General features: G+C 28.5%; 107 protein-coding genes, 1 tRNA gene, 1 other RNA gene and 1 pseudogene (2 of these 110 only partly in view). 49 read left to right on the top strand and 61 right to left on the bottom strand.

Translation table 11 applies throughout. The features are described 5' to 3' along the window. The 27 genes from lodA to BLV71_RS17720 form a co-directional block, all read right to left on the bottom strand. On the bottom strand, window positions 1-545 hold the beginning of the coding sequence (gene lodA, locus BLV71_RS17595; RefSeq protein ID WP_093871806.1) for a CTQ-dependent lysine 6-oxidase LodA. 1,588 nt of this gene lie to the left of the window's left edge; only the first 545 of its 2,133 coding nucleotides appear in the window; the start codon lies at window positions 543-545; its stop codon lies off the left edge, out of view. A gap of 202 nt (window positions 546-747) precedes the next feature. Further along, complete coding sequence (locus BLV71_RS17600; RefSeq protein WP_093871807.1) at window positions 748-3,006, bottom strand: IPT/TIG domain-containing protein; 2,259 nt, start codon at window positions 3,004-3,006, stop codon at window positions 748-750. A 63-nt stretch (window positions 3,007-3,069) separates the two neighbouring features. Then, window positions 3,070-4,086, bottom strand: a complete 1,017-nt coding sequence (locus BLV71_RS17605) for a glycosyl hydrolase family 17 protein (RefSeq protein WP_093871808.1) — start codon at window positions 4,084-4,086, stop codon at window positions 3,070-3,072. 465 nt (window positions 4,087-4,551) lie between these two features. After that, entirely contained in the window at window positions 4,552-4,740 is a 189-nt protein-coding gene (locus BLV71_RS17610; RefSeq protein ID WP_093871809.1) for a cupin domain-containing protein, read from the bottom strand. Window positions 4,741-4,801: 61 nt separating this feature from the next. Continuing rightward, window positions 4,802-6,223, bottom strand: coding sequence for an eCIS core domain-containing protein (locus tag BLV71_RS17615; protein WP_093871810.1), 1,422 nt, complete (start codon window positions 6,221-6,223; stop codon window positions 4,802-4,804). Between the two features lie 67 nt (window positions 6,224-6,290). Next, on the bottom strand, window positions 6,291-6,791 hold the full coding sequence (locus BLV71_RS17620; RefSeq protein ID WP_093871811.1) for an SET domain-containing protein-lysine N-methyltransferase: 501 nt from the start codon (window positions 6,789-6,791) through the stop codon (window positions 6,291-6,293). A gap of 16 nt (window positions 6,792-6,807) precedes the next feature. Next, window positions 6,808-7,224 (bottom strand): hypothetical protein, encoded by a 417-nt coding sequence (locus BLV71_RS17625; RefSeq protein WP_093871812.1) that lies wholly within the window; start codon window positions 7,222-7,224, stop codon window positions 6,808-6,810. Between the two features lie 50 nt (window positions 7,225-7,274). Continuing rightward, a complete protein-coding gene (locus BLV71_RS17630; protein ID WP_093871813.1) occupies window positions 7,275-7,784 on the bottom strand; it encodes a hypothetical protein in 510 nt (169 codons plus the stop codon). A gap of 178 nt (window positions 7,785-7,962) precedes the next feature. After that, window positions 7,963-9,315 carry an ATP-binding protein gene (locus BLV71_RS17635; RefSeq protein WP_093871814.1) on the bottom strand — a complete coding sequence of 451 codons (1,353 nt, stop codon included), beginning with the start codon at window positions 9,313-9,315 and terminating at the stop codon, window positions 7,963-7,965. Beyond that, complete coding sequence (locus tag BLV71_RS17640) at window positions 9,305-10,228, bottom strand: hypothetical protein (RefSeq protein ID WP_093871815.1); 924 nt, start codon at window positions 10,226-10,228, stop codon at window positions 9,305-9,307. The genes BLV71_RS17635 and BLV71_RS17640 overlap by 11 nt, the downstream gene beginning before the upstream one ends. 3 nt (window positions 10,229-10,231) lie before the next feature. Continuing rightward, on the bottom strand, window positions 10,232-11,008 hold the full coding sequence (locus BLV71_RS17645; RefSeq protein ID WP_143032813.1) for a hypothetical protein: 777 nt from the start codon (window positions 11,006-11,008) through the stop codon (window positions 10,232-10,234). An 88-nt stretch (window positions 11,009-11,096) separates the two neighbouring features. After that, window positions 11,097-11,981, bottom strand: a complete 885-nt coding sequence (locus BLV71_RS17650) for a hypothetical protein (protein WP_093871817.1) — start codon at window positions 11,979-11,981, stop codon at window positions 11,097-11,099. Between the two features lie 6 nt (window positions 11,982-11,987). Further along, on the bottom strand, window positions 11,988-13,946 hold the full coding sequence (locus BLV71_RS17655; RefSeq protein WP_093871818.1) for a hypothetical protein: 1,959 nt from the start codon (window positions 13,944-13,946) through the stop codon (window positions 11,988-11,990). Between the two features lie 52 nt (window positions 13,947-13,998). Further along, entirely contained in the window at window positions 13,999-18,159 is a 4,161-nt protein-coding gene (locus tag BLV71_RS17660) for a contractile injection system tape measure protein (RefSeq protein ID WP_093871819.1), read from the bottom strand. Then, window positions 18,153-21,011, bottom strand: coding sequence for a hypothetical protein (locus BLV71_RS17665; RefSeq protein WP_093871820.1), 2,859 nt, complete (start codon window positions 21,009-21,011; stop codon window positions 18,153-18,155). Before BLV71_RS17665 ends, BLV71_RS17660 begins: the two co-directional genes overlap by 7 nt. Further along, window positions 21,011-25,522 carry a hypothetical protein gene (locus tag BLV71_RS17670; RefSeq protein WP_093871821.1) on the bottom strand — a complete coding sequence of 1,504 codons (4,512 nt, stop codon included), beginning with the start codon at window positions 25,520-25,522 and terminating at the stop codon, window positions 21,011-21,013. The genes BLV71_RS17665 and BLV71_RS17670 overlap by 1 nt, the downstream gene beginning before the upstream one ends. Window positions 25,523-25,525: 3 nt before the next feature. Then, window positions 25,526-25,957 (bottom strand): GPW/gp25 family protein, encoded by a 432-nt coding sequence (locus BLV71_RS17675; RefSeq protein ID WP_093871822.1) that lies wholly within the window; start codon window positions 25,955-25,957, stop codon window positions 25,526-25,528. After that, complete coding sequence (locus BLV71_RS17680; RefSeq protein WP_093871823.1) at window positions 25,950-26,252, bottom strand: PAAR domain-containing protein; 303 nt, start codon at window positions 26,250-26,252, stop codon at window positions 25,950-25,952. The genes BLV71_RS17675 and BLV71_RS17680 overlap by 8 nt, the downstream gene beginning before the upstream one ends. A 27-nt stretch (window positions 26,253-26,279) precedes the next feature. Continuing rightward, window positions 26,280-28,076 carry a type VI secretion system tip protein VgrG gene (gene vgrG / locus BLV71_RS17685; protein WP_093871824.1) on the bottom strand — a complete coding sequence of 599 codons (1,797 nt, stop codon included), beginning with the start codon at window positions 28,074-28,076 and terminating at the stop codon, window positions 26,280-26,282. Next, window positions 28,073-28,750, bottom strand: coding sequence for a CIS tube protein (locus BLV71_RS17690; protein ID WP_093871825.1), 678 nt, complete (start codon window positions 28,748-28,750; stop codon window positions 28,073-28,075). Before BLV71_RS17690 ends, vgrG begins: the two co-directional genes overlap by 4 nt. A gap of 1 nt (window position 28,751) precedes the next feature. Next, window positions 28,752-28,919 (bottom strand): DUF5908 family protein, encoded by a 168-nt coding sequence (locus BLV71_RS18695; RefSeq protein ID WP_176974436.1) that lies wholly within the window; start codon window positions 28,917-28,919, stop codon window positions 28,752-28,754. A 13-nt stretch (window positions 28,920-28,932) separates the two neighbouring features. After that, on the bottom strand, window positions 28,933-29,406 hold the full coding sequence (locus BLV71_RS17695) for a phage tail protein (RefSeq protein WP_093871826.1): 474 nt from the start codon (window positions 29,404-29,406) through the stop codon (window positions 28,933-28,935). Further along, the gene (locus tag BLV71_RS17700; RefSeq protein ID WP_093871827.1) at window positions 29,399-29,863 is read right to left on the bottom strand and encodes a phage tail protein; all 465 of its coding nucleotides are present in this window, start codon (window positions 29,861-29,863) and stop codon (window positions 29,399-29,401) included. Before BLV71_RS17700 ends, BLV71_RS17695 begins: the two co-directional genes overlap by 8 nt. Window positions 29,864-29,919: 56 nt before the next feature. After that, window positions 29,920-31,503: a phage tail sheath family protein gene (locus BLV71_RS17705; RefSeq protein ID WP_093871828.1), complete on the bottom strand. Its 1,584-nt coding sequence runs from the start codon at window positions 31,501-31,503 to the stop codon at window positions 29,920-29,922. Window positions 31,504-31,543: 40 nt separating this feature from the next. Beyond that, window positions 31,544-32,371: a hypothetical protein gene (locus BLV71_RS17710; RefSeq protein WP_093871829.1), complete on the bottom strand. Its 828-nt coding sequence runs from the start codon at window positions 32,369-32,371 to the stop codon at window positions 31,544-31,546. After that, window positions 32,364-32,939 (bottom strand): Pvc16 family protein, encoded by a 576-nt coding sequence (locus BLV71_RS17715; protein WP_093871830.1) that lies wholly within the window; start codon window positions 32,937-32,939, stop codon window positions 32,364-32,366. Before BLV71_RS17715 ends, BLV71_RS17710 begins: the two co-directional genes overlap by 8 nt. 209 nt (window positions 32,940-33,148) lie before the next feature. Beyond that, on the bottom strand, window positions 33,149-33,988 hold the full coding sequence (locus tag BLV71_RS17720; RefSeq protein ID WP_093871831.1) for a helix-turn-helix transcriptional regulator: 840 nt from the start codon (window positions 33,986-33,988) through the stop codon (window positions 33,149-33,151). Between the two features lie 263 nt (window positions 33,989-34,251). Here BLV71_RS17720 and BLV71_RS17725 point away from each other — a divergent pair, with 263 nt between their 5' ends. The 3 genes from BLV71_RS17725 to BLV71_RS17735 are packed head-to-tail and all read left to right on the top strand — an operon-like array spanning window position 34,252 to window position 37,345. Beyond that, a complete protein-coding gene (locus tag BLV71_RS17725) occupies window positions 34,252-35,112 on the top strand; it encodes an RluA family pseudouridine synthase (RefSeq protein WP_093871832.1) in 861 nt (286 codons plus the stop codon). 29 nt (window positions 35,113-35,141) lie between these two features. After that, a complete protein-coding gene (gene trmD / locus BLV71_RS17730; protein ID WP_093871833.1) occupies window positions 35,142-35,819 on the top strand; it encodes a tRNA (guanosine(37)-N1)-methyltransferase TrmD in 678 nt (225 codons plus the stop codon). A gap of 47 nt (window positions 35,820-35,866) precedes the next feature. After that, a complete protein-coding gene (locus BLV71_RS17735) occupies window positions 35,867-37,345 on the top strand; it encodes a glycosyltransferase family 39 protein (RefSeq protein WP_233487174.1) in 1,479 nt (492 codons plus the stop codon). On the opposite strand, the gene BLV71_RS17740 is transcribed toward BLV71_RS17735, so the two are convergent. Together BLV71_RS17740 and BLV71_RS17745 are read right to left on the bottom strand one after the other, a co-directional pair. Then, window positions 37,335-38,840 (bottom strand): ArnT family glycosyltransferase, encoded by a 1,506-nt coding sequence (locus tag BLV71_RS17740; RefSeq protein WP_093871834.1) that lies wholly within the window; start codon window positions 38,838-38,840, stop codon window positions 37,335-37,337. The two genes, BLV71_RS17735 and BLV71_RS17740, sit on opposite strands and share 11 nt — an antisense overlap. Further along, complete coding sequence (locus tag BLV71_RS17745; RefSeq protein ID WP_093871835.1) at window positions 38,841-39,530, bottom strand: phosphatase PAP2 family protein; 690 nt, start codon at window positions 39,528-39,530, stop codon at window positions 38,841-38,843. A gap of 267 nt (window positions 39,531-39,797) precedes the next feature. On the opposite strand from BLV71_RS17745, the gene rplS reads away from it, so the two are divergent. Together rplS and BLV71_RS17755 are read left to right on the top strand one after the other, a co-directional pair. After that, a complete protein-coding gene (gene rplS, locus BLV71_RS17750; protein WP_093871836.1) occupies window positions 39,798-40,148 on the top strand; it encodes a 50S ribosomal protein L19 in 351 nt (116 codons plus the stop codon). Between the two features lie 401 nt (window positions 40,149-40,549). After that, window positions 40,550-42,775: an NADP-dependent isocitrate dehydrogenase gene (locus tag BLV71_RS17755; RefSeq protein WP_093871837.1), complete on the top strand. Its 2,226-nt coding sequence runs from the start codon at window positions 40,550-40,552 to the stop codon at window positions 42,773-42,775. Window positions 42,776-42,848: 73 nt separating this feature from the next. On the opposite strand, the gene BLV71_RS17760 is transcribed toward BLV71_RS17755, so the two are convergent. Further along, window positions 42,849-43,679 carry a mechanosensitive ion channel family protein gene (locus tag BLV71_RS17760; RefSeq protein WP_093871838.1) on the bottom strand — a complete coding sequence of 277 codons (831 nt, stop codon included), beginning with the start codon at window positions 43,677-43,679 and terminating at the stop codon, window positions 42,849-42,851. A 108-nt stretch (window positions 43,680-43,787) separates the two neighbouring features. Here BLV71_RS17760 and murQ point away from each other — a divergent pair, with 108 nt between their 5' ends. From murQ to BLV71_RS17815, 11 genes are all read left to right on the top strand, one after another. Then, a complete protein-coding gene (gene murQ / locus BLV71_RS17765) occupies window positions 43,788-44,603 on the top strand; it encodes an N-acetylmuramic acid 6-phosphate etherase (protein ID WP_093871839.1) in 816 nt (271 codons plus the stop codon). Next, window positions 44,596-44,835, top strand: a complete 240-nt coding sequence (locus BLV71_RS17770; protein WP_093871840.1) for a DUF6095 family protein — start codon at window positions 44,596-44,598, stop codon at window positions 44,833-44,835. The genes murQ and BLV71_RS17770 overlap by 8 nt, the downstream gene beginning before the upstream one ends. Before the next feature lie 3 nt (window positions 44,836-44,838). Beyond that, window positions 44,839-45,888 carry an ATP-grasp domain-containing protein gene (locus BLV71_RS17775; RefSeq protein WP_143032814.1) on the top strand — a complete coding sequence of 350 codons (1,050 nt, stop codon included), beginning with the start codon at window positions 44,839-44,841 and terminating at the stop codon, window positions 45,886-45,888. A gap of 103 nt (window positions 45,889-45,991) precedes the next feature. Next, on the top strand, window positions 45,992-47,002 hold the full coding sequence (locus tag BLV71_RS18960) for a hypothetical protein (RefSeq protein WP_304442077.1): 1,011 nt from the start codon (window positions 45,992-45,994) through the stop codon (window positions 47,000-47,002). Between the two features lie 201 nt (window positions 47,003-47,203). Beyond that, window positions 47,204-47,536, top strand: a complete 333-nt coding sequence (locus BLV71_RS17785) for a hypothetical protein (protein WP_093871842.1) — start codon at window positions 47,204-47,206, stop codon at window positions 47,534-47,536. Between the two features lie 93 nt (window positions 47,537-47,629). Beyond that, window positions 47,630-48,340 carry a hypothetical protein gene (locus tag BLV71_RS17790; RefSeq protein WP_143032815.1) on the top strand — a complete coding sequence of 237 codons (711 nt, stop codon included), beginning with the start codon at window positions 47,630-47,632 and terminating at the stop codon, window positions 48,338-48,340. Beyond that, the gene (locus tag BLV71_RS17795; RefSeq protein ID WP_093871844.1) at window positions 48,337-49,053 is read left to right on the top strand and encodes a hypothetical protein; all 717 of its coding nucleotides are present in this window, start codon (window positions 48,337-48,339) and stop codon (window positions 49,051-49,053) included. Before BLV71_RS17790 ends, BLV71_RS17795 begins: the two co-directional genes overlap by 4 nt. Before the next feature lie 2 nt (window positions 49,054-49,055). Further along, a complete protein-coding gene (locus BLV71_RS17800) occupies window positions 49,056-49,925 on the top strand; it encodes a hypothetical protein (RefSeq protein ID WP_143032816.1) in 870 nt (289 codons plus the stop codon). Continuing rightward, window positions 49,922-50,830 carry a hypothetical protein gene (locus tag BLV71_RS17805; protein ID WP_093871846.1) on the top strand — a complete coding sequence of 303 codons (909 nt, stop codon included), beginning with the start codon at window positions 49,922-49,924 and terminating at the stop codon, window positions 50,828-50,830. Before BLV71_RS17800 ends, BLV71_RS17805 begins: the two co-directional genes overlap by 4 nt. A gap of 234 nt (window positions 50,831-51,064) precedes the next feature. Next, window positions 51,065-52,222 (top strand): gliding motility-associated C-terminal domain-containing protein, encoded by a 1,158-nt coding sequence (locus tag BLV71_RS17810; RefSeq protein ID WP_093871847.1) that lies wholly within the window; start codon window positions 51,065-51,067, stop codon window positions 52,220-52,222. A 235-nt stretch (window positions 52,223-52,457) separates the two neighbouring features. Further along, complete coding sequence (locus BLV71_RS17815; protein ID WP_143032817.1) at window positions 52,458-53,186, top strand: hypothetical protein; 729 nt, start codon at window positions 52,458-52,460, stop codon at window positions 53,184-53,186. A gap of 57 nt (window positions 53,187-53,243) precedes the next feature. On the opposite strand, the gene rny is transcribed toward BLV71_RS17815, so the two are convergent. The 4 genes from rny to BLV71_RS17835 all read right to left on the bottom strand — a co-directional run bounded on the left by rny (window position 53,244) and on the right by BLV71_RS17835 (window position 55,610). After that, entirely contained in the window at window positions 53,244-54,809 is a 1,566-nt protein-coding gene (gene rny, locus BLV71_RS17820; protein WP_093871849.1) for a ribonuclease Y, read from the bottom strand. Window positions 54,810-54,857: 48 nt separating this feature from the next. Further along, window positions 54,858-54,966: non-coding RNA, 6S RNA (gene ssrS / locus BLV71_RS17825), on the bottom strand. A 54-nt stretch (window positions 54,967-55,020) separates the two neighbouring features. Next, a complete protein-coding gene (locus BLV71_RS17830) occupies window positions 55,021-55,308 on the bottom strand; it encodes a cell division protein ZapA (RefSeq protein ID WP_093872084.1) in 288 nt (95 codons plus the stop codon). 11 nt (window positions 55,309-55,319) lie between these two features. Continuing rightward, entirely contained in the window at window positions 55,320-55,610 is a 291-nt protein-coding gene (locus BLV71_RS17835) for a hypothetical protein (protein WP_093871850.1), read from the bottom strand. 148 nt (window positions 55,611-55,758) lie between these two features. Here BLV71_RS17835 and BLV71_RS17840 point away from each other — a divergent pair, with 148 nt between their 5' ends. Both BLV71_RS17840 and BLV71_RS17845 read left to right on the top strand, forming a co-directional pair. Further along, a complete protein-coding gene (locus BLV71_RS17840; protein WP_093871851.1) occupies window positions 55,759-57,450 on the top strand; it encodes a M23 family metallopeptidase in 1,692 nt (563 codons plus the stop codon). A gap of 12 nt (window positions 57,451-57,462) precedes the next feature. Further along, window positions 57,463-59,907, top strand: coding sequence for a TonB-dependent receptor (locus BLV71_RS17845; protein ID WP_093871852.1), 2,445 nt, complete (start codon window positions 57,463-57,465; stop codon window positions 59,905-59,907). Window positions 59,908-59,942: 35 nt separating this feature from the next. Here BLV71_RS17845 and rlmF read toward each other — a convergent pair whose 3' ends face one another. The 3 genes from rlmF to BLV71_RS17860 all read right to left on the bottom strand — a co-directional run bounded on the left by rlmF (window position 59,943) and on the right by BLV71_RS17860 (window position 63,184). Next, window positions 59,943-60,788, bottom strand: a complete 846-nt coding sequence (gene rlmF, locus BLV71_RS17850) for a 23S rRNA (adenine(1618)-N(6))-methyltransferase RlmF (RefSeq protein WP_317047317.1) — start codon at window positions 60,786-60,788, stop codon at window positions 59,943-59,945. 137 nt (window positions 60,789-60,925) lie between these two features. Then, complete coding sequence (gene bshC / locus BLV71_RS17855; protein WP_093871854.1) at window positions 60,926-62,518, bottom strand: bacillithiol biosynthesis cysteine-adding enzyme BshC; 1,593 nt, start codon at window positions 62,516-62,518, stop codon at window positions 60,926-60,928. Continuing rightward, a complete protein-coding gene (locus BLV71_RS17860) occupies window positions 62,519-63,184 on the bottom strand; it encodes a methyltransferase domain-containing protein (RefSeq protein ID WP_255405265.1) in 666 nt (221 codons plus the stop codon). A gap of 122 nt (window positions 63,185-63,306) precedes the next feature. Here BLV71_RS17860 and BLV71_RS17865 point away from each other — a divergent pair, with 122 nt between their 5' ends. The 5 genes from BLV71_RS17865 (at window position 63,307) to BLV71_RS17885 (ending at window position 68,459) form a co-directional block, all read left to right on the top strand. Continuing rightward, the gene (locus BLV71_RS17865; RefSeq protein WP_093871855.1) at window positions 63,307-65,256 is read left to right on the top strand and encodes a BatA domain-containing protein; all 1,950 of its coding nucleotides are present in this window, start codon (window positions 63,307-63,309) and stop codon (window positions 65,254-65,256) included. Further along, the gene (locus BLV71_RS17870; RefSeq protein WP_093871856.1) at window positions 65,253-66,512 is read left to right on the top strand and encodes a dihydroorotase; all 1,260 of its coding nucleotides are present in this window, start codon (window positions 65,253-65,255) and stop codon (window positions 66,510-66,512) included. The genes BLV71_RS17865 and BLV71_RS17870 overlap by 4 nt, the downstream gene beginning before the upstream one ends. A gap of 2 nt (window positions 66,513-66,514) precedes the next feature. After that, window positions 66,515-66,844, top strand: coding sequence for a hypothetical protein (locus BLV71_RS17875; protein WP_093871857.1), 330 nt, complete (start codon window positions 66,515-66,517; stop codon window positions 66,842-66,844). Between the two features lie 3 nt (window positions 66,845-66,847). Further along, window positions 66,848-67,486: an alpha/beta hydrolase gene (locus tag BLV71_RS17880; RefSeq protein ID WP_093871858.1), complete on the top strand. Its 639-nt coding sequence runs from the start codon at window positions 66,848-66,850 to the stop codon at window positions 67,484-67,486. A 76-nt stretch (window positions 67,487-67,562) separates the two neighbouring features. After that, window positions 67,563-68,459, top strand: coding sequence for a sterol desaturase family protein (locus BLV71_RS17885; protein ID WP_093871859.1), 897 nt, complete (start codon window positions 67,563-67,565; stop codon window positions 68,457-68,459). Window positions 68,460-68,462: 3 nt separating this feature from the next. Here the strand turns inward: BLV71_RS17885 and BLV71_RS17890 are convergent, their stop codons facing one another. Together BLV71_RS17890 and BLV71_RS17895 are read right to left on the bottom strand one after the other, a co-directional pair. Continuing rightward, complete coding sequence (locus BLV71_RS17890) at window positions 68,463-68,732, bottom strand: response regulator transcription factor (protein ID WP_093871860.1); 270 nt, start codon at window positions 68,730-68,732, stop codon at window positions 68,463-68,465. Window positions 68,733-68,743: 11 nt separating this feature from the next. Then, entirely contained in the window at window positions 68,744-69,772 is a 1,029-nt protein-coding gene (locus BLV71_RS17895) for a lipid A-modifier LpxR family protein (RefSeq protein ID WP_093871861.1), read from the bottom strand. 165 nt (window positions 69,773-69,937) lie between these two features. On the opposite strand from BLV71_RS17895, the gene BLV71_RS17900 reads away from it, so the two are divergent. Then, entirely contained in the window at window positions 69,938-71,752 is a 1,815-nt protein-coding gene (locus BLV71_RS17900) for a sensor histidine kinase (RefSeq protein ID WP_093871862.1), read from the top strand. Beyond that, a complete protein-coding gene (locus BLV71_RS17905; protein ID WP_093871863.1) occupies window positions 71,739-72,362 on the top strand; it encodes a response regulator transcription factor in 624 nt (207 codons plus the stop codon). The genes BLV71_RS17900 and BLV71_RS17905 overlap by 14 nt, the downstream gene beginning before the upstream one ends. On the opposite strand, the gene bcp is transcribed toward BLV71_RS17905, so the two are convergent. Continuing rightward, the gene (gene bcp / locus BLV71_RS17910; protein WP_093871864.1) at window positions 72,359-72,814 is read right to left on the bottom strand and encodes a thioredoxin-dependent thiol peroxidase; all 456 of its coding nucleotides are present in this window, start codon (window positions 72,812-72,814) and stop codon (window positions 72,359-72,361) included. The two genes, BLV71_RS17905 and bcp, sit on opposite strands and share 4 nt — an antisense overlap. Window positions 72,815-72,937: 123 nt before the next feature. Here bcp and nth point away from each other — a divergent pair, with 123 nt between their 5' ends. Further along, window positions 72,938-73,573, top strand: coding sequence for an endonuclease III domain-containing protein (gene nth, locus BLV71_RS17915; protein ID WP_093871865.1), 636 nt, complete (start codon window positions 72,938-72,940; stop codon window positions 73,571-73,573). Between the two features lie 140 nt (window positions 73,574-73,713). Beyond that, window positions 73,714-74,586 (top strand): M57 family metalloprotease, encoded by an 873-nt coding sequence (locus tag BLV71_RS17920; protein ID WP_093871866.1) that lies wholly within the window; start codon window positions 73,714-73,716, stop codon window positions 74,584-74,586. Window positions 74,587-75,003: 417 nt separating this feature from the next. On the opposite strand, the gene BLV71_RS17925 is transcribed toward BLV71_RS17920, so the two are convergent. Next, window positions 75,004-75,588: an RNA polymerase sigma factor gene (locus BLV71_RS17925; protein WP_093871867.1), complete on the bottom strand. Its 585-nt coding sequence runs from the start codon at window positions 75,586-75,588 to the stop codon at window positions 75,004-75,006. A gap of 298 nt (window positions 75,589-75,886) precedes the next feature. Between BLV71_RS17925 and BLV71_RS17930 the strand changes: the two genes are divergently transcribed. From BLV71_RS17930 to uvrA, 9 genes are all read left to right on the top strand, one after another. Then, entirely contained in the window at window positions 75,887-76,387 is a 501-nt protein-coding gene (locus BLV71_RS17930) for a hypothetical protein (RefSeq protein ID WP_143032818.1), read from the top strand. A 21-nt stretch (window positions 76,388-76,408) separates the two neighbouring features. After that, window positions 76,409-78,133, top strand: coding sequence for a tetratricopeptide repeat-containing sensor histidine kinase (locus BLV71_RS17935; RefSeq protein ID WP_255405266.1), 1,725 nt, complete (start codon window positions 76,409-76,411; stop codon window positions 78,131-78,133). Window positions 78,134-78,135: 2 nt separating this feature from the next. After that, entirely contained in the window at window positions 78,136-78,882 is a 747-nt protein-coding gene (locus BLV71_RS17940) for a LytR/AlgR family response regulator transcription factor (protein ID WP_093871869.1), read from the top strand. Between the two features lie 260 nt (window positions 78,883-79,142). Beyond that, the gene (locus BLV71_RS17945) at window positions 79,143-79,574 is read left to right on the top strand and encodes a hypothetical protein (RefSeq protein ID WP_093871870.1); all 432 of its coding nucleotides are present in this window, start codon (window positions 79,143-79,145) and stop codon (window positions 79,572-79,574) included. Between the two features lie 77 nt (window positions 79,575-79,651). After that, window positions 79,652-80,722, top strand: a complete 1,071-nt coding sequence (locus tag BLV71_RS17950) for a linear amide C-N hydrolase (protein WP_093871871.1) — start codon at window positions 79,652-79,654, stop codon at window positions 80,720-80,722. Between the two features lie 365 nt (window positions 80,723-81,087). After that, window positions 81,088-81,579, top strand: a complete 492-nt coding sequence (locus BLV71_RS18765; protein ID WP_218131779.1) for a glycoside hydrolase family 18 protein — start codon at window positions 81,088-81,090, stop codon at window positions 81,577-81,579. Window positions 81,580-81,591: 12 nt separating this feature from the next. Further along, window positions 81,592-81,951, top strand: a complete 360-nt coding sequence (locus BLV71_RS18770) for a glycoside hydrolase family 18 protein (protein ID WP_218131780.1) — start codon at window positions 81,592-81,594, stop codon at window positions 81,949-81,951. A gap of 377 nt (window positions 81,952-82,328) precedes the next feature. Beyond that, on the top strand, window positions 82,329-83,030 hold the full coding sequence (locus BLV71_RS17960; protein ID WP_093871872.1) for a hypothetical protein: 702 nt from the start codon (window positions 82,329-82,331) through the stop codon (window positions 83,028-83,030). Between the two features lie 146 nt (window positions 83,031-83,176). Beyond that, entirely contained in the window at window positions 83,177-85,966 is a 2,790-nt protein-coding gene (gene uvrA, locus BLV71_RS17965; protein WP_093871873.1) for an excinuclease ABC subunit UvrA, read from the top strand. Between the two features lie 49 nt (window positions 85,967-86,015). Here uvrA and BLV71_RS17970 read toward each other — a convergent pair whose 3' ends face one another. From BLV71_RS17970 to BLV71_RS17980, 3 genes are all read right to left on the bottom strand, one after another. After that, window positions 86,016-86,480, bottom strand: a complete 465-nt coding sequence (locus BLV71_RS17970) for a hypothetical protein (RefSeq protein ID WP_093871874.1) — start codon at window positions 86,478-86,480, stop codon at window positions 86,016-86,018. Window positions 86,481-86,650: 170 nt separating this feature from the next. Beyond that, window positions 86,651-87,265 (bottom strand): HmuY family protein, encoded by a 615-nt coding sequence (locus BLV71_RS17975; RefSeq protein WP_093871875.1) that lies wholly within the window; start codon window positions 87,263-87,265, stop codon window positions 86,651-86,653. A gap of 21 nt (window positions 87,266-87,286) precedes the next feature. Further along, window positions 87,287-89,371, bottom strand: coding sequence for a TonB-dependent receptor plug domain-containing protein (locus BLV71_RS17980; RefSeq protein ID WP_093871876.1), 2,085 nt, complete (start codon window positions 89,369-89,371; stop codon window positions 87,287-87,289). Between the two features lie 97 nt (window positions 89,372-89,468). Between BLV71_RS17980 and BLV71_RS17985 the strand changes: the two are divergent. The 10 genes and pseudogenes from BLV71_RS17985 to BLV71_RS18030 all read left to right on the top strand — a co-directional run bounded on the left by BLV71_RS17985 (window position 89,469) and on the right by BLV71_RS18030 (window position 101,962). Further along, window positions 89,469-90,375: pseudogene (locus tag BLV71_RS17985) on the top strand (DUF6607 family protein). A 36-nt stretch (window positions 90,376-90,411) separates the two neighbouring features. Next, window positions 90,412-92,835 carry a TonB-dependent receptor gene (locus BLV71_RS17990; RefSeq protein WP_093871877.1) on the top strand — a complete coding sequence of 808 codons (2,424 nt, stop codon included), beginning with the start codon at window positions 90,412-90,414 and terminating at the stop codon, window positions 92,833-92,835. A 10-nt stretch (window positions 92,836-92,845) separates the two neighbouring features. After that, the gene (locus BLV71_RS17995; protein ID WP_093871878.1) at window positions 92,846-94,339 is read left to right on the top strand and encodes an ankyrin repeat domain-containing protein; all 1,494 of its coding nucleotides are present in this window, start codon (window positions 92,846-92,848) and stop codon (window positions 94,337-94,339) included. Window positions 94,340-94,341: 2 nt separating this feature from the next. Next, complete coding sequence (locus BLV71_RS18000) at window positions 94,342-94,833, top strand: DUF2271 domain-containing protein (RefSeq protein WP_093871879.1); 492 nt, start codon at window positions 94,342-94,344, stop codon at window positions 94,831-94,833. Window positions 94,834-94,844: 11 nt separating this feature from the next. After that, window positions 94,845-97,040 carry a PepSY domain-containing protein gene (locus BLV71_RS18005; protein WP_176974437.1) on the top strand — a complete coding sequence of 732 codons (2,196 nt, stop codon included), beginning with the start codon at window positions 94,845-94,847 and terminating at the stop codon, window positions 97,038-97,040. Window positions 97,041-97,200: 160 nt separating this feature from the next. Further along, the gene (locus BLV71_RS18010) at window positions 97,201-97,416 is read left to right on the top strand and encodes a hypothetical protein (protein ID WP_093871880.1); all 216 of its coding nucleotides are present in this window, start codon (window positions 97,201-97,203) and stop codon (window positions 97,414-97,416) included. A 3-nt stretch (window positions 97,417-97,419) separates the two neighbouring features. Then, a complete protein-coding gene (locus BLV71_RS18015; protein ID WP_093871881.1) occupies window positions 97,420-98,508 on the top strand; it encodes a hypothetical protein in 1,089 nt (362 codons plus the stop codon). Window positions 98,509-98,583: 75 nt separating this feature from the next. Further along, window positions 98,584-100,581 (top strand): sensor histidine kinase, encoded by a 1,998-nt coding sequence (locus tag BLV71_RS18020; RefSeq protein ID WP_093871882.1) that lies wholly within the window; start codon window positions 98,584-98,586, stop codon window positions 100,579-100,581. Window position 100,582: 1 nt separating this feature from the next. Next, entirely contained in the window at window positions 100,583-101,332 is a 750-nt protein-coding gene (locus BLV71_RS18025) for a LytR/AlgR family response regulator transcription factor (RefSeq protein ID WP_093871883.1), read from the top strand. A 72-nt stretch (window positions 101,333-101,404) separates the two neighbouring features. After that, window positions 101,405-101,962, top strand: coding sequence for a YqgE/AlgH family protein (locus BLV71_RS18030; protein WP_093871884.1), 558 nt, complete (start codon window positions 101,405-101,407; stop codon window positions 101,960-101,962). On the opposite strand, the gene BLV71_RS18035 is transcribed toward BLV71_RS18030, so the two are convergent. Both BLV71_RS18035 and BLV71_RS18040 read right to left on the bottom strand, forming a co-directional pair. Beyond that, window positions 101,959-102,795, bottom strand: coding sequence for an aminotransferase class IV (locus BLV71_RS18035; RefSeq protein WP_093871885.1), 837 nt, complete (start codon window positions 102,793-102,795; stop codon window positions 101,959-101,961). The genes BLV71_RS18030 and BLV71_RS18035 overlap by 4 nt on opposite strands. Before the next feature lie 98 nt (window positions 102,796-102,893). Next, the gene (locus BLV71_RS18040) at window positions 102,894-103,277 is read right to left on the bottom strand and encodes an START-like domain-containing protein (protein WP_093871886.1); all 384 of its coding nucleotides are present in this window, start codon (window positions 103,275-103,277) and stop codon (window positions 102,894-102,896) included. A 106-nt stretch (window positions 103,278-103,383) separates the two neighbouring features. On the opposite strand from BLV71_RS18040, the gene BLV71_RS18045 reads away from it, so the two are divergent. The 3 genes from BLV71_RS18045 to BLV71_RS18055 all read left to right on the top strand — a co-directional run bounded on the left by BLV71_RS18045 (window position 103,384) and on the right by BLV71_RS18055 (window position 105,558). Then, window positions 103,384-103,457 (top strand) — tRNA-Met (locus tag BLV71_RS18045). Window positions 103,458-103,564: 107 nt separating this feature from the next. Next, complete coding sequence (locus BLV71_RS18050) at window positions 103,565-104,794, top strand: tyrosine-type recombinase/integrase (RefSeq protein ID WP_093871887.1); 1,230 nt, start codon at window positions 103,565-103,567, stop codon at window positions 104,792-104,794. A gap of 194 nt (window positions 104,795-104,988) precedes the next feature. After that, complete coding sequence (locus BLV71_RS18055; protein WP_093871888.1) at window positions 104,989-105,558, top strand: hypothetical protein; 570 nt, start codon at window positions 104,989-104,991, stop codon at window positions 105,556-105,558. Window positions 105,559-105,703: 145 nt separating this feature from the next. On the opposite strand, the gene BLV71_RS18060 is transcribed toward BLV71_RS18055, so the two are convergent. From BLV71_RS18060 to BLV71_RS18125, 15 genes are all read right to left on the bottom strand, one after another. Then, on the bottom strand, window positions 105,704-105,997 hold the full coding sequence (locus BLV71_RS18060) for a helix-turn-helix domain-containing protein (RefSeq protein ID WP_093871889.1): 294 nt from the start codon (window positions 105,995-105,997) through the stop codon (window positions 105,704-105,706). A gap of 13 nt (window positions 105,998-106,010) precedes the next feature. Beyond that, window positions 106,011-106,181 carry a hypothetical protein gene (locus BLV71_RS18700; RefSeq protein WP_176974438.1) on the bottom strand — a complete coding sequence of 57 codons (171 nt, stop codon included), beginning with the start codon at window positions 106,179-106,181 and terminating at the stop codon, window positions 106,011-106,013. A 59-nt stretch (window positions 106,182-106,240) separates the two neighbouring features. Continuing rightward, the gene (locus BLV71_RS18065; RefSeq protein WP_143032819.1) at window positions 106,241-106,981 is read right to left on the bottom strand and encodes a hypothetical protein; all 741 of its coding nucleotides are present in this window, start codon (window positions 106,979-106,981) and stop codon (window positions 106,241-106,243) included. A 382-nt stretch (window positions 106,982-107,363) separates the two neighbouring features. Continuing rightward, window positions 107,364-107,819 (bottom strand): NmrA family NAD(P)-binding protein, encoded by a 456-nt coding sequence (locus BLV71_RS19080; protein ID WP_369813930.1) that lies wholly within the window; start codon window positions 107,817-107,819, stop codon window positions 107,364-107,366. Then, complete coding sequence (locus BLV71_RS19085) at window positions 107,782-108,201, bottom strand: SDR family oxidoreductase (RefSeq protein ID WP_369813931.1); 420 nt, start codon at window positions 108,199-108,201, stop codon at window positions 107,782-107,784. The genes BLV71_RS19080 and BLV71_RS19085 overlap by 38 nt, the downstream gene beginning before the upstream one ends. A gap of 11 nt (window positions 108,202-108,212) precedes the next feature. Continuing rightward, complete coding sequence (locus BLV71_RS18080; protein WP_093871892.1) at window positions 108,213-108,698, bottom strand: anthrone oxygenase family protein; 486 nt, start codon at window positions 108,696-108,698, stop codon at window positions 108,213-108,215. After that, window positions 108,695-109,087, bottom strand: a complete 393-nt coding sequence (locus tag BLV71_RS18085; protein ID WP_093871893.1) for a hypothetical protein — start codon at window positions 109,085-109,087, stop codon at window positions 108,695-108,697. Before BLV71_RS18085 ends, BLV71_RS18080 begins: the two co-directional genes overlap by 4 nt. 90 nt (window positions 109,088-109,177) lie before the next feature. Then, entirely contained in the window at window positions 109,178-110,032 is an 855-nt protein-coding gene (locus BLV71_RS18090) for a helix-turn-helix domain-containing protein (protein ID WP_093871894.1), read from the bottom strand. A gap of 46 nt (window positions 110,033-110,078) precedes the next feature. Beyond that, entirely contained in the window at window positions 110,079-110,726 is a 648-nt protein-coding gene (locus tag BLV71_RS18095; RefSeq protein WP_176974439.1) for a hypothetical protein, read from the bottom strand. Between the two features lie 192 nt (window positions 110,727-110,918). Beyond that, window positions 110,919-112,403 carry an alpha/beta hydrolase family protein gene (locus BLV71_RS18100; protein WP_093871896.1) on the bottom strand — a complete coding sequence of 495 codons (1,485 nt, stop codon included), beginning with the start codon at window positions 112,401-112,403 and terminating at the stop codon, window positions 110,919-110,921. 21 nt (window positions 112,404-112,424) lie between these two features. After that, window positions 112,425-113,102: a helix-turn-helix domain-containing protein gene (locus tag BLV71_RS18105; RefSeq protein ID WP_093871897.1), complete on the bottom strand. Its 678-nt coding sequence runs from the start codon at window positions 113,100-113,102 to the stop codon at window positions 112,425-112,427. Window positions 113,103-113,463: 361 nt separating this feature from the next. Continuing rightward, window positions 113,464-113,856 carry a hypothetical protein gene (locus tag BLV71_RS18110; protein WP_093871898.1) on the bottom strand — a complete coding sequence of 131 codons (393 nt, stop codon included), beginning with the start codon at window positions 113,854-113,856 and terminating at the stop codon, window positions 113,464-113,466. Between the two features lie 32 nt (window positions 113,857-113,888). Further along, a complete protein-coding gene (locus BLV71_RS18115) occupies window positions 113,889-114,332 on the bottom strand; it encodes a lipocalin family protein (protein ID WP_158530808.1) in 444 nt (147 codons plus the stop codon). A gap of 18 nt (window positions 114,333-114,350) precedes the next feature. After that, on the bottom strand, window positions 114,351-115,022 hold the full coding sequence (locus BLV71_RS18120; protein WP_093871900.1) for a hypothetical protein: 672 nt from the start codon (window positions 115,020-115,022) through the stop codon (window positions 114,351-114,353). Window positions 115,023-115,192: 170 nt separating this feature from the next. Next, window positions 115,193-115,343: the final stretch of a hypothetical protein gene (locus tag BLV71_RS18125; protein WP_093871901.1), read on the bottom strand. The gene runs 248 nt beyond the window's last position; the window shows 151 of its 399 coding nt (coding positions 249-399); its start codon lies off the right edge, out of view; the stop codon is at window positions 115,193-115,195.

Genomic DNA, 115,343 nt, shown 5'->3' on the forward strand with positions numbered 1-115,343 from the left:
AGATCACCTAATGTTTTAATTGCTGTACCAGAAGTAACTTCTTCAGGTGGATACTGAGACGGATACCCTGGAGGCACATTGCTCTTATCGAAACCAATCTCTTGATTAGGTCCACTCACACTTCTTGGTCCTGGATCAATAATTAATGTTTGCCTTTCTTTTTCTGTTTTTAATGATGGGTTTCTAAATTCTACCCCTCGGTTTTTATAACTATTCTCTTCTCCATAAAGAAGGTTTCCTTCTAATTCGCTGTACTGATACCAAGCAGCTTTTTTATTTGCTAAATGCACAGTCCATTCCATTAAAGAAACATTTGATGAGTTAGCAGTTAATTCTTTACCATCAGCATCAAACACCTTAAAAAGTTGCCCTTGCCTTCTTACTTGACTTTCGTCATCTTTAAAATTTTTAATGGGTCCTAATTTATTACCAGATGCATCTGCTTCATAAGGAAGACCACCAATTTCATCAGGAGAAAGGCAAAACTGCTTCCTACTATTCCCTAATCGAGCAACCCCTACGGAAGGGCTAATTTTTAGTTCCATAATTTTAGTATTTAGTTCGATAATTTATTTTACTCTCTAAGTTAAACACTAATCATTATGCTATTCTTCTTCTTTCTTTAAACGTATGTTAAATGAGTAAGAGTGTTTTATTTTTTGATATAAAAAACACTCTTACCCTTTTAATAAAATTATAATTAAATGCTATACAACCAGTATTTTAAAAAATTATTGATTTTTTTATTTATTTCCAAGAACCTAATATTAATTTTAATTGAGTAGTTCCTTTAGGAAATGACCCTGGGAATTCTGAAGGAACTTGTGCTCCACCTTTACCTCCTATTGGGTTTTCATCGTAAGCGAAACCATATGCTCTTCCCATATAATCCCCTCTTGATGATTTTGTTTTATTTACTATTGGTAAAGTAAATATATTAGTGCCGCCTACTTTAGTTGTGTGTAAAAAGTAAGAGAAGTAATTTTGAGGTTGGTTTTTAGGATACCAACTTGTTTCTTTTCCCCAATTTGTGGTTGTATAACCAGCTGTTTTTGCTGTTTTATAATCTACAATAGCAATTCCTCTATTTAACGCAGTACTTATTTGATTTTCCAACCCGTTAATTACAGTCTGGTTATTGATTGCTTTATTTGATTTACCTGGATATCTAAAAGATCCATCTGCAAATAAACCAATTCCTGCAAATGTCATTTGACCAGAAGAGTAATAATATTGTGTTGGTGCTTTCGCAAATTTATACTGAAAAGAAGCACTATATGAATTACTAGTGTTTAATGTAACCGATACAATTCCTTTTTTAGATTTATTAATTTTAGTAATTCGTGTAATTCCATCTGAAGAACCTCCTCCTGGACTTACATACATACCTACTTTTAATCCTGTATTTAACGGTAAGGGCGTTTTAAAAATTAATTCGTTTCTCTTATTTATACTTCCCATAATTGGAGCTCTTTTATTTCCTTGTTGATAAGAAACTACCGAAAAACCTACAGGATTAAATGCATATAATGTTTCTGCACCACTAGCTGTAAATTTTAAAGCACCGTGTTTATTTGTTGTTCCAGGAAAAGTTATCGCTGATACAGGTGTTACTGTATAGTTTGCAGAAAATTTATTTGTTCCATTTTGCCATATATTCATTTTTAAACTAGTATCTGTAAACAATTTATTTAAAGCTTCATCAAATACTGTTTCTAACATACTTGTTTCTTTTTCTAAGTATAATCCTGGATTTAATAAGGCTGTTAAATCCTTATTAACGGAATAACTAAGAGGGGTATAATAAGCTGCTGTTGGCTCACCTGCCTTTATTAGTTTTTTCATAAATGGTTTGTAAGCTGCTGTAATATTTTTAGCTGTAATATTATGAGGCTGCCCTATTCTATCAAGTTCATTTCCACTTTTATCTTCAGCAATAATAGATAATGGAAAGAAAAATCCATCAACTGTAGAAATATCAATAAACAATCCTTTGTCTTTCTTAAAGGTGGCTTCAATATAATTATACTGTGGGAAAGCATTTTGTGGTGGATTATTTACTTGAAAAACACTTGCCCCAAATTTCTTGTATTTAAACCCTAAATTATTATTACTTGTTTTTGTTGAATTATCTTTATAAGTGACAGTAGTGTCTTTAATAAAAAAATAAATTCTTGCCCCAACTAAAGGATTTTTATTAGATACTTTAATAGTTTTTAGCTCTTTTACTAATTCATAAGATTTTACATAACCACTATCAGAAGGCATTTTTTTAAAAGTTCCTTGTGAAGTTGCCCCATTTAGAGTTAACATTTTTTGTGAACTTGTACTATACCCTAAAACATATATTTTATATTTTTTATCTAAGCCTGTTAAATTATCTAAAGAAATAACATAAGTACTGTCAGGTTTATCACTTTTATAAGTAAATTTAGAAGCTTCAGTTATTCTTGAAAAGTTTGATTGCACCTCAACCTGAACACCTATTTCTTTAGATACATGAGGAGGGTTCGCAACTGTAACTATTGTATCTGTAACTGATAAAGGTACATTTCCTGCAGATCCAAATTTCACATACGTTGTACCAGAAAAGTACTTCCCTTTAATAGTTATTTTTTTCTTTCCTTTTACAGAAGTTGAATTTGGACTTACGGTGCTTATCTCTGGTAGTTTGTATTCATAAACTATAGAGCTATATACTTTTTTTGCGTCCTTTTTAAATTCAATGTATACTTTATCAATAGAAGGTGAACTAATAGCTGTTGTTTTGAATGTGATAAGAGTTTCAGAAACAACATTATATTCTTTTACTGCTCCATGTTTTTTAAAATAAACACCAACAATATTATCTTTAATAAATCCTGTTCCTTTAATTGATACAACTGTATTCCCTCCTAAAGACCCTGAAGTAGGGCTCAATGAAGTTATTGTTTGCGCTTTTAAATTGACCGTTACTAATAATACAACAATTATTAATAGTAGGTATTTGTAGGTTGTTATTTTCATGTTGATTTCCCGAAGGTTTAATTTTTAGTAATTAATAATTATTCACCTATAAAAACACAACTATTACAAATTCAAAGTATATTTTGCTTTGTAATCATTATTCTTTGTATCATACTCATAAACACCCCAATGATGCTCATAAGTACCTGCTCCAATTGGTTTAGTATCTTCATCATACATTTCGAAAATAAAACAAGGAATTTTAATACCTGGTTTACGTGGTGTTCCATTACCACTTTTACAATGATTAATTAAATTTTGATTAAACGTTTGTGCATTAGAATTTGTAGCAGAAGGATATGTGGCTATTGGTCCTGTTGGCCAACCTGCTTCTCCTATTACAATTGGTAAATCACCATAATTGTTATTACCTAAAGCTACATACAAAGCATCATACATTGCATCAAAAATATTTTTGTAGGTATAATTTCCATCTGTAACCCATACACTTGGATCATTATTAGCGGTAAAAAGACAATACTCTAAAGAAATAGTTCTTTGATTGTTTTGAGTGATAAAAGGATATACATTTATCATAAACACTGAATCATCTGCTTTTAAAATAGCACATACATCTAATATGATGCTTTTAAGCCCATTATTAAATGATCCTGCTGAAGGTGGATACGAATTCCCCATAATGGCATAATTAAAAGGAACCGTTACTTTAGTAGAAAGTCCTTTTGCTTTAATTGCCGCTTTAATATTTGTTAATGCATCTACCAAATATGGAGAATATGCATTATTCCACCAACTTCCTAAAGGTTCATTTCCAACACAAATCATTGGAATTGTAGCTGAGTTGTCTGATAACACCTTTATTATAGCATTTATAGTAGTTGTATCATTATTTGCACATAGTTCTAAATCACCGTTAGGTACATCTACTAAAACTTGCAATCCTTGTGCGGCAAAAGCGCTAATGCAAGTTGCTTGATTGTAGGTAAACATTTTAACAGCTCCAACTCCTGTTGCTTTTATTTGTGAAGCTGCCGTAGCTGCACTTACTTGTTTTCCTGAACTTTGAAATGTATTACTAAAGTTGACCCCTACCGTAGTATTAAAAATTGAATTACTCATAAATAATTAGCTTTTTGAATTTTGCCTACTCTACATAGTTTTCAGCTTCCCCCTAGATTCGATAATCACATTTTATAATGACTTGTTATCAAATTTAAATACTAATCATATCACTTTCTTTTTAATTTCTTTAAGCGTATAGAAAATGGGTAGGAGTGTTTTATTTTTTAATGTTATAATAATTCACATTAAAATTTGTATTTAATTAGGAGTTCATGACCTACATTTGATATACTAGTATTTAAAGCGCTATCTGCTGCTTTTGGTAATTGTTGTATAAAACCTGCAACGGTATAATATTAAAATTAAAGTTTTCAAAAACAAGTAGTTACACCACATCTTTCTCTGTACTTGTATTTTTAAAATAATGAGGATAGCCTTGTGGTAAAAAACCACATCATTTGTATTAAATTCTGATTTCACCAACTTTGATCCTATTGGTTCATTTTGTGTAGAAGGACTCGGTTATACAATTCCAACTTCACCAGAACCGCTTAAAAAAATAGTTGTTTCATTAGTATCTGGGTGTAAATGTGGTGTTAGTAATTCATTAGAACCAATAATTACACGTTTCATTCCTGTGGGGAATCCGTCTTGTAATTTAGGTAAATCAGGAAAACTAGTTGTCGATAAATTTTTTTTGTATGTGTACAATATTATTTTTTAAAATTTTTATTTTACACAGATAAAGTTCTAACTAATCCACTATCAATTACTACTTTTTTTTTCTCCAACTATCCTTAGCTTCTTTATTTTTTCTACCTCCTCCAAATTGTCTTCTTTCTCCAAATTGTCTTCTTCTTCCAAGTTGTCTTCTTTGATATTCTTCTTGTCTTCTTTCTTCATCTCTTTCTCTTCTGTTTCTTAACGTTTCTCGTATTTGATCTTGTTCCTCTTCATTAACTTGTAAACTAAGTTCCATTCTTCCATCTTCTCCTAATTGTGAGGGCTGAAACCCAGCATCCAATAAATCTCTAATTTCCTGTCTTGTTCCATCATATTCTCTATTTTCTCTTGGAGCAAAATTATCCTGTACAAATTGATCAAATGTTTCATTTCCTCTCCAATTTCTTGCCATATTATGGTTTAGTGACACCCTATAATCTTCTCTTCCTTCTTCTCCTTCTCCTAGAATACCATCTATAAAACCTCCAATGAACTCTCTATTTCTTTCTGGTGTAAACTCTTCTGCTTGGTTATATAGATCTCCTGTTAAAAAAGTAGGAAGTACTCTCTCTGCATCTCTTTCTCCTCTTAAAATTGGGGTTACCAAATCTTGAAAATTATTATCTGTTCCTATAGCTAAATGCTGTGGATTCATATCTAACTCTGGATGATCATCATCTACTAAATCATTAATATAACGTCCTGTGTGAGTATTTAATAAGTTCTCTAAATTTATACCTCGTTCATTCAAGTCTTCTTCAATTACAGGTAAATCCTCTTCTTGATGTGCAGGAACTTCTTCAATTACAGGTAAACCCTCTTCTTCGTCTCTAAATAAATTATCCCCATAATTCCCTCCAAAAGCCCCTCCTAACATTGCTAATCCTAAACCTAATAGAGGGTTTGCTCCTGCAAGAACAAAACCCGCTAATCCTCCAAAAGCTGCAACTCCTTTATTAAACATTTGAATAGGCGCTTCGTTTACACTTTCTTTTTTGACTAATTGACTGGTTTCGTTTATTCCAGTATTTAAAGCCTTCCTTCCCATTACATCAGCTTCTGTTTCTAACCCTTCATTATCATTTATTTGCGCACCTCCCACAGAAGTAGTTGGCTGAACTCTACCCTGCTTTTGTTGTACTACATGCCATGCTTCATGAGGTAAATGCTTCTCTTGTCCAGAACTTAAATGAATATCGGTTCCTTGTGCATACGCATGTGCATTTAATTGGGCTGGTTTAGCCGAATTATAATGTACATTAACATCATCCATTGAATAACCTGACATATTTTCTATTCCTGATTTTAAATTATCAGGTAAACCTGTATTGTTTTCTTTTTTTTGAATTAAAGAACTTAAACGATTATCTACCAAAAACTGTCCTTTAGAAGTAGCTTCTTTTCTTTGACCAATATGTTCACTAGCTGATACATCAGTCTTGTTTTTTGAAATATGAGTTTGGTGTCCCATTCTATTCTCTTTTTTTTAAAATTTCATTATTTTGAAAGTATTTATCTTCATATAATTTTTAATTAATCTATATTTCTTTATAAGTAGATTTACTTTTTTCGAAATAAGGATCAGCATTGTCGTAATCTGTGGTTATTTCTTCCCCAACATCTATTGATTTATTCATCTTAAGGATAAAGTTATTTCCCTCCTTCTCCAAACTTGCGTTCGCTTTCTTATCGGATTGGTGGTTAATTAAAGAGCCAAAATCTGAAGTTATATCAATCCCATTTTTATTCAAGGAAGCTACCTTACCTAATTCTTCTTCTCTATTTAAACTTTTACCTGCCATAACTCCTTTTCCGTGTATAGGTGACTTATCAATAAACCATGACTTTTTGTTTCTATTTTCATTCTCGTGAAAAGATTTATTTTGAATAACATCTTTATGTGCTAAAAAACCTTTTTCAATACTCTTTTTAGATCTATTATCATTAAAACAAACCCCTTGACTACGACTACTTTTCTTTTGTAAAATCGTAGATAGCTTTGTTTTTACTGTTTCTAATTTATTTTTTTCGATTTGCATAAAAGATTAGTCTATTTTATTCTTTACTTCCAAAACTAAATAGGTTTTTAAATCCATTATAAAAACGATGGGCAGATATTCCTGTATCACCTAATCTACTTTTTGACCCTTCATAAGGAAATTTTGAAGCAAATTCATTTTCCTGATGAAATGTTTTTACTGGACATTGATCTTCTGGTATTTTATCTAGTAACTCTTTATGTCTTTGATCTCTATATTGTCCATCAAATTGAGCTCCCATAAATGGTATAAACCCTTTTCCTGGACCAGAAACCCAGAAAGGCTTAGAAGTTTTTTCAACTAATTGAGTAACATTATTAGACCTATTATCTTTTAGCTGTAATGTAGACTTAGTATCCACAGCTTTTTTTTGAATACTATCTGATACCGGTTTTTTTTGACCTTGACTCCTTTTATTTACATGTTCTTTCATTTTATCTTTTTAAATTTATATTTAGTTAAGTAAAAACTTTACATTACGTATCAGTTTGTTTGAACAATTACAGGCCCAATTGCTCCACTATAATCTATAGCTGAACAATAGTTGTAATTATTTATCTCATCTTTTAATCGAACTAAATGCGGGTTATAGTAAGGGAACATTACTTTTTTACCTGTTATTAACTTTATGATATATTGATTGTATAACGGAAATTTATAAAAAAGCTCATTAAAAATAATTGAATTCATATCTGAAGCTAAAAATTCATTATTCAATTTATTATATTCATGAATCTCTTTTAAAATTTGTTTTGCAAAAACATTTAAAACATAATTTAATTTACTTGGTATACTTTCTATAATTAAATACAACCGTTTTTCTTTTAACCAATAACCTTTTATTATTAATCCTTCTTTTACAACACAATAATTAAGTGCTTCTGCAATAATAATGTGTTGCCAGTTTAAAGGAATCTGGTTTCCCCATGACTTTGTTACCAATACGAAATGATATACACTTTTAGATTTCTTGACTAATTTAGTTTCATTCATTTTTTATTAGTTATTTTTAAAATCATAGTTCTCAATACTTTTTTTAATCTAAAAACCACTTCATTGCATAAACTCTATTTGTTATGACAATGTCATTGATAGCAGAAACAATTCGTTAAACATTTACCTTAGCCTAAAGATTACCTCACTTTATAAACTGTACTTGTAATGACGTACTTTAAAAAGTAGTGATCGTTTTATTTTCTTTCTTAAATTCTTTACGAATACCTTCTAATAACTCTTCTTTAGTCACTACTGTATCTCCTCTTGAAACTACTGCCAATGCACAAAAACGTAAAACATTAATAATTGCACCACCTGCTAACTCGTATTCTTCAGCTACTTTCCAAACATCAATATCTGGATGTAGTTTACATATACCTGAAAAAGCTTTATTCCATAATTGATAACGTTCATTAACTTCTGGCATACTAAAGTGAATCATCGCTTGAAATCTTCTTGTAAAAGCCGCATCCATATTTCCTTTTAAATTAGAGGCAAGAATTACCACTCCTGGAAAATCTTCAATACGCTGTAACAAATACGATGTTTGCTGGTTTGCATGCCTATCATTAGAACTATTGGCTTCTGTTCTTTTTCCGAATAAAGCATCCGCTTCATCAAAAAATAAAATCCAATCCTTATACTGGGCAATGTCAAAAATTCTTGATAAGTTCTTTTCTGTTTCTCCAATATATTTAGAAACAATCATTGATAAATCTACACGATATACTTCTCGGTTAGATACTTTTCCTAATAAAGAAACTGTTAGTGTTTTTCCTGTTCCTGGGGGGCCATAAAACAAAGCTCGATACCCTGGTTTTATTTTTTTATACAATTCCCATTCATTCATTAAAGTATTACTGTATTGTAACCAAGCTTTTAAAGCTAATACTTCATCCATTACAAAATCATTTAACACTACATCTTCCCAATTTAAATTTGTTGATATTTTTTGGGCAGGAAACGTATTGCTTTGCTCTATATTGGGTTCTTCACCTGTTAAAAAGTAATGAAACCATCGCTTACTTAAACTTAAAATCCCATTATATTTTGGTATGAATAACTCTGTATCTTCTAATGATAAAACTTGTTCTTTTACTAAAATATTTTCTTTTTTGAAAATGTTAAATATCTCCTCTCTAATTTCAGGATTTGTTGCTGAGATTAAAAAGATTAAAGTTTGACCTGTTGGTAAAAAACCACTATGACTTTTATCAATAATACCTCCGAACTCTGTAAATCCACGATCATAAATTTTATTTCTTCCAAAGAAAACATCTAATACTTCAGGTTTCAACTGCGATGCCAATGTTAAGGCAATAGCTAAACGTTCATAAATATTTAATTTCCAATCTATCAGACATTTTGCATAAGTTGCCTCACTGTTTTTTATTTCTTGTACAGGAATGTCTATCCAATGAGGTCTTTCACCTTCATGCTCTAAATACGTACTTATCACATTATGAATTACCTTTTGCAACCAATATATCTCATTGTATAAAAACGGTATGTTTACATTAGTATGCATAATTTATAAACATTTTTGCTATATCATCTAAATTCGCATTTGCCCATTTAAAATATTGTAATGCCGTATTAGGTGTTAATTGATTGGCTTGTAACATATCTAAAACACAAGTTTGAGAATTATAAGCTGATTGATTAGGTGTAAATACCTGTTCAGACTTATAATCGTATTTAAAAAAGTTATTTGCCCAATCAATAACTCCAGTTCTTGCTGTTATTAATTCACTTATAAATACTTCTAATTTTTCTGGTTGTACAATTAATTTTTTGGCTTTAAAAAAACATGGGCGCTTTTTTTCTTCCTTTTGATAAAACTCTATATCTCTTGCCTGAATAGTTTTTGAATTTGCTTGTCCGAATAACTCTATTAAGCCAGCACTTTCTGTTTCTGATGCTATTTCTAATTCACCCTGATCTGATCCTGAAATAACCAAACTCCAGTTTTCTGTAGTTACACTTTCTGTTACTACATATACTTCTCTAAAAGAATATAAAACTTGTGTTAACTTAATTATAAGTTCGTCAGCAATCATATTCCAGTTTACAATTCTTACAGCTTCTGGATTATTACTTGTAAAAAAGAAGCTTCCAAATTCTTTAAATGCCAATATTTGTTTGCTATACCCAAAGTTACCTTCAATAATATTTTGCCCTGTATCTCTACCTGCATAAGGTTTGGTTACACCATTACTAAAATTCCAATTATACTCGTTTTGTTTTACTCCATATTCAAAAACCACTTCATCTATATCTACTACATTGTTTTTAAATATATTTCCTAAAACAACCACTTCTCCTTTTTGAATTTGAAAAAAATCACCCGGATATATATTTTGATTTAATGACTTAGATGGAATAAAACCATTGGTTCTATTATAAAAATCTGTATAAAACTTTTTAGTAATGTTTTCCATATTTTATAGATTTAACTTTTTCTTTCTTGATAATTTTCTTCGTATAGCAAGCCTTCTTTTAGCATCAGGACTTGCTTTAAAATCTGCTCTTTTTGCTTTAACCATTTTTTTTGCTTCTTTTCTTATAGTTTTCGTCACAGTATCTCTTGTATATCTCTTTTTACCCTTGTGTTCATTTTTTGATAAAATCTCTAAATTACTTTCATCGTTATATAAAAAGTTTTTGTACTCCTCGGTTTCATCAGACGACATCTCACTTTCATCATATTTATCTACTTCATCATCAATTGCTATATAATCAATCATATGATCTATATCTGGTTGTTTGTCTTTTGCTCCTTTGGTTTTATGTTTTCTAATTTCTCTTCCCATACCATCAAGTTTAATAACCTCTCCTTTACCATCAAATCCTGAATGTAATTTCCCACTGGAATCTGTTTGTCTTTCCATCAAACTTTTTCTAGTATCTCTATGTTTACCTGTATAGAATGAACGAGAACCTCTATAAGATGTACCAGGAGTTCTATATATTTCTTCAGGATCAATATAACCATCATCTGATTCTGGCTCGTAAGTTTCGCCATCAGATTCTTCTATATTCATTTCTTCATCTTCAGAACCGCCTTCATATCCTTCATCATCACTATCTACACGTTGTACTATATTTTTATTACTTTTTCTATTATCTATTAATTGAAAAGGGCTGTTTTTTGTGCTATTTTGATGTATTAAATTAGCTGCTGATTGATGTGCTTTATTTTCATTTTTATGAGTATACATAACTAACTTGGTTAAATACATTAATAAAAAAGAGATTGTTTAAAATGAATGCTTAAGTTAAATTTAAACAATCTCTTTTTTTTTAATTTTAAGAGGCTAATGCTGCTGCATTGGCTGCTGCTAAACCAGCTTCTAAAGAATTTAATTTTATAGTTGCTTTACTTAACCTTGTTTCAGCTTCATTTAATTGTTCTGAAGCTTTTTTATTTGCTCTTAAAGTGCTGTTATATTTTACAACTGCATTATCATATGCTAAATAAATTAATGATGTTAAATTAGCTTCATCTGAAAATGACGTAGCATTGATAATTTCCTTTTTATAATCATAAAGTCTATTAATAAATGAATTTATTTCTTCTTCATTTTGATGCTCAAAAACATACCCTGTAATAAATTCAAATAAACGAATAGCTTGTAAAAATTCTAAAGCCATTACACCTTGAGATTCTATTGTAGTTGTTTGAGATGCTACCACTGAATTTAAAGCTGTAAGTGTTAGTGCTACTGCATTATTTGCACTAGTACCTGCATTGGTTACCATAGTAACTAATTCATCAGATATTAATGGGTTTTGTGCTTTTTTACGAATTACTAAGTTGGATAATTTATTAACTACTTCAGCCGAATAAATCAGCTTGTTAATTACTACCTCAATACTCTGTGCTACTTCTTTTATTTTTACATCAGATTTTAAAATACCCTTAAAAGTTATTTTAGAGTTTATTAGTACATCGAATACATTATCTATAATTTGATTTAACGATTCTTTATTAGCTAATGCTGTATTTTTATTTTGCATATCAACAGCTAATAGAGAATCTAAATTATTTGATTTTTCTGTTAGAGAATTTACAATTGCTTGTAATTGTTCAACTTCATTTTGGGCTATTAATACTTCATTAGATAAAGCATCTAACTCAGCCTTTTTCTTTTCGGTTATTCCGTATTTTTTATTTAAAGTAAGCGTTGTCATAATATTTTATTTTTTATTGATTGTATATTGAAATACTGATGTTTCTTGAATATTTGATAAAGCTCCTATAAACTGAACTTCCTCATCTTTCTTTTTTGGCATTGCCAATACAACTGGTATATACTCACTACCAGCTATTAAACTATTACCAAAGCTATCTGTTGTTGATACATTAATATCAAAAGAATACTTCTTTGAAGGTGCTGAAGGAACTGTTGCAATACCATAACTTTCTACTTCCAATCCTTTTGCAATTGTATAATTGAAGAAAAAACCTGGTTTTTTTAAATCTTTTTCTAGTTTTTTAATTTCTTCTTCAATTTTTTTGAGTTTGTCTATTAACTCTTGTTTTTCTTTTTCTAAAGTTTCTAATATAGCATTCGTTGATTCTTCTTTTTCATTACTTATTGAAATAGATATTTTTGACTTTATCTGTTCCAGTAATAGTTTTAAACCTTGTTTCTCTTTATTTTTTTTATAATATTCATCTAATTCACTTGCTGCTTTTTCTAATTTTTCTAGCTCTTTTGCTGTTAATAATCCTTTTGTTAACTTAGGGTTGAATAATAAAAATATACAACGATATTCTACATTAAAATCACCATTCTGTTTTGCTGTAAAAGTCATTTTATTAGTATCAATAGCTATTTTTTTTGCCGCAGTTAATCTGTTTTTTAAAGTAAAACACGCTGATGGTACTGTTAAATAATCATCAAAAGTGTTAATTATTTTTTTGTAGCCATTATCAAAAACAGCTAAAACATATACTACATAGTTTTCTCCTATTTTAATATCTGCTCCATTAACATCTCTTAAATATTTTTGTTTTGGGGCTTTATTTTCTTTGTCTTTTTTTAAATCTGAAGCATCCTCTTCTACAACCATTAATTCTGGTCGAATACTAATTGTTTCTTCATATAAATAGTTTTTCTTTGATTTTACTGGAGAAACACTTGGTATTTTTATATACAACTCTTTGTCTTTGTCTTCTGTGATTAATCCTTCGGCATCAGATAATGAGAAAAATTCTTTATCTTTATTCTTCACTAAAAATATGTAATAGTTCTTTACAGGATATCCTTCTTCATTACTCCCCGCACTAACACCTTTTTCTTTACTATCTTCAAACGGACTTTTATAGTTATTAAAACTTACTTTATAGTTTGTTGGCCTTCCTTCTTCAACAGGTATCGTTACTTTTAAGTCTAAGTTTAATTGTTTGTTACTTAACTCGTAAGCATCTTGAGTAGATTTATATACAACTCCGGTATCTTCAAGAGTTCCTTCAGCTTTTTTTTCTGCAGAATTTGCTGTAGCCAAAGCTTCTGTATCTGTCATCACAGCAGTTGAAGCTGTATTAAAATCAGTATTAACAACCTCTAATAAACCTTTTATTAAAGTATCAGTTGATGCAGTTTTTTCTGCTAAACTTGAAACGGGTACTTCTGCTACATCTGCAGAAGCTTCCATACTTAATTGCGAGGTTTTTTCTGCTAAATAAGCAGTTCCTTTTTTTGTAGGTGAACTTCCATTCATTAAATCATTAGCATACTTACTTTGATCGTAAATTTCAGTATCAAAATCAGCTGCGTTCACAATGCTAAAAATACTTCCAACATCACTTGCTAACTTTAAAATAGCATTGGCAGCAATTTGAACATTTGCTGCTGCTACTGAAGTGTTTTTCACCGTCTCAGGTATAAATGTATTTGCTAAATTAACCGACGACAAAACATTAGTAGACAAATCACTATCTATTACTGCTTGCTCTAAAATTTCTTGTTGAAATTTATAATTATTATTTGCTATAATTAATTCTTCCGCAGCAGAAATACGAGCTCCTTCAGCATAGTATAACGAAAACATAGACGCATCTAAATTTGCTTTTGATTTTTGTAATTTTAACTCTTGCTCACTTAGCGTTTCTAAAACGCTAGTGTGCAAATTTTCATTGTAAGAATTCATAAAATTTGGTTTAGATTATTATTTATTTTAATACTCTTTTTAGAGTTACTTTTTAAAATGACCATGTTACATGCAAGGGTTTTACCATCCATGGAAGTTTTATAATTGAAAAAGAAAAAGGCGATTTTATCAACAAAACATCATAAGGTCTTTTTTCTATAATCAACTCCCATCTATCATCTTCTTCTCTTAATAAACCATCTCTTACTAGCCAGTTCCCTCTGAATCCGTTTACTGTAGTATTTCCTATAGCTGGCCAATATGATATTGCCGCTGTTATTAGTCCGTTTATTAAATCTTCTTCTTTTACTGTTATTTCTATACGATCAGTTATTGGTTCATTTAGTGGTATTCCGCACAATAATTTATTTAAGCTTAAAAGTGATTCTTCTGTTTGTGCCATACCAGTAACTGTATATTGCAAATAGTGCACTGCTTTTAATTGATCTTCTTTCGTATTAAATTTTTCATTTGTTATTAAATTTAACCGGTCTAAAAGCATTAAATAATAACTATTTAACAATACCAAACCTGCATTGTGTATTGGTATACCTACTCCGTTTATTTTTTCTTTTTCTACTGACATGTTATATGTATTTAATTTCTTGTTTTTATTTATTTCTTCTGTTCGTTCAAAAGCTATTTTTAAAGGAGTTGGAAATTGGTCTTTAATAGCACTAATTGCTTGTATAAATTTTTCTTCTTGTATATTTCTTTTTACACTTAACTCCCATAACAATTCTCTCCATATTGATGCAGTTGCCAGCAACCTCCAATTACTATTCGTCCAAGATTTTATTAATTTCTCTAACAAAACTTCTCTAATTATTATCGGTGAAATTTCTTTTATTACGTTATTATCTAAAACCATAAACAAACGTTGTAATGCAGTAAATTGATTTTGTTGTGTTGGATATAATTGTTTTAATACTGATAAGAATTGTGTTGTATCTATTACATTTAACAAATTTGTTATTTGTGTTTTTGATAGATTATTTCTTCTTAAGATTGATAATACCTCTAATGGATAACCCCGTAACACTTTACCTATTAATATTTTAACCGTTATGCTTTTAGAAAAAGTAAACCAAGAAGGTATTTTTGTTTCTAAGAACAACGATTTGCTTAAAGAAGTTAATTTGTTTTTTTGATAACATTCTTCCAACTCTTTAAAAATAGTCTTCGTTCTTTTTTCACTGATTAATAGCTCAAATGTGCTATTTTTAGTTATCAAAATTTCTTTTAATAATTGAGGTACATAAATATTTTCTTCTTTAAGAATGTTTAAAATATTTATTGCAGCAAGTTCATTTAAAATTACTTCTATTAAACTTTCTAATGTGTTAATAGCATTCGTATTCTTTTTAAGGATAACTAAAGTGCTTTTCCAAAATTCATTTTCTATTTTACTTCCTAACTCCTCTTTTTTAACGTGTAACAGTAAATCATGTAATGATGCTATTGCATATATAACTAAATTAAGTGTACTTTTTTCTTTTGATATTAAAACTGTAAATTGTTTAAATGGTATATTCTTTTTTAATATTCTTATTAATTTTTCAGTCGGAAACTCCCTTATTAAAAGACATATTTCTTCTGGATATTCTTCTAAACAAAACAGCAATAAATTATTTAACGGAATATTATTTTTATATAACCTAATTTCATCTTTACCTTTTTCATCATTTTCAAAAACTTCCCTTAAACAACTAACTAAATGCTCCTTAGGCATTACATATAAATTACTTATCGTTGTTTCTTTAATTTCATTATTAGATGTTAACTCATATCTTATTTCATCATTACTTTTATAAGCATCTTCATCTAAGGTATATGAAATGGCTTTTTTTAATAATTCTTGAAACGTTGCTTTATTACCTCTATAACCTAAATAATCTGCAATACACAACCAAAAATGTTCATTAATTATTTTTTTTAGTACTGTTACTGTATGTTTTTTTTCAAAAATGTTCTTTTTTCTAAGGTATGCTAGTGTAATTTCTTTTTTAATCTTAAAAGCATCTGGCAATAAATAATTAGCTATTATTTGTTCATTTTTTATAAAAGTATTGCTGTTATATTTCTTCTCATATACTATATTCCTTAATAAATTTGCTACTTGTTGATGTTTATACTTAAAGTCTTTAATATATTTTAAAACTAAATCTAGTGTGCTGGTTTGCTTAACTTCATTAACCAATAGTTTTAACTCATCCTTATTAAATAATAATTCTTTCTTTGTTTTTTTATGTAACTCTTTTAAAATATAATTTAAAGTATTTTCAAAATTTTTAACGTCAGATAAATCTTCTTTTACTTTTAAGTTTTTAAAAAGCAAGCTTATAAATGATATTAAGTTTTGACTCTTATTAAAACTTAAAACCCCTATGCTTTCTGTTAATATGCTTTGTTGAATTTTGCTAAGTATTTTATATGATTCTTTGTTTACATTTGCCTTACCAATACTTCTTTTTATTTTTTTAATTAACTGATAATGATCTGGATATATTTTTTTTAACAATATTCTAATAATTCCTTCATCATTAAAAAGTTCTGGAATTATTTTTTGAATAACTGCCTGGTTATTATGTTCTTTTAAAAGATTCCATACTATAATTGGCTGTTTTTTAAACCAAACACGAATGGTTTTATAATAACTTTCAGTAAGGGTATTATCTAATTTAAATAACGAGTTATTGGTAAATTCTTTTAATACTTTAACAACCTTATCCTCAGAAAAAACAGGTAGGCCTTTTATTATTTCTCTCCTATGTATTTTATTTAGGTGCTTAAATAAGTATATTGTTTTTGTGTTTTTTTGATCGCTCTTAAGTGTTGTTTTTGTAAGCTTTTCTATTACTTTAATCTTCGTTAGGTTTTTTAAAGCTGCAATTTCATTTAATAAAAAATCTAAAAATTTTGTTTTGGTATGTGTTACCGAATCATACTCTTTTAAAAACTGAAAACTTTTTACTAAAACCCAAGTTTCTTTTAAATTAAAATGCTTGTGTAAAGCTATTTTGTTAATTGAAATAACCTCATCATAAATTATATCTCCCTTATGAGGTGATAGTGTATTTAAAAGTATTTTTATGGCTACTACATCTAAATCATTAACGATAGACCTCCAATTAAATACTTTATTTTTTACTGTATTTAAAATATTTTTAAACCTAGAAGGTGTTACTTCAGATAATGTATGAATTAACTCTTTAAAATGTTGTTTTTGAAAAGTAGTTACTCGGGTATTTGGTGATTGAAAGTAATTATGTAATGTTTGCCAATATTTCTCTAACTGCTTTTCATTAGAGAACTCTGTATTTAAAGTTTTAGACTCTTTTTGAGATATAATTGAAAGAATGAGTATTAAGTTTGTTTTTACATAAGAGTTTTCATTTACCTTATAAACAGCATCTTCAATTAAAGCAAATAGTTCTTTATACTCAATATTAAAATGATTTGCCATTTGCTCAATATTACTTTTTACAAATGTTATTTTATTAAACATAGTACCACGCTCTTCAAAAAGATAATTCAAAATCCAAAACCATAGATTTTTCTTGAAATCATGAATTCCTGATTTCACAATTGTTTCTCTTTCTTGAATTTTTATAAATTCATCTGAAAAATCTATGATATAACTATGATTGCTTTGTTCTAAACTTTCAATAATTTTTTTAATACTTGCTTCTTTAAATTGCCAAGAAATTCTTCGTCTTACATATTCTTTAGTACCTACAGCCTGAATCATATTAATAACTTCTTGACGATTATTAGATAACTGATCAGTAAATATTTGATGAATGGTTCCTTTTACTTCTTGATAATTCCAAGACATTATACCTTGTAATAAAAAATATTTTATAATATTAACATCGGTATTTTCTTCTCTTAGAATTTGAATACTTTGTCCGTGTTTATCCGGGTACATTAAAATATCTTGTAACTGTAACCTTAACTGTTCTCTTATTTTTAAGGCTAGTTCTTCTGTTAGATTATCGTAGTTAACAACACCTAAATCAAGTTTTAATGTTTTTATTTTAAGCGTTTGTCCATTTGCACAAATACTATTAAAAACAGCGTTTACTTCTTTAGGCATATGATGTTCACTCCAAACACTTAATTTATTTTGTAGTTCAACACCTTTTTCTTTTTCATCGAAAAAAGTATTCCAAGAGCAACGTGCTATGATATGATTGCTAGTACTTAACATCTTTTATTAGTATTAAGTTCAACAATTAATTTTACTAGCTCTTCTGCATTTTTTTTAAGTTTTGGATTATATATTTTTTTTTCATTTTGGTTAAAACGTAAACTATTATACCAATTACTATAAGCAACTATTAGCTTTTTAAGCATCCCATTATTTACAAAGTAGTTTTCTGGTACTACTTGAACAGGTAAATCATTCTCTAAGAAAAAATTAAACCTATTTTTGAAATCTGATATTTTAAAACTTCTGTTTTTTTTATCTTTTTTGCCACATTTATTTTTATCAACAAAAAAATCAGGAAATATAAAAATTAGTGAATTATTAAAAAATGAATTTGATAAATGCATTAATGTATCGTTCCAAAATGCATTTACCGAACATAAAAAAGGTGTGCTTTCTATAACTTTAAAATCTTCTTTTATATAAATACTATTAATAATTTCTACATTATATCTATCTTTTACTTTTGCTAAACCATCTTTCTTTTTTAATAAGTATTCAATTAATAATACATCGTTATATTTTAATGAAGATTGATGATCGGCATTATCTTTAATAACTATTTTATTTGTTATTTTTTTTAATTTCTTTTCATTATCCTTTTCTGTAATAATAATTTCAAAGTCAGCAGATTCTTTTAATAAATTCGTTTCAATACATAAAAAACCTTTTCGTTGGGTTATTAACCAATAGGCACAAAAATCAACATGATCTATTAAATAATCTTGGTAATATGTATTTAAAGCAAAGAGTAAGTTTATCTTTAGCTCTACTGCAGAAAAATTAATAAAATCGTTTTCAGTAATACGTTGCTCTTCATTAACTTTAACGGTATTAAAAATAAAATCCTTTTGATTGCCTTGTAACCACTCCTCTCTTTTTCCTTTTATTAATTTTCTTATTTTTTTAAACTCAAAAATTTTATTCTTCTTTGTTTTTTGAATGTTTAAATTACCTCCTTCGCATATCTTTTTTAAAGGCATTGCGCCTATATAATCATATGCTTTCATACGGTAATATGATAAGAGTCCTAAATTTTGTAAATACAAACTTTTAAGAATTACCTTATCTTTTTGAGAATTACCAGAGTATACAGTACCTTCAATTATTATATCGATAACTGAAGGAGATTCTCCGTGACGGGCTAAAAGATTATCTAAAAGATTATTCCTCCTTTCTAAGTTTACCGTTTCATCTTCCATGAAAGATAATAACCCCCATATGTATGAGTTGTACGGATCTATTTGGTATTTTGCCCAACCATTATCTCCTTCTTCAAAAGGAAACAAACCATAAACAAAATCGTGTTTTTGAAAATTTTTTAATAAAGGTCGTATATGAGGTACTTCTTTATATAATGATTGATAATAATAAGTAGGCGAAAAAGAAATGTATGGTACTGGGTATTTTAAATGATGCTTTTCATAAGCCGTTTTTACACTATAAAACTGCTCTCTATCAGTTGGATTTCCAGTTACAGCATTTTCAAATGAAAATAAACCTCCAATATTAGATAATTGCATAAATTGATTGGTTAAAACCTGATCAAAAAGCGTTAGATATCCTTTTAATTGTCTTGACTGTGCTATTTCAAAATCTGAAGCATTAGCACTTACTCCTTTTACACCTACTTTATATGCATCTGGAAATGTATTTTGAATAGAAAAATAACTGCTAATATCTCGGTATTTTCCTTCTGGTAAATTAGGAGCTAATCTTACTCTTGATACTTTACATATTTGTCCGTAAGATTCTTCTAAAAAAGAAAATTCTTTTAATGAGGAAGTTTTTATTGTTGTGTTTATATATCTTCCTTTTAAATTAACTTTTAAATTTGATTCTAAACCATCTATTTTAGGTAAAAAAACAAACACTAATATTTCATCTTCGTCACATTTTACTTCATATTTTGTTACTTCATCTACTAAAAAAACAACATCAGTTATTGAAACAACACCTTCTACATTTTTAATTATTTCAGTAATTTCATAAACCTGAATTCTATTACGTTTCGCCTGCATGTTATCATCAGAAATCCATCCATTTTTAAGCTTAGGTCCATTAAATATTTCATTCGTAGTTAATTCTTCTTTCTTTATTTCTTCATAACCTTTTTGTAATAATTTAGGATATACATAGTTATTAATTGCCTTTTCTATTGCTATTAAAACTGTATTTAAATCAGCCCCATTCGCTAGTTCTAAATTTCCTTTTATAGAATATTCAACTGGATTTAAAATTGTAGGAAATAAAAATAATTCTCCTAAGTTTCTACACTTGTTTAAAATAAAAAAGGTGTTATCTAAAATAATATCACTCAGTGTTTTTACTCCTTTTTCTTCAATTACCTCTTCAACATCTTTTCCTTCAGTATTTTTTTTCTTTACTTTTTTATAATTGGTAACTTCTATTTTTTTTGTCTTATCAATAGTTCTATCAATTAAAATCGAAGTTTTATAAACCGCTTCAGAAGCATTTATACTCGTTTTTACAGGTGAAATTTGAACATTAGCAATGTTTTTTGTATTATCTATTACAAATTTTCTAAAATCATCAATAGATAAAGGTGAAGTTGTTAAAATGTTTTCTGGTAAATAAAACTGATTTTTTACTTTTAATTTACCTTCTTTGTTTGTTAAAACATCTTTAATTGGAAAATTATTACAATATCCTAATTCGGTAAGCGCATAACACAGCTGATCTAGGATTGTAACTCCTGGGTCACTTTGATTTAAATTTGTCCAAGTACCTTTATTATTTCTTTGAATATAAGTAAGTGCCTTATCTTTAAGTAACGCAAAGTTTAACTCTAAAGGTAATGCTGTATCTTCTATGTAATTAAATTCCTCCATTACTTATAATCAATTTTATGGTTATTTAATGAAGGCACTAATAATGCAAACGCTTGTAAACTTGCTGGAGTTATATTTTTATGTAGTTCTTTTTCATATACAATACGTCCTGTAGTTGCTTCTTTTTTACCTAATTTAATTGCTAAGTTTATAATACTATCAATACAATTATAGGTACTCATTATAAATTCTGATATTTGAGCAATACTTACTCCATTATCTATTACTATTTGAGATTGGTTAGTACTAATCCAAGGAGATAAAAAAATATTTATACCATTATTTACCAACTTAGCAACTCCTGAGGGCTTGTTACCTGTCTTTATTGTTATTTCTCCAATTAATTTTATATAGGTAAAATGAAAATTATTTACTTTAATATTTGCAAAATGAGATGCTATTGGCTTTAAAAAACTAGTTACGTTTTGTTGTAAGCATGAACTAACAATTGGTAAAAAAGCATTAGAATCTTTCCAACTTTTTATTGCTTGTGCTAAATAAACTTCGGTGCTTTTAGTCTTTTTATTAAAAAACACTTTGATATAATATATCTCTGTATAAGCTTCTTTAATTACTCTATAATAATCTTGTGATGTTACTACTCTATCTTTTGTTTTTAAGCGAACACTTACACGCTTATTCATTTTCTCTTCCGTTTCTGCTGCTCTTCCCCCAAAAGAAACAAAAGGTTGCATAATTGTTCCTATTTCAGGAATAGCTTCATATGTACTTTCTATTACATTGGCTTCAATAAATGGTATTTTAGGTGAAGTTTCAAATCCTTTTTTTATTCTTTGTAATTTTATACCATTCGTATTTAAAAAAGTTGTTGGAGCATACCAATCAGGATTATTTTTTACATAAATCTTAATCCAATACTTATAATTTGGCATAGTCCAATGCACATTGGTAATATCACTAGGAAAATTAAATGTAATAATACCTGAACAACTAAACTCGTTTGTTGTATCTGATATTACTGTAAGGTTTTCCCAACCCGTTTTACCCAAATACTCATATACAATACTACTAACTTCTTTTTTTACTGTTTTGTAATCTTGTGCCAACTCAAAGTAAAAACTAATTTCTGCTGGTGCAATTACCTCTTCTAACCCTAAAATTAATTGCCCTTTACCATCATATTTTGGCGTTATAGAAGGAAAATTATTTTTTATTTTTAAATTTTCTTTCGTTGTTAAATTACTATCATAAACTTTATAATTTTTAAAAGCATTGTAATAAAAACATTCAATAGGATAATTAGGATACATTACACTTTTAAAACCATCTGTATCACTATTATATTCGTAGGTACAACTGCTTCTGTAATTTCCTTTAAAAAAACCAACTATTGGAGTGAAAGGCTCATTAGCTGGCTCTTCAAGTGGATAAATATCGATACCTTTTTTAATATTTAAAGCCAATAATTCAGCATTATACATTGCTATAGCACCTACTACTTTAGGATATAATAATGTTCCAAACCCTTCTTTAGGGTTTTTAAGTTGCATTCTTATAAAACCTGATGAAGTTTCTTGAGTTAATTCTAAAGGTACATTTTGAATATTTGGATCTATATCATTTTGTAATCTTAGTATTTCTGAAGAGCCAAAAAAACTATAATTAAACATTTTTTTATAAGTAGTACTTAAAAACTCTTTCCTACTAGTGTTTATTGTTATTATTTCAAAAAAGTATCGTGAATAATCTATATTTAAAATAGCTGTTAACTCTAAATCATTAAGTAAACTTATCGTTCCTGAAAGGGGAATTTTCACAACCTCATCCAATTCATTTTCATATGAAAGAGCACCTTTTAAATCTATATTTATATTTTCATTTTTTTGAGTATATTTCCACTTAAATAAATCTCCTATCTTTATTTCTTTCTTTACCTTTATTAAATCTCCAATAGTTTTTGAAAAAGCCTCTTCTAATAATAAATCTTCATTAAAACTTAATAAATCACATACTTTTAAAGATGTATTCAGTTGAAGTTCATCACTTAATTTTAAATCGGTTTTTAAAGAATTTTCTTTGTAAAATATTTTATGTTCTTTTTTTAAAAAATTTTCTATTTCTAAAAAACTCTTTATTTTTAATTCATTCGCTATTAAAAATAATTCAGAAACTTTTAAATGTTGGTTAACTTCAAAAACATCGACAAACTTTATTGTTGATTCATTTTCATTTATGTATAAAAAATCTACATCTTTTATCTTAATGATATCACTAATTTGAGCTCTAGATTCTATTTTTAGTAAACTATCTATTTGTAAATGATCTTTCATTTCTAAAACATCACCTATTTTTAAATCTATAAAAACATTCAATTGATCTTCAACTTTTAAAAATTTGTTTATTTCAAACACATTTTTAATTAGAATAATGTCTGATACTTGTAGTTGTTCGATAGCTACAATTTCTGGAACTCCTTGAAATAAATTATTTGAAAACGTTTCTTTAAGCTCTTTATATTCAAAAAAAACATATTGCAATCCAAAAAGCATATTCATATCTAAAGGTTTCCATAATTTATCTTGAAGTAATTGAAAATCTACCTTAAAAGCCATATCATTAAAAGGCTCTGTAGGTATTATATTTTTTGGGGAATCTATATTTTTTTCTTCATTTGAAAATAAACCATGTATCTTTTGCCAAATACTTTTTAATATTGAAGTAACTTCTTTTATAGGTGGATTTCTATAACAATTATCTTTATACTTATTATATTGGTAATAGTAACTTATAAAGTTATTTGGAAGATTATTCCAATCCATTTTTATAGAAAACAGTCTTACAGGTTTACTAAAAATTTCAGCATTACCTATAATAAAACCTTGATCTTTTTCTGGAGTTGGCCCTAAAGGTTGAAATGGTTTTTCTGTTTCTAATAAGCCAAAATCATTATATAATTGAAAACTTTGTAATTCTTTTACATCTACAGCTATTTTTAATGATTTAATAACTGGTGGATTTTTTAATAGTTCGGTAAAACTCATTTTAAACATTGGCCAAGAGCTCTCTATCCCATCTATGTTTTCTAAAAAAGAAACAATTGCTGGTGCAGATATATCTAAATTTATAACTAACTTTATTTTATTACTATGTTCAGTAATGTTTAAAATAGTATCATCATTTGGTATTAAAAACCATTCTGTAGCAGTACTTAAGTAATAACTTCCTTTTTTAAAAAAATTTAAATCGGCTGTTTCTGAAAATGTGAATATTATTGTTAACTTTCTAACACCTTCTTTTAATAATAGCATCGGTGATGCAAAAGCAAAACCTAATTTTATTTTTTTTCCTTCTTTACTGTTTTGATTGCCAAATGTTTTCCATTGTTTTACTTTACCTTCTTCATCTTTTTGTAAAGTGTTTACATCTTTTTCTTTCTTTTTATAGTATGTTATTAACCCTTTTTTACCTTCTCTTTGAGACAGTGTATAAGTGTTAGATATTCTAGCAGGATTTAACGATACTTTTTCTTTAGTTTCATATAAAATTGGTGATTTATCTTCATACTCTCCTCCGTTAAACAAGGTGGCTATAGGTAATTCAAATACAGATGTTAACTCAGATAATTCAGTACTTATATAAACTTTATCTACTACTGCAAGTTTCTTTTTTTGCAATAAAATATCTTTATAGTAAAAATTTAAATGTTTTTTTGATAAACCATTTAATTGTTGTTTATATACCTTCATTAACTTTGTAAAGGTTTTTAACAATAATGTATCAGGGTAAATATCTTCCCGATTTTGAAAAGCTTTAAAATCTACTGAAGCATACTCAACAATGCTATTAAAAAAAGAAAACAATAAGTCTCCAGTATACTTTAAAGAATTAAAAAAATCTTCAACCTTATTTTCTTCTATTGGATTTTTTAGCTCTAATAATTTTAAATAAGGTATTTTTCCATCTAACTCTTTCCAAACTCTAGCATCGTAAGACTTGTATATATATTTATTTATAGATTTTATACCTTCTATACCATCTATAGATTTAATATGTAGTTCTTCTCTTAACCATAATATCGCCCATAAAAACCGACTGTGTTTTTCTTTTATTTCTTTAAGTATATAAGTTTTTAAATTATACTCAATACTAGATTGGATCATATATTTTACCCAACCTTGTAAAATATGAAAAATGCCAATTATTTGATCAAACAATTGATTAATAGAATTTGTAATTACGTCCTTTAAATCCTCTACTTTATTTGATGTTAAAACCTCTTTTAATTTTAAACAAGTTTGCACATATAATGCATGCATTTTATTAAAGGGTGTTTTAGCTATAGAAGCCAATAAAAAAACAGGGTCTTTTAATAAAAAAGGGCTCCAATCTCCATTAATAGTATTTGTTTGATCGTAAAAATTAATTAATGAAGCAAAATCAACCAAAAAACTTAAATCATCTTTCTCTGTTCTACCATCTATCAAACAAGAATGATTTTCTAGGCTATTACCTAAAGATAAAAGTGCTTTATTTTGGTCTATTAAATTCATTAATTAATTAGCTAAATTGGTTCCTTCTTTTAAATAAAAAGGGTATACATAATTATGTCTTGTATTTGTTTGATTGTACTCATAATCTATTCCAACCTCTACTAAACCATTCGTCATATCAGTATATTCAACTGTTACGTTTAGTACATTAATTCTTGGTTCATTTAATAATAAACTAGAGGTTATAACATCTTTTATTTCTGATTTTAATGTTTCATTCATTTCTTGGAAGAAAAATTGTTGTAAACCAGATCCGAATTGTGGAGTCATAGGTCTTTCTCCAAAATTGGTTTCCATTATTACATCTATAGAATCTTTTATATTATTCTCATAACGAGTTATTGATAATTGGTGATTTCCAACAAAAAATGTTACTGGAAAAGCCCAACCAGACCCTAAGAAATCTTTTTGCTTATTTGTTAATAAATTATCCACCTATTATTACATTTAAAGCTCCTAAAACAATTTTGCCTCCATGCGCTGTTGCATCTCCAACCCTAGCTGCTGGCATACCTCCTATTTTTACCGTAGCAGAACCTTTAACAATTACATCTGGAGGCCCTACACAAACCAACATATCTCCTACTTTTGCTGCTGGTAATTTTCCTATTAATACATTGGGTTGTCCAGGACCAATTATCGGTCCACCTACATGTGGTATTGGTGCTGGAACTGCTGGTGTTTGCATTGGACATTGATGAAAGTCTGTTAATCTTGCTGCTGGTGGCATATTTAAATTTTATTAGTTTGTTTAAGTTTAGTTTATCATAACCATAGCTCCTTTTATGGTAGTTTGTGCACCTCCTGTAAGTTCAGCTTGTGCACTTCCTTTTGCAGAATACTTTACACTTGCTGTTTCTTTTATATTAGTTCCTTTAATTGTTACATCTCCAGGAGAACTATCTATTGTTACACCTTGTTTTCCTTTAAGGGTTAACTTTTGATTAGCCTCTATGTTTATATTTTTAGCACTCTTAATAGTAATCCCACTAGAAGACATGACGATACTATTACTGTTCTGATCTTTAATCGTTATTTCTTTACTCTTATCATCAAAAATTGCAGTGTTTTTACTAGGTGTTTCAATAGTAAACTTCTTGTTTTCATCATCAAACTCTATAAAAATTCCTTGCTTAGAAACAATTGCTTTTTTTGTGTTTTTTTTGTCTGGAATGAGCCCTTTATAAGGTTTGTTTTTTGTGCTACTATATAAACTTCCTAAAATAATAGGATAACGTGGATCTTCATTTAAAAACCCAACAACAACCTCATCTCCTACTTCTGGTAAAAAAAATGCCCCTGCACCCGAAGTTGAATAAAAATTAGCAAGTCTTGCCCAAATACCTTCACCTTTGCTATCAAATAATGGAATATCAATTAATATTCTAAATTGATTATCAGGATCTTCATACATTTTTTTTACCGTTGCATTAAAAAGTCCTTGTACTCCAGGTAATAAACCTGATGCTGGTGGTGCCATTACATCTGGTTCTTCTGTAAACCAAACTGGAGATAAACCTATAGTTACGGTAGTTACCCAGTTACCATGAGCTACTTCATGTTTTACATTTGACATAAAATGATCGCCATTAAAACGATCTCCTAACCCATCTAAGGTTAGATATTTTCCTGGGTTTACTTTATTACTTCCTTGAAATTTAACTTCTCCTCTAATTTTAGAAAACTCACTTTTTATTAAAGTAGCTTTAGACCAATTGGTTAAATCTGTTGCTTCTAAAGGAGCCGTTGTTTGTACTTGGAAATCTTTTAACCCTACAACTTCTGATAATTTTTTTGTTGATAAATTACCAGCACCAGCATAATTGTTATTTGCAGAAGCTGTGGTTATTTTTTGAGTAGGATACCCCCATGAATTCCCTTTTACAGATGCTAATTGTGTTATTGAATCTAAATCGGCATTAAACTCCAATAAGTTATTTCCATATTCAATCTTTAAAACTGATTTTTTGTCTTTATCTGGTGGAAATACTGAAACCTTTCCACCTAGTGTTGTAATTATCATACCATTAGACTCGGCTCTTGCCATAATAAAATCCCAGTCAGTTGTATAATACTGTACTTGTTCTTGCCATTTCGTTTGTGTTGCTGTTACATTAGCACTTAAACCTTTGTAAGTGCTTATTATAGAATTTATAATATCACTATCTTTTTTCTTAGCATAAGTAGCACTTTTACGTCCAACAATCATACGAATAGCCTCATCTCTACATTCTACTTCTAAGGTAGGACCAGCTGCTCCGTTTACTTTTACACTTTGTTTTGTTATAATACCTTCAAAAACCAACTCGTTTACAGATTCATACCCCAGCTCTATACTTACTTTATTTCCGGGTACAAACGTTGCTGAAGAACTTACTGTAAACCCCTCTTCTGATGGATTACCATCAAGAATTACTATTGTTGCTTTTGATATTCTATTAACCGACTTATCTATAACAACGTTTTCTACTTCTATAATATCTGGTATAAAACTTCCGTTTACTTTTACATCAAATGTGACTAAACCGCCACTATCAATTCCTGAACAACTCATGCTTCAATTGGTTTTATTATTGGAGGAAAAATCAATTCTTTTCCTCCTTCTAGTTTTCTAAACTTATTAAGTCCATTATAATTTGCTACTTGTATGTAATGAAAAGGAGAATTCCACATTTTTGTACATAACTGAGGCAACGATTCTCCTTCAACTACTTCTACCAAATGTGTAATATCTGGAGATTCTTTTTTTTCTTCTTTACATTTTCTTTTTGACGAAACATATTCTCCAAAACTTAAAGAAACTTTTGCTCTAAGAGGACTCCCATCGGGCCTAAAAAGCGTGTAATTTGTATTAAATGTTTTTAAAACACTTTTAAAAGACATGTTATTCCCCCACTGTATTTTAACATAATTTGGTCTGTGAATTTTTCCATTATAGGTATAAACAATATCTTCCAAGGTTTTAATTTCTGTAGCCATATCTATTCGTTTAGAAAATACAACTCCAGTACAATCAATAACTATATCAAAACTTAATTCATCACTTGCGGTGTTTTTATATTTCTGAGAAGGTTTGCTAGAATCTATAGGTTGTTGTTCATTGTAAAGAATTTTACGATTCCATTTTATCTCATTAGGGTTAATCATCACCTTATAGGGATCTCCTGGTATTGGCGTGTTAAAATCGCCATCTAAATAACCTGTTATTTTCATTAACTCTAAGCCCATTCTACCTTCTGTAATTTATTTTCTTTACACCTTCTGTTAACATTCTTTTACAGGTTTCTAAAATTTCTTCTTTAAAAACAAGGAACTCATTTTCTTTAAGTGATATATTTTCATCATTTTTTGTTTTTATTTCTGTTTTAATAATCAATTCTCTTATTTCTACTGGCATTCTTTCTTATTTTTTAAGATGATGTAAAATGGATATAAGCCAACTCTATAGTATCTATTAAAACTTCTCCTGTTTGAGATTTTAAATCTGAAAACGAATACTTTACAGGATATGCTTTATAAAAATTCCATTTCATTGAAACCTGACCTTCACTGTTTAGTAGATTTACAGAAACTGTTTTTGTTTTTATTGGCTTAGCTAAACCACCATCAATACTATCTTTACACCAATTAGTTAATGCATCTCCTTTTAATATTACAGCTCTTTTAAGTATTAAGTTTTTACTTATAGAAACAGATGGAAGACGATATTTAAATCTATTTTCGCCTCCACCTGCTACTTCTTCTATTGTTTGCTCTCTAGTTAAACCCGAAACTTCTTGAAAATCGATGCCTTCACTACTATCAAATGAAACAGAAAAATAAAAATTAACAGGATATATACCTGTTACATTTTCTTCTTTTGCCTTTGATTTTTTTTTAGCCATTTGTTATAATTAGCTCTTCATGTGCAATTTCTATCGTATCTACAGCTACTTCATTTCCATCAGATTTTAAATCGGTACTGGTAATTTTAGTTGGCCAAGCATTATTTAACTGCCATTGCATAGTTACATTACCTCCTTCATCTAAAAGTTTTATTAAAACTGTTCTACGCTTAATTGTATTCATTTTAATTTCTTCATGCCAATCCCAAAAAGTATTGTCATTTACAAAAACTCCACGCTTCATAGTTACGTTTCCGTACTTAACAATTCCTGGCATTTTTTCGGTAGAAAACAGTTTACTATTACTTTTTCGATATTCTATTATTTGGTTTTCTACATCCATTCCAGAAACTTCTTGAAATGCAACTCCAGTTAATTCAGTCCCTAAATCTACTTCAAATCGGAACTTTGGCATGGGCCATGTTGCGCCTTGTACGCTTCCATCATCTGTTGCCATAATATTATTTTTTATATTAGTTTTTTATTCGGTTATCTTTTTTAATACACTTCTAATTAGCTAGATGTAGCCATTTGTTGTTGAAATGTCAATACAATGAATTCTGCAGGTCTTACAATTGCAACTTTTACAGTAACATTCATAAATCCATTTAAAATATCTTCAGAAGTCATAGTAGCTCCTAAGCCACATTCTACAGAAAAAGCATCTGAAGCACTTGCTCCTTGTAAGCCTCCTTGCTTCCAAATATCATTTAAGAAACTAGAAATCATTGCTTTTACAGCTTCCCATGTATTTTTATCATTAGGTGCAAAAACATATGCATTTGCAGCGAGTTTACATGATTGCTCTAAAAAAATCATTGTTCTTCTTACTGATAAGTACCTCCAATCTTGACTATTACCATCCAGTGTTCTTGCTCCCCAAACTAAAATTCCTAATCCATTAAAAAATCGAATTGCATTAATAGATTTACCTGAAACTGCATCAACATTTAAATCTGCTTGTTGTGTTTCTGATAGTTTGATAGGTAAATTAACAACGTCAACCATTGATGTGTTTGCTGGAGCTTGCCATGGACCTACCTGATTATCTGTAGTTGTTATTACTCCTGCCATACCACCACTTGGAGGTAATAAATTTGCATCTTGTAACACATGTGCTATAATAGTACTGTAAGTAGGACTCGCCACTAATAACGAATTATTATATTGACTTACGGTTAATGCTTCTCCATCTGGTGGATTTTGAATATTTGCTATAATGGTATTTACAGTTTCATTAGGATTATCTGCAGGACTCAATATTGCTTGTAATTGAGTAACATCTCCTCCAAATAAATTTGTATAATCTATATCTGAAGCTTGCATTACTGTAGTATCTACAAATGGATAATAAGCTGCTCCATAATCTAATCCGTTTGATCCTGTGGAATTTCTAAAAGTTGTAATATCTTCTGTATAATTAATAGGATCTGGTGTATTACCTCCAATAATATCAAAAATACATACTGTTGTTTGCATTTCTGTAGATTGCAATAACATTGATTGCATTAAAGAAGCATTATCATCTACTGATAATAAAGTAGCTTCAGGACAGATATACATAGTTGGTTCTTGTTCTTGTTTTAACAAGTCTAAACCATTTGTTAAATCGTTTTTTTGTACGTTCGGATTTACTATTTGTGCACCAACTGCTGCAGGTGTATTTGAAGGTTCTCCATAAGGTCCTATAGATACAATATAGGCATCTCCTCCACCATTATCATAAAACAACTTAATACTATTGTATAAATAATAAATTGTATTCGGATCTGGAAGAATGGCATAAAAATCGCTTCCTATCATCATATAGTCTCCTGATGTTGGTTGGCTATCTTGTTTTACTAAATAATACTCAGGATCATATTGTTTAGCAGGATCTGCTGGTGCAGGTGGGTTTGGCAAACAAAAAATAGCTTGAAAATCTGCGAATGATGTAATTTTTTTAGGCACATTCGTGTACGATTTCCCTTCGTACATAGCTTGAGGTGTATATCCAATAAATGCTGGTATCGCAGTAGCAACGGGTACTACTGAATTACCAAAAGCATTTACTTCATTGATATAAACCCCTGGAGATTTAATGGTTGATAAATTCATAAAACATTTTTATTATATTCATTATTAGTTAATTTGACCTTTATACATATACATACATCAATGAAGCTACAAGAGGTGCTAATTGATTTGTATTTACTTCTATTACACTCGGGTTTGGGTTTGGTAAACCCTTAAATATGATTTTGGTTCTATCCAATCCATTTTTTTTGGTTAAACTGATTAAATCAAAACTATATTTAGGTATTTCAGTAAGCTTTAATAGTTCTTTATCTGTAGTAAATCGTTGTGCTTTCTCTCCGTTTTGAAGATTTACCTCAACGGGGCCTTTAAATTTTATATTTGATTTACTTTCAATGGAAAGACTTCCTAAATTTTGACGACTTCTATTCATCACCAAATAATTCCATTGTGTTGCTCTTGCTTTAAATTTTATTTGATAAAGAGGTGTTATATTATTTTCAAATTGTGATATAATATCTTTAAATTCAATAGAAACCTTGAAAACCACATTTGCTTCTTTAGTAGGTATAAAATTTGATTTCAATACGATTGGTGCTGCTTTTGAGCTAGGAATCACCCAATTGCTTTTATAAATTATTACTCCTATTTTATTAATGGGCAAATCTGTTATTTGATAAAACTGTGGATTTAATGTGTTTGCTTCAAAATGAAATGATGTTTCTCCAGTTACTTCCGTTAAATAATTTAAAAAAAACGCTATACTCCTTTTTGTATCGGTATATAACCCAAAACCTGTGTCAGTAATTCTTGGCTTAAAAAAAAACTTGTTAATAATGGTTTGTGTTTCTTTTGTTGGTTTATACACTAAACCTTTACATATATTATTTTCATAATAGGTATGAGTAATCTCTAAATTAAATATCGTTTGAAAACTACTTCTAATCATCTATTGTTCTATTTGAAGTTACATTAACACTAGATTCAAATGCATTAATTTCATCAGATACTATAGTAACTAATCGCATTTTGTAAATTACACTTGGTTGGTATTTAGCTCCTAATGCACTCCATAAATTATGCATTTGTAAATAACCATCTCCCTTTTCAAACTCAAACTCTAAACGAGAAATACCTTTAGGGATTTTTGAAGATGTGTTTGCATCTAATACTCCATTTATTTGAAAAAACTGAATTGTTGCATTTAAAAACTTTAAAGTTTCATTATACTGTTCAAAATTTGGAGCTACTAAAAGGTATAAATTGTATCTTTCATCTAATGGTTTATTTTCATAATTACCATCATTTAGTTGTTTATTTTTTCTGTAAAAAGACTTTACTGTTTCTTGTTCTACATGAATTAAAGTAATAATTACTTTATTTTGATTCTCTATAGGATCAGTTCCGTTTTGATCTATAATTTTATTGGTTACAACAACATCGTCACTTAATCCGAATTTGTTTTTTAAAAACTGATTTAAAGTTCTGTTTGTAAATTGTAATGCTTTTAAAATCATTATAAATAGTAGTTACAGTTTGGTTATTCCAAAATTAACTACTTCACTTAAAGCTTCCTAAAAATGACAGTCTACAAATCGTAGACATATTTTTTTCATTATTTTTAATCGTATACAAAACATAGACATCTTATATTCTGTGTGCTTTTAGTATAAAAAAAGAGTGACCTATACAGACCACTCTTTTTTAAACTTACTTGTGTGTGTTTTTAAAAAGAACTTATATAACTTTTTAAATCTTGTCCTTTTTCTAGAATCATTTTTTTCTTTAAGCGATATTTGTGGGTACGAACACTTTCTTTATTTATACCTAAAATGTATCGAATATCTTCATTAGACATGTTCATTTTTAAATAACAACAGTACTTAATATCTTTTGAGGTTAAACAAGGATATTTTGAACACAAATGAGTAATAAAACCTGGATTTATATTTTCAAAATATACTTTAAAATCATCCCAATGAGTTGTAGAATTATCTAACTTTATGTTATTTATAATTGAATTTAATCTGTTTTTCGTATTCTGGTCAACAGAAACGTATACTTCTTTTATTTTTTCTGTCATTCTTTTTAATAACTCTTTTTTTTGATCTAATTCTAAAACATAACGAGCTAAATTCTTATTTTCAGTAACAAAACTTAATTGCTTTTCTTTTTTTATTTTTGAGACTCTTCCATCTATTTTTATTGATAATATACTTCTTATATTATTTAATAAATATTTATTGTCTAAGCTATTTTCTAAAGACTGTACAATTACTGGAACTTTTTCAAAAATAAAATTAAGTTTTTCATACCTGTTATTTAGACATAAAATTGGAGGTAAAAAATTAGTATTTAATTTAAATAATTGATCAATTTGTTTCTTATTATTCTTAAAACTAAGAATAATAAGTTTGGGGGAAATTGAAATTAATAATTGTTTTAATAACGATACTGAGTTTACAGTTACATTACTAAATCCTTGTAACTCATCAATTTCTTTTACTATTCTTGAGAGAGTAGGATTATGATCAGACCCAACTATTATGTAGTTATCTGTTTTCAAAAGTTAGTTGATATTATTAGGGGGTTAGTTTGGTTATAAAAGCATTTCTTTTAGTATCTTAAAATTAATTACTAATAAATTCTTTTTATCTATAATTTCTTTTAGTGATTAAAAAACATACATGAACGTTCTCTTATTGATAACAAGGTTTTCATTATTACTTTTTTCCTTAAACTCATATTCAGTTGTTTTTAAGAATAGTTTATTTAACTTAACCTTAGATTGTTTAATTTTGACTCAATAACTTTTTAAAATCTTATTTTTTGAAAATTTCTGAAACACATAAAGTTCCTTTATTAGAAAAATCTATTCGTTTACAAGAATATGGTGTTGGAATTTTTAATACAGTTTCAACCAAATCAAGCTTAAAAAAAGCTATTAAAAAAGAATTGATTCTTGTTAACCGAACTGTTGCATCTACTGCTTTATTTATAAAAGGAAATGAAACAATAGAACTATTAGAATCTGAAAAAGAAATAAATGCTAAAAAATTCATTTTCCCTTTAGAAATTCTTTTTGAAGACGATTATTTAGCCATTATATATAAACCATCAGGAATTTTAGTTAGTGGAAATTCATTCGCAACTATTGATAATGCGTTATCTCAAAATTTACAAAAAAGCTTACAAATAGACGGTGTTCGGCCAAGACCAGTGCATCGGCTAGATTACCCTACAAGTGGTTTACTTTTAATTGGCAAAACAAAATCCAGTATTATTGCTTTAAATAAATTATTTGAAAATAAAACTATTCAAAAAACATACCATGCAATTAGTATCGGTAAGATGAAAAAAGCAGGTGAAATAAATATATCTATAGATTCTAAAAATGCCTTTACAAGCTATGAAGTATCTAATACAGTTACTTCAAAACGATTTGGTTATTTGAATTTAGTTTCTCTTAAACCAAAAACTGGAAGAAAACACCAATTAAGAAAACATTTATTAGCTATAGGAAATCCTATTTTAGGAGATAAAGAATACTATATTAATGATCTTGTCCTTAAAGGAAAAGGGCTGTACTTACATGCTTCTTCTTTAGAATTTATACATCCGTTTACTAAAGAATGGATTTTTATAACTAAAGAACTCCCATCCAAATTCAATAAAATATTCCCTCTATAATTTTCTTTAAAAGATATATCTTTGCGCCTATGCGAATAGATATTATTACTGTAGCTCCAGAACTACTAAAAAGCCCGTTTGAACATTCAATGATGAAACGTGCAATTGATAAAGGTTTAGCCGAAGTTCATTTTCATAACTTACGTGAATATGGTTTAGGTAATTATCGCCAATTAGACGATACACAGTTCGGTGGTGGAGCTGGAATGGTTTTAATGATAGAACCTATTGCTAAATGTATTGAAAAACTACAATCAGAAAGAAAATATGATGAAATCATATACATGACTCCTGATGCCAAAACATTAAATCAAGCCACAGCTAATACACTTTCTTTAAAAGAAAATATTATTATTTTAACTGGTCATTATAAAGGCGTAGATCAACGTGTACGTGATAAGTTTATTACTAGAGAAATATCTATTGGTGACTATGTTTTAACTGGTGGTGAATTAGCAGCTGCAATTTTATGTGATGCTGTAATTCGATTAATCCCTGGAGTTTTAGGTGATGAACAATCTGCCTTAACTGATTCTTTTCAAGATAATTTATTATCGCCTCCTGTATATACAAGACCTTCTGAATATGATGGTTTAAAAGTTCCTGATGTTTTATTATCAGGTAATTTTCCTAAAATAGAGGAATGGAGAAGTGAAAAAGCATATGAACGAACTCAACAAATTCGACCAGACTTACTTGATGAATAAATATGACACATCTAGTTTAAATTAATTACTGAGTAAAGACAACAAACTTGGATACACTAAAAGCATTTTTTCAAAAATACCCTGCAATAAGTATTGTTATTGCATTTCAACTTTTTAGATTTGTTTTACTTCCTTTCATGGGACTTATGCCTCAAGATGCATATTACCATTTTTATGGAGAAAATTTATCTTTATCTTACTTTGATCATCCAGGAATGATTGGATATATTTTAAGAGGGTTTACTTTAGTCTTTGGAAAAACTGTTTTTGTAGTTAAATGTGCCGATTTTATTGTTACCTCTCTTACCATATTTAGTTTTTACAAATTAGCTTCTTGCTTTTTATCTAAACAAAAATTACAAAGAGCTATTTTATTAATAACATCTACCCTATTCATCTCTATTTTATCATTTAATTCAACACCAGATGTTCCATTACTACTGTTTTGGACCTTGAGTATTTTATTTTTATATAGAGCTATTTTTGAAGAAAAAAAATGGTTTTGGATTTATGGTGGTATTGCAATGGGTTTAGCCTTTAACAGTAAATACACTGCTTTATTATTACAATTTGGACTTATAGCTTTTATTCTTTTTTCTAATAAATATAGAAAATTAATAATCTCACCATGGCTATGGTTTGGTATCGTTATCTCTGTAGCAATTACGTTTCCTGTTTGGTGGTGGAATTACCAACATGATTTTGCTTCTTTCTTATTTCAATCTTCAAATAGAACTGGTTCTATATCTGGTTTTAATATTAATCCAAAGTATTTCTTTGGAGCTATAGGCCATCAATTATTTTTACTATTACCCGTTTTATTTTGTATTTTTATTGTTTTTACCTTTAAATATATTAAAAGAGCTTTAACCAAATTTAAACTTCCAAGTTCAAAAACATTATTCTTACTTGCTTTTTTTATTCCAACTTTTGTAGGTTTTTTCTCTTTAACACCTGTTTATTGGGTTAAATTAAATTGGTTAATGCCTTCGTATATTACAGGTATTATTTTAGCAGGAATGTTTATTAATAAAAAACTATTAAAAGCTCAATTAATAACATCAATAGTGTTTCATTTTTTAATTAGTTTGCAAGTACTGTTTTATTTAGCACCAATAAAAAGTGATGATACTTGGGTAGGCTGGGAAAATTTAGCTATTGAAACTAAAAAGCTTCAAAATCAATATCCAAATACTTTTGTTTTTTCTGATGATAAATATAAAACATCAGCTGTTCTAAATTTTTACATGGAAAACAAAGTATATGCGCAAAATATTATTGGTAAACATGCACTTCATTTTGATTATTTAGGAGATGATTTAAGCATGCTAAATGGAAAAAATGCTATTTTTATAGATTCTGACACGCGGTTTAAAACAAGGAATAAAAAAGGAAATACTATTCCTGAATTAAACCAGTACTTTTCAAAAGTAACTGAATTAAAACCAATTATTGTATCTAAAAAAGGAAAAGAAATCCGTAAATTCTGGATTTTTTACTGCGAAAATTATACAACTAATCCTTAATTAATAAATACAAGAAAACATATTTAACTATTTTATCATTCCTTTTAATTGGAATCGTTTTCAATAAATTATATTGATTAAAACTTTTTCCATAAACACTGTTAGGGCTTCTATAATTCCTACTGTCTGTTAGGTATAAAACATCTTTGGAGGTAAGTTTCTTTTTTTTCTTATTTATCCAATAATACTTATGTATGTTCGTTAATTCTCCTATTCCATAAACATCCATTTTATTTGGCCTTGCTATATAATAATCTATATGTGCTAAAGGAAACCATTTGTCTGAAATAATTGGTATACTTTTCAAGTTTTTGGTCTCTAATAGTGGTGTTATTTTAGCTGATAATTGTTTCCATCCATACATATCCATCAAAGCATCCTTATTATTAAACTCTTCTTTATTAATATTTTTTCCAATAGGTAAAAACCATCCTTTGTTAATTTCAATAGAAGTAAAAACCATTAACATCATTAAAACTACCCCTCCTCTAATTAAATTTCTTTCTATTTTTTTATTCTTATGAATATATACAGCTAGTAATGGCAATAATGTTACATAAGATATTCCTGACCAATGTGGTAGAGTATCTTTATATAGAGACAAATAAATTGTCGTGAATATTAATGGAAATGAAAAAAATATAAATAACCATAACTGTTTTTTCTCAAATATGAATTTCTTCCTGATTAAAGCTACAGTCATTATATGTATTGAAAAAAAAATATACGGATTATTGTATACCATTTGACCTAATACTTCTCTTAAAAATGAGTCTTTATTAAAAGAAAGACTAAACAATGAAACTCTATTATTATGAAATTTATAACTAATAAAATCATACTGATAATTCCAATATACAATCAACGAAACTGTAATTAATGGAAAAATAAATGATAGATAAAAAGACCAATCTTTTAACCAAGTCCTATTTATAAAAACAATATATAATACAACTCCTACTAATAAAAATACTGCTTGATATTTTGAATAAATAGCGCACGCAATAAAAAAGAAAGCTATAAAAAGTTTTTTTCTTGTATCTTTTGAAGGCTCTAAAGGCAATGCTTCTATCAAAAAATAAAAACTTAGTAACCAGAAAAAAAGTAATGGTGCATCTGGTAAAATAAATGTTCCAGCTATTATTAAAGCGTATATATTTAAATTATATAATATAACTGATAAAAAACCTACCAACTCGTTTTTTATTTTACAGCCAATTAAAAATAATAAATACATATTAATACTTCCAGGTATGATAGCTGCTAATCGAATAGCTAATTCACTATCAAAAAACAAATCAAAAGTAAATAACTGAATAAAAAAACCTACAAATGGCGGATGGTCAAAATGACTAATATCAGGATACTTAGCATACAACCAATAATATACTTCATCATTACCAAACTCTAATTGGCTTGCAAAAAAAACTCTTAATAATGTACTAACAACAATTAATACATAAACTACTCTTTTATAAGATATTTTATACTTCACTTAAATACTTCTTTCATACTTGTAGAATAACCCCATACTTATAAAACCTATTACAATACCAATAAAAGACCCTACAAAAACATCTATTAAAAAGTGTTGCGATAAATACACTCTAGATAAACCAGCTATGATAGCTAAAGAAATCCATAAATATTGAGACTTGCATTTAGCAAAATACAAACATAATATTGTAAAAATAGCAAAAGCTGTTGTTGTATGGCCAGAAGGAAAAGAATTCCATAATGCCATTTTAACTCCGTTAACTAAATACAATGAATCTTCTCCAAAAACTCCAACTGGTCGTGGTATACCTTTAAAAATAATTTTCTTAAAAAAGTGTGTAACTAATAATGTTAGCAAACCACTAATAAGAAAAACCAGTGCTATTCTACGTTTAACAAATACAAAAAGTAATACTAATACCCCAAACATTACTCCATCACCTAAAAAAGTACTGTACTTAAAAAACGCATCTAGAAATGAAGTATGAAATTGATTTATTTTTAAATGAAGAAAAAACTTATTGAATAAAATTACTAATAAAAATGAAACAATAAAAAACACTCCGTAAACAAAATACGTTTGTCTTTTAATTCTTAAGCTTAAAAGAACAAGTACATTCTTAACTCCATCAAGCCAAATATTGGCTTTACTTTTATTTCTAAATCTTACAGCAATACTTTTACTCATAATAAAATATATCTTTTATTTATATTGTAAAACTACCTACTGATTGTTTAAAAAACTTTAATTCCATTTTAATTTAGCATAACTAATCTACCCCTAATTAACTTTAAAAGAACATTTTATTTAAATAACTATGAAAAATAATAACATAAAAATAAATTACTCTTTACCTTTTTATATCAGAAAAAAAACATAAATTTGCACCCACAAAAAATAACCTCTGACGAGAATCGTGTACGTTGTTTTAGTAAACTATAAAAAATATTTAAGATGGAATCTTTAATTAAATTTGTACAAGACGAATTTGTAACAAAAAACGATTTTCCAGAATTTGGAGCTGGAGACACTATTACTGTATACTACGAAATTAGAGAAGGTGAGAAAGTACGTACTCAGTTTTTTAGAGGTGTAGTTATTCAAAAAAGAGGTAGCGGAAGCTCTGAAACATTTACTATTAGAAAAATGTCTGGTACTATAGGTGTTGAGCGTATCTTCCCTATTAATTTACCTGCTATTCAAAAAATAGAAATAAACAAAAAAGGTAAAATCCGTAGAGCTCGTATTTACTATTTCAGAGGTCTTACTGGTAAAAAAGCAAGAATTAAAGAAAAAAGATTTTAATCTTAATTTCTTAAAAATTAAAAAGCACCATATAAGTTATATGGTGCTTTTTTTTTGAATATTATCATTAATAACTCATTCTATCTTTCCATTAATACTTATCTAACAAACTAAGAATAACAAAAAAGACAAGTTTTTAACCACTATTCTATTTAATATATAAAATTTACTTAAATATCCTTGAACAACTACTTTTTAGTAATCTTTTTATTCAAAAAAAAACATCCTTGGATAAAACTAGCTAATACCCTTCTATTTTCAATAATAAAATCTCTAAAAACAGCTATATAATTATTAATTTGATAATCAAAACAGCTAATTAATAAGAATTTTTCACTAAAAATTTCACGATATATTCATAAATTTGCCTGACTTCAAAATAATTAATTTAATTTTTACTTATGAATAAAACGGCTAAAATCATGTATACAAAAACGGATGAAGCTCCTGCGTTAGCTACTCGTTCGTTTTTACCTATAGTAAAAGCATTTACTAAATCTTCAAATATAGAAATTGAAACTAAAGATATTTCTCTTGCTGGTCGTATTCTTGCCAATTTCTCTAGTTATTTAACAGAAGAGCAACGCGTTGAAGACGCTTTAGCTTTTTTAGGAGAATTAGCAAAAAAACCAGAAGCAAACATTATAAAGCTACCTAATATTTCAGCTTCAGTTCCTCAATTAAAAGCAGCAATAACAGAGTTACAAGCTTTAGGATATGCTTTACCTAATTATCCAGAAGAAATAAACTCTGATGAAGACAAAAATGTTTTAGCCCTATATAACAAAGTAAAAGGATCTGCTGTAAACCCTGTTTTACGTGAAGGAAACTCAGACCGTCGAGCCCCTAAAGCAGTTAAAAACTACGCAAAGAAAAACCCACATAGAATGGGCGCTTGGTCTTCTGACTCTAAAACACATGTAGCAACAATGACTGAAGGCGACTTTGCTCATAATGAAAAATCGGTTACGGTTCCTTCTGCTACAAATGTTAAAATAGAACACACAGATACTAAAGGAAATATTACTGTATTAAAAGAAAAAGTATCTTTATTAGCGGATGAAGTTATTGATGCAACAGTAATGAACAAAAAGGCATTATTAAACTTTTTAGAAACTCAAGTACTTGATGCTAAAAATAAAAATGTTTTGTTTTCATTACACATGAAAGCTACAATGATGAAAGTTTCTGACCCTATTATTTTTGGTCATGCTGTAAGAGTTTTCTTTAAAGATTTATATACAAAACATTCAGAAACATTTAATGAAATTGGTGTAAATGTGAACAATGGTTTTGGTAATTTATTAGGTAATCTTAATGAATTATCTGAAGAAAAAAGAAATGAAATTTTAGCGGATATTGAAGCTGTTTACTCAAACAGACCTGATGTAGCTATGGTTGATTCTGATAAAGGCATCACCAATCTACATGTTCCTTCTGATGTTATTATTGATGCTTCTATGCCGGCTATGATTCGTACTTCTGGTCAAATGTGGAACAAAGAAGGCAAACAACAAGATACAAAAGCAGTAATTCCAGATAGTTCATATGCTAGCTTATATCAAGCAACAATTGACTTCTGTAAAGAGAATGGAGCTTTTGACCCAACAACCATGGGAACTGTTCCTAATGTTGGTTTAATGGCACAAAAAGCTGAAGAATACGGATCACATGATAAAACTTTTGAAATAGCCTCAAACGGAGCTATTAAAGTAATTGACGATAATGGAACTGTATTATTAGAACATTCTGTTGAAGAAGGTGATATTTGGAGAATGTGTCAAGTAAAAGACGCTCCAATCCAAGACTGGGTAAAATTAGCAGTAACTCGTGCTAAAGCAACTCAAACCCCTGCAGTTTTCTGGTTAGATGAAAACCGTTCTCATGATGCCGAAATCATAACAAAAGTAAAGAAGTATCTACAAGATCATGATACCAATGGATTAGAAATCCTTATTAAATCAGTTGCTGAAGCTACAGAATACACTTTAAAAAGAGTTAAAGCTGGTTTAGATACTATTTCTGTTACTGGAAATGTTTTACGTGATTATTTAACCGATTTATTTCCAATTTTAGAGCTTGGTACTTCAGCTAAAATGCTTTCTATTGTTCCATTAATGAACGGTGGTGGATTGTTTGAAACTGGAGCTGGAGGTTCAGCACCTAAACATGTTCAACAATTAGTTGAAGAAAATCATTTACGCTGGGATTCTTTAGGAGAATTTTTAGCTTTAGCTGTTTCTCTAGAACATTTAGGTGAAACTAACAACAACTCTAAAGCTAAAATTTTAGCAGAGACTCTTGACGACGCTACTGATAAATTACTAGAAAACAAAAAAGGACCTTCAAGAAAAACAGGAGAATTAGACAATAGAGGGTCTCATTTTTACTTAGCAATGTATTGGGCTGAAGCATTAGCTTCTCAAAATAAAGACAGTGAATTAAAAGTTCAATTTACTTCTTTAGCTGAAAAAATGATTGCTAATGAATCTGTTATAGTAAACGAACTAAACACTGTTCAAGGAAAAGCAGTAAATATTGATGGATACTACGAACCAAATGATAAATTGGCTGACGATATCATGAAACCTAGCCAAACATTAAATACTATTTTAGAAAGCTTTTAATAGTATTTATACATAAAATTCAAAAGCAGGTGAAATATCACCTGCTTTTTTGTTACTCAATAACCAAAACAAATTATGAAACCATAGTAACAATTCTTTGAGGTAAAGGAGCATCAAAGCCAGCTATTCCTAATTCTTCAACTATTTTTTGCCTTGTATCCCAATACACATCCCAATAATTCTCACAACTTACATAAGGCAATGCTAATAGTTCTATACTATTCTCTCCTAAATTATTAACTGCAACTCTTGGTTGCTTATCCTTATCTTTTAACACATTTACATCACTAACTAATACATTCATTACAATCTCTTTCGCTTTCTTTATATCTGACCCATAACGAATCGCAAACGGCATGTCCACACGTAAACTTCCAACTTTCGTTAAGTTTGTAATCTTTCCAGAAGTTATGGCAGAGTTTGGTATAATTTCAGTTTCATTCTGGAAGGTTTCAATAACTGTTACAAAAACAGATATCTCTTTAACAAAACCAAAAGCACCATTAGTTTTAATTAAGTCTCCTACTTTAAAAGGTCTAAAAACAAGCAGCATAATTCCCGAAGCCAAATGCCCTAATGAACCATTAAAAGCAGCTCCAATTGCAATCCCTACTCCTGCTATAAGGGCAGCAAAAGTTGCTGTAGGCACTCCAACTATTCCTGCTATAGAAATAATCAATAAAGCTTTTAAAACAAAACCAATTAGTGTAATTAAAAAAGGTCGTAAAGTTTCATCTATATGTTTAGATTCAAAGACTTTTGAAACTCCTTTAACTAAAATTCTAATAATCCATAGTCCGATTATTAAAGCAGCTAAAGCTCCAATTAATTTTAAACCCCAATCTCCCATTCCAGATGCTATTGAATTATAAAAATTAGTCAATGCATTTTGTATTGTTTCCATGTTTATTTAATTTTTTGTTAATCTATATTTTAAGACACCTCTTTTTTTAAAGCGTCACTTATAATTATTTTTTGTTGAGTTTACTTTCAAAGTTTGTAACTTTGATGTATGAACTTCACTAAAACAACAGAACAAGATTCGAATTATAATAACTTAGAAAAAATGAAACTTTCAAAGTTATTAACCAATATCAACAATGAAGATAAAACAGTACCTCTTGCTATTGAGAAAGAACTAATTTCAATTGAAAACTTAATTGAACAAATAGTTATTAAACTAAAAAAAGGTGGTAGACTGTTTTATATTGGAGCAGGTACTAGTGGAAGGTTAGGTATTGTTGATGCTAGTGAATGCCCACCTACCTTTGGGGTTTCACATGATTTAGTTGTTGGGTTAATTGCAGGTGGAGATATAGCTATAAGAAAAGCCGTTGAATTTGCAGAAGACTCAAAAGAACAAGGATGGATTGATTTACAAAAACACAATATAAATCAAAAAGATGTTGTAATTGGAATTGCTGCTTCAGGAACAACTCCTTATGTTATTGCTGCTTTGGAAAAATGCAACTCTGAAGGAATTACTACTGGTTGTATAACATGTAATAAAAAAAGTCCTTTAGCATTAACCGCATCCTACCCTATTGTAATAGTAGTAGGGCCAGAAGTTGTTACAGGTAGCTCAAGGATGAAAGCTGGTACAGCACAAAAATTAGTACTTAATATGATCTCTACTGCAACAATGATTCAACTAGGAAAAGTTAAAGGGAATAAAATGGTAGACATGCAACTTTCAAATAATAAATTAGTAGAAAGAGGTATAAAAATGTTAGTTTCCGAATTACATATCGACCAACAAACTGCTAGTCACCTAATAAAAAAGTATGGTAATGTTAGAAACGCTATAAAAAATTATAGAAATGAGTAAAGACACGTCTTTTGATAAAAACATAAAAAATTTATTTATTTTACTAGGTCTATTAATACTATCTCCTATAGTACTTAATGTTTCTTTTAAGGCATTAAAAGTTTTTACTGAACAACCTAAGATAATAATAGCATACACTTTATTAGTAATTGGCATTTTATTAATTCTTTACACTGTTTACTTTGGATTTAAAACTTTTAAGAATATATTAGACTCACTTTTTAATCAATAAAATTTGAACATTAAAAACAAGTTCTATAAAATATTTAATTGGGAGTATTGGCCATCTTCAATGCTTTACATACCCAATCTACCTTATGCTTTTTATTTAGCTTATAAGGCAAAGCACCTTGCGTTTTTTACAGCAGCCAATCCAAGCATTAAAAGCTCTGGAAACGGAACTGAAAGTAAATTCGCAACGATGAACCTTATACCTAAACACTTCAGACCGAATTCAATTCTAATACTTCCTAAAACAAAAATTGAACTTGTAATTCAAGAAATTGAAAATGCAAATATCTCATATCCTTTAATAGCCAAACCTGATGTTGGTTTTAGAGGTCTACTTGTAAAAAAAATAAATTCGCCCCAAGAACTTCAGTTATATTTAAAAAAATACCCGATCAATATAATAATTCAAGAATATATTGATTACAAAAACGAGTGCGGTATATTCTATCACCGAAATCCAAATGAAGCTACTGGAAAAATAACATCTATAACTTTAAAAAAGTTTTTATCTGTTACAGGAAATGGATATTCTACCCTAAAAGATTTAGTTATAAAAGATGATAGAGCTCAATTATACATTGATATAATTAATGAGACACATCCTTTAAAATTAAATACCATTCCTAAAAAAAATGAAATAATTAAACTTTCTGTTATTGGAAATCATTGTAAAGGAACCCAATTTATTAACGGGAATCACCTAATAAGTAAAGAGCTACATAAAACGTTCGACGAAATAAACAAATCAATTAATGGGTGGTATTATGGAAGGCTCGATATTAAATATAACACCTTTGATGAACTACAAAAAGGAATAAATTTAAAAATATTAGAAATAAATGGTATATTAGCTGAACCCACTCATATATATGACAGTAAAAACTACAACTATCTAAAAGCTTTAAAAGAGATACGTTTACATTGGAATAATTTATACCAAATTGCAACTACAAATCATACACAATTCAATGTACCGTATAAAAGCTCTAAGCTGTTTATTAATGAGATGTTGAATTTAAAAAATTACGTTACAAATATTAAAAATCTAAATTAATTTTTTTATTTTTGTGACCTAGCAGAGTAAATAAGTGTCTAATTATTAGTACTCTTAAACAAGACTAATGATTAAAGCACGCAACTTAAATCCCCTAAGTATTATGAAGATATTTTTGTCTTTATTTTTTGTTATACTTGTACATCAATCCTTTTACGCTCAAGTAAAAATAGGAAATAATCCAAATGTAATAAATACTAACTCTATTTTAGAGTTAGAAAGTAATAGCAAAGCCCTTGTTATTACAAGAGTTAATGACACTCAAATGAATAGTATCCTTCCTCTAGAAGGTGCTATTGTATACAATACTGATCACAAATGTATTTTTCAATATACAGGATTAACATGGAATAGCTTGTGTACTACTCAAACAAATCAACAGTTAACTTTTAATCCCTTAACTCAAGAGTTAACCTTACAAAATGGTGGTACTGTTGATTTAAGTTCTCTTATCAATGATAATGATAATGATCCTTTAAACGAAACGAACACTTCTTTTAGAATACAAAATGACAATATCGAGATAACTGATCGCAATGGAACGTTATCTATACCTCTATCTGATTTAGCAGATGCAATAGTTACTAACACTCCTGGCCTTACTGGTGCTGATGGAGCAACAGGCGCTACTGGAGCAACAGGTGCTACTGGAGCAACGGGTGCCGCTGGTGCAGTTGGAGCAACAGGTGCTACTGGAGCAACAGGTGCCGCTGGTGCAGTTGGAGCAACAGGTGCTACTGGAGCAACAGGTGCCGCTGGTGCAGTTGGAGCAACGGGTGCTACTGGAGCAACGGGTGCCGCTGGTGCAGTTGGAGCAACAGGTGCTACTGGAGCAACGGGTGCAACAGGTGCAGTTGGAGCAACAGGTGCTACTGGAGCAACGGGTGCAGTTGGAGCAACGAGGTGCTACTGGAGCAACGGGTGCCGCTGGTGCAGTTGGAGCAACAGGTGCTACTGGAGCAACAGGTGCGTAGGTGCAGTTGGAGCAACAGGTGCTACTGGAGCAACAGGTGCCGCTGGTGCAGTTGGAGCAACAGGTGCTACTGGAGCAACAGGTGCCGCTGGTGCAGTTGGAGCAACAGGTGCTACTGGAGCAACGGGTGCGCGGTGCTAGCTTGGAGCAACAGGTGCAAGTGGACCAGTAACTAATCTAACTCAAAACCTTACTACAGGTACTATAACTTATGTAAACGAAGTACCTACCTCTCAAACGGCTAATGTCGTTGGAGCAGAAACTGATAATAATATTAAAGTTGGTGCTAATGGTGGTGCTTATTTAGCTGGACCTACTATCAAGGCAGCTGCTAAAGTTACCATGACATACAATGCTGATGCAACGAGTACTTATTCTTCTCATTCAATTGCTAAAAATTATAACATAGCAACCATTACTAGAATAAATGAAGGTGATTATCAAGTTACTTTTACAACAGCAATGAGTGATGCTAATTATATAATTCAATTAGCTATTAAAGATTGTGGCGGTAATTGTCCTGGAAATAGCAATACTAATTATGATGATCCTGGAATTACATATTATAATCAAACCGCTAGTGGTTTTAGAGTTAACATTGGAGATAGTGATAATGGAGGTAATCAAAAAGATGATATCGATTTAGAATTTATGTTTAGCGTTATTGATTTTTAATAATAACACTTAAATCTTTTATAAATAAATTAAAATATAATCAACTAACAATAATTACTATTTTTTATTCCTAACTGATAAATAAAAATAATCGTGAGACGTATATTTCCCCTTGTCGTTCTTTTATTTACATCAACTTTATTTTCTCAAATTGATGCAAATTCTGTAATGGGTGTTCCTGTAACTGTAAATGATACTGAAATGAATGGTATAACAGGAGCTAACGAGGGGTCAATGGTTTATAATATTTCTCAAAAAAACATATATATATTCGACGGAACGAATTGGGTTCCTGTTAATAAAGATAAAAATACAATTGGTGATATTGTATATAGCTCTTTAACAGCTGATCATTCTGGTTGGTATCTATTAAATGGAAGAGCTATAACTACATTACCAACAAATGCTCAAACTAATGCAACAAACCTAGGTTTCACAACCAACTTACCTAATGCTGAAGATAGAGTTTTAAAACACCCTTCTGCAACTCAAAATATTGGTGACCTAGGAGGTCAATCTAACACTGTTTTAACACAAGCTAATTTACCTAATGTTACTTTTAATGGAACTACTTCAACAAATGGTAACCACAACCATACTGTTAGTAGAGCTATAGGAACTGATCAAGTTAGACACCCAAGTGATGCTAACAGAACGTTTTTCAATCAAAACGGAAGTACAAATACTAATACTACAGGAAACCATAACCATACAGTTACAGTTAATAGTGGAGGTAGTAATCAATCTTTTGATAGGTATCAGCCTTATATAGTCTTTAATACTTTTATTTATTTAGGACTATGATAAAACAAACATTCATCTTCCTAACTTTTATAGTTATAGTTAACTCTATTTACTCTCAAATAGATAGCGATTCTGTTATGGGAATACCAGTAGCAAATAATGATACAGAAATGAATAATATTTCAGGAGCTACAGAAGGTTCAATCCTTTACAATATGACTCAAAAAAATATTTATTTTTTTGACGGTAGTAATTGGAGCCCTGTTAACGAAGTAAATATTTCTTTAGGGCAAATTAAATACAGTGTTTTAACAACTGATCATTCTGGTTGGTATATATTAAATGGTAGAGCTACTAGCTCTTTACCTACTTTGGCTGAAACTAATGCTACAACTTTAGGTTTTACGACTAATATTCCTAATTCTGAAAATAGAACATTAAAACACCCCTCCTCTACTGAAAATATAAATGACACTGGAGGTTTATCAAATACTACTTTATCACAATCTAATTTACCTAATATAAATTTTGCAGGTACAACATCAGATGATGGTAATCATAACCATAATTTTAATAGAGCTTTAGGAGCTGATCAAATTAGAAATGGTGCAGATGCAAATAGAACTTTTTATAATCAGGGAGGTACTACAAACACTAGTACATCTGGAAATCACAGCCATACATTTTCAGTAAATACAGGTGGTTCTAGTCAATCTTTTGAAAGATATCAACCATACTTAGTAGTTAACACATTTATATATTTAGGATTATAGTTATGAAAAAGATACTATTCTTTATAGCCTTTATTTTTACATGTAATTTAGTAGTCTCCCAAATTGATGCGGGTTCAGTGATGGGGTTACCAACTGCTCAAAACAATACAGAAATGAACAATATTACTGGAGCAACTGAAGGTTCTTTCCTATATAATATTGCTGAAAAAAACATTTATTTTTTTAATGGTACTGCTTGGACTGCTCCTACTAATTCATTTACTAACATCTATTCTTCCAATGGTACATTACTTGGCCCTAGAACTTTAAATGGTGGCGGAAATTCACTAGTTTTTAATAACTTAAATGTATTACAATTTTTTAGTAATGGCGCTACTCAATTATTTGCTACTGGAGCTTTACAATTAGGCTCTACAGGTAATTCTACACAAATATCTGGTGCTTTAGGTTTAACATTAACTGCTACTTCTAATGGCATTACTTTAAATGGGAATACATTACTTAATAACAACTTAAGAGTTGTAGGTTCTTTTTCAGATAGTAGTTCTAATGCTGGAACAAATGGACAAGTATTATCATCAACCGGAACAGGGACTCAATGGGTCGATCCAAATTTAGCAGAAGTTATTAATAAAACAGCTAGTTACACATTAACATCTGTAGATAATGGAAAAGTTTTTACTTTCAATAGTGCTACCGATGTTACACTTAACGTTCCTGCTGGCTTACCTGTTGGTTTTAATATTAGTATTTATCAAATAAATACAGGTAAAATAGAAATAGCTGGAGCTGGAGGGGTTACAGTTTTAAATAGACTTTCACGCTTTAAAACAGCAGGTAAAGATGCTGGAGCTGGGCTATTATGTACTAGTACAAATAATTTTCATTTAACAGGAGATTTAAAAAGATGATAGTATATAAGCATAAGAAAATAGCTTTCATTTTTTACTTCATATCCTTATGGGGTTACTCTCAGATTGCTACCTATAATCAATATCCTACATTAAAACCATCACACATTCTAGATGAAAAGCTTACAGATATTAGCTTTGCCTTTTCTATGAGAGTTCTAGAAAGTGATTATGTAGGTCCTTTAATTAGGTTGAGAAGAGCTGGTGATAATGCTGAACAAGATTTTGGATGGGGTGATAATGATATAGTCGATATAGTAGCAATTAACGCTTGGAGAGGTGCTAATAATGTGTTTGTTCATACATGGTATGACCAAAGTGGTTTAAATAGACATGCTATTCAAACAACACTAAACAAACAGCCTCGCTTTTACCCTGAAACATTTCCTTATTTTCAAGGAGATGGTAGTAATGATCATCTAACTATAGACACTCCTAATGGAATACAAGATGTTACTACAAATGGTGATAGAGGAACAGTTATTGGTGTAATGAGAGCTACAAGAAAATCACAACACTCTTTCGGTGTACTAGTAAGCTCTAATCGTTGGTCTGCCCATGTAAACTGGAATAATCAAAACTTATACTTTGACCCTGGTGTATGCTGTAACCCAACTCGTAATTTTAATAATAGTGGAAATAATAATGTATGGGAAATATATTCTTTTATTAAAACAAACACAAATAGTATAGCTCGTTCAGGTGGAGTACAACGCTTTAATGGAGCATATATACGAGGTAGATGTACTAGAACAGAAGATTTTGCTATTGGCTGGGCAACTGGTAATCAATCTGCTCAGCATGCAACTACTAGTTTTAATGAATTTATTATGTATAAAGTAGATATTAATGCTACTGAATATCAAGAAATAGAAGAAAACTCAATCACCTTTTGGGGATTGTAAAAAGAGTTATTAAACATAAGTAAATGTAAAATTATAACCTTTTATCGTTATAAAATTACTTCTTACCGAAATATAAATAACTTTAATAGTAAATAAAATATCTTTGATGTGTAATTAAGAATTAAAAAACACGACATATGAAATGATGTATATAACATAAACAGGAACATACAGTATAAACTTTTTCAAGTTTCAAAATAAATAATTAAAGAATTAAAAAATACGGGGGTATTTATGAAGTTTTTATTATCTATTATGGCATTATTTATGTCATTATTTATCAACGCTCAAACATCAGCGTTTCACAATTACGGAAATATTAAAATGCATGAAAATGCAAGTGTAGGATTTCATACTGACTTTATTAACGATGGAGTTTTGGATGACAACAATAAAGGATTAGCTGGTTTTTACAGTGATAGTGAAATAAGAACAGTATCTGGTAACAACAGAGCTGTTTTTGAAAACCTAGAATTTGATGCAATAAATGATATTGAATTATATAGCTCATTGGGAACAACTGGAGAAATGAGCTTTATCAATGGTAAAGTTTTTACTCCACGAAATGAACCTAATGTATCATTAGATTATATAAATCATCAATTTTATATTGGAGAAGATGATTCAAGACATGTTGATGGTTACTCTTCTGTTTTTGGAACTAATGAATTTGTTTTTCCTATTGGTGATGACAATAGATTAAGACCAATGATTTTACCATCACAAACTAATAATAATGAATATAGTGGGGCTTATTATTTTTATAACCCAAACACTCCTCCTACTCATTTTACAGAGTCTTTTTCTACTTCTCAAAAACAAATTTTTATTAGCAACATCAGTAATTTAGAATTTTGGGATTTAGATGGAGCTTCAGAAACAAAAATCACACTTACTTGGGACCCAAAAAGTGATATAAATGCTATTAGTAATAATATTAATCTTTTAAGAGTTGTTGGGTGGAGCAAAACTGAATCAAAATGGATTGACTTGGGTAGAACATCTTCATCTGGAGATCTTAATTCTGGTAGAATAATGTCAAATTCTTTTATTCCTGATGAATATACTGTAATAACTATAGGTTCTGAATTCGCTGCAGGTGAATTAGCTGATATAAACTTAATATTTACTCCTAATGGTGATTCTGAAAATGAAACATTGACTTTTGAAGGTTTAGAGCAATATAAAAATAATAATTTATCAATTTTTAATAGATGGGGTAATGTAGTTTACGAAACTGAAAACTATAAAAATGATTGGAAAGGAAAATCAAATGGTAGAGTTACTGTTAATAAAGATCAAGATTTACCAGACGGTACCTATTTTTATTTACTGAAATTAGGAAGTGATGAAAGTAAAAGCCAGAAAGGTTGGATTTATATTCATAGATAATTATAAAAAATATTAAATAATAATAATAATAGTTACATAAGTAAAGTAAAAGATTTCACCAAAAAAACCTCTCATGAAAATGAGAGGTTTTTACATTAAAAAGAACTATAACTCCTACCCTTTATGGAACTAAATATTCTTATTCTTTATTTTTTTGGCACGCAATTTGAAAACTATAAATAAATGCGGTAGCTGAAAAGCATATAGAGTAGGCATAACCCTAAAACTAGTAATTATGAGAACAGGGATACTTTTTTTATTAACAATAATGTTTTTAACACCTTTAAGTGCAAACAATATTAATAAATCAACTAGCAAAATTGGGGTTACATATCGTTACGATGACGCAGTAACCTTTGTAGAAAGAAATGTTCAATTTCATGTTTTTTTAAATGGTGAATTTGATTTTAACACACATTATAGAGATACCAAATATGTAGATTATTACGGTAGACGTACTAAAACCAATAGAGGTGTTCGTATTGACAGGGATTTTAAAGGTAGAATTAGACGAATTGGTAATGTATTTGTTAATTACGACTACAGAGGTAACGTAACACGTATTGGTAGTGTATTTATTAGATACAGAAGAGGTCAATTAACTAAAGTAGGAAATTTACGTGTTAGATATGATAGGTGGGGAAATCCATTTTATAAGGGAGATGTAAAAAGTCAAAGATACTATAATGAATATGAAAGTTGTGATGATCGCTTCAGTATAGATATTAATATTGGAGATGTTTTTGACTATGACAATGCATATTTTTATAGAAGAGATTTCAGAAATAACTATCGTCAATTTAAAGAAGATAACAATTTCTTTTATTACAGAGCAAAGCCTAATGCTAGAATAGGTAAACGTAGTAAAGTTTTAAAAAGAAGAAAGAGTAAAAGAAATAGTGATAATTATTACTTTAAAAAACCTACAACAAAACAAAAAATAAAATCAAGGAGAAATAAATAAACTAAAAAACCCGAGTCAAAACTCGGGTTTTTTAATATAAAGTGTATTCTTTTATTCTTATTTCGCCACATTAACCGCTCTCGTTTCACGAATTACTGTTACTTTAACCTGACCTGGATACGTCATATCATTTTGTATTTTTTGTGAAATATTAAATGATAATTCAGCTGCTTTAGTATCATTAACTTTTGCACTTTCAACCATTACACGTAATTCACGTCCAGCTTGTATTGCATAAGCTTTTTGTACACCTGTAAAACCGAAAGCTATATCTTCTAAATCTTTTAATCGTTGAATATAGCTATCTAAAACTTGACGACGAGCTCCTGGACGTGCTCCAGAAATAGCATCACAAACTTGTACAATAGGTGATAATAAACTCTTCATCTCTATTTCATCATGGTGAGCTCCAATCGCATTACAAACATCTGGTTTTTCTCCATATTTTTCCGCCCATTGCATACCTAATAAAGCATGTGGAAGTTCACTTTCAGTTTCAGGAACTTTACCTATATCATGCAATAAACCAGCTCGTTTAGCAGCTTTAGCATTTAAGCCCATTTCTGCAGCCATAATACCACAAAGGTTAGCAACTTCACGCGAATGCTGAAGTAAATTTTGTCCATAAGAAGAACGATATTTCATTCTACCTACGGTTTTAATTAATTCAGGATGCAAACCATGAACTCCTAAATCAATAACTGTACGCTTACCTACTTCAATTATTTCTTGGTTTATTTGTTTTTCAGTCTTTTTAACAATCTCTTCAATTCTTGCAGGGTGTATTCTACCGTCAGTAACCAATTTATGCATTGATAATCTCGCAATTTCTCTTCGTACAGGATCGAAACATGATAAAATAATTGCTTCTGGAGTATCATCAACTATAATTTCAACACCAGTAGCTGCTTCTAAAGCTCTAATATTACGACCTTCTCTACCAATAATTCTACCTTTAACATCATCAGATTCTAAATTAAAAACTGAAACACAATTTTCAACAGCTTGTTCTACTCCTACTCTTTGTATTGTGTTTAATACAACTTTACGAGCCTCTTGCTGCGCAGTCATTTTAGATTCTTCAACTGTATCTTGGATAAAAGCCATAGCATCAGCTTTTGCTTCTTCTTTTAATGAAGCTACTAATTCTGTTTTTGCTTCATCTGCAGATAATCCTGAAATTTGTTCAAGCATGTCTACATGACGCTTGTGTATTTTTTCAACTTCAGCTTCTTTTTTATCTAAAAACTCTAATTTATAGTCATAATCAGCCTCTTTTTTCTCTAGACCTCTATTTAACTTTTTATTTTTATCTAATTCTGAAGAAACTTGACTTTCTTTATCTCTTATTCTTTTTTCTACATCTGAAACCTTCTTTTCTCTTGATAATATAACCTTTTCATGTTCAGATTTAAGCTCAATAAATTTTTCTTTAGCCTGTAATATTTTTTCTTTTTTAATTGAATCAGCTTCTACTTTTGCCTCTTTTACAATATTTCTTGCTTCTTTTTTTGTTTCTTGTATTAATTTATTAGCTTTTGTTTTTTCTAACATTTTAGCAATAATAAAACCTATTACTAAACCTATAATTCCTGCTAACGCAGGAAATAATACTCCCTCCATAATTTTAATTTGATTGTATAAAAAAAGCCTACATTAATAAGGTCTTATAAACTCCGGGTGAACAGGTTTAGGACTAACTGATTGATCAAGAATCCGAAACAAAGTCGGCGTGCTTTACTAATCAAGACTTATCCTTTTTAATTTAATAGTGTTGAGTTTATTAAACTAGGTATTAATGTAGGCAGTATGTTAATAATGTATTTTAAAGAACTTATAATTGCGCGTCTAATAAATTAGTTAACGCCTTTATTTTATGTAATACTTCTTTATCTTCCTCTTCTTTACTAATTGATGCTATTTCTAATTTAGATGCAAATTGTAATGCACACATTGCTAAAACATCTTGTTTATCAGACACTGCATAATTTTGCTCATATTTAGCAATTAAATCATTAATGTTTTTAGCTGCTTTACGCATCCCTTCTTCCTCACTTGTATTATTAACACTTAAAGGATAAGTTCTACCTGCTATTACAACATTAACTTTTAACTTTGTCATGTAAAGAACTTTTAAATATTTAAGAGTTTGATGCATTTATCAATCTCTCTTACTAAAGTATTTATTTTATGTTTTGTTTCTCTTGTATTTTCGTTACTGCCCTCAATAGTTTTTGCAATTTTCAACAATTTAAATTCTTTTTGGTTTATTGCTAATTCTTGCTCTTTCTCCTTTAATAAATTATGTAACTTAGCATTGTTTTGAAATAAAATCTTATTTTCTTCCTTTAAAAATTCATAATTGGATAACAGTGTTTTTAATCTATCTTCCAGTAAATGAATTGCTTTTTGAGTGTTACTCATTTATTTTTTGAGAATAAAACTATTTCTACAAAGTTACCATTATAGATTAATTTAACAAAATTTTTACAGCTTTTTAGTAAATAACTCTATTTTAACCATTTACTTTTTATTATAATTTTGCTAATTTTGTTGCAAAACTATTGCAATTTTGAAATTTTACTCTTTTCTTTTTTTAGTATTTCTTAGTCAATTTGGATTTACTCAGCATCAATATCCTAAAAACTATTTTTCTTCTCCTTTAAAAATTCCAATAGTTTTATCGGGTACATTTGGTGAATTGCGTAGTAATCATTTTCACTCTGGAATAGATATAAAAACACAAGGAAAGGAAGGTATACCTATCTATGCACCAGCTGATGGACATGTTTCTAGAATAAAAATTGGGCAATATGGTTTTGGAAAAGCCATATATATTGAGCATCCTAACGGATATACTACAGTGTATGCTCATTTACAAAAATTTAAAAATCCTATACAACAATATGTTAAATTCATACAGTATAAAAAAGAAAAATATGCAATTGGGAATATTTTCCCTAAGCCTGAAAAGTTTCCAATAAAAAAAGGAGATATAATTGGTTATACTGGTGATACTGGAGGGTCTGGTGGTCCACATTTACATTATGAAATAAGAAACACTAAAACAGAAAAAATAATTAACCCTTTGCTTTTTGGTATAAACCCAAAAGATAATAAGAGACCAACAATTCAAAAATTAATTGCTTACCCATTAAGCGATGATGCTCGTATTGATAATTCAACAAATAAAGCTGTTTTACAATTTAAACAAGTTGAAGAAGGGAAATATATTACTGACAGAATTAATGCATATGGAATAATTGGCTTTGGTGTTAGTACTTTTGATAGACTAAATGGTGCTACAAATAAAAATGGAATTTATAGTTTAGAAATGAAAGTAAACGGGACAACTGTATATTATCATGATGTAGAAACATTTTCTTTTTCAGAAAGTAAATTCATTAATTTATTAATCGATTATAAACACTACAAAAAATATAAGAAAAGAGTTCAAAAAACACATAAAGTACTTGAAAACAGATTGAGTTTGTATAAAAACTTAGTGAATAACGGAAAAATTGTTATTGAAAACGGATTAAATTACACTGTTGAAATACTAATTAAAGATTTAAAAAATAATACAACTAGTGTTAAAATACCAGTTAAGGGTGTAAAAAGTAATTTAATTTTTCAGCAAAAAGATACAACTAACTTTAAAATTACTGCTAAAAACTTTAATAAGTTTCAACAAAAAAATAGCATAATTGCTTTTCCTAAAAACACCTTTTATAAAGATTGTTTTATAGATTTTAAAGTTGAAAATGGTATAACTAAAGTTCATACTCCTACAATACCTTTAGATAAACGCTATACATTGACGTTTAACACAACTCATTTAACAGACTTACAAAAACAACAAGTATATATTGCTAATGTAGATTACCCAAAATATCCAAGATATGTTTCTACTAAGAAAAAATTTAACAAAGTATATACTTCTACTAAATCATTAGGTAGTTACAAATTACTATTTGACACAAAAAAACCATACATTAAATTATTAAACTTTTACAATAAACAATGGGTTACAAAGCATAAAAAACTCAAAGTTAAAATTATCGATAAAGAATCTGGCATACGAAATTATCATGCTACCATTGATAATCAATGGGTTTTAATGGAATTTAATCATAAAAAAGGAATATTAACTTATGATTTTAGTGATAAAAAGTTGGTTGGTAGCAAACATCTTTTTAAACTTGTACTTTCTGATAACGTTGGTAATACCAAAACATTAAAAGCTACGTTTTTTAGAAAGTAAACACACATTATTTTGAAGAAACTAATCATATTACTTTTATTCCCAACACTTATTTTTGCTCAAAAAACAGCATTAGTTAAAGGAAGAATTACCAACAAGTATAACTCGCCAATTGAAGGTGTTGCTATATCTTACTTACAAAAAGGAACTACAACTGATCAAAACGGTAACTATCAATTTACTATTCCTATAAGAAAAACAGTAAAAGTTACTTTTAGCCATGTTTCCTTCAAAATAATAACTAAAAAGTTTACAGCAAGAGGTAAAAGAACTTTTAATTTTTCTCCAACTTTAGAATATATAAATGAAAAGTTAGAAGAAGTTGTTGTTAAAAACAATAAGAAAGAAGCACAAGGAATTACAAAAATAAATATTAACAAAGTAAAAAACATTGTTGGCGCAAATGCTGGTGTAGAAAATATATTAATGACCTTGCCAGGTGTTAGTAATAATAATGAATTAAGTACACAGTATAATGTACGAGGTGGTAATTTTGATGAGAACTTAGTGTACGTAAATGGGATTGAAATATACCGTCCTTTCTTAATCCGTTCTGGGCAGCAAGAAGGTCTTAGTTTTATTAATCCACATATGATACAGAACATTAATTTTTCTGCTGGTGGATTTCAAGCTAAATATGGAGATAAACTTTCTTCTGTTTTAGATATCACCTATAGGAAACCTAAAGAGTTTGGAGTTCAATTAGACCTTAGTTTGTTAGGAGGGAGTTTTACAGTAGAAGATCTTTTTTTAAAAGATAAACTTAGTGCTATGGTTGGGGTACGATACCGTGACAATAGTTTATTTGTAAATAGTAAACAAACAGAAGTTAATTTCAGACCAGAATTTACTGATATCCAATCAGCTTTCTCTTATACAGCTTCTAACGAATTAACACTTAATTTTCTTGGTAATTTTTCTTTAAACAATTATAATTATAAGCCTTTAACCCGTAAAACTAGGTTTGGTACAATTGCCAATCCTCTTGAATTAATTGTTTTTTATAGAGGTCAAGAAAAAGATCGTTTTAAAACTCTTTTTGGTGCTTTTTCAGCAGACTATCAAGTAAATGAAAATCTTAAACTAACAGGTACAATTTCTTCATTTAACACCCAAGAAGAAGAGTATTTTGATATAGCTGCTTCTTATAACTTGGGAGAAGTTGATAGTAATGTTGGTTCAGAAAATTTTGGTGAAGTTAAATTTTCTCAAGGGATTGGTTCTCAAATAAATCATGCTCGTAATGATTTAGATGCATTAATAAACTCTGCCCAAATAAGAGCTACATTAAAAGATGGAAAAAATGAATGGAAAGCTGGTATCAAATATCAAACTGAAAACATTAAAGACAGAATTAATGAATGGGAAGTAATTGATTCTCTAGGTTTCTCTGTGCGACCACCGCATCACTCTACAAACAATCAACCTTATTTACCATATACTGGACCAATTGAACCTTTTAAAAGAGTAAAAGCTAAAAATAATGTTGATATTAATAGAGCTTCTGGGTTTATTCAATTTAGTAGAAAAACAGAATGGAACAATCATAAAGTTTGGATAAATTTAGGAGTAAGATCACATGCTTGGACAGTAAACACAAACAACCAACCTTCTAAAAGCCAAATTACATTTAGTCCTAGAGTTCAATTTGCTATTAAACCAGACTGGGAAAAAGACATGCTATTCAGAATTTCTGGAGGATGGTACTCACAACCTCCTTTTTATAAAGAATTACGTGATTATGATGGAATAGCACACCCAGAAGTAAAAGCACAGAAATCAATTCATTTAGTAGCTGGTAACGATTATAGCTTTACACTTTGGGAACGTCCTTTTAAATTAACTACTGAATTGTATTATAAAAATTTAACTGATGTAAACTCTTATTCTGTTGACAATGTTCGTATTCGATACAGAGCAGATAATATTACTGAAGCGTATGCTTATGGATTAGACCTTAGAATAAATGGTGAATTTGTTCCTGGTAATGATAGTTGGATTAGTTTTGGGTATTTAAAAACAGAAGAAAACATTAATAATCAAGGATATATTGCTAGGCCAACTGATCAGCGTTTAAAGTTTGGAATGCTTTTTCAAGATTATGTACCTAATTTACCTGATTTAAAAGCTTACTTAAATATCGTATATAATACTGGAGTTCCTGGTGGTGCTCCAGCTTATGCTGATGTTTATCAATACCAAAATAGACTAAACGACTACAAGCGTGCTGATTTAGGTGTTTCTTATGTTGTAGCAGATATTAACAAACAACACTCTAATGGATTTTTACGTCATTTTAAAGAATTAACTATTGGGTTAGAGTTATTTAATGTTTTTGATATTCGTAATGCAATTACCAATACTTGGGTACGTGATGCTTATAGTAAACGTCAATACGCTATACCTAACTTTATGACTGGAAGAGTTATGAATTTTAATGTTAAAATGAAATTTTAATACTACTTAATAAGCTTTGTAAACACATTATATTGTTAAAACCTCCAACAAGCTATTCGGGTAACTTTATTTCCTTGATTCATCGAAATAACTTTAAATTCTGTTACCCCCAATTTTTTAGAGGAATTTTCTAAACTTTTAATATTTTCTTTTTTAGATACTAAACTTGTAAACCATTTACTAGCTTTAGGGTATAATGAACTTTCATATAGGTAAGTATGTAAAAAAGCTTTTTCTCCACCAACATACCATAATTCGTTAGAATTCCCTGCAAAATTACGCACTGCATTATTTCCTAAGTTCCTAGATTTTCTCCTATTTGCACCCCTAGCCTCCTCTTCTGATTTATAAAATGGAGGATTACACATCATTGCTGTAAACGAATCATTGGGTTGTAATAAACCTTTTAAAATATTTGTCTCATCTTTTTGAAAACGCAATTCAATACTATTTCCCAAATTATTATTGTCAATGTTTTTTTGGGCTATCTTTAGTGAATCAGCATCTATATCGGTACCTATAAAATTCCAGTTATAAACTGCATTTCCTAATAAAGGGTAAATACAACTGGCCCCAGTTCCTATATCCAATACTTTAACATTCTTTTCATTTCCTAATAAATCAGCGAGATAATGAATATAATCTACCCTACCAGGAACTGGCGGACATAGATTAGTATCAGGAAACTCCCAATACTTAATATTATAATACGCCAATAATAAAGCTTTATTAAACTCTTTAACTGCTACTGGATCGGAAAACTCAATAGTTTCTTTACCAAATTTCTCTACAACAAACTTTCCTATTTTAGGATATTTCTCTTTAAGAACAGTAAAATTATAATCGCTATTATGTAAATTATTAGGATGTAGTGATTTCATATCTATTTAACAAAAGTTCTGCAAAAGTAAGGATTAAGACTTATCAGCTACTTAAATATCACTATAATAAATTTTAATAATCAAATCTACTATTGGTCATCACATTCTCTTTACAAACTCAAATAAGAAACTTCACATTAAATAGTCATCACAGTAAACTGTAAATCTAGAGGATGTAAGTTTTCTTTTAAATATTTAATAAAGCTATTTCCATACTCTAAATAATATTCTGAGAAATTACGTTGGCGTTCTTCTAAACTTAAATTTGGCAATATTTCACTTTGTAATTCAGTTATTCTTTGTACTAAATCATATTGTTTTCGTTTTTCAGCACGTAACAAACGTTTTTCTAAGTTAACGAGCCCTTTTAGCTGTTTTTTTTCTTGAGCATTTACAGCTCCAACAAAAGAAACATCCGTGCTTTTTGCAATGTCTCTTAAATCATTAAATTGTTTTTCTAAGAACTCTTTCTGTTTATCAAAATCAAATGACACATCAGATTTTTCAGTTACCTTTTTCTTTAATAACTCATTTTGTTTAACAAATAATTCCTCAATAGTGACATTTAATTTCTCTAATTTGTTAGCTTGTTTTTTTGATAAAACTTGCACTGAATTACGCAATAATAATATTGGAAAAGGCACTTCAACTTCTTCAAAATATTGTTTAAGTTGAAACCAATATGCTAACTCTCCCCCACCACCAATATAACAAAGATTAGGTAAAATTACCTCTTGGTATAGTGGACGCATAATTACGTTAGGAGAAAAACATTCTGGACATTCTTTTAAATGTAATTCTAAACTATCTAAATCCCATGATATATCGGTATTATTTACAGTGTATACTCCATTTTTAAATATAATTCGCTCTCGAACACCTTCAGTCAAATAAAATAAATTAATCTCTCTAGGGTTTACCTGTACCTTGTAATTCTTACCTAATTCTTTTATGGTTTCATTAACTTTCCTAAAAGACACTTGTTCTTTTAGCTCCTTAGTTATATAAGGTATAAACTCTCGCTTTAACTCTCGTTCATCGGCATCTAAAATTACCAACCCGTACTCCCCAAACAACTCATTCGCTATATATCGAGTAGCATCTGCTAAATTTAAATGATTAACGTATGCTTCTTCAAAAAGCTCCTTTAAATACTGAGCTTTTTTAGAGTTCCCTAAATGATTAGAAAACACATTCAATACTTCATCAAGTCCTTCAGTTGAAAAACGACCTACCCCACCAGTTTGATCACTATTCCATCGCACTTTTTTCCCTTTAAAATTAAAATAGTTAATCTCTTCGAAATCATGATCTTCTGTTGCCATCCAATAAACAGGCACAAAATTATTTTCAGGAAACTTCGAAGTTAATTCTTCACATAAATTAATCGTAGATATTATTTTGTACAAAAAATATAACGGTCCAGTAAATAAATTTAATTGATGACCAGTAGTGATAGTAAAAGTATTTCCTAATTGTAATTTATCAATATTGTGTAGGGTTAATTCAGATGTTTTAACTTTTTTGTATTGTTGTTTTAAAACATTCACTAAAACTTTTCTTGTTTTTTCTTTAATTGAATCTTTTTTAACATCTAATTGTTTTTCCAATCCTTTAACAGAAGGAAAGTTACCATAAAATGGTTTTGTTTGTTTATCTTCCTCTAAGTAATCAATCATTGTTTTAGAGAAAAAACCTGTATTTTTAAATGGTATTTGTGTCGTTTTCATTTACTTATTTATTCTTTGAAACAATGTATAAACATAAGGTCTTTCACCACCATTAGGGTTTATAAAAGTGTGTTTAAAACTTTCTATTAACTTGAAATCTTTTCCTAATTTTTCTTGCAACATTTTCTCATCGTATAATTGCAAAGGCAATCCACAACATTTTTTAGCTCCATCCAATGAAAAAACAGCTATAATTACAAAACCATTTTGTTTTACAACTTGCTTTAGCAAATTAAAATAAGTTGTTTGTTCATCTTCCTTTAAAAAAAAGTGTAAAACAGCTCTATCATTCCAAACTTCAATATCTGTTAGCTTATTTAATGTAGTTGCATTCAACAAATCATCTGCAATAAACATAACTTCCTCCGCTTTACCATTTAATCTGCTTTTAACTTTAGTTAGTGCCTCATCAGAAAAATCATTAGCTATTAAATTTGTGAATCCTTCTTCTAATAATTCATCAATAATAACAGAAGTGCCTACTCCAACATTTAATATAGATGCTCCTTTGGAAACCCCTGTTTTGTTAATTAAATCGATAGTTTTTTGAGCACTCCTTTCATACCAACCAAGTTCATCAGTTCCTTTATTTATGTATGCAGAGTTCCAATGTTTTTTTAAGTTTATAGGTTCTGAAATCTTACAATCACTTTCTTTTGTAGTCATACTTCAAAAATAGTAAAATTTAATCTTTGGTCGAAAATCATTAGCTCTTCTAACATATTTTTAACTTGTTTGTTTTTGTAAGAAGGATTTTAGTTATTTTTACAATTGGTTTTTAGAAAAATATGCAATTTAAACATCCTGAGATTCTATACTTTTTAGCACTTTTAATTATTCCAATTTTAGTGCATCTATTTCAATTACAAAAATTTGTAAAGGTTCCTTTTACTAATGTAGCCTTTTTACAAAAACTAGTTTTACAAACACGTAAAAGTTCACGCATTAAGAAATGGCTAATTTTAGCTACACGACTTTTATTATTATGTTGTATAATTTTAGCTTTTTCTCAACCATATTTTAGTAATAAAAAAGCTGATAAGCAAGAACACTTCTTTTTATATTTAGATAACTCACTTAGCACAAACACTGAAGGAAATAAGGGAGATTTATTAAAAGTTGCAATACAAGAGTTAATAGAAAATTTATCTGAGAAAGCAACATACTCATTACAAACTAACAATAACTTTCATCAAAATAAAACTGCTTCTGAACTAAAAGACATTTTATTAAAAATTGAAAACACATCTGAAGAGAAAACTTTAAAAGATGTTTTTTTGAAAATTTCTACTGAAAAAACAACACATAATTCGATTAACAAAAGTATTATAATTTCAGATTTTCAAAACTCATCAGAAGATGTTTTTAAGAATTTTAATGAAAGCACTTCTTATGTACAATTAACTCCTCAATTAAAGGAAAATCTTTCTATTGATAGTATATCTGTAAACGATACTAACTCTTCTAATTTTGAAATCAATATTTTAATACGTAACCAAGGAATCGCTAAAAACAATATTCCTATTGCTATATACAAAAATAAAAAACTTATTAATAAGCAAACTTTTAATATTAAAGAAGATAGTATCCAAAAAGTAGTTTTTTCTATTCAAAAAACACCTGAGTTTTTAGGTAAGGTCCTATTAAATTTTAAAGATGCTTTTTCTTTTGATAATTCTTATTATTTTTCATTAGTTACCAACGAAAAAATTAACGTTCTATCTATTGGAGAACAAACATCTTTTCTAAATAAAATTTATACAAAAGATGAATTTAACTTTCTACAATCATCTATTAAGAATATAAACTATAATGCAATTCCAAAACAACAACTCATCATTTTAAATGAAATTGAAAATTTACCTGAAACTCTAATTACTAGCTTACTTGATTATTTAAACAAAGGAGGTGATTTAACTATAATTCCAAGTAAAAACATTTCTATTACATCTTATAATAAATTATTTAAAAAGTTAGGTATTGGTCGTATTCTAGAGAAAAATACCGATAGCTTAAAAATAACAAGTGTAAATTTTAAACATCCTATTTTTAAAAATGTTTTTGAAAAAAAAGTTAGTAATTTTCAATACCCTAATACTGTTAGTTCATATTCTTCTTTACTAAAAAACTCTAGTAACATATTATTTTTTGAAAATAATACTCCTTTTGTATCTCAAGTAAATTTACCAAAAGCTAGTGTTTTTTGGATAGCTGCACCTTTACTAAGAAGCAATAGTAATTTTACAAACTCACCTTTAATTGTCCCACTTTTTTATAATATGGGAAAACAAAGTTTACAGCTATCTAAATTGTATTATATAGTTAATAAAAAAAATAACATTGATATTAATAAACAATTAGGAAAAGAGGTTGTGTTAGCTATTAATAATGAAAATAATTCATTTATTCCTTTACAACAAGTATATCAAAACAAAATTCGAATTACAACTAATAATCAACCTTTAAAAGCTGGTTTCAACTATATTTCCCAACAAAAGGACACCCTAAAAAGTATAGCTTTCAATTACAATAAAAAAGAAAGTTTACTAAATTATTTAACGCTAAAAAGTATAGTTGATTTACAAAATAATAATAGTATTATATCAACATCTGTTAAAGATACCCTACGTAGTATTCATAAAAAAAATGAAGTTCAATGGCTTTGGAAATGGTTTTTAATACTTTCCATTGTATCTTTGCTTCTTGAAATTTTGATATTAAAATTCTTCAAACCATGACAACGCTGCTAAAATCGGCTACAATTATAGACACTTCAAGTCCGTTTAACAATCAAGTAAAAGATATTTTAATTACTAACGGAACAATTACTAAAATTGATAACAACATACCTAATCAAAAAGAATACAAAACCGTTAAACTAGATAACTTGCATGTTTCTACTGGGTGGTTTGATACAAGTGTTTCCTTGGGAGAACCAGGATATGAAGAGAGAGAAACCATTAAACATGGTTTAGAAGTAGCTGCAAAAAGTGGTTTTACTGAAATAGCCGTAAACCCAAATACCAACCCTGTTACTGAAAATAAAGCTTCAGTTGAATTTTTAATAAATAAGGCTACTAATTTTGCCACAAACCTATACCCTATTGGAACTTTAACACAACAAAGCAAGGGTATTGAAATGGCTGAACTATATGACATGCAACAATCGGGAGCTGTTGCATTTGGAGACTATAATAAGCCTATTAATAATGATAACTTATTAAAAATAGCATTATTGTATGCTCAAAATTTTAATGGTTTAGTTTTAAGTTTCCCAAAAAACAAAGCTATTGCTGGAGATGGTGTTGCCAATGAAGGTGTAAATAGCACCACCTTAGGTTTAAAAGGTATCCCTAGCCTTGCAGAAGAAATGCAAGTAGCTCGTGATTTATTTTTATTAGAGTACACTGGAGGTAAATTACACATCCCAACAATTACAACAGAGAAATCTGTAAAGCTAATCAAAGAGGCTAAAAAGAAAGGATTAGATGTAAGTTGTAGTGTTGCTGTTCATAATTTACTTTTAACTGATGATGAACTACATGGTTTTGATGGAAATAAAAAAGTGAATCCACCTCTTAGAACCAAAAAAGATGTGAAAGCTTTAGTAAAAGGAGTAAGAGATGGAATTATTGATATAATTACCACTGATCACAACCCTATAGATATAGAGCATAAAAAAGTAGAATTCTCTATTGCAAAGGATGGTACTATAGGTTTAGAGAGTGCTTTTGGAGCTCTAAACACAATTTTAGATTTAGAAACAATTACCAATTGCTTATCTAAAAACCCTAAAGAACGTTTTCAAATTAAATTGAATACCATTAAAGAAAACGAAAGAGCCAATTTATCTTTATTTACTCCAAATGGAGAATATACTTTTACAAAAAATAACATACTTTCTACTTCTAAGAATAGTGTTTTTTTGAATAAAAAATTAAGAGGTAAAATTTACGGTATTTTTAATAATAAGCAATTAATATTAAATTCATAAAAATGAGTAATCTAAGTATTATGGAAGAAGGAAAAACGAATGCAATCATAAGTCATTTTTGGATTATTGGTACATTAATAGCTTTAGTTTTAAATAATAATAAGAAAAATCCATTTGCCAGTTTTTATATTCGACAAATGATGGGAATTCATTTAGCTTCTATCCTAAATGGATGGTTAGTGTATAAATTTCTTGGAGGTTTTACAGGCTGGTGCATTAACATTGTAATAATTGTTCTTTGGATCATTAGTTTTATAGGTGTTTTAAAAGGAGAAAAAAAAATAGTTCCTATTGTTGGAGAGTTTTTCCAAAACCAATTTAAATCAATATAATTAATGAGTTTACACTATATAGTTAGAGAGCCTAAAAACAAAGTTGACAACCCTCCTTTGTTGCTATTACTACATGGATATGGTAGTAATGAACAAGATTTATTTTCATTTGCTGAAGAATTACCTGATGAATTCCTTATAGTTAGCGCTAGAGCTCCTCATGATATGGGGTTTGGTGGGTATGCATGGTATGCCATAAACCTTGATGCAAGTGGTGGTAAATTCTCTGATATACCTGAAGCTAAAGAATCAGTAACTAAAATAACTGATTTTATTGATGAAATAAAAGCTAAGTATACTACAAATCCAGATAAAACGTTTTTATTAGGTTTTAGTCAAGGTGCTATTTTAAGTTATGCAGTAAGTTTAAATTCACCAAACAAAGTTCAACATGTAATTGCTTTAAGTGGTTATATAAATGATGAGTTATTACCTAATGAACTTAGCAACAACATACAAACAGACTACTATATATCACATGGAACTGTAGATCAAGTTTTACCTGTTGATTGGGCTAGAAAAGCACCTTTATTTTTAACAAAAAATAATTTAAAGAATGAGTATTCTGAATATCCAGTTGGACATGGAGTTGCTCCTCAAAACTTTTATAGTTTTAAAGAGTGGATCTTAAAAAGATTATAACCAAGTGTTAAAACATGACTAATGTCAGTTTTTACCCAGAAAAATACAATATTTTTGCATAAATTTTCTCAAAACGATGTTTGATATATTAAACCAAGATACACTGTACTTTTGGAGTGCACCTTTTTTTATTCTAATAATTTTAATAGAAATGTACTTTAGCTATAAAGCTAAAGCAAAAAATTATGAATTTAAAGATACTGCAACTAATGTATATTTTGCATTGGCTAATTTTAGCTTAGATCTTTTAATGAAAACCTTTTCGTTTTTAGTAATGGGATTATGCTTTAAGTATCGTTTTATAACCTGGGAAAACCCAACAGTTTATTGGCTTCTTGCTTTTATTGGGCAAGACTTTTTATACTACATTCATCATTATGTAGATCATCATTCTCGTTTTTTCTGGGCTGTACACGTAACTCATCATAATTCAGAATTTTATAATATTTCAACAGGGTTTAGATCTCCAGTTTTTCAACCTTTATTTCGTTATATGTTCTTTTTACCTCTAGCTTTTGTAGGTATTGAGCCTTTACATATTATGTTTGCCTATGCAATGAATCAAAATTATGGAACTCTGTGTCACACTAATTTTATCAAAAGTAAATTAGGCTTATGGGGTTATATTTTTGTAACACCTTCTCATCATAGAGTTCATCATGCTTCTAATACAAAATACCTAGATAAGAATATGGGAATGGTATTAATTATTTGGGACAGAATGTTTGGTACTTTTAAAGCTGAGGAAAAAGAAACTGAATATGAAAAAATAAAATATGGATTAACATCAGAAATAGAAGATAAAGGTCCTATTAATATAGTTTTACACGAATGGAAAGAGATCTTCAAAGACTTTTTTGTTCGTAAGAAAAAACTACCTTTATCAACTCGTTTAAAATATGTTTTTATGCCTCCTGGATGGAGTCATGATGGTAGTACCAAAACAAGTAAAGAACTACAAAAAGATCTTTAGTTTTTAGAATACAGGGATTTCAAACGCTATCGCATATTTAAACCAATCAGAAGAGCTAAATAACTCTAACTTTTCTTTTATTCTTTTTCTATGGGTTGAAACTGTATTTGAGGCTATAAAAAGCATTTCAGAGATTTGTTTTGTTGAATTCCCTTTTATAACCAATTCAAAAACTTCTTTCTCTTTACAAGTTAATGATTTATATCGCTCTTCATTTTCTTTTCTAAACACTATTTCTTCTTCCTTTATTGGTGCTTCTATGCTATCGTTCATCTTTTTACTTTTTAATTACTACTACATTCATACACTAGAGATATTCCTCCCCAATTGTGCCAATACTTATAATTTACATCCCAAATCTCTGGAGAACGTAACTTATGATATACAGATAAAGTTGCTTTTCCTAAAGAGAAAGCAAGCCCTAAACTTGTATCTATAGTTAAAAAACCAGTTTTAGAATATGGCAACCTATAATTTGTTTCTCGAAATTGACCATGCAAGGAGGCATTATATACATTCAAATTCGTATTTAAATTCGCGTATAAGTAAACTTCTTTCTTTCTTTTCTTTAAAGTTACTCTGTTCTTTTTAGTTGATGCGCTACCAACAAAATTTGACATATCATCTGACCAACTCTCTTTATTGAAACAACCAAATCTAAATCCTAAATTATAAGTAATACCAGTTATATAAAATAAGTTATAGGTGTATCCATGATACATTTGAAATAATCGGGTATTAAAAGGAAGCAAATTCATTCTTTTCCTTGTATATAATATTGTAGGTTCTCCACCATCAGATATTTGATTATGCCAACCTTCTGGTTCTACTGATCCCATTGCTCTATGAATTGCAGTTTGAAAATAATTAGCGATTCCTGAACCTAAAAGACCTACATATAAAGTTTTTGAATAATATTCCGTATTTTCTTTATTCAACCCATGTCTTTTAAGAGATAAAAAAAGCACGTTTGAATAAGGTCTATCATTGTATTGAATTTCTTCTTTACTTATTATGTTTGGGGTAAATGCAACTACATCAAGAGAAAACTCAGAAGGAAGAAGATTATTTTCAGCTTTGGGAATTTTTAAAGTCTTAGAAAAAATAGAGTTCCATTTTGAATTAAAATTAGAGAAATGGAATCCTAAAGTATAATTTCTATCTTTATTTAATCCTAATGGTTTTACAAAAAAGTCTTCATCTATAGCAAAACTAAATCCTGATGAATTAATTGATTTCTCTTTGTTTTGTGACTTTAATGTGAAAGAAACAACTATCAAAAATGCGAAACATAAATATATTTTTTTACACATAACCTACCTAATATTTTTAAATACATTAAATTACTTATTTATTTTAATACTTAAAAAAATAAGTATGTTTAAAGCTTATTCAACAACATTGTAAATATTAATACAAAATTAATTGATGTTTCAAATAAAAATATCATACTTTAGTATGGTGTTTTTAATAAAATTATGATCACTAAGCTACTAACTACTACTCTACTTTTTTTCTTTTTGTTTACTTTTTCTCAACAAAAAGATAGTATTTCTATTTATAACAAAATAGAAGTTGTTTCTTCAAAAAAAGAATTAACTATACATGAAGTAGTCTCTAATTTCAAGAATAATAATTTCCGTAAAGAAAAAATAAACCACATATATAAAAAACTAGGAAATAAAAATTGGTGGTTTAATATTCCTGTAAAAAAATCAAATGAAGATTATTACCTAACTCTTTCTTCTTCTTATATTTCTTATGGAAAGCTTTACTTAAATAATTCAGACTCAATTACAGCTTTACATCAAATTTCTTATTTTAAAGAGTTTCCTTATAAATTCTTTTTTTATAGACACCCAACATGGGTAATTCCTACAAATTCTTTTAAGAATACTGAGGCAGTATTAAACATTAAAAATGGAGGCAGTAGAACTCGACTTGAATTCCATTTAGAAACTAAGAATCAATTTTTAAAAAGAACTCAATTAGAATACATTCAATTTGGTTTATTTCTGGCTTTCTTAACCTCAATGATTATAATTTTACTTTACTTTTCAATACTTAAAAAGGAATATAGTGTACTTTTTTACGCTGTTTACATTTTATGTATGATCATAGAGTTTCTTGCTGGCAAAGGTTTAGGTATTCAATTTATATGGTCAGACTATTCTTTTGTAACTAAAAACATAAGAAGTTTAAGCCAAACCATTGCTGTATTTTGCATGGGATATTTCTACATGAAGTTTTATACTTTTTCAAAAAGAGAAGTTCTTTCTAAAAACATTTTTAAATGGGGAACCTATCTTACAATTCCACTTATCATACTTTACATATACAAATATTTTGCAGGAGGTATGATGAACCTATACATATATGTTTGGGTTATTTTAAAAATAATAATACTTATATGGTTTATTAATCACATATATCTCGTTAGAAAAAAAAGAATTCCAAGTTATTTAATCTTTGCCTTTGCTTTACCTATTATTAGTCTTATACTATCACAAGGTATTAACCCAAAAAATACTGATAGCAATTGGTGGATTTATGGAACTGCCAACATTTTTTATATAGCCTTGGTAATTGAAATTTTGTGTTTTACTAGATATATTTTTAGTTCAGTTATTAAATCTCAAAAAAAATACACACAATTAAAAAAAATTAGTGATGAGTTAAAATATAACTTTCAAAATAAAACTATTGAAATTCAACAAAATGAACGTAATAAATTATTAAGTAATGTGCATGATAGTTTTGGTGGGTATTTAGAAGCTTTAAAACTGCGTTTACTTCAAAAATCTGAGAATACTCCTGAAAAAGTTCAAGAAGTTTTAGATTCCTTTTATAATGAATATCGCTATCTCTTGAATAGCTTATACTCTCCTAAAATTAATTCAGAAAATTTTATAGACAATTTAATTGAGTTTTGTGATAAAATAAATAAAGTATCTAATAATGTTATAAAACCCCATTTCTCATTTAAAAACACAGAAATTTCACAACACAAATGTGTACATTTATATAGAATTTTATCAGAATTAATTACAAATGCTATTAAGTATTCAAAAGCAACTGAAATACATGTTAGCCTGTATCAAAAAAATAATATTATATTAGAAGTAATAGATAACGGTATTGGTTTTAATATTAATAATGAAAAATTAAACTCTTATGGTTTAAAAAATATAAAAGCTAGAATAGAAGAAATGAAAGGTACTTTAGAAATTAATTCTACTAAAAATCACGGAAGTTCTTTTGTTATTAAAATACCCAAAAATGAAGAAAATTAATATTGTTATTGCTGATGATAATCGTTTTTTTTGTGAAGCTTTAAAAGACAGTATAGAACTAGATAATGAATTTAATGTAAAAGCGACATTTTATTCCATTGAAAATCTTATAAATTACACAAATACAAGTGTTTTAGATGTTTTAATTTTAGATGTAAACTTTAATGGATCTAGCTCTTTAAACTATATTGATAAGATAAGGTTAAACAGAGATGATTTTAAAATTATCTTATTAACTACACTAAACAACAATTTAACCAAACAAGAAGCAACTGAAAAAGGGATTGACCAATTTGTTGGCAAAGATTCAGATTTAAGAAATTTTAAACCTATAATTTTACAAACACTAACAGACAATAACTTTAATATATTAAAAAAGAATACTTCAAAAATTATTATTGGTAATACTTCTTTTACCAAACGAAAAATTGAGGTATTGAGGGCTTTATATGATCATTCGAATAAGAATGAAAAAGAGCTTTCAAAAATTTTATATATTTCTGAAAACTCTTTAAAATCTCATAAACGAGAACTATTTGAAATTACAAATACAAATAATACTCCTGAACTTATACGTTATGGAATCAAAAATGGATTAATTTTACCCTAATCTTGTAAAATTTGATTCGTATGATCTTTTGTTTTTACTTTTAAAATAACATCTTCGATAATTCCTTTTTCATCAATAATAAAAGTAGTTCTATGAATTCCATCATATTCTTTCCCCATAAACTTTTTTGGTCCCCAAACACCAAAAGCATTAATTACTTCTTTTTCTTCATCAACTAACAACGGAAATGGTAGTTCATGCTTATTAATCCAATTTTGTTGACGCTTAGCACTATCTGCACTTACTCCTAAAATAGCATATCCCTTAGCAATAAAAGTTTCATAATTATCACGTAAATTACATGCTTCTGCTGTACAACCTGGCGTACTTGCCTTTGGATAAAAAAACAATACTAGTTTTTTACCTGCATAATCTGCTAACTTTATTACATTCCCTTTTTCATCTTTTGATTCAAAATTTGGAGCAGCGTCTCCTTTCTTTATTGTAGTCATATTATTATTTCATTTTTAAAGTATGCAAGTTACAAAGTCTAAAAATAAAACCCTAAAATGAAGCAAGTATATTATTTAAACACTTTGTACCTTTGGTTACTTTAATTTAATAGTTACTATAAAATGAATAAAGCAGAAAAAGTACAGTTTGTTATTGACACTTTAGAAGAGTTATATCCTGAAACGCCAATTCCATTAGATCATAAAGATCCTTATACTTTATTAATAGCCGTATTAATGTCTGCTCAAAGTACTGATGCTAGAGTGAATACTATTACTCCCTTGCTTTTTGAAAAAGCAGATAATCCATATGATATGGTAAAACTAACTATTGATCAAATTAGAGACATCATAAAACCTGTAGGATTGTCTCCTATGAAATCAAAAGGAATACATGGTTTATCTGAAATTTTAATTAACAAACACAACGGTAAGGTTCCTATAAGTTTTGAAGACCTTGAAGAGTTGCCTGCTGTTGGCCATAAAACTGCAAGTGTTGTAATGGCTCAAGCATTTAATATTCCTGCTTTTCCTGTTGATACTCATATTCATCGTCTAATGTACAGATGGAATTTAACTAATGGAAAAAATGTAGCGCAAACCGAAAAAGATGCAAAAAGATTATTCCCAAAAGAGTTATGGAATAAATTACACCTACAAATTATTTATTATGGTAGAGAATATTCACCTGCAAGAGGGTGGAAAGTAGAAAATGACATTATTACAAAAACTATAGGAAGAAAATCTGTTTTAAAATAAAAATTTTCATTAGCAAAAAATTAACATTTAAACCAAACTTGTATCATTTTAAACAGCTCATTAATAAATAGTTAAGATAACAGCTCTTTGTCATTAACTTTTACAATATTTACGAAACATTTAATTAAATTTTAACACAAATGAAACGTATTTATTTAAAAACAGCAGGTGTACTTCTAGCGCTTGCAACACTAAACTCATGTAACAATGATGGAAATGTAAACGATCCTAATTTAACAGAGGATGACGAAATTTCTATAGAAGTAATTAACAAATTAAAAGAAGTCAATTTAAATGTTGACTATATTAAAACCGTCACATTCAAATCACTTGACGGAAAAACAGAAAAGCTATATGAAGTTGAAGGAGATGTAACAATTTCTCATGAAGAATTAATGAAAATTGGAACACAACAATCAAAATCTAGTACAAGCTCAAAAAGGCAGTATCGAACATATAACTTAGTAAGTTCTCCTTCAACAATTAAAGTTGTTGGTTACACTGGTGGAGTTAATGCTTTAAGTTCTACTGCAAGAACTGGACTACAGTATGCTGTAAACAATTTCAACAACTTAAATTCAAGCATTAACATGCAATTAGTATTTAGTACTCAATTTTCAAGTAGCGATATTGTAGTTTATCGTACAACAGATACAAATGATGTTCCTGCAGATGGAATTAGAGGTAGAGCAAATTTCCCACAAAACAACGGATTGCCAGGACATTGGGTAAGAATTAATCAAGGAGCTAATAACTCAAATGACACACAAATAATAGAAGGTTTAATGACACATGAAATTGGTCATGCCATAGGTTTAAGACATACAGATTGGAATACAAGACAATCATGTCGCCAATCTGGGGAATCTGCAGGCTCAGCTGGTGCTGTATATATTCCAGGTACAGCAGGAGCAAGTAATGATAGTAACTCTATTATGAATGCTTGTTTTCCTTCTCATGTTCAAGGGGAATTAAGTAATTATGACAAAATCGCTTTAGAGTATATTTATTAAAAAGAGTCTTTTAACAAATCTAATTTAAAAAGGAACCATTTTAATGGTTCCTTTTTTTCATAAACATAAAATTATCAATTAATTTAATAAAGACAAAACAACAGACATATAATCTTTATATAAATTGGGTTACTTCTATGCTTAATTTATTAACTGAATAACTTAGCATATAAAAAAAGCTCAATCATTTAAGATTGAGCTTTTTCCACTCTTAATTCAAATTCAATTCAATGAGATGGTTTGATTTAGTCTTAACTACTTTTAACGATTTGGAAAAGTCAATCAAAAATTGAATTGTTTCTTTTTTAGGTTTCATTTTAGAGTCCGAAGACTTATTTGAGTAAATTTGCGTCATGTATTATTATACTTTTATCGTTTGTTTTCAAATACTTAACGTCTTCTTTTTTACTTTATTGTTTAATTTATTAAAATAATATTATTTTTTTCAACTATCTTCCTTAAGTTAATTAATGCATATCTCATTCTTCCTAGTGCAGTGTTAATACTTACTCCTGTATTTTCTGATATTTCATTAAAACTCATATCGTTATATATACGCATTACCAAAACCTCTTTTTGCTCTTCTGGTAATTCTTCTATTAATACTTTTACATCATCTAAAATCTGTTCTTTTATTATTTTATTTTCAATATTTAAAGAACCATCACTAATAATAGAAAAAATATCAAATTCATCAGAATTATTAAATTTTGGCATCCTATTGCTTTTTCTAAAAAAGTCAATAACTAAGTTATGCGCTATACGCATAACCCATGGCAAAAACTTACCTTCTTCATTATAATTACCTTTTTTTAAAGTTTTTATAACTTTAATAAAAGTATCCTGAAAAATATCTTCTGTCGAGTCTCTGTTTTGAATTTTACTATATATAAAACTATATAATCTTTGTTGGTGACGTTTAATCAATATTTCAATAGCATGCTCATTTCCATTAATATATTCTTTAACTAAAGTGCTATCTACAACTACATATTTGTCCATACGATTACTTTTATAAAAGAAATATGAATATTTCTTTTTGGTTAAGGGGTGTTAACTATTTTTAAAAGTAATTCTGCTGTATAGGCTTTAAATATTGATTAATAATGAGTTACAAATATTAAATTTTTTATGTAGAAATACAAATATTATTTGATATTTTATTTAATTTCTTGTAATTATTTGAATAAACTACTCATATTTATCTCTTTATTTTTCTTTTTCTTAATCATTGTATTTAACTAAAATGTTACTTAAATTTATAGTTTACTTTGTAACATATTATAAAAAACAAAACAGTATGATCAACTCAGGCATTAATGAAATTGATAATCTCATTTACCCTCCAGGCACTTGTATACCAGATACAAGTATCAAAACTCCACTTTCTTCTGGTGAAATAACTTTTGATAATAAATTTAATCAACCTTTACCTTCATTAGTTGAAGCTGAGTTTAATGGAAATGCAATAACTGTTAAGGCTCTTATTTTTGTAGAATCACAAATTCCTCTTGAAGTTGTAAAAATTAAACAACTTTTTTCTATCAGCAACTTTGGTAATTGTAAATTACAATTCTTTATTTACTGTTCTGAAGAAGTAATAAAAAAATTAAATAATGATAAAGAAAGTAATAAGGGCAGATATAAAGCTTATAAAATAGACTTTAGTACTGAAGAAACTAAGAACTTCCCAAAAGGAATTTCTTTAGAAAACATTAAAGTAGTGCAAACTTTTGTTTGGAATATTGATCCTGAAACATCTAGAGGAACAGAAACAGTAGTAAAAACTAGTAACACCTAATACTTTTTAATATCCCCAAAAATGTATCTAAAAAAAACGTTAGTACTACTTTCGTTTCTTTGTTACTATACGATAGTTTCACAAGAATCATCAATAAAAAATCATTCTTATTTTTTCAAAAAAATTGATAGCTTAAATTCAACATCTTCTCTATTAAAGGGTACTAGTATTTTTTTTAAACACAAACAATGGGATTCTGTTATTGTAAGCTCTTCAAAAGCATTTATTAATTCTACTTCCTTACAAAACTCTAATTACTTTAGATACATGAGAGGACATAGTTTTATGAAAAAAAATCTTTTTAAAGAAGCTCAAAAAGAACTTAAAAAAGTAACACCTCAGTTCTTTTTTTATGACAAGGTATTGTATGCCTTAAGCGGTATTTATCTAGAACAAAAAAACTTTCAAAAAGCACTTTCTTATTTAAAAAAGATTGAAAGTAAAGAGTTTTCTATAATTAATGAACTATATCGTCCCTCCATTATAAATGATATTGGAGTTTGCTATATACACCTCAAAGATTATAAAAATGCCGAAGTATATGTATCTAAATTTTTAAATGACGTACGTAAAAAAAACAACCCTCAAGAAATTATTGAAGCATATACAAATACTGCTAATTTATATTATGCTCAATATAAAGACGATTTGGCAATTCCTTATTTTGAGAAAGCCTTTTTGCTTTCAAAAACAACAACTAACTATGAAATAAAACGAAAAACTGCAAAAAATATGGCAGTTGTAGAAGAGAACCGAAAAGATATTATTAAAGCTTTAGTTTACAGAAAAGAATATGACAAATGGAAAGATTCATTAAATAACCAAGATAGAATATGGAAAACTGCTCAATTTGAAAAAAAATTAGCTGTAAATCAGAAACAAAAAGAAATAAATTTCTTAACCTCAGAAAATAAAATTAAAGCCCTTCAAAGAAACGGTTTTATACTTACTTCAATTTTATTATTACTCATTTTATTCGGAGGAATTTACTTTTATATACAACAAAAAAAATCTCATAAAATAATCGCTTCTCAAAAAGAAGAACTAAACGCTTTAAATAATACTAAAGACAAACTTTTTTCTATTGTTAGTCATGATTTACGATCATCAGTTAATCTTTTACAAAAAAGTAACTCAAAACTTTTGCATGAAATACAAAATAGAAACTACAGTGTTTTAGATACTATCGTTACTAAAAATGCAGCTATCGCTAATAGCTCTTATAATTTATTAGAAAACTTGTTAAATTGGGCTACTATACAAACAAAACAATTGTATTTCAATATAGAATCAATCGATTTATTTTCTGTTACACAACAAGTTGCTTTCAATTACCAACCTTTATTTGATAATAAAAACATTACATTTAATAATAAAACACCTCCTGGGTCTTTTATTTTAGCTGATTTAGATTCTTTAAAAATTATCATTCGAAATTTATTAGACAATGCTATTAAATTTAGTGAATTAAATGCCAAAATCTCTATTTACTCGTATTCAGAAAATCAAGATTTCGAAAACTTAGTAATTGAAGATACAGGTGAGGGTATAAGTAAAGAAATTATAACTGAATTATTAAAAGACACTTCGTTACTCAGTAAAAAGAAAAACAAAGAAGAGATTGGTACTGGTTTAGGGTTACAATTATGTAAAACACTTATACTAAAAAATAATGGGCTTTTTAAAATAGAAAGTACTTTAAATAAAGGCACTAAAATGATTATCTCGTTCCCAAAATCTGTTTAAACATGGAGAATATAAATATTTTAATTATTGAAGATGATGTAGAAGTTTCTTCTGAACTTAAAAGTACTCTGGAAAAGAACGGGTATACAGTTTCTGGTATTGCCGAAAATTACCAAAAAGCACTTACGCTATTTTACAAACTCCCTGTAGATTTAGTTATAATTGATATATTTTTAGGAGAAAATCCTGAAGGAATAACCTTTGCAGAAACTATTTCTACCGTTCCAAATGCCTTAAAACCTTTTATTTTTTTAACGTCTTCCAAAGATCGCCAAATATTTGAACGTGCCAAATTAACCAAACCTTTTCGTTTTTTATTAAAGCCCTTTAACGAATTAGAGGTTTTATATGCTATTGAAATGGCTATTGAAAAGTTTTACGAACAAACAAATGTTTTTGCAAGTACAAACCAAGATACAGTAGTTACTAAAGACTATTTATTTATAAAAAAAAGAAGTGCTTTAAAAAAAGTACTTTTATCTTCTATAATATATATTGAAGTAGACAATAGGTATTGCTCTATTATTACAGAACTTGAAAAATTTGTGATTCAAATTTCGCTAGCTAAAATACTAAAGTATATAAACACAGCAGTGTTTCAACAAATACATCGTAAATATGTAGTAAACATAAACTCTATAGAACAAATAGTTACTGCTGACAACTTACTACTCCTTAAAAACAATCATAAGATTACGTTTAGTGCTAAGTATAAAGACTTAATTAACAACTTTTCTATTTTGAAATAGTTTTCTTACACTTTTTCTTTTTTAATTATAAGAGGCATTTTCACATGCCTCTTTTTTTATGTTTCACAACACTGAAAAATCTATTCACAACATCTTTTCAAAATCACTCTTGCTTAAAATCTAATTTTAGATCAGAAATTAAAACTAGCGCTATTTCTAATTTTCTATTTATTCAAATGTAGAGTTCAGAAACTACTATAAAAAACGAGGCGAAATCTGAAAAGCCTTATGAGTAGGAATAACCAATTAAATAATTAATCATGTCAAATTTTTTAAAAACAACTTTTAAATTTATTACAGAAAAAGAAAATACAACTTTTAATATAGAGCATGTAAAAACTTATGGTGTTAATGGATGGGTTGAGATGAATAGTAATGAAAAAGTCCAAGGATTTCAAAATCAAGGGATAGAGTGTTTAAATATTATTAGTAGGACTATTAGTACAGATTCAACTGGAGTTTCAAGTACTAATGGAGTATTAAACTTACAAATAGATCCAAAAATTGTTAATGAAGTTCCTTATACTTCAGATGGTGCTAGTTTACTTATATGCATAAACGGTAATAACCTTGAGATAGATATCCACAAAAGTGGAGGGATGAAATCCGTTAACTCCTCTGGCGATAAAAGTGTATCATTTGAATCTCATTTCGGTAATGTTGGAGGCACTAGCTTCATTATTTGTTCTTAAAATAATTAAAGTAATTCTACTTTAAATAAAGTGAAGTGGCTTAAACCTATTAACTCTCATTTATAAAAATTAAAATTATGTGTACAAGAATATTTAACAATTTCAATAAAGAAAACAATTATTTAACAACTGCTAGAAATATGGATTGGGCTACTCAAATGCCTACTACAATTTTTGCATTCAAAGTAAATAATGAAGAAGAAATAATTAAAAGTGGAACATCTCCTCAAAATGAAAATTCACTAATATGGACTGCTAAATATAATAGTATTGTTACTATGGTTGGCACTAAAGCTCCTTTTGGTGCTTCTGACGGTATAAACTCAGCTGGGTTAGTAGCCAATCTTTTATACGATAGTAGTGCTAAATATGCTCGAAAAGACGGAAGCTCATGTAAAAACCTAGACGTGTTACGTTGGGTACAATTTGTTTTAGATACTTGTTGTTCTGTAAAAGAAGTAGTAGCTGCATTTAGTGAAAGTGCTCAAACACAAATTCAACTAATTGGAGGAATAGTTCCTGGTTCTGATAAACTTGCAGCTTTACACCTTGCTGTTTCAGATAAATTCGGTGACTCAGCAATTATAGAAGTTCATAAGGGCAAATATTTTATATATAACAACCCTGAATTTAGAGTAATGACCAACGAACCTTCATATGCTAAACAAATTGAATTAAATCAATTTTGGCGTTGGCAATGGAGTGATAAAAACTTCTTTCCAAGTAACACACTTCCTGGTGGACCATTTCCTTCAGATAGATTTGCAAGAGCATCATATTATTTAAATCATTTATACGAAACAAAGAATATTCCAGACTCTTTAACACAATCTAAATCTGTTGTTATGAATGCATCAGTTCCTGTTAATTTCAAATCTAATAATACTCAATTTCCAAATATTGCGCAAACATTATGGTCTACAGTTGCTTGTCATAACAACCTCAAATATTATTTCTATAATACTAGAACAATGGGAGAAATTTATATAGACTTAAATCAACTTGAAAAATTTCCAAGTACCGTTTCAAAACTTGTTGTTATTTCTGAGGATGATCACCAATTTATAAACCATGAATTATTTGGATATCAAAATGAAAATTTTATAAAAACTCTTGATCCTTTTGCTTCAGAATTAATTCTAGCCTAATACATTATATATATTACTAAGAAAATTTAATCTATTTTTTATTCATTAAAAACAGTTTAATAAATGGAAAATAATAAATTCGTAACAACTGTTACATAATTTAGTAGTTGCCTGTTCTATATTAATACTTTATAGAACAGGTTTTTATATCATTACTAAATTCTTCTCTAACCATCTCTCATACTTTTCATCCTATCATTTAAACACAAAAACATATCACTTAAAGAACCTTATTAAATTCTTAACATAATAGTAATTACTTTTAAATAAGCACACTTAAACAAAACACCAATAAATAATAACGATTATTTATGCTCATCTATTATTTAAGAAATAGATAAAATTTAAATTATAAAACTAAAACTATGTCAAAACTAATCAGCTATTACAATAATGGATCAATTCCTTTAGAACATGCAGTTAACCTTCCTTACACTGATATTATTTTATCTTTCTTGTATACTTCTGAAAGCAATCCGCTATCCTTGCAATTAGCAGGTGGTATTGCTGCTTCTACTTCCCCACCTGAATTAACACAAACAACAAAAAATGCAATTGCAAAGCTAAAAGCAAATGGACAAAAAGTTCTTATTTCCTTTGGAGGTGGAGAAATGTCTTCTGTTGCTTATAGTAAGATAGCTGGGCATGAAAAAGAATTAGCAATATCAATTGCTGATTTTATAAAAAATAATAATCTTGATGGAATTGATATAGATTTTGAAGATACTGCTTCTTTTATGGGAAATGCTAATTATGACGGTGTTGCCTTTTTAGTTAACTTAACTCAAGCATTACGATCAGAATTACCAAGTTCCCAATATTTAATTACTCACGCACCACAACCTCCTTATTTATAAATTGGAAGTGGTATGGACGGTTACGTAAAAATAATGCAACAAGTAGGAAACTCTATTGATTGGTTAAATGTTCAATTTTACAATAATCCTCCATGGAGCTCTAACCCAAACCAAATTGTAACTTCATATTGGCAATTTTCAAAACTTGCAGGTTTAAGCCCCGAAAAAATCATGATTGGTTTACCTGTAACACCTAGAGATGCAGGTTCTGGATATATGCTTATAGATGAAATCATTACAGAAGTTATAGAACCGATTCAACAAAATGGTATTCTGGGTGGGATGATGAATTGGCAATTCTCAAGTGATAAAGATGGAGTTTGGGCCGAAAAAATAGGTCAAGCCCTTAAAATTAAAACACCCATCGCTTAATTTTAAACTTTTTTAAATTACTCGACACCAATCTTAACCTGTTCTATAACTTAAAATATAGAACAGGTTTTTTCATGGCACATATTCCATTATAAAATACTAGTTAACTTATGGTTAGTTCTCTTTAAGGAAAAACCCCTATGCAAAATAACCAATTCCCTTGTACAACTTTCAGGGGAAGCAAGTATTGTAAACCCGTGTATTACACTTTAACTTTGGTTACATAGATTGTAAAGCTACTCTCTTAGAAAATGATCAATAGCGCTATAAATCATTTTCAAAACTAACCTAAAAGTAGAGTTCAGAAACTACTATAACAAACGAGGTACTATCCCCGAAACCTTACCAATGGGAACAAATTATTAAACTTAAACATCATGAGTACAGAAATCCAAGAATTACCTAAAGTTGAAAGTATCAATAATCAATCTTTACTTGCTGAACAATATGTAAAAGTTGATCAAATATGGAAAACAGCTATTTCAAATATTAAATTGACTGGGGTTAAAAGCTTAAAATGTCATGTTGAACGACCAGACTCAGGATCTTCTACTGGAGGTTATTTAATGTTATATTTAAACGAAATCACTCCTAATGTAGAACCAATTATAAGACAATTTCATAGTGGTAAAGGAGACTTTAATGCTGAAATTGCTAGCGATGCAATAGATTTTACAAAAAACAATTATGTTTTAGCTTATGCTCCTCATTATAGTGATAATGTAAAAATTGTTGTAACATCTGCTAAAATTTTCTTTGGATCACCAATAGATTTAAGATTGTCAGCTTGTACTCACATTTCTCACGAAATAAAATCTGTAACTTCTTTTTATAAATTTGACTCCAATCCTCTTGGTTTTGGATATTATAATTCATGGATGATTATTCGTGAAGGATCAACTTTTGGAGAAGGAAGACAAGTTGGTATTGCTCAACTTGACCGTAACGATCCAGCTCAAGGAATAAAAGTTGTATCAACTATTGAGTTTTTAAAACGTGGACAAACATATAATGTTTCTACAACTATCTACTCAACAGTTAGACCAGTTGCTGGATATACTTTTACGATAACTAAGTAGTTCTATATTCAATATTAAAACTTTAAACTTCCTTTACCTTTATTTGTAAAGGAAGTTTTTATCTTCAAAAAGATAAACTCTTTTATCCATTACTTCTTTTCTTATTTAAGAAAGCCGTATTTTTATCGCTTATTTTTTAGCCTAAAATGAAAAGAGATCTTTCTACTATAAATCCAAAGGAAAATATCATAATAAAAGGAGCTAAACTCCATAATTTAAAAGATATAGATGTTGTAATTCCTCGTAACAAACTAGTGGTAATTACTGGACTTTCTGGATCTGGTAAATCATCTTTAGCTTTTGATACTTTATATGCTGAAGGCCAAAGGCGATATGTAGAAAGCTTATCATCTTATGCACGCCAGTTTTTAGGTAAACTACATAAACCTAAAGTAGATTATATTAAAGGGATTTCTCCTGCTATTGCTATTGAGCAAAAAGTAAACTCTACCAATCCAAGATCAACAGTAGGAACCTCAACAGAGATTTACGATTATATTAAACTACTATATGCTCGTATTGGTAAAACATTTTCTCCTGTTTCTGGCAAAGAAGTAAAAAAACATACAGTTACTGATGTTTTAAATTTTATAAAAAAGTTTGAAGAACGTAGTAAATTACTTTTACTAGCTCCTATAACCATAAGTAAAGACCGTAAAATAGAAACTGTTTTACAAGTACTAATGCAACAAGGATATGCTCGTTTAAAATATAATAACGAAGTGTATCGAATTGATGATTTTCCGATTAAAACCTTTAAAGGAAATGATTTTTTTTTAGTTATTGATAGAGTTGTTGTAAAGCACGAAGAAGATTTTTACAATCGATTAGCTGATGCAATTCAAACTGCTTTTTTTGAAGGAAAAGGAATCTGTTTTGTTGACGACATGTCTACCAATGAAACAACGTCTTTTAGTAATAAATTTGAATTAGATGGAATCACCTTTTTAGAGCCTAATACTCATTTTTTTAGCTTTAATAATCCGTATGGAGCATGTCCAACCTGTGAAGGTTATGGAAACGTTATAGGAATTGATGAAGAACTAGTTATTCCTAATACTGGTTTATCTATATACGAAGATGCCATTTTTGCTTTTAAAACCGATAGTTATAAAAAATATAAAGAAGCTTTAATATTAAATGCAGCTGATTTTAATATACCTATTCATAAACCTTGGTTTGAACTTACTGATGAACAAAAGGAGTTAGTGTGGAATGGAACCTCAAAATTTAACGGTATACACCACTTATTCAAAACCTTAGAAGAAAAAAGTTATAAAATTCAAAACAGAGTTATGTTATCTCGTTACAGAGGTAAAACAACTTGTACCGAATGTAACGGAAAACGATTACGTAAAGAAACAAACTATGTAAAAGTATATAATAAGACCATTTCAGAATTAGTTTCTTTACCATTAGATGAACTTGCAAGTTTTTTTAGCACTATAAAGCTTAATAAGTACGAAGAAAAAATTGGGAAGCGTTTACTTACTGAAATCAATAACAGACTTCAATTTTTACAAGATGTTGGATTAAACTATCTAACTTTAAATAGAACATCAAATACTCTTTCAGGAGGAGAAAGTCAACGAATTAACCTGGCTACCTCTTTAGGAAGTAGTTTAGTTGGTTCCATGTATATTTTAGATGAACCTAGTATTGGATTACATCCCAAAGACACCGAACGACTTATTAAAGTACTAAAAAATCTACGTGACTTAGGAAATACTGTTATTGTTGTTGAGCATGATGAAGATATCATGAAGGAGGCCGATTATATTATTGATATTGGTCCGGAAGCTGGTACCTTTGGAGGTAATGTAGTTGCAGAAGGTACTTACAAAGAGCTTTTAAACTCGAACTCATTAACTGCTCAATATTTATCTGAAAAGTTAACTATTGAAATACCTAAAAAGCGAAGAGTATCAAAAAATACTATAGATATTATTGGAGCTAGAGAAAATAACTTAAAAAATATTGATGTTTCTTTCCCTTTAAATAATCTTACTGTAATTACAGGAGTATCAGGTAGTGGTAAAAGTACTTTAGTAAAAAAAATACTATATCCTGCTATGCAAAAAAAATTAATAGGATATGGTAATAAACTAGGGCAACATACTGAGGTTAAAGGAAGTTTTGAAACACTAAAACATATTGAATTTATTGATCAGAACCCTATTGGTCGATCATCTCGCTCAAATCCTGTTACTTATATAAAAGCATATGACGATATTCGTAAACTATTATCTTCACAAAAACTTTCAAAAATTAGAAACTATCAACCTAAACACTTCTCTTTTAATGTAGAAGGTGGTCGTTGTGAAGTTTGTAAAGGTGAAGGTGAAGTTACCATTGAAATGCAATTTATGGCTGATGTTCACTTACAGTGTGAAGCATGTAATGGTAAACGATTTAAAAAAGAGGTTTTAGAAGTTACTTTTGAAGAAAAAAATATTGATGATATTTTAAACCTAACAATTGATGATGCTGTATCTTTTTTTACAGAATTTAACCAACCTAAAATAGCAAGAAAGTTAAAACCTTTACAAGATGTTGGTTTAGGATATGTACAATTAGGTCAATCATCTTCAACACTTTCTGGTGGTGAAGCACAGCGTATAAAACTGGCTTCATTTTTAGTAAAAGGAACCACAAAAGATAAAGCATTATTTATTTTTGATGAACCTACGACTGGTTTACATTTTCATGATATTAAAAAACTCTTAAACTCATTTAATGCCTTGATTGAAAGAGGTCATTCTATTATTGTAATTGAACATAATATTGAATTAATAAAATGCGCAGATTACATAATTGACCTTGGTTTAGAAGGTGGAAAAAATGGCGGTAATTTAATTTTTTCTGGCACCCCTGAAGAACTAGTTAAAAACAAAAAATCATATACTTCAAAATACCTTAAAGAGAAAATAATTTAATATTAAAAAGTGGAGTTTAATTAGCTCCACTTTTTTCTTTTTATTATAACTAACAAACAAAAGTACCTCCACAACCATCACTGGTAACTGTAAAAGTAACAATTCCGGTAAATGGTCCTGCATCAATTTGTACTGTGTATACTTCACACGGATTTAAAACCCAATTTGTATTACCATTGTGAGTAACTGTACTAGAATCGACTAAAGTACCTGATGAATTAAAAATTTGATAAGGTTTTGTAACTCCTGTTGCCATTGCTCCTGTGCCTAAATAATAAAACTTAACTTTAAAACCATAACCACATGGAGTAACAGAATGTACTCCTATTGTAGGAAATTTATACTTCTTCTTAGTCGCACTTCTTTCACCAGAAGGTTTTTCTTTACTTTCTACAGAGTTTGGCAAAATTGTATCATCATCTTGAGAACAGGAAACAAAAAATACTGACACTAAAAAAGCATAAAGAATATAACTTAGAAAGTTACTCTTTTTATTTTTAAAATTTTTAAACATAATTAATAGTTATTAAAGGTTACTATTTTATAAGTATGTAAAAGGCAAAAAAATTACCCATTCTTAAAAATTAAAAAGAATTCAATTTCTCTGAAAACTTAAAAACCTGTTTAACTTTTGAAGGCTAAACAGGTTTACGTAACAAAAACTAACAAAATTCAATAAGATACTTATTGAAAACTTTTATCTCCCTTATTAGGGTTATACACATATTTAAATGTGAAATATTGTGATGATGTATGTGAAGGTTTTTTATCTTTATAGTAACTTGAAATCTCTACTTTTGCATAGTGTCCGTTATGAGTTTTAATAACTAATACTTTTCCTGGAGCTGGACTTATGGTGTGATTCGAAGAATCATACGTATACCAACCATTACCACTTCCTTTTAATAAAGCTAATGCATCTTTTTTATCTTGCTTAAACTCACTATCGGTTGGAGCCTCTTTTATTGATGTAAACGTACCAGTTTTTAAAACTAAAGCTGCACTGTGAACTCTATCTATATCTTCTAAAAGAGCACCTTTCTCGCCTCCGTTTATAATAATTTCTGTGGCTCTAAAAGCAATATCCCAATTATCACCAGTTACTTGTTTTCCTTCAGAAAAACTAAATTTTGTAAAAGGTCCTGTATAGTTACCTCTCCCCTTTCCTGGCGCATGTAAATTTTCAATACTTTTACTTTCAACCGACTTCACTAATGGTTCATTAGTTTCATTATTACTACAAGATGTAATTAAAAAAGCGATAATTAATCCTCCCAAAATTGTTCTTAAATGTTTCATTCTATAATCCTATTTTTAATATTAAAAGTTAAATTGTATTCTTCCATAATATGTTCTACCTAACTGTAAATAACTTTCATTAGGTATTACATTTCCATTACTATCTGTATAATTAAACAGTTCTTTATTTTCAATTCCTGTAGAATTAAACAAATTATCTACTCCCACTTGTAAATTCATAAAACCAAGGAATTCCTTTGTAACTGCTGTATTAATTTGTGTGTTTGCTACAACAAAATTGTCAAAATCGTCTATTAATAAATTTCCATTTGTATCAAAAGGCGCATATTTACTTCTATAAACACCTCTAATATTCATAGAGAAATTGTGTTCAAAATTTTCATAAAAAAGTTTTGCATTTAACATATGTTTTGATCTATTGACCAACCCGAAATATGACGAAGCATTTAACTGTTGAGACACACCATTTTCATCTCTATAAAAAACGCCTTCTTTTATTCTATTTAACTCCTCTTTATTTCCAGTATCTAAAAATTGATATCCAGTAAAAAATTGAAAATTTCTATTGATTTTATAATTTACATCTACCTCTATTCCTTGGGTAAATACTTTATTAATGTTTCTGTAAGAAAATGTTCTTGTCCCTTTTGGTAATCCTACTGTTAATGCTGAAATTCCTGTATCAAAAGTGTCAATTAAATCCTTTATATCATTTCTAAATGCATTTACATTAATCTTTAAATCATTATTTAGGTTAAACTGAAAACCAATATTATACCCTATTGATGTTTCTGGTTTTAATTGCTTTTCTATTAAGCTAACTCCTGCTACTCCTTGAAAAAGGTTATGAATTGTATTGGTACCTAATACTATATAACCATTTGATACATTTCTAAAATCAAAAAATAATTGCCTAAAATCGGGTACTTTAAATCCAAAACCTGCAGATCCTTTTAACGTTATCATATCATTTAATTGATAACTAGCTGATAACTTTGGGCTAAAAGCTGATTGGTAACTATTACTTCCTTCATAACGAGCTCCAACAATAACATTAACACCATTAATAGGGTTAAAATCATACTGTGCAAAACCATACCAAGCTTTATATTGCTTCGCTCCATTTATAGACGACCTATCTAATTCATCAAAATTACCTCCTACACCAGCTATTATTGTACCTGAGTTTCCTACTATGTATTTTGACCTAATTTCTGGTCTAAATAAACTTCTATTAAAAAGTGTTGTAACATTATTTAATGTACTTTCCGTTTTAAACCTTGTAGCATAAAAAGTATAATTAATATCCCATTTATCAGTTAAGAAATGATTCAATTTAACATTTGCATTCCAATCAATTTGATTATTAGTTACTGAGTTTATATATTGATTTTGATTATAATATCTTTGTGAAAAGTCTAACTTTAATTTTTCTGACACATCGTATAAAACTTGTGCATTTAGTGTATAATTTTGATGTGGATATACAGTTTTTGATGCCGTTAAAGGAGTTAAATCAAATCCTTTACTCGAATTCAAGTTTACGCCTGCGATAACACCAAACTCACCTTCTCTATAAACTATGTCTCCGTTAATATCAAGCTCATTTTTAGCACCTCCCCTTGTATATAGATGGTATTTACCTTTTAGCTGATCTCTATTTGGCTTTTCAGTTATAATATTTATAACTCCACCCATTGCTTCTGAACCATATAAAGATGAAGAAGGACCTTTTACAATTTCAATTTGTTTAATGTTATTTACAGTAATTCTGTTTAAATCAATATTACCAGCTGTTCTTCCTACTACAGGTACACCATCAATTAATATCAAAGTATAATCTGCAGCAATACCCTGAAGTTGCACTCCTTCTGAGCTTCCTACATCTTTCACTAAAGTTATTCCTGTTTGTTCCAACAAAATATCTTTTAATCGTACTGATCCAGATTTCTCAATTTGTTTTTTCGAAACTAAAGTTACTGGCATTGGTATAGAAGACAATTGCCTAACCGTTCTTGTAGCCGTTATAATAACCTCATCTAATTTGTTAACCTTTAAAGAATCTTTTACTTGTTCGTTTTCTTGAGAAAAAGCAGAAGAAGTAAAAACTAACAAACCAAAAAACAATTTTCTATTTAGAAACATTCTTAATAATTTTCTGCAAATATATATTCTTATTTTAAATCAATCTAAATAAATTTTATATTTTTGCCTAAAATTTTAAAACTTAAATACAAATAGGATGAAAAACATAATATTAGTATCTTTTATAGCTTTAGTAACCATTAATACTGGGAATGCACAAAGCAAAAAGAAAAAAGATAGAGAAGCTATTAAGAAAATGTGTGGTTGCTTTGAAGTAACTTTCAATTTTGCAGAAACATTTAACTATAGTAAAGATTCTCTTTACAAGGCTTCAAAAACTAAATCGGATAAAGCCTTAGAATGGGCTGAATTAATCGTTGATGAAAAGAATGAAATATCTATTCAACATTTACTACAAGTTGGTAATCCTAAAAAACCATACATCGTAAAACACTGGAGGCAAGATTGGGTATATCAAAACAGAGATTTTTACATGTTTAATGGAGACAATAACTGGATTTACGAAAACAAATCTAAATCTGAAGTTAAGAAACAGTGGACGCAAAAAGTATATCAAGTAGATGATAGTCCCCGTTACGAAGGCTCTGGTACTTGGGTCCATGTAGATGGGAAAAGTTATTGGGAAAGCACAACTGATGCTCCATTACCTAGAAGAGAATACACTAAAAGAAGCGATTATAATGTAACTGAAAGAGGTAACAGACATGAAATAACAAATTACGGTTGGGTTCATGACCAAGACAATAAAAAAATAATTAGAAAACAAGGTGTAAAAGATATTGTATTAGCTTCTGAAAAGGGTTATAACACCTATGTAAAAGTACCAGACAGTAGATGTAAAGGTGCTCAAGATTGGTGGAAGAAAAAACACTAATAAATGGCAGTTAGTTAGAAATAAATGGAATGAAGTATATGGCAGAAACAATAACTTATCATTAGAAAGTAAAGTAAAAAATAAACCATTATACAAGCATTTGTTCTCTGATAAAGTAACTCAAGAGAAAGATATAAATGAAGCTATTGAATCTTTTGTAAAAAAATAATTCAAACAATACACAAAACCTACTAAAAAACAAACAATGAGATTTATATTCTCGCTACTACTAGCCTGTACATTTGTACAAATAACATTCAGTCAAACAACACTACAAGGTACTGTAAAAAATGAACAAAATGAGGTAATCCCTTATGCTAACATTTATATAAAAGGAACACAATTAGGAAGTGAAAGTAAAGAAGATGGTAGCTTTATTATTAAAAACATCCCCTATTCAACCTATACTATTATTGCAAGTGCAGTTGGTTATACTAAATCAATAAAAGAAATTGAACTTAATAATAGTAATGTAAATATTACTTTTATTCTTAAGTCCGACACTCAATTAAATGAAGTTGAACTTTTTGGTTCAAGAAGAAAAAGAGCAGAAAAACTAGAAACATTAACTAGACTCCCTTTAGCTCCAAATGAACAATTACAAAGTATTTCAGTTTTATCACATAAATTAATTAATGATCAAAATGCTATAACATTAAGTGATGTTACTAAAAACGTTGCTGGGGTATACACTTTTGCTACCTATGGAAACATTAGAGAAAGTATGTCATTAAGAGGTTATAGAGGTATTCCTTTACTTAAGAATGGTGTTAGAATCAATTCAGATTTTAGAGGAGTTGGAGTAATTACAGATATGGCTGGAGTTGATAACATTCAAGTTTTAAAAGGTATCTCTGCAATAAGTCAAGGACTTGGTGGCGATTTAGGCTCTGCTGGTGGTGTAATAAATATTGTTACAAAAACCCCAAAGTTTTATAGTGGTGGTGAAGTTAGCTTAAGAGCTGGAAGTTTTGGACAACTTCGCCCAACTTTTGATTTTTATGGTCCATTAGACAAGAAAAAAACTGTTGCTTTTAGAGTTGCTGGTTCTTATGACAGAGCTGATAGTTATAGAGCATTTGTAAATTCTGAACGTTTTTATATAAATCCGTCTTTAACATGGAAGCCAAACGAAAAAACAACTATTGTTTTAGAAATGGATTATATGGATGATAGTAGAACTCCAGATCAAGGTACAATCAACTTAGGTACTTATGAAGTTAATAATATTTTAAAACTGCCTAACAATAAGTTTATTGGTTTTGAATCTGATAGAAATAACACCTTAAATACAACGTATGCTATACGTTTTGACAGAAAAATTAGTGATAAAATGAGTATTAAAGCTGGTTTATTTACTTCTGATTTACAAACATATGGTGAAACAAGCTATGCTTTTCAAGGGGGTGGAAGATCTGGGTTACCAGTTTTACCTACTACGCAAAGGTATAGAGAATATTACGCAGGAGGTAGAAGCGACAAAAACAGTGTTCTCCAAATAGATTTAGTTGGTAAAGATATTCGAACAGGGTTTTTAAAGCATACATTTCAAATAGGTGTAGATTATAGAAATACTGAATTTGATAATACAGCCTATACTACAACATACCCTGGAACCAATAATTATGTTGACATTATAGATGTTAATCAACCAATTAACAACACGTTACCTTCTGGTATTAGTTTAACTGAAAACCCAGCAAGAGCTACAGGGTCAAAAACAAAATCATACGGTTTTACAATACAAGATAAAATTTCTTTAAACCATTGGGCTGATGTATTTTTAGGACTTCGTTATACTTCATTGGAAAGAACAAAAGGAAACTTTTTAGGTAGGAGTTTAACAGGATCAAAGCGTGATAATGCTTTTAATCCTTTAATAGGTTTTAATATAAAACCAACTGAAAATATTATCCTTTTTGGTTCTTATGCAAACAGTTCAAACCCAATGACTTCTTTCTACAGAGATATTAATGGTAACGAACTAGGCACTGAGCGTTGGGATCAAATTGAAACAGGAATTAAATCTACTTGGTTTAACAATGCACTGCGTTTTAACCTAACTACTTTCTTTACCAATAGTAAAAACCTAAACCTACAAGCATTAGATAATACAGGTAATTTCTTAGGGTATTATTTAAAAGGAGGTGAAGACACTAGAAATGGTATTGAAGTTGAACTAATTGGTCGTGTACTTCCTAATTTAGAAATTATTGGTGGGTATTCTTATTTAGATGCAAAATACAAAGATCATGTTTCATACTACTATAATTCAAGACCTATTAATACTCCTAAACATACTACTAACTTTTGGGCTCGCTATGAGTTTCAAAATTATTTAAATGGACTGTCATTAGGGGCTGGAGTATATTATTTAGGTGAAAGACCTCACAATGTTTGGTCTAGAAACTATACACATACAGGAGTTGTTCCTGATGCAAAGCCTTTTGATTTAAAAGCGTACACAACAGTAAATCTTCAAGCTTCATATAAATTTAACAGAAGCTTAAGTTTAGATGTATTTGGGAACAATATATTTAACGCCATAGGCTTTAATGCGTATCGTACTGTATATTTAAATAGAATTCAACCTGCTAGTTTCGGAACAACGCTACGTTATAAATTTTAATTAAAGAAAAATGTTTAAAACAAAATTAATATTCGCTTTTATTGTACTTACTAGTGTTTTAAAAGCTCAAACTAAAAACGAATTTTTTGACAGAAAATTTTGGAAAACCAATCCAACCATTGAAACTGTTGAACAAAAAATAACTGAAGGCAACAACCCTACAGCATTAAATCCGTATGGATTTGATGCTGTTGTCTATGCTATTTTAGAAAAAACATCAAATAAGGTTATAAAGCATCTATTATCTAAAAAAGGAAATGATGTTAATAAGCTAACCCACGATAAAAGAACCTATGTTTTTTGGGCTGCTTATGCAAATAATGTTGAATTAATGAAGCATTTAATAGCCCAAAAGGCACGTATGGATTTAAAAGATTCTCATAATTTATCTGTTCTTACATTTGCAGCAGCTACTGGTAATAAAAACAAAGAAGTTTATGAGCTTTGTATTAAAAATGGCATTGACATAAAAACGGATGTTGATGAACATGGTGCTAATGCGCTACTTTTATTACTCCCTCATTTAAAAGACCTTTCTTTACTTGATTATTTTATTTCAAAAGGAATAAACATTTCAAGTACAGATAATGATGGTAATGGTGCTTTTAATTATGTAGCTAAAAATGGAAACAAAAAAATGCTAGATATTTTAATAAAAAAAGGATTACCATATAAAAATCGTAACAAAAACAATGGTAATGCAATGTTATTAGCTACCCAAGGTTCAAGAAAAGGCTATAATTCATTATCCTTTTTTAAGTATTTAGAAAAACTAGAAATACAAGCTAATGTTACTAATAAACAAGGAAAAACTCCTCTTCACAATTTAGCTTACGGTAATAAAGACATTGAAACTTTTTCTTATTTTTTAAATAAAGGAGTAAATCTAAATCAAGAAGATAAAAATGGTAATACCCCTTTAATTAATGCTGCTGGAAGAAATTCTTTAGAAATTGTCGCTCTTTTAGCTAAAAACACTAAAAATATTAATCATAAAAACAAGAAAGGTAATTCAGCCTTATCAATGGCAATACAACGAAACTCTTTAGAAGTTGTAGAGTATTTAATTAATAATAAAGCTGATGTTTTAGTAAAAGACACCAAAGGAAACTCTTTAGCCTATTATCTTGTAAAGAGCTACAATTCTAAAGACCCAAAAGTTTTTAAAAACAAAATGAATATTTTGATAAACAATGGGGTAAACCTTAAAGAGCAACAACAAAACAACAGTTCTTTATTTCACATTGCTTTAAGTAAAAATAATATTGATTTACTAAAAGAAATTAATAAATTAAAAATTAATGTTAATGCAAAAAACAATGAAGGCTTAACAGTATTACATAAAGCTGTAATGCAAGCTAAAAACACTAAGATTATAAATTACTTATTAAGTATACATGCCAATAAATCTATTACAACTGATTTTGGAGAAACGGTATATGATTTAGCGAAGGAAAATGAAGTATTAACTTCTAAAAATGTAGATTTAAACTTTTTAAAATAATTATGAAAACACAAAACTTTAAAAAGCATATTTTAATATTTGGAATATTAATTTTTAGTTTATACAGCTTTACTAAAATAACTACTAGTACTACTTACAAATGTATGATTCAAATGAAAAATTATACTGGTGAAGGGGCTTATATTGTTATTTCACTATTAAAAGATGGAGAGTACATAGAAACGCTTCGAGTTCAAGGTGATGATGATGAGTGGTATTCTGATATTACTGAATGGTGGAAGTTTCAAGGTAAAGTTAGAACAGATATAGATGCTGTAACTGGTGCAACTATTGGTGGTGGAAACAGAACTATTAGTTTATTAAAAATAGATCCTGCTAAAATTAATAGTGGATATCGAATACGTTTCGAATCAGCTGTAGAAGATCAAGAGTACTATAAAAATGATGTTGAATTTGATCTTACTTCAGAAAATATTAAAAACAAAATTGAAGGTAAAGGCTTTATTAGATACATAAGATTAATGCCTCAATAAAAGCTAACAAAATGACCATTTCTATATGGAGATATAGCCACTTAACCTTGGCTATATCTTCTTTCTTTTTTATACTAATTGCTTCCTTAACAGGAATTGTTTTAGCTTTTGAACCTATTTCTAAAAAACTAGAACCTTATTTTATTGAGAATTTAGATACTATTTCAGTTTCAGAAACAATTATTTCTTTACACAAAAAATATGATGAAATTATCTCGCTTGAAATAGATGAGAACGATTTTATAAAAACTTCAGTAATTACTAAAGAAGGTAATAATGATACTTTTTATGTTGATCCAATAACAGGAAATAAGCTAGGTAAGCCTAGTAAGAAAAAGCCTATTTATAAATTTGCAACCAACTTACATCGTTCTTTATTTTTAAAATCAACAGGTAGATTTATTATTGGTTTCGTTTCTCTTCTACTTTGCTTAATTGCAGTTTCAGGACTTATTTTAATTATAAAAAGACAAGGTGGATTTCTTAAATTATTTTCTAAAGTAATAAAAGAGAATTTTGAGCAATATTATCATATTATTATCGGTAGATACACCTTAATTCCAATAATAATAATTACAGTTACTGGAATTTATTTATCCCTAGATAAATTTTCTCTTTTACCTTCACAAAAAATTAATCATTCAATTGATTTTGAAGGTCAAAAAAAATCTACAATAATTTTTCCTGAAAATTTTCTGTTATTTAAAAATACTAAACTAAGCACTGTTAAAAGTATCGAGTTTCCTTTTTCAGAAGATGAAGAAGATTACTTTCTTTTAAAATTACAAAACAAAGAATTAGTTATTCATCAATATTCAGGAGCTATTTTAAGTACTAAAAGCACTAATTTAACAGGCTTTTTTTTACATTGGAGTTTACTGTTACATACCGGAAAAGGTTCCTATATATGGGCAAGTATTTTATTACTTTCTTGTTTAGGAATTCTTTTTTTTATCTATTCAGGTTTTATAATGACCTTCACTAGGAAGAAAAACAGCATAATTCCTAAAAACAACATAAAAAAAGATGCTGCTGAATTTGTAATTCTTGTTGGTTCAGAAACTGGAACTACATATTCATTTGCAAACTCACTATACAAAGCTCTTTTAGAAAACAAACAAAAAGTATTTATTACTAGTTTAAACAACTATACTACTCACAAAAACTGTAAGTATTTGATAATTTTAACTGCTACTTATGGCGAAGGAGAAGCTCCAATCAATGCGAAAACATTTTTAACTAAAATTAAAAATGACGCTATAAATCACACCATAAAATATGCAGTTGTAGGCTTTGGCTCTATGGCTTATCCAAAGTTTTGTGAATATGCAATTGAGGTTAATCAAACATTACAACAACAAGCTAATTACTCCCCTATTCTTCCTATTTATAAAATAAACAACCAATCTTTTGATGCTTTTAAAAACTGGGCTATTGAATTAGGTAAAAAATTAGAGCTCGACTTACACCTAAAACAACAAGTATTTAAAGTAAATAAACAATATAAGCTTGCCGTTACTGAAAACACAAATATTAATTGTGACAACACTTTTTTAGTTCATTTACAACCTTCAAAAAAAATAAAATATACTTCAGGAGACTTATTATCTATCCGCCCAAAAGAAGATAATATTGAACGATTGTATTCTATCGGAAAAGTGAATCAAAAAATACTTTTAAGTATCAAAAAACATGAATTTGGTATTTGTTCAAATTACTTAAACACTCTAAATAAAAACGAATTAGTTACTGCGTCTATAAAACAAAATCCTTCTTTTTACTTTCCTAAAAAAGCTAAAGAAATTGTTTTGATAGCAAACGGTACTGGTATTGCTCCTTTTTTAGGAATGCTTCATGAAAACCACAAACAAGTAAAAACACATTTATTTTGGGGAGGTAGAACTGAAAAATCTTACAAGATATATTCTAAATTCATTGAAGATTCAATAGAAAAAAAACAACTCCATAACTTACATATTGCCTATTCTCAAGAAAATACCACCAAACAATATGTTCAAGATATTATAGCAGTAAATGAAGAGGTGATTATTTCAGTTCTAAAAAATAAAGGATGTATTTTAATTTGTGGTTCAGTTGCTATGATGAATGCAACATTTAAAGTTATTGAAAAAATAACTGTAAGTAAACTTCATACTCCTATAGATTACTTTAAAAAATCTAATCAAATAAAAACTGATTGTTATTAAGTAATTTTCATTATACTTTCTAAAACCCTCTTTTTTACCTGAAAAAACAAAGAGGGTTTTTCTCTTTACTACGAATTCTAATTTAATCCCAACGAATTCTAATTAGCTCAATATTTACCTCTATTCCCTAACTACATTTGAAATATAAAACAAATAAGTTATGTGGTTAGAAAATAGTTATTCAGCAATATTAAATATGTATTTACAAAAATATCATCAATTAAAAATACATATTGGCAGAGATGGGAAAATTACAAAAACAGAAAAAGAAGAGAATGGAAATTGGTTACCCGATAGAAACCTACGGAAAATTTTAAATCAATTACCGAGTAACCTTTCATCATCTAAAAATTTAATAATAATCTTAAAACAATAAATTATGAAAAAAGTAATCAGAACTATAGGAATGACACTTGCATTGTTAATGTTAATTGGACAATTTACAAGTTGTAACAATGCAAAAAAAGCAGAGAACGCAACCAAAAAAGAAGAAAAGACTGCTACAAATATCATAAAAAAAGAAAAAAAAGTAGTTCACAGAAGTCCTATCGTATTTATTACAGGATATGATAAAAAAGATGATAATTTTTATACGGGTGCAAGGACCTTTTTTAAAGATAAAAATTTCCAAATTGTAGAAGACGCATATTCTTTAGAAGAAATTATTGAATGGTTAAATACAAACGCAACTTCAAACCCATACGGAGAAGTACATATTGTAAATAAAACAAATCCGTGGTTAGGAATGAATTTAGAGACAGTAGTAAATGGTAAAAAAATCACTTCTGAATCATTGCAAGAATCCATTAATGAAGGAAATATACCAACATTGAAAAATGTAATTACAAATGACACTAAAATTATATTTCATGCAAACCAGTTGGCAAAAAATACTGCATTAATAAACAACTTAAAAAGTACTTTTATCACTGATAAAACGCCACAAATAATAGCTTCACCTTACTATAATATTTTTGGCGGAGAATTTACAAACCATTATTTAGCAGAACCTTTTTATGTTTTTTACCCTACAGCTAATTCACCAGGTAAAGTAGATTTATCTAAAGAAATTGCTAGAAAATATCCAAATGAAAAAGAAGTAGAATGGTTTGCCGCATTAACTAATGAAAAAGAACGCTACGTAGGAGAACCATATACCTTACAATACAATGTTCCTATAAAACTTGAATTGGATTATCATAATTCTGATAATGATATCCCATCATTTACTATGGAAGAAGAGGTAATGGATTGGATTGCTAATGATGAAGATTTAGCCAATAAAGTACGTGAATTAAACATTCCTGTTGAGAAATTTAGATGGACTTGGAAAGTAAAGAATAGTAAACTTACTTTAAAAGGAATGTCTACCGTATTATGTGTTTTAAAACCTATTACAAAACCTTATGGTGATTTAGAGCATGTAAAACCAGATACTACAAACAAACGTTTGTATGCTATGAAGTAGAAGTTTAACAACCGTTACTATTAGAAAGAGAATATTATTTTTAATAGTAACGGTTAATTTAAGTAAGTTTGTTATATGAAGTTTTTAAAATACATTATTTATTTTTTCTTTTTATTAAAAGCTACATCATTAATTGCTCAAAACAATACTTTTAAAAACTGTACCATTAAAGATGGCTTGCCTAGTAATACTATTACAGATATAGTACAAGATAATCTTGGCTACATCTGGTTTGCTTCCAATAAAGGGATTACACAATTTGACGGAAATAACTACATTACTTTTTCAAGAAAAGAAGGTTTAGAAACTAATTACATAACTAAACTAGCTCCTAATAAGGATAGCCTTTTAATAGGTTCGTCAAATAACTTTTTTATTAAACAACATACTAAATTTCAAATTTTTGAAAGCAAAAAAATTAACTGTATTTCAAAAATTAAAGATCAAGTTTTTTTAGGTACTAAAAAGGGGATTTATCGTTTACGAGACGATTTCTTATCTCCTCTACGCACTAATTTTCAAATAGATTTAACCCCAATTAATGATATTGAATTCGATGGAGAGTTTTATTGGGTAGCCACTCAAAAAGCTTTATGGAAAATTGACGATTTATTAAACCCTAAGCTTCTTAAAAGAATAGATTTAGCTAATTACACAGCTCTTATTATTCATAATAAACAAATAATTGCTAGTACATTTAATAGCGGTTTAAAAGTAATTATAAACGACACTATTAAAACAATACATTCAACTACAAAAAACATAAAAGGAGTTAAAAAGATTAGTAATCAATTTTGGATATACTCAAATAGTAATGGTATAGAAGTTTTAGATTTAGACTTCTCTTTTATCAGAAAAATAAACAAATACAACACTCTTGAAACCAATGCTATTTCTACTATTTTTCAAGACAACCAACGTAACATTTGGATTGGAACCAGTGACAAAGGAGTTTATAAACAAGAAAACAAACTTCAAGAAGAAAACCCTATTCCTTTAATTTCTTTCGAAGATATTGAAGTAGTATATAAAACTATTGATAGTATTAACTTTAACAGTTATAAAGGAATTTTACAAATACCTCCTGGAAAAAACCATTTAGCTTTTACTTATAAATCAATTGATATAAACAATCCTAAAAAAGTTTATTATCGTTATAAATTAAATGGTGATTTTAGTCCTTGGTCCAACAATAACTCAGTAAACCTTGCTAATTTAAAAGCAGGTAATTATACCTTCTCTGTTCAATCAAAGACAGCAAATAAACAAGAAAGTAAACCTATTCATTTTCAGTTTTATATAGACAAACCTTTTTATAAAAAAAATTGGTTTCAATGGCTAGCTATTTCAATACTATTACTACTAAGTGCTTATATTACCTATAAATACATTAAAAAAATAAGACGGATAAACAAAGAGAAAATCATGAAACTAGAAATAGAAAATCATCTACTTTCTCTTGAGCAAAAGGCTTTACAACTTCAAATGAATCCTCACTTTATTTTTAATGTTCTTAACGGAATAAAAGCTTTGGGTAATTCAGGAAAGCTTGACGATTTAAATACCACAATTAGTAAATTTTCAAATCTATTACGCTCTATACTAAATACCTCAAGAAAAGAAGAAGTTAATTTATCAGAAGAAATAGCTACTTTAAAAAACTACATTTCTTTAGAACAACAAATGAGCAGTAGTACCTTTACTTATACTATAGAAACGAAACTTTCATTTGATGCTGAAGAAGTTCTAATACCACCTATGCTTATTCAACCTTTTATTGAAAACAGCATTAAACATGGTATAAAAAATATTAGCGAAGGAAAAATAACAATTAAGTTTTATGATATTAAAAATTACTTACATTGTGAAATTATTGATAACGGTATAGGCGTTCATCAATCAAAAAAGAATAAAAAAACAAATGACCATGCTTCTTTAGCCATTAAAGTTACTAAAGAACGTATTAAGAACTTAACTTCTAATATTTCTATAAAAATTGACGAAATAATAGAAAACAATACTGTAAAAGGAACAAAAGTTTGGTTTAAAATACCTTTAAAAACTGATTTTTAAAATGAATAAACTCACTGCTATTCTTATTGATGATATATCTTCTGCACTAGAGATGTTGCAAAATGATTTAGAATTGAAACATCCAGAAATAGAAATTATAGGAACAGCAAAAAGTGTAGTTGAAGCTTCTAAATTACTCAGAAAAAAACAGCCCGATGTTTTATTTTTAGATATTATGTTGGGAGATGGTACTGGTTTTGATATCCTAGAAATTCACCCAAATTTAACCTCAAAAGTAATTTTTGTTACTGCTAGTGATGAATATGCTATAAAAGCCTTTAAGTTTGCTGCTATTGATTATGTTTTAAAACCTTATTCAACTGATGATTTAACCAATGCAATTGAAAAAGCAAAACTTCAAATTATTCCAAATAAAGAACAATTAACAGTTTTACAAGAATCAATATCACACCCTAACCAACGTCCTAAAAAAATCTCTCTACATTCATCAGATAAAATTATAGTAGTTAATTTAGATGATATTATGCATTGTAAGTCAGATAATAATTATACAGAATTTTATATGGCTGATCATCAAAAAATATTGGTAGGAAAAACATTAAAATATTTTTCAGACATTCTTAAAGAATATGGTTTTATAAGAGTTCACCAAAGCCATCTTATTAATTTACAGTACGTAAAAGAATTTATAAAATCTGACGGAGGATACATTGTGTTACAAAATAATAAAACAGTACCTGTATCAGTTCGTAAACGAACAGAAGTTATTGAAGCACTTCAAAAGCTATAAGTTAACTTATTTTATTAATTATGTTAAAATTTTATTAATTTTTACTTATATTGGTATTCCAAATACAAGTCTATGGATGTATTAAAACCTCAAAAAGGAAGATTATTAATAGCTGAACCTTCTATTTTAAATGACAATTCTTTTAAAAGAGCTATTGTATTACTCACTGAGCATTCAGAGACGAGTTCTGTTGGTTTTATTTTAAACAGACCTTTACATTATACTCTTAGTGATTTAGTTCCAGATATTAATTGTGATTTCACCGTATACCAAGGTGGCCCTGTTGAACAGGATAACTTATATTTTATTCATAAAATTCCTGAATTGTTACCTAATAGCGTAGAAGTAACTGATGGTATATATTGGGGAGGTAACTTTAATTACTTAAAAGAACACCTTAATAACCATAAAGTAAAGCCTAGTGACATTCGTTTTTTCTTAGGATATTCTGGATGGGAACCTACTCAATTAGATGATGAATTAAACACGAATTCTTGGTTTATTTCTAAAAATAAATATCCTAACATATTAGCAATTAACAACAAAACCTTTTGGAAAGATCAGCTTCTAAAAAAAGGAGGTGAATATAAAATATGGGCAAATGCACCTAGTGATGTACAGTTAAATTAACTCATTGTTAAACTAGTAACCTTTAAACTATTTTTTAGTTTTTGCGCAATTGAATTATCAAATGTTTTTTTACGGTAGTTCGTAACTGATGTTATACCAACAATGGCATTTGTTATAAAAACTTCGTCTGCTTTTTGAATTTCAAATGGAGAAATAGTAGTTTCTTCTATGGTAAAGTCAGGATGTTTAGTAACGATCTCTATTATTTTTTTTCTAATTACTCCTTTTATACAACCTTCAGTTAAAGCGGGTGTTTTGATAGTGTTCCCTTTAACTATAAATATATTTCCATTGGTAACCTCAACAACTCCTTTACGCTCATTTAATAAAATACAATTGTCGAAATCATTTTCTTTTGCAAAAATTGAAGCCAAGGTATTTACCATTCTATTGGTTGTTTTTACCGTAGATAGTAATCCCGAATAGTTGTAAAAATCTTTATATAAATCAATGGTATAGCTATCCTTTTCTTCTAAACTAATTGGCTTAACATCTATTAAATAATCAATTTCATTAGTTTTTGGAGTATACAAACCTCCATCTTTTCTAAAAACAGTTAACTTTACTCTACTACTAGTATTTTGAGTTATATTTTCCTTTACCGTTTTTAATATTTCATCTTGTAAAAACTCAAGAGTAAACTCCATAGGAATTTTCATACGTAACATTCTCATTGAAGCCATTAGCCTAAAATAGTGATCTTCAAAAAAAATAACTCTATTATTTTCAACCTTTATCGTTTCAAAAACCCCATCTCCATATTTAAAAGCTCTGTTTTCATGAGATATTTGCAATTCTTTAGGTGATATAATTGTTCCGTTAAAGTTTACCATTATACTTATTTTTTACAAATGCAAACTTACTAATTTAAGTAAGTTTTATGCATAAAAAAACTCGACAAATTGTCGAGTTTTTTTAATGCTTTTTTCTATTAAGCCCCAATAGTGTGTTTTAATTCTTCAATTTGGTTTGTCCACAACATTTTGGCCTCTTCCGCATCGTCTTCATCGTCGGCAAAATCAGTAACAAGCACGGCTACATCTTTAGTAATAGGATCGACTTGTATTTTAAACTCAAAATAACTTTCATCACCTTCACTTTCTGTCCACTTAAATTTTATGCGTTCGTCAGTTTTACTGGCCATTATTTTAGCCTCTTCCTCAGAGTCATCCCAAATGAAGGTAATTAATTTACCTCTAGAATTCACTCTATCAGCAAACCATTCTTCTAATCCTGCTGGTGTTGCTAAATATTGATATAACATGCTTGGTGAAGCATGAATTGGAAACTCTAATTCAAATTTAACTTTACTCATTTATTTTTTTGTTTGTCCGCCAATATATACAAATATTTCTTTTAAAAAAAATTGTTTTTTTTTGTTGTGTGAAAGAAAAAAACTCCTATATTTGCACCCGCAATCAGGCGAGGTAGCTCAGTTGGTTAGAGCGCAGGATTCATAACCCTGAGGTCGGCAGTTCAAATCTGCTCTTCGCTACAGTTAAAAACCCCTTATTTTATAAGGGGTTTTTCGTTTTTTACAATCCTGCAAGATTTACATTTTAAACTGCCGTGACTAGAAACGGGACAAAATGTATTGTAAAAATGAAAAAAATTATTTCACTTTCAAATGGTTGTTCAACAACTTACCCTACCCCTATTCCTAAAAATTGGAAAACTGGAGGTAAAGAAACACTTTTAAAAGAATGGGTTATTTACTATTATTTCTTTGATCCATTATATAAAGAACAATATCCAAAAGGAAAAAGAATACGCATGAAAGGGATGAACGATTTCAAAACTTTAGGCGAACGAAGAGAAGCTACACAAATTTTAATTGACGGCTTAGTAAGTAAACTAGTAAACGAAAACTGGAATCCTATTACTAAAAAATATATGGAAGTTAAAAACTCCATTAATCAAAATAGCACGTTAATAGATTCTTTAGAGTATTACCTAAAAATTAAAAAAATTTCTGATAGCTATAGAACCGACATTACTTCTATGGTTAAATTTTTAAAGGTTTCTATACATGCATTGCAGCTGCAATACAAATCTATAAGTCAAATAGCAAGAAAAGATATAAAAGCACTTCTAAGGCATCAGCAAGAAACCAGGAATATTTCAAACTATAAATACAATAAGTATAAGGCTCAATTAAGTGCTTTATTTGGAGATATGATTGAAGATGAAGTTTTGGAACACAACCCTACTTATAAAATTAAAAAGCTAACAACCGATAAACTATTACGTGAAATTTTATCTGAAGAAGACAGAAAACGAGTGCATTTTCATTTAAAATCTAAGTATTACACTTTTTGGCGCTTTATGATGATCTTTTACTCAAGCGGATCAAGAGTATCTGAAATACTTCAGATACAAGTAAAAGATGTGAACATAAATAAGCTTGAGTTTAAGGTTTTTATTAAAAAAGGACAACAACATAAAGAAGTACTAAAACCCATAAATAAAAACTTTGCACACCTATGGATAGAGGTTATTAATGAACAAAAAGCAAATACAACCACCTTAAATCCTAACGATTATTTATTTTCAAAAGGACTATCAAAAGGTAAAAATCCTATTAGGTACGAGCAAATTACCAGGCGTTGGAAAACCCACGTAAAAAACCAACTAAATATAACAGCCGATTTTTACTCATTAAAACATTTATACGGTGATAAAATTTCTGAACAACTAGATATTGCACACGCTCAAAAACTAAACTCTCATACTTCTAGTAAAATGATGAAAGAACATTATGCAGTTAACGAAAAGCAACGTACCATTAATAGATTAAAAAATGTGGATGCTTCTTTTTATGAGGGAAAATAATCTAATTAGTTTTATAATTCTGTGTGGTTAAATAATACTAAAATCTAGATAACTAACATGATTTAAAATGTTTTATATCAATGAATAAATTAGTATTTTTGAGATATAGAAGTAAATACAGTTGTAACTATAAGCTATATAAAGTTACCTAAGGTAACTTTATATAGCTTTTGTCCCACATTTGAAAAGACCTTATGAGAAAAAAATTATATTTTGATGAAACTTTTAAAATAGGTCGTTCATTACATATTTTAATTAACAACGGAAAAATTCGCGAATACGAAGGTGCTGATTTTATGCCTTTAATTTTACACGGACAGCCACAACCTGAATTTAAAACATTTGAATTAAACTCTGATTTTAAATTAATTAAAGTCTCTAAATATGACCGAAAGAAACTAAACATAAAAGCGAATTATCAGGTTGATTGTCATTATTTAAGAGGTAAGTTTTTAAAAGATTCATACATAAAATTGAACGTGATTGAAAAATTCATAATAAACTATTCCAAAAAGGAATCTATACTTCATAAAATGAATTTTAATCAAAAACTTATTTCTGTGTTAGCATTTGTAACTATTCCATTTTTATTTATGCTCGGTTGGAATCACTTCATGAATAAAGAATCTAATGATTCAAAAAGCCAAATTCCGAATCCAGATTCAAAAACAATAAACCAAGAAATAAAAACACCAATTATTAAAGTAGACAGCGTCTCAACCCAAACTATAAAATTAGACCTTGATTCTTTGTCAATTGAATAACAAAACCAAACTAAGGACAACAATATGCATAGTGAATAGCTCACTGTAGAATGCTACGACTCCATGTACAGAGCGTTAAGGGAAATCCCCAGTTTTTCTGAAAATATCTTTTATTATACTTTACAGAAAAAAGGGGAGTAAATTATTACTTAAGAGAAATAGAATCCAGTAAAACTGCTTTGACAGCATTATTTAATGAGGAAAAAGCTACTTTACTTTCATTTGGAATATCATCTTCTGTAATAGAAAAAAACAACAAATACGAAAGAGGAATAGATAATGCCTCACAAATACTATCAATGGTTCTTTTTTGAGGAAAAGAAATATTTTTTTCAATATTACAAAGAGCATTAACCGAAATATTACACTTCTCAGCTAATAGTTTTTGGTTAATATTTTTTTCTTTTCTCAATTTTTTAATTGCTGTACCTAACTCCATAAACATTATATAATTAGAAAAAACTATCCAAAATATCACTTATTTTCAAGGATTTTAAAAGTAGTGTTAAAACGCTATCTAAATCAAGTTCTTTCTCTTTTAACTTATTAATTATATCAACTTTATCATTTTCTGACAAGTTACATTCTTCAATTTTTGTTATTAAAATTTTTATATTTTTCACTAAAAAAGCTTTTAAAATTATATTTCATTTTTTTAAGCTTCTTTATAATTTTTATATTATTAAGAAACTTTTTCGATTGAAAAATTTCTTAAAATATCTTCTTCATCTGTAAAAATATAATATCGGAAAGATTTAATGAAAAATAGAAAATTACATTCTATAAAATCATAAACAGTTTTGATTTTTATCCGTATTCTTAATTTATTCTTTATTGTATCAAATAGAGAAAATAAATTTTCGTCAAATTCAATATTAAAATAAGAATGTAAATTTTCTAAACTTTCCAGTCCAATAGAATATTTAGAAAATTTAATTTTATTTACTAAATCGTAATAAAAAGCTTCAATTTTAAAATCATCTAGATCATTTTCAAGTAAACCTAAAACCTTTGATAATGCTTTAACTAATGAAGTTAGTGGAGTAACTTGTTCTTGTTCTTGTTCTTCCTTATCTTTTTCAAACTGAGAAAAGAAAAATTTAAGTTCATTTATACGTTCTAAACTATGTCTAGAAGTATTATTATGGGTTGATCTATAAAGAAATTTTAATGATTTAATGAAGTGTTTTGATAAAAATTTGATTTGAGCATCAGACAAACCAAATAATAATATTTCGTCTACTTCATAACCTGCTTCAGATAAAACTTTTAAAATTTCTAATTTTTTAAGCCCTGTGCTTTTACAAAATGAATCAAGACATGTTCCTTGATTTACTTTATCATGAAACCGATTAACGAAACTCTCAAAAAGATCAATTCGATTATTTTTTATAATTAAGTCACTCACTTTTATACTGTTCATAATTTCTACAAATATAAAAAAAACAATAAAAAATACAAGTAAAAAATGTATTTTATATCTAAAAAACAATAAAACAGATTGATTTTTTAAACTTAAGATGTGTAAAAAAGTAGGGCTTTCCCTGAACTACACTAGGGATTTGTTTACAGCAAATAAATGCATTTCTTACATTTGTTACGAGTTTAAGAAAAAAATTAAGAAAGAAATGAAGGTGCATGTAGTTGATAATCATAAAGTAATTTACGAAGGCTTTAAGGCTATGTTAGAGGTGGAAGAGCTTAAACATTTCTAGTACCTTTTAACACTCCCATATAGTTCGTTACGGAAAATAATCACGTATTTTCCGCAACGAACCTAAAGGTATTTTATCTACTAGTAACAGTTATTTCGTTAGAACTTGATTCCAAATTCCAGTTTTAGCGGTTTCTTGGGCATACTCATTAAATGTTGTTGCTTTTCTGCCTAAAACTCGTTCAATGTCATTAACCACTAACTGATTTTGTGGGTTAGTTAAAACATGCTTAAATAAATACTCTATTAACCAAACAACATTATCTGGTACTTCTTGTTGTTTCATACCTTCAACATACTGTTCTAATGTGATGTCATAAAAATGTAAACTTCTATCGCTAACCTTTGATATGATGTCAACAACATTCTTAAACGTAATTAATTCAGGCCCTGTTACCTCAATAATTTCACCATTATAAGAATCGTTAAGCAAAACGGTAGCAGCAACCTCAGCAATATCATTTACATCTACAAATGGTATTAAAACATCAGACATTGGTAATGCCACCTCACCAGACAAAATAGGCTCTAAAAAAAAAACTTTCACTCCAATTTTGATTAAACCAAGAGGCTCTAACTATGGTATAATCTATACCAGAATTAATTACAATTTTTTCGCAAGCTTCTGCTTCAGTTTCTCCTTTACCTGAAAGTAACACCATTTTTTTAACTCCTAATTCTTTAGCTAAATAGGTTACACTTTGTATAGCTTCTTTAGCTCCTGGAACAGCTAAATCAGGATAATAACTAACATACATTTTTTCGACACCTGTTAAAGCCGCTACCCAAGTATCTTTATTATCCCAATCAAAACTTGGTGATGCTTTTCTTGCCCCTACTCTAGGTTCTATTCCTTTGTTTTTTAAATGTTGTACTACACGGCGACCCGTTTTTCCGGTTCCTCCAATAACTAAAATATTTGATTTCATAATGAATTGTTTTAATTTGTTTTGTGAATAAATGTTGCTATTAATACTAGGATGAATGAAATCATTCCAGAAATTGTTCTAATGTTATGGTAATGATTCCAAGTACTTTCATAATAGCTTCTAAAGTTTTTTAATTCTAATAGGTTTAATTTGTTAATATTCAATCCGTCTAACTCATTATTTAAAGGAACATTTCCAAGAGCAGTAATGCCAAATGTGCCAATACAATAAATGATTGTTGATGCCAACACCAACCAAAACACTGTTTTAGTATTAAACTGTAAGTAGCTTGTTATAATCAATACTATTAAGCTTCCAAAAAACAGTATAAAAAACGCTGGATTTAAGATTTCTCTATTAATATTCTGCATGGTTTCCAAGTAAGTAAAATCTCCTACTTTTTTTGTTCCTAATATTACCGAGACCGACCAAGCAAAGAAAAGACCTGCAGAAAGTGCATTTAATAAAACTGTTATAAAAAGAGTTACGGTTTTCATGCTTTTTCTTGTTTAATTAAATAAGTTCCGAAATACAATACAATGAAGTAAAACTCAACCAAAATGGTAAAAAACATAGGGTCTCCAAAAAATTCTGAATAACTACCGCCATTGGGAATTACAAATATTGGCACTGTTATTAATGTATCTAATATTGTTGCTACAAATACAAATGTTAGTGCCAATGTAGATGGTTTCATACTCCCTTTTTTATAGAATAAATAAGTTCCAAAACAAGCACTAGGAATAATGGCAAATACTAATACAATAGTAGCTTGTTGTTCAGGGTTTTCTAGAATGGGAATATAAAATGAAAGAAGGTAAAAGCTAACGCCAAAAACCCAAACGATACTGGCACATACAATGCTAAGTATTTTATTGTTGCTCATAATTTTTGATATTTAATTATGATGCAAATCTATAGCCATTGCAAAACAGCGACTTATTCAGAAAGAATTATGATTTATTCGAAAAGAATCTTATACTTGACTTGGCCTGTATCCAAATTTTTTTTCAAAAGCATTCGAAAAAGAGCCTAAACTATCATAACCAACTGCCCAAGCAGCTTCTTGAATAGTTTTTTGTTCATTTTTAATTAAGCTGTAAGCTTTCTTTAATCGTTCGTTTTGTAAGTATTTAAAAACCGGAACACCAAACTGCGCTTTGAATTCTATTTTAAGTTTATTAGTATTGGTTCCTATTTTATGTGCTAATTCAGTTAAAGATGGTGGATTTTCTAAATCAGACAACAGTATTTCTTGAGCATGGTTTATTTTTTTAAGCAGTGAAGTATTTATTTCAGTAGCCTTTTGAAAAGCCAACTCTCCAAAATAATGAGAAAGTAGAGCGCTCATATGACTTTTATAGAACATCATTTTAAGATTTCCTTCATATTTATTATTAAAGAATTGTTCAACTAACAAAAACATTTCTGGAGTCATATTAAACACGGGGCCTTCAACATAATGATCTTTGGGATGAACAAGCTGGTACAAAAACTGCTCTAAAAACTGACCTTCTCCATTGGGTAATTTATCTAAATTTTTAATTGTTGTTGTAATTACCAAACATTGCAAAGGTTTTTGAGCAGATACATGATGCTCAAACTCTACTTTTTTATCAGCATAAAATGACAAAATCATTCCCTTAGTATGATGAAACTCTTTGGTTTTTCCATCGTATTTAACTTTCAAACTAACATCTCCTGCTCCATAAAAAGCAATAGCAATAACTGGTTCGTCAAAGAAACAAGAATCGATCAAACTATTTTTATTAGTAGAAGCTTCTTCTAATAATATTGTACAATCATTTATGTCTATAATTTCACGATTCATTCCTTTATTTGCCTTTATTAGATTTTAGTTATTGTAGTTTTCAATTTTACCATTGTCCTTCATAATAAATAACTCTTTTTCTATCACCAATAACTTTAAAGTTCTGACTTTTTGAAAAAGTTCCATCTTTATAATTCATAGTATCAACTTTCATCTCCTTTGGTAAATCATAGCTTAACGAAAATGAATAATCTGGTAAAAAACCATCATAATCATACCTAAAACTTATGTTCTCGGCTTTTATCGGTAACTTGGGAAACCATTTAATTTTTGTTATTTCTAAATATTCTTTTCCTGTCAAATTCTCAGCTTGGGTTCCGTAAGCAAGCTCTATTCCTACATTACTGATTTTTTTTAATGCTTCCTCACGAAATTCACTATTTGTTATTTTGTTGCTATATATTCTCATTCCATAATCAATATAAAAATATGAGTTGATTATTAAAATAAAAACTACAACTATTCCTATTCTTGTTTTTAATGATTCAACATTTAATTTTCGGAAAACTATAGTCAAAACTCCTATAAGAACTAGCCCTACTAGTGATATTCCAATTAATTTCAAAAACTCAATTGGACGAACTAACTTATTAAATTCTAACTCAAATTTATCTGTCCAAAACAAAAGTAAGATTGTTAGAAATAGTAAATTTAAAAGGATGATTATTAAATATTTCAATGATTTTTTAATCATTTATTTAGTATTAATTCCATCAAATATAAATATTGCTATAATTTTAACGTAAAAATACTTGAAATTAATTGTTGAAGCTATTTATGATTTTATTGGTTATTCATCCTTTTTTCGTAATGAACATTTATATTCTTACATCAGTATAACAATATGTTATATCAAAAATAAGATTACAGACGATTGCAACTAATTTTAGTTAAAGTTTAATTTTCTTAAATACTCTCTTGTTACTTTCGATACTTCTTTTGAATGTTTTCCAAACCATATCCAATGATCTGCATCTTTAACTGTATAAAACTGGATATCATTACCTAATACACTCATTTGTTTGTAAAAATATTGAGCAGTTTCATAAGGACAGTTTTTATCTTTATCTCCATGAATTAAAAGCATTTTTACTTTACTCTTTTTTAACAAATGATTTGGTGAAATTTCTTTTACTACATCTTTATTTAGTTTTTTTTCAACTATCCATCTATTAGAGTTTGTTGTTAAATCATAAACTCCAGAATTTACAACAATAACGTTTGGCATTGCACTTGTTTTAAGGTTATCGGATTTTTCATTCCAATTATTAACCAATGAAATTGCTAAAGACAAATGCCCACCTGCTGAATTACCAGTAGCTATAATTTTATTTACATTAATATTGTATACTTCAGAGTTCTCTCTTATCCAACGTATTGAAGATTTTGCATCTTTAACAGCTTCAAAAGGATAAGTATTCTGTTTCCCTTTAATTCTATACTCAACTACAGCAACTACCCAACCCTGTTTCGCATACTCCTCTGCTGTACTAAAAAACCAATCTGGTTTACCTTCAGACCAACTACCTCCATGAAATTGAACTATAGTTGGTCGGTTTCCTTTAAATTTTTCTTTATTAGGTAAAAAAAGATGTAGCTCTAATTTAAAACCATCAACTTCTTTATACGTTTCTATACTATGATTTTCTCTCTCCTTTTTATGAGAGGTATACAGTTTACTTATGTTTTCTTTATATTCTGCTGTTTTACAAGTCATCATAAAGCTTGAATATATCTTATTTATATTTTTTATTCCTAAATTATTAATATGATGCTTTATATACTTATGCTTCCAAAAATCACTAATTTTAGTAGTAGTAAACACCTCATCTATCACGCTCAAATCTGCTTGTAACTGTTGATTGTCTGATTTTCCAAAAACACTATTTTCTAATTTTTTATTTGCTTCAATTCTTATATAAGATGCTACATAATCTTTTAAATCTTTTGTTAAAAAAAACGTTGTATCATTAAATACTTTAATATTTTTATTAAGTTTTGATTGATTTTTTTTAGATAGAACTATATTTTTTCCTGTATATCTTTTATGTAGTTCAGGATATTCTAAGATTAATTTATCGAAAGCTAATTTAATTAACACTGTTTCCTCATTAAACGTTTTTTGGTCTAATTTACCTTTATTCTTATTGAGATAACTTGTGAATATAAGTTGTAATGAATCTATCTTTTGTGTGAAAATATTCTGATTGAGAATATTTAGCTGATAACTATTTCCTTTAATATAATTCCACATAGGAATTGCAAATTCTGTTTGTTTTTCTATATAGTGTTTTTTATTTTTTTCAAAATCTACATTCTTACAGCTTTGCAAAAGAATTATAAATAATATAACGATTAATTTAACTTTCATAAGTTTAATTTTAGTGGCTGATTAATTACGAAAAACATCATTTATGATTAACCATTTTCCATTTTTAAAATGCCATTCTGTAATCCCAATTTGATTACTAGTTTTTCCTTTATAACTATACGTATTTTTATATTTTTCTACAGCAATCATATTACTTACACTAATAGACAAAGATTTATATTCAATTAATTCATAATCATTTTTTACAATATTATCCATCATTTCACTAATTTGAATCTTTCCACATATTGAGTTTAAAATACATGCATTATCATCGTATAAAGTAAGTACTGAATCAACTTGCTTGTTGTTCATCCATTTTTTTATATTAGATTGATTTTTTTGTATAAATTCAGAAACTTCTTCAGCTGACTGTTTCTTAAAGTTTGAGATAACTTGAAAACCAATAATAGATACAATAGAGGTTGTTAAAATTAAAAGGATAGTTATTATTACATTTTTTTGAGGCTTATTTAAGTTTTCTTTTACCGAAGACTTTTTATTCAACGGAATAAAACCATCAAAATCTAGAATCTTAAATATCATTTTAAGAGTATAGCTTCTAGGTGTAACTTCTGTAGATTCTATTCTTTGAATAGTTCTTAAACTTAAATTACACTTTTCTGCTAGTTCTGTTTGAGTTAAACCTTTTGCTAATCTTAACTCTATTATTTTTTTTCCTAATTGTGGTTGCTCCATTATGTCTAAATTCAATGCAAGATTAAATCAATCTTTAATTCCTATCAAATTTAAACAATGTATTTAATACGTCATTAATATGACATTTACGTAGTAAGCTTAGTTTTCATGTGACTTTTAGGGCTAGGAACACATTACCTCAATGTTTAATAAAACTATGAAAAAAAGACAAATTCTTATTCTGTTTTTGATATATAAGCACATTGATTTGATAACATTTACTTTTACAGAGAAAATACCCTAAACTACATAAGTTTATTAAATATTACTAAAACTCAACCTAAGTGTAATTGACTAAATCGTTTATGTAGTAAATCGAAGAAATCTATTTAATATAGCTTAAGAAATGGTGTGTCCAATTCTATTTTGATGTAAAACTTATCTTTTTACAATACTGAATTAGCTTTTCTCTATAACGCCAAGGTTTTGTTTTCCCTGGTAAACGACTTAACCAATGACTATTTGGACCTTTACTACCTGGACGTTTATTTGCTAGTTCAAAAGAAGTAGGAAGAAGTTTCTTACTCATAACAGTTATAAACTCTTCAAATTGAGCTTCGCTAGTAAACTCAAATATAAAACCATCAAATTCAATAGTCAATTTTCGATAACCTTGAACTCCATCTTTAATTGGTGCAGGAGGATTAAATTTCTCTGATTTAGACCAAATACTTTTTCCTTCCTCTATATGAACCCAATAAGCCATAGAGCTACTTTTCCAGTCAGATACATACCCAAACTCTACTCTTTTCATTTTTAAAATTACTTACAACCCATTATAAAAGTTTATAATTTCACAAACTCAACGTAAGAATAAGATACTTGACTAGTATCATCACATATTTTTGTAGGGTCGGTACTGTAATAGCCTATTTTTAATATATTATTTTTAAACTCAGTAAATGTAAAATCATCTGCATTTTCAAGAGTTATCACTAATTCATTATTATTTAATTTCCAATTCCCTTTTGTTGACTTTAAAACACAGTCATTATTGTAAAATCTGAAATCATTTAAAATAATATTACCGTTCTCTAAAATAGATATTGTTATTTTTTTCTCACACTGATTTAATCCTAAATCTTGTATTGTCTTAGAAGAACAAGAATATGCCTTTTTTGTAATTTTCCAATCTCCAATAATTGACACTGAACCTGAATTAGAATTCTCATCACTTGTACATGATGAGAAAATTATAAAGATGATTAATAGCCTATAAAATAATTTCATTTTTTTCATTCTTAATTGTTATCCTTGTAAATAAAGAGCATTCATTCCTATACCAATATCATAAGCATGAGGCTTCCATTTGGTATTAGATTTTATGTAAATTTTTTCTGCTGTATTCAAATAACTATATTGATTCTTTGAGTTAGTATCAACAGGAACTTCCCAAAGTATTTCTTTAGCTTTCACTACTTTTAAATAGCTACTTGTATAAAATATTATCCTTGGACTTTTAACTTTCAAAATGCATTTATCACTAAAATTAATAGTCAGTATATCATTATCCGAATTAAAATTTAAAGAATCTAATTGATGTCTTGTATCCAACTGTCTACCTTGCCAATCTCCCCAAATTGATACTGTTACACCTTTATTAAAACTCGGTTTATTTTTAGAAAATAGATTTGTTAATTCTTCAGGAGTTAATTTCAATACGTCACTACCTAGTGTTGGCTCTAATTCATCTAAATCATAGGTTGCGTTATCACCAGATATTACAGAAAGAACTCCTCTTTTTATTATCAAATTAAAAAGTGATCTACTTAAAAAAACACCTACACTAAAAACTGCTATTGCAATAATTATATTGTAAGGGGAATTCAACTCTGAATATATTACAGCGCTTAAAAAACTAAATCCAAGAAAAAGAAGTAATGCTTGTAAAAATGCTACTATAGTTCTAAATATCTTCATTCTATTACCATTAACAATTTAATAAAGTTTAAAAGTGATCGCTTTATGTTTTTTAAAAACACAATTCTATTTCTTTTTAATTAAAAAAATGCTAATTAAAAGAAATAATTAAGGTTTTATAAATAAACTTAGAATAAAAGTAAATTCATAAGTTCGAACAATACTTATACTTATTGTTTTCTTAATTTTTCATTAAAAGACTTATTTTCTTTTAAAATTTTATTTTGCGAATATCCTCTAATTAAAAATGAAATTCCAGTAGTTAATATAATTCCACCAAATAAAATAGACAATAAGAATAATACTAAAACTCCAGATACT

The sequence above is a fragment of the Tenacibaculum sp. MAR_2010_89 genome, assembly GCF_900105985.1.
In the GTDB taxonomy this organism is placed as follows: Bacteria; Bacteroidota; Bacteroidia; order Flavobacteriales; family Flavobacteriaceae; genus Polaribacter; species Polaribacter halocynthiae.

What these genes read in the sequence shown, in the direction of transcription:
- rlmF (WP_317047317.1), bottom strand. Translation starts at nt 60,788, where the DNA reads ATGAAATCACTACATCCTAATAATTTACATAATAGCGATTATAATTTT.
- BLV71_RS18035 (WP_093871885.1), bottom strand. Translation starts at nt 102,795, where the DNA reads ATGGTAAACTTTAACGGAACAATTATATCACCTAAAGAATTGCAAATA.
- BLV71_RS17715 (WP_093871830.1), bottom strand. Translation starts at nt 32,939, where the DNA reads ATGATTTTAAAAGCATTACAATTTACAAACAGAACTTTAAATCAGTTT.
- BLV71_RS17835 (WP_093871850.1), bottom strand. Translation starts at nt 55,610, where the DNA reads ATGAGTAACACTCAAAAAGCAATTCATTTACTGGAAGATAGATTAAAA.
- BLV71_RS17870 (WP_093871856.1), top strand. Translation starts at nt 65,253, where the DNA reads ATGACAACGCTGCTAAAATCGGCTACAATTATAGACACTTCAAGTCCG.
- BLV71_RS17635 (WP_093871814.1), bottom strand. Translation starts at nt 9,315, where the DNA reads ATGCATACTAATGTAAACATACCGTTTTTATACAATGAGATATATTGG.
- BLV71_RS18100 (WP_093871896.1), bottom strand. Translation starts at nt 112,403, where the DNA reads ATGAAAGTTAAATTAATCGTTATATTATTTATAATTCTTTTGCAAAGC.
- BLV71_RS17880 (WP_093871858.1), top strand. Translation starts at nt 66,848, where the DNA reads ATGAGTTTACACTATATAGTTAGAGAGCCTAAAAACAAAGTTGACAAC.
- uvrA (WP_093871873.1), top strand. Translation starts at nt 83,177, where the DNA reads ATGAAAAGAGATCTTTCTACTATAAATCCAAAGGAAAATATCATAATA.
- trmD (WP_093871833.1), top strand. Translation starts at nt 35,142, where the DNA reads ATGCGAATAGATATTATTACTGTAGCTCCAGAACTACTAAAAAGCCCG.
- nth (WP_093871865.1), top strand. Translation starts at nt 72,938, where the DNA reads ATGAATAAAGCAGAAAAAGTACAGTTTGTTATTGACACTTTAGAAGAG.
- BLV71_RS18065 (WP_143032819.1), bottom strand. Translation starts at nt 106,981, where the DNA reads ATGAACAGTATAAAAGTGAGTGACTTAATTATAAAAAATAATCGAATT.
- BLV71_RS17960 (WP_093871872.1), top strand. Translation starts at nt 82,329, where the DNA reads ATGAGTACAGAAATCCAAGAATTACCTAAAGTTGAAAGTATCAATAAT.
- BLV71_RS17745 (WP_093871835.1), bottom strand. Translation starts at nt 39,530, where the DNA reads ATGAGTAAAAGTATTGCTGTAAGATTTAGAAATAAAAGTAAAGCCAAT.
- BLV71_RS17920 (WP_093871866.1), top strand. Translation starts at nt 73,714, where the DNA reads ATGAAACGTATTTATTTAAAAACAGCAGGTGTACTTCTAGCGCTTGCA.
- BLV71_RS17640 (WP_093871815.1), bottom strand. Translation starts at nt 10,228, where the DNA reads ATGGAAAACATTACTAAAAAGTTTTATACAGATTTTTATAATAGAACC.
- BLV71_RS17805 (WP_093871846.1), top strand. Translation starts at nt 49,922, where the DNA reads ATGATAGTATATAAGCATAAGAAAATAGCTTTCATTTTTTACTTCATA.
- BLV71_RS17785 (WP_093871842.1), top strand. Translation starts at nt 47,204, where the DNA reads ATGACATACAATGCTGATGCAACGAGTACTTATTCTTCTCATTCAATT.
- BLV71_RS17970 (WP_093871874.1), bottom strand. Translation starts at nt 86,480, where the DNA reads ATGTTTAAAAATTTTAAAAATAAAAAGAGTAACTTTCTAAGTTATATT.
- murQ (WP_093871839.1), top strand. Translation starts at nt 43,788, where the DNA reads ATGAACTTCACTAAAACAACAGAACAAGATTCGAATTATAATAACTTA.
- BLV71_RS17990 (WP_093871877.1), top strand. Translation starts at nt 90,412, where the DNA reads ATGAGATTTATATTCTCGCTACTACTAGCCTGTACATTTGTACAAATA.
- BLV71_RS19085 (WP_369813931.1), bottom strand. Translation starts at nt 108,201, where the DNA reads ATGAAATCAAATATTTTAGTTATTGGAGGAACCGGAAAAACGGGTCGC.
- BLV71_RS17905 (WP_093871863.1), top strand. Translation starts at nt 71,739, where the DNA reads ATGAAGAAAATTAATATTGTTATTGCTGATGATAATCGTTTTTTTTGT.
- BLV71_RS17665 (WP_093871820.1), bottom strand. Translation starts at nt 21,011, where the DNA reads ATGGAGGAATTTAATTACATAGAAGATACAGCATTACCTTTAGAGTTA.
- BLV71_RS18695 (WP_176974436.1), bottom strand. Translation starts at nt 28,919, where the DNA reads ATGCCAGTAGAAATAAGAGAATTGATTATTAAAACAGAAATAAAAACA.
- BLV71_RS17975 (WP_093871875.1), bottom strand. Translation starts at nt 87,265, where the DNA reads ATGAAACATTTAAGAACAATTTTGGGAGGATTAATTATCGCTTTTTTA.
- BLV71_RS17940 (WP_093871869.1), top strand. Translation starts at nt 78,136, where the DNA reads ATGGAGAATATAAATATTTTAATTATTGAAGATGATGTAGAAGTTTCT.
- BLV71_RS17690 (WP_093871825.1), bottom strand. Translation starts at nt 28,750, where the DNA reads ATGGGCTTAGAGTTAATGAAAATAACAGGTTATTTAGATGGCGATTTT.
- vgrG (WP_093871824.1), bottom strand. Translation starts at nt 28,076, where the DNA reads ATGAGTTGTTCAGGAATTGATAGTGGCGGTTTAGTCACATTTGATGTA.
- BLV71_RS17860 (WP_255405265.1), bottom strand. Translation starts at nt 63,184, where the DNA reads ATGACTACAAAAGAAAGTGATTGTAAGATTTCAGAACCTATAAACTTA.
- BLV71_RS17925 (WP_093871867.1), bottom strand. Translation starts at nt 75,588, where the DNA reads ATGGACAAATATGTAGTTGTAGATAGCACTTTAGTTAAAGAATATATT.
- BLV71_RS18095 (WP_176974439.1), bottom strand. Translation starts at nt 110,726, where the DNA reads ATGATTAAAAAATCATTGAAATATTTAATAATCATCCTTTTAAATTTA.
- BLV71_RS17605 (WP_093871808.1), bottom strand. Translation starts at nt 4,086, where the DNA reads ATGAGTAATTCAATTTTTAATACTACGGTAGGGGTCAACTTTAGTAAT.
- BLV71_RS17995 (WP_093871878.1), top strand. Translation starts at nt 92,846, where the DNA reads ATGTTTAAAACAAAATTAATATTCGCTTTTATTGTACTTACTAGTGTT.
- BLV71_RS18020 (WP_093871882.1), top strand. Translation starts at nt 98,584, where the DNA reads ATGAAGTTTTTAAAATACATTATTTATTTTTTCTTTTTATTAAAAGCT.
- BLV71_RS17760 (WP_093871838.1), bottom strand. Translation starts at nt 43,679, where the DNA reads ATGGAAACAATACAAAATGCATTGACTAATTTTTATAATTCAATAGCA.
- BLV71_RS18120 (WP_093871900.1), bottom strand. Translation starts at nt 115,022, where the DNA reads ATGAAGATATTTAGAACTATAGTAGCATTTTTACAAGCATTACTTCTT.
- BLV71_RS18060 (WP_093871889.1), bottom strand. Translation starts at nt 105,997, where the DNA reads ATGGAGTTAGGTACAGCAATTAAAAAATTGAGAAAAGAAAAAAATATT.
- BLV71_RS18105 (WP_093871897.1), bottom strand. Translation starts at nt 113,102, where the DNA reads ATGGAGCAACCACAATTAGGAAAAAAAATAATAGAGTTAAGATTAGCA.
- BLV71_RS17755 (WP_093871837.1), top strand. Translation starts at nt 40,550, where the DNA reads ATGAATAAAACGGCTAAAATCATGTATACAAAAACGGATGAAGCTCCT.
- BLV71_RS17900 (WP_093871862.1), top strand. Translation starts at nt 69,938, where the DNA reads ATGATCACTAAGCTACTAACTACTACTCTACTTTTTTTCTTTTTGTTT.
- rny (WP_093871849.1), bottom strand. Translation starts at nt 54,809, where the DNA reads ATGGAGGGAGTATTATTTCCTGCGTTAGCAGGAATTATAGGTTTAGTA.
- BLV71_RS17615 (WP_093871810.1), bottom strand. Translation starts at nt 6,223, where the DNA reads ATGGGACACCAAACTCATATTTCAAAAAACAAGACTGATGTATCAGCT.
- BLV71_RS17695 (WP_093871826.1), bottom strand. Translation starts at nt 29,406, where the DNA reads ATGGCTAAAAAAAAATCAAAGGCAAAAGAAGAAAATGTAACAGGTATA.
- BLV71_RS17810 (WP_093871847.1), top strand. Translation starts at nt 51,065, where the DNA reads ATGAAGTTTTTATTATCTATTATGGCATTATTTATGTCATTATTTATC.
- BLV71_RS18030 (WP_093871884.1), top strand. Translation starts at nt 101,405, where the DNA reads ATGGATGTATTAAAACCTCAAAAAGGAAGATTATTAATAGCTGAACCT.
- BLV71_RS18050 (WP_093871887.1), top strand. Translation starts at nt 103,565, where the DNA reads ATGAAAAAAATTATTTCACTTTCAAATGGTTGTTCAACAACTTACCCT.
- BLV71_RS18765 (WP_218131779.1), top strand. Translation starts at nt 81,088, where the DNA reads ATGTCAAAACTAATCAGCTATTACAATAATGGATCAATTCCTTTAGAA.
- BLV71_RS17770 (WP_093871840.1), top strand. Translation starts at nt 44,596, where the DNA reads ATGAGTAAAGACACGTCTTTTGATAAAAACATAAAAAATTTATTTATT.
- BLV71_RS17935 (WP_255405266.1), top strand. Translation starts at nt 76,409, where the DNA reads ATGTATCTAAAAAAAACGTTAGTACTACTTTCGTTTCTTTGTTACTAT.
- BLV71_RS17930 (WP_143032818.1), top strand. Translation starts at nt 75,887, where the DNA reads ATGATCAACTCAGGCATTAATGAAATTGATAATCTCATTTACCCTCCA.
- BLV71_RS18090 (WP_093871894.1), bottom strand. Translation starts at nt 110,032, where the DNA reads ATGAATCGTGAAATTATAGACATAAATGATTGTACAATATTATTAGAA.
- BLV71_RS17890 (WP_093871860.1), bottom strand. Translation starts at nt 68,732, where the DNA reads ATGAACGATAGCATAGAAGCACCAATAAAGGAAGAAGAAATAGTGTTT.
- BLV71_RS18110 (WP_093871898.1), bottom strand. Translation starts at nt 113,856, where the DNA reads ATGAAAAGAGTAGAGTTTGGGTATGTATCTGACTGGAAAAGTAGCTCT.
- BLV71_RS18040 (WP_093871886.1), bottom strand. Translation starts at nt 103,277, where the DNA reads ATGAGTAAAGTTAAATTTGAATTAGAGTTTCCAATTCATGCTTCACCA.
- BLV71_RS18010 (WP_093871880.1), top strand. Translation starts at nt 97,201, where the DNA reads ATGTGGTTAGAAAATAGTTATTCAGCAATATTAAATATGTATTTACAA.
- BLV71_RS18770 (WP_218131780.1), top strand. Translation starts at nt 81,592, where the DNA reads ATGGACGGTTACGTAAAAATAATGCAACAAGTAGGAAACTCTATTGAT.
- BLV71_RS17630 (WP_093871813.1), bottom strand. Translation starts at nt 7,784, where the DNA reads ATGAATGAAACTAAATTAGTCAAGAAATCTAAAAGTGTATATCATTTC.
- BLV71_RS17795 (WP_093871844.1), top strand. Translation starts at nt 48,337, where the DNA reads ATGATAAAACAAACATTCATCTTCCTAACTTTTATAGTTATAGTTAAC.
- BLV71_RS17620 (WP_093871811.1), bottom strand. Translation starts at nt 6,791, where the DNA reads ATGCAAATCGAAAAAAATAAATTAGAAACAGTAAAAACAAAGCTATCT.
- BLV71_RS17980 (WP_093871876.1), bottom strand. Translation starts at nt 89,371, where the DNA reads ATGTTTCTAAATAGAAAATTGTTTTTTGGTTTGTTAGTTTTTACTTCT.
- BLV71_RS17670 (WP_093871821.1), bottom strand. Translation starts at nt 25,522, where the DNA reads ATGAATTTAATAGACCAAAATAAAGCACTTTTATCTTTAGGTAATAGC.
- BLV71_RS18085 (WP_093871893.1), bottom strand. Translation starts at nt 109,087, where the DNA reads ATGAGCAACAATAAAATACTTAGCATTGTATGTGCCAGTATCGTTTGG.
- BLV71_RS18025 (WP_093871883.1), top strand. Translation starts at nt 100,583, where the DNA reads ATGAATAAACTCACTGCTATTCTTATTGATGATATATCTTCTGCACTA.
- BLV71_RS17645 (WP_143032813.1), bottom strand. Translation starts at nt 11,008, where the DNA reads ATGTATACTCATAAAAATGAAAATAAAGCACATCAATCAGCAGCTAAT.
- BLV71_RS17865 (WP_093871855.1), top strand. Translation starts at nt 63,307, where the DNA reads ATGCAATTTAAACATCCTGAGATTCTATACTTTTTAGCACTTTTAATT.
- BLV71_RS17945 (WP_093871870.1), top strand. Translation starts at nt 79,143, where the DNA reads ATGTCAAATTTTTTAAAAACAACTTTTAAATTTATTACAGAAAAAGAA.
- BLV71_RS17680 (WP_093871823.1), bottom strand. Translation starts at nt 26,252, where the DNA reads ATGCCACCAGCAGCAAGATTAACAGACTTTCATCAATGTCCAATGCAA.
- BLV71_RS17710 (WP_093871829.1), bottom strand. Translation starts at nt 32,371, where the DNA reads ATGATTAGAAGTAGTTTTCAAACGATATTTAATTTAGAGATTACTCAT.
- BLV71_RS17800 (WP_143032816.1), top strand. Translation starts at nt 49,056, where the DNA reads ATGAAAAAGATACTATTCTTTATAGCCTTTATTTTTACATGTAATTTA.
- BLV71_RS17600 (WP_093871807.1), bottom strand. Translation starts at nt 3,006, where the DNA reads ATGAAAATAACAACCTACAAATACCTACTATTAATAATTGTTGTATTA.
- BLV71_RS17830 (WP_093872084.1), bottom strand. Translation starts at nt 55,308, where the DNA reads ATGACAAAGTTAAAAGTTAATGTTGTAATAGCAGGTAGAACTTATCCT.
- BLV71_RS17895 (WP_093871861.1), bottom strand. Translation starts at nt 69,772, where the DNA reads ATGTGTAAAAAAATATATTTATGTTTCGCATTTTTGATAGTTGTTTCT.
- BLV71_RS18080 (WP_093871892.1), bottom strand. Translation starts at nt 108,698, where the DNA reads ATGAAAACCGTAACTCTTTTTATAACAGTTTTATTAAATGCACTTTCT.
- BLV71_RS18055 (WP_093871888.1), top strand. Translation starts at nt 104,989, where the DNA reads ATGAGAAAAAAATTATATTTTGATGAAACTTTTAAAATAGGTCGTTCA.
- BLV71_RS17950 (WP_093871871.1), top strand. Translation starts at nt 79,652, where the DNA reads ATGTGTACAAGAATATTTAACAATTTCAATAAAGAAAACAATTATTTA.
- BLV71_RS17655 (WP_093871818.1), bottom strand. Translation starts at nt 13,946, where the DNA reads ATGAATTCTTACAATGAAAATTTGCACACTAGCGTTTTAGAAACGCTA.
- BLV71_RS17875 (WP_093871857.1), top strand. Translation starts at nt 66,515, where the DNA reads ATGAGTAATCTAAGTATTATGGAAGAAGGAAAAACGAATGCAATCATA.
- BLV71_RS18960 (WP_304442077.1), top strand. Translation starts at nt 45,992, where the DNA reads ATGAAGATATTTTTGTCTTTATTTTTTGTTATACTTGTACATCAATCC.
- BLV71_RS18015 (WP_093871881.1), top strand. Translation starts at nt 97,420, where the DNA reads ATGAAAAAAGTAATCAGAACTATAGGAATGACACTTGCATTGTTAATG.
- BLV71_RS17625 (WP_093871812.1), bottom strand. Translation starts at nt 7,224, where the DNA reads ATGAAAGAACATGTAAATAAAAGGAGTCAAGGTCAAAAAAAACCGGTA.
- BLV71_RS17660 (WP_093871819.1), bottom strand. Translation starts at nt 18,159, where the DNA reads ATGTTAAGTACTAGCAATCATATCATAGCACGTTGCTCTTGGAATACT.
- BLV71_RS17885 (WP_093871859.1), top strand. Translation starts at nt 67,563, where the DNA reads ATGTTTGATATATTAAACCAAGATACACTGTACTTTTGGAGTGCACCT.
- bcp (WP_093871864.1), bottom strand. Translation starts at nt 72,814, where the DNA reads ATGACTACAATAAAGAAAGGAGACGCTGCTCCAAATTTTGAATCAAAA.
- BLV71_RS17705 (WP_093871828.1), bottom strand. Translation starts at nt 31,503, where the DNA reads ATGAATTTATCAACCATTAAATCTCCAGGGGTTTATATCAATGAAGTA.
- BLV71_RS17650 (WP_093871817.1), bottom strand. Translation starts at nt 11,981, where the DNA reads ATGACAACGCTTACTTTAAATAAAAAATACGGAATAACCGAAAAGAAA.
- BLV71_RS18115 (WP_158530808.1), bottom strand. Translation starts at nt 114,332, where the DNA reads ATGAAATTATTTTATAGGCTATTAATCATCTTTATAATTTTCTCATCA.
- BLV71_RS17815 (WP_143032817.1), top strand. Translation starts at nt 52,458, where the DNA reads ATGAGAACAGGGATACTTTTTTTATTAACAATAATGTTTTTAACACCT.
- rplS (WP_093871836.1), top strand. Translation starts at nt 39,798, where the DNA reads ATGGAATCTTTAATTAAATTTGTACAAGACGAATTTGTAACAAAAAAC.
- BLV71_RS17700 (WP_093871827.1), bottom strand. Translation starts at nt 29,863, where the DNA reads ATGGCAACAGATGATGGAAGCGTACAAGGCGCAACATGGCCCATGCCA.
- BLV71_RS18000 (WP_093871879.1), top strand. Translation starts at nt 94,342, where the DNA reads ATGAAAACACAAAACTTTAAAAAGCATATTTTAATATTTGGAATATTA.
- bshC (WP_093871854.1), bottom strand. Translation starts at nt 62,518, where the DNA reads ATGAAAACGACACAAATACCATTTAAAAATACAGGTTTTTTCTCTAAA.
- BLV71_RS18005 (WP_176974437.1), top strand. Translation starts at nt 94,845, where the DNA reads ATGACCATTTCTATATGGAGATATAGCCACTTAACCTTGGCTATATCT.